Below are 114,574 nucleotides of genomic sequence, written 5' to 3'. Positions count from 1 at the left end.
AACTTCGTGCTGATGGGCGCCGGCTCCATCGGCCTCGGCCTGGTCATCGTCAACTCGCACCCGGGCCGTGTCGTCGGCCATCCGGGTATTTACGAGCAGATCAGCCACGTCGTGTACGGCCTGTTCGGCTTCGAGGGACCGGTCGACTACGCGGGCCGGGTCTCGTGGACGGTGGGCTACTCCCTGGGCGCCCTCGGCATGCTGACCGCGCTCACCACCATCTACCTGGCCTTCCGCCCCGAACACCCGGCCGCCCGGCTCACCTCCGACGACGAGCTCAGGCTGCGGGAGCTGCTCGCCAAGCACGGCGGGCGCGACTCGCTCGGCCACTTCGCGCTGCGCCGCGACAAGGCCGTCGTCTTCTCCCCCAGCGGCAAGGCCGCCGTCACCTACCGCGTCGTCTCCGGCGTGATGCTCGCCTCCGGCGACCCGATCGGCGACGTCGAGGCCTGGCCGGGCGCCATCGAGCGCTTCATGGAGGAGGCCAAGGCCCACTCCTGGACCCCGGCGGTCATGGGATGCAGCGAGACCGGCGGCGAGGTCTGGACCCGCGAGACCGGTCTGGACGCCCTGGAGCTCGGTGACGAGGCGATTGTCGATGTCAAAGACTTCTCCCTCTCCGGCCGGCCCATGCGCAATGTCCGTCAGATGGTGAAGCGCATCGAGCGCAACGGCTACACCACCAAGGTCCGCCGCGTCAGCGAGCTGACGGAGGAGGAGCTGGAGCAGGTGCGCGGCGCCGCCGAGGCCTGGCGCGGCACCGACACCGAGCGCGGCTTCTCCATGGCGCTCGGCCGGGTCGGCGATCCGGGCGACGGCGACTGCTTCATCGCCACCGCCCACCGCGTGGAGGAGGGCGACACCAGCCCCTTCGGTGACCTCAAGGCGATCCAGCACTTCGTCCCCTGGGGCAAGGACGGCATGTCGCTGGAGCTGATGCGCCGCGACCGCGCCGCCGACCCCGGTATGAACGAACTGCTGATCGTCGCCTCTCTGGAGGCTGCGCCGTCGCTGGGCATCGAGCGGGTCTCGCTGAACTTCGCGATGTTCCGCTCCGCGCTCGCCCGCGGCGAGAAGATCGGCGCCGGGCCGGTGCTGCGGATGTGGCGCAGCCTGCTGGTGTTCCTGTCCCGCTGGTTCCAGATCGAGTCGCTGTACAAGTTCAACGCGAAGTTCCGCCCCCGCTGGGAGCCCCGCTTCGTCGTCTTCCGGCAGACCCGCGACCTGCCCCGCATCGGCTTCGCCGCGATGCAGGCCGAGGGCTTCGTGACCCTGGCGCTGCCGCGGCTGTTCGCCGCCCGCCGCCGGCCCAAGCCGGTGCGCACCTGCGCCCATACCCACCTGACCGCCACGGTCCCGGCCCAGGCGGAGCGCGAGGTCCAGGCCGCGTAAGGAGTGTCCGGCCGGGCGGGTCCCGGCCGAGCCGCCCGGCGCTCCGGAGCCCGGCCCCCGCCGTCCCGGGGCGCCGGGCTCCGGCGTTCCCGCCCCGGACCCGGCCCGTCCCGCCGCGGGCAGGGCCGGGGCGTGGCCGGGACCGGGCGGGGCGGGGGTCGGGGGCCGGTCACCCGCGTACGGCCCGGGCCGTACGGCGGCCCTACCCTGGGACCATGAACACGATGCACGGGGCCGCCGGACGGGGCCGGGTCGCAGGGCTGCCGGAATGGGACCGCTGCGGGGTCATGGGCGTCGTGAACGTCACCCCCGACTCCTTCTCCGACGGCGGCCGCTGGTTCGACACCACCGCCGCCGTCAAGCGCGGCCTCGACCTCGTCGCCCAAGGCGCCGACCTCGTCGACGTCGGCGGCGAGTCCACCCGCCCCGGCGCCACCCGCGTCGACGAGGAGGAGGAGCTGCGCCGGGTCGTCCCCGTGGTCCGCGGCCTCGCCTCCGAGGGCATCACCGTCTCCGTCGACACCATGCGCGCCTCGGTCGCCGCCCGGGCCGTGGCTGCCGGGGCCGCGCTGGTCAACGACGTCAGCGGCGGCCTCGCCGACCCCGGCATGATCCCGGCGGTCGCCGCCGCCGAGGTGCCCTTCGTGGTGATGCACTGGCGCGGCTTCAGCCAGGACATGAACAGCCTCGCCGTGTACGGGGACGTCCTCGCGGAGGTCACCGCCGAGCTCCGCGCCCGCATCGACGCGGTCGTCGCCGGCGGCATCGCCCCCGAGCGGCTCCTCGTCGACCCCGGACTCGGCTTCGCGAAGAACGCCGAGCACGACCTCGCCCTGGTCGCCCACCTCCCCGAGCTGCGCGCCCTCGGCTTCCCGCTGCTGGTCGCCGCCTCGCGTAAACGATTCCTCGGCCGGGTCCTGGCCGGCGCCGCCGACGCTCCGCCCCCGCCCGCCCGGGAACGCGACGCCGCCACCGCCGCCGTCTCCGCCATCGCCGCCCACCAGGGCGCCTGGGCCGTACGGGTCCACGAGGTACGGGCGACCGCCGACGCGGTTCGGGTGGCCCGCGCCGTGGAAGGGGCTCTGTGATCCAGCCCATCCGGCCCTCGGGTGGGACCCGTACAGCGTGGGAAGGGGAACGGTGAGCCGTACCGACGTCGAAGCGGTCGAAGAGACCAACACGGCCTTCTACGAGGCCATGGAGCGGGGGGACTTCGACATGCTGTCGGCGCTCTGGCTCGACGACGAGATCTCCTGCGTGCACCCCGGCTGGCCGGTGCTCTCGGGCCGCGGCGAGGTCCTGCGCTCCTACGCGCTGATCATGTCGCACACCGACTACATCCAGTTCTTCCTCACCGACACCAAGGTCGCCGTCATAGGCGACACCGCGCTGGTGACGTGCACCGAGAACATCCTCAGCGGCGGACCCGCCGAGGACGGCGGGGAGCTCGGTCCGCTCGTCGGCCAGCTCGTCGTCGCCACGAATGTGTTCCGACGCACATCCGGGGGCTGGCGGCTGTGGTCCCACCACGGTTCTCCGGTCCTGACGGAGTCCGAGGAGGACGAGGAGGAGGGCTCCGCCTGACCCTCCGGCGGGGTCCGGGCTGTTTCGCAGGTAAATTCGAAGACGGACGACGCCGACCGCACTCGGCGTAGGCCCATGGATCCGGGGAGTCCCGGACCGGAAGCACCTACGAAAGCAGGAGTGATTCGCGTGGATCGTGTCGCACTGCGCGGCCTGAAGGCTCGCGGGCACCACGGCGTCTTCCCCCGGGAACGCGAGGAGGGCCAGACCTTCATCGTCGACCTCGTGCTGCACATCGACGCCCGCCCTGCGGCGGCGGACGACGACCTGGCGAAGACCGTGCACTACGGGGTCGTCGCCGAGGAGGTCGTCGACGTGGTCCAGGGAGAGCCCGTCGACCTCATCGAGACCCTCGCCGAGCGGATCGCCCAGCAGTGCCTCAAGCACGAAGCGGTGGCACAGGTGGAAGTCGTCGTCCACAAGCCGGACGCGCCCATCACCGTCCCCTTCGACGACGTGACCATCACGATCACCCGGAGCCGCGTGTGAACAACGCACTGAACGCCCAGAGCGACCCCACCGTCCAGCCCGTGCCCGCCTCTGTCGTCGAGACGGTGGACGCGGCCGACGTGACCCTGTCCAACCCCAAATGGGCCGTGATCGCCCTCGGCGCGAACCTCGGCAACCGGATGGAGACCCTCCAGGGCGCCATCGACGCCCTCGGCGACACCCCCGGCCTGCGGGTCAAGGGCGTCTCCCCCGTCTACGAGACCGAGCCGTGGGGCGTCGAGCCCGGCTCCCAGCCCGCGTACCTGAACGCGGTCATCACCCTGAAGACCACCCTGCCGCCCTCCTCCCTGCTGGAGCGCGGCCACGCCATCGAAGAGGCCTTCGACCGCGTCCGCGACGAGCGCTGGGGTCCGCGCACCATCGACGTCGACATCGTGTCGTACGCCGACGTGGTCTCGGACGACCCGGTCCTGACCCTCCCGCACCCCCGCGCCCACGAGCGCGCCTTCGTCCTGGCCCCGTGGCACGACATCGACCCGGAGGCGCGGATCCCCGGCCGCGGCCCGGTGGCCGCCCTCCTGGCCGCGATCGGCCCGGCCGGCATCACGCCGCGCCCGGACCTGGAACTCCGCCTGCCCGAGTAGTCGTTAGTAGCCTGGGCACGGCTGCCGACAGGCAACAGGACGGAAGCGGGGAGCGGGCACGTGAAGCAACTGAGGCCGGCGGTTCTGGCGGGGATCTTCGTCGTCGCCGGGGTCCTGTCCTGGGCCGGCGCCCGGCTGTGGAGCGCGTACGGGACGCTGCCCGGCGTCCCGCTGGCCGCCCCCATCGTCCTGGGCGCCATCGCGGTCGTCCTGCTGGCCACGGCCCTCTCGCTGCGCTCCCGCCTGAAGGCCCAGCGCGAGCGCCGTCCGGACGCCAAGGGCGTGGAGCCGCTCATGGCGGCCCGCGCCGTCGTCTTCGGCCAGGCCAGCGCCCTGGTGGCGGCCCTCGTCGCGGGCATGTACGGCGGTGTGGGGGTCTTCCTCTGGGCCGGCGGCCTGGAGGTGCCCGCCCGCCGCGACCAGGCCTGGTACGCCGGTTTCTCTGTCCTGGCGGGCGCGGCCGTGATCGCCGCCGCCCTCTTCCTGGAGCACGTCCTCAAACTCCCGGAGGACGACGACACCACCCCCCAGTCCTCGGCCCGCGCCTAGCCGGCCCGCAAGGCCCGCAAACAGCAGTCCCCTCTGTGAAGTCACACAGAGGGGACCGCGGCGGGCCGCGCCGGCAACCTGCCTAGCGAGCGAGGATGAGGCTCATGGCCTCGCTGCGCGTCGCAGGGTCACGCAGCTGGCCGCGCACCGCGGAGGTGGTGGTCTTGGCGCCCGGCTTGCGGATTCCGCGGACCGACATGCACATGTGCTCGGCCTCGATCACGACGATGGCTCCGCGAGCCTCCAGGATCGCCATGAGGGAGTCGGCTATCTGCGTCGTGAGACGTTCCTGCACCTGCGGCCGCCGGGCGAACACGTCCACGAGACGGGCCAGCTTCGACAGGCCGGTGATCTTGCCGCTCTCCGCCGGGACATAGCCGACGTGGGCGACACCGTGGAAGGGCAGGAGGTGGTGTTCGCACAGGGACACGATTTCGATGTCCTTCACCAGGACCAGCTCATCGTGTCCGAGGTCGAACACCGTCGTCAGGACGTCCTCGGGCTTCTGCCACAGGCCCGCCAGGATCTCGCGGTACGCACGCGCCACACGGGCCGGGGTCTCCAGGAGGCCCTCCCGGTCCGGGTCCTCGCCGACCGCGATCAGGAGTTCGCGGACCGCCGCCTCGGCGCGCTTCTCGTCGAACGTGCCGATCGTGCCCTCGTCACCGGACAGGGTCACTGGGTCCGTCATCTTTTCCTCGTTCCTGTGTGCACTGGCGCATGCGGGCACATGAAAGTGCCGCGCCCCCACAGGCTAGAACCTGGGGGGCGCGGCATCCATTCCGGGACGGACCCGGCGCCGGCTACTCGGCGCGGTCCTCCGAGGAGGGCTCCTTCTCCACCGACACGACCGGCGCGCTCGCCGCCGACGTGCCGTTCGCCGCGTTCGTCAGCTGGAGCTCCTTGGGAGAGAGCACCGGCGGACGGGTCGACGGAGTGCGGTGGGCGGAACCGGTCCACGCCGGGCGGGCCGGGCGCTTCACGATCGTCGAGAAGATCTCGGCGATCTCCTCCTTGCCCAGCGTCTCCTTCTCCAGGAGCGCGAGGACCAGGTTGTCGAGCACGTCGCGGTTCTCGACCAGGATCTCCCAGGCCTCGTTGTGCGCGGTCTCGATGAGCTTCTTGACCTCTTCGTCGACCAGCGCCGCGACCTCTTCCGAGTAGTCGCGCGGGTGCGACATCTCACGGCCCAGGAACGGCTCCGTGTTGTCGCCGCCGAACTTGATCGCGCCCAGCCGCTCGGTCATGCCGTACTGGGTCACCATCGCGCGGGCCGTCGCCGTGGCCTTCTCGATGTCGTTCGCCGCACCGGTGGTCGGGTCGTGGAAGACCAGCTCCTCGGCCGCGCGCCCGCCCAGCATGTAGGCCAGCTGGTCGAGCATCTCGTTGCGCGTGGTCGAGTACTTGTCCTCGTCGGGCAGGACCATGGTGTAGCCCAGGGCCCGGCCGCGGGACAGGATCGTGATCTTGTGGACCGGGTCGGAGTTCGGGGACGCCGCCGCGACCAGGGCGTGGCCGCCCTCGTGGTAGGCGGTGATCTTCTTCTCGCGGTCCGACATGATCCGGGTCCGCTTCTGCGGGCCCGCGACGACGCGGTCGATCGCCTCGTCCAGCATGTGGTTGTCGATCAGCTTCCGGTTCGAGCGGGCGGTCAGCAGGGCCGCCTCGTTCAGCACGTTGGACAGATCGGCACCGGTGAAGCCGGGGGTGCGGCGGGCGACGGCCGACAGGTCGACGTCCGGAGCGACCGGCTTGCCCTTCTGGTGGACCTTGAGGATCTCCAGACGGCCCTGCATGTCCGGACGGTCGACGGCGATCTGCCGGTCGAAGCGGCCCGGGCGCAGCAGCGCCGGGTCGAGGATGTCCGGGCGGTTCGTGGCGGCGATCAGGATGACGCCGCCCTTCACGTCGAAGCCGTCCATCTCGACGAGCAGCTGGTTGAGGGTCTGCTCACGCTCGTCGTGGCCGCCGCCGAGGCCCGCACCGCGGTGCCGGCCGACGGCGTCGATCTCGTCGACGAACACGATCGCCGGGGCGTTGGCCTTGGCCTGCTCGAACAGGTCGCGGACACGCGAGGCGCCGACACCGACGAACATCTCGACGAAGTCGGAACCGGAGATCGAGTAGAAGGGGACCCCGGCCTCGCCGGCGACGGCGCGCGCCAGCAGGGTCTTGCCCGTGCCGGGCGGACCGTAGAGCAGGACGCCCTTGGGGATCTTGGCGCCGACGGCCTGGAACTTCGCCGGCTCCTGGAGGAACTCCTTGATCTCGTGGAGCTCCTCGACGGCCTCGTCCGAGCCCGCGACATCGGCGAACGTCGTCTTCGGGGTGTCCTTGGTGATGAGCTTGGCCTTGGACTTCCCGAAGTTCATCACCCGGGAGCCGCCGCCCTGCATCTGGTTCATCAGGAACAGGAAGACGACGACGATGAGGACGAAGGGCAGGAGCGAGAGCAGCACGCTCAGGAACGGGCTGGTCTTGTCCGGCGCGACCTTGTAGCCGTCCGGGATCTGGCCGGCTTCGTACTTGGTCTGGAGGTTCTGGGCGAGCTGGACGCCCTGGTCCCCGATGTAGTTGGCCTGGAACTTCGAGCCGGAGTTGTCGGTGAGCTTCTGGTCCTTCTTCAGCTCGACCTTGATCATCTGACTGTCGCCGGTGGTGAGCTCGGCGCTCTGCACCTGGCCACTGTTGATCGCCTTGATGACCTCGCTGGTGTCCACCGTCTTGTAGCCGCCGCTGGAGCCGACGACATTCATCAACACGACCACGGCGAGGACGGCCAGCACGATCCACATGACCGGCCCACGGAAGTATCGCTTCACGTCCATCCATACGGGGCGCCGGGCGCCCCGTCCCTCCTGCCCGTAGGTAAATGCTGCTGTGAGTAAAGACTGTTCTTCGGAATGTACCCCTGTATTGTCACCCGCGGCCCCGTGGGACGGCTGACAGAACTGCTTTCCCCTGCTCCAACGGCGGGAATCGCTCCAGGGTTCCCGGTCGAGGGCCCCGGCCGGGGCCCTCGTGCGCCGGGGGGCGTCAGCCGCCGTAGACGTGGGGCGCGAGGGTGCCCACGAAGGGCAGGTTGCGGTACTTCTCCGCGTAGTCGAGGCCGTAGCCCACGACGAACTCGTTCGGGATGTCGAAGCCGACCCACTTCACGTCGATGGCGACCTTGGCGGCGTCGGGCTTGCGCAGCAGCGTGACGACCTCCAGGGAGGCCGGCTGGCGGGAGCCCAGGTTCGACAGCAGCCAGGACAGGGTCAGACCGGAGTCGATGATGTCCTCGACGATCAGGACGTGCTTGTCCTTGATGTCGGTGTCGAGGTCCTTGAGGATCCGGACCACGCCGGAGGACTGGGTACCGGCGCCGTACGAGGACACCGCCATCCAGTCCATCGTGAGCGGGGTGGACAAGGCGCGCGCCAGGTCCGCCATCACCATCACCGCGCCCTTGAGGACGCCGACGATGAGCAGGTCCTTGCCCGCGTACTCCGCGTCGATCTTCGCGGCCAGCTCGGCCAGCTTCGCGTCGATCTCTTCCTTGGTGATGAGCACCGACTGGAGGTCGTTGCCCATGTCCTTCTCGTCCACCCGCATCACTTTCGTTGTCGGCCGGGGCTCCGGGGGGTGCCCCCGGAGGACTCAGCCGTGTCTCAGCACCAATCAGCCCTGCCGGATGACAAGTCTGCCACCCTGCCGCTGGGCCTCGACCCGTCCGGGCAGGTTGATGGCGCCCTGACCCCGCCATCCGGTGATGAGCCGGTCGACTTCCTCGATGTGGCGGGCGAAGAGGGAGCCTGCGGGGGAACCGGCCGCGACCACGGCCCTGCGCAGCACGCGGCGGCGGACGGCCGGGGGCAGGGCGTACAGCTTGGCGCACTCCAGCCGGCCGTCCGCGTCCCGTACGCCCGCCTCGGCCTCGGCGGCCCAGGCGTCCAGGGCGTCGGCGTCGTCGCGGGAGAGCTGGGCGGTGCGGGCCAAGGCCTCGACGACTCCCTTGCCGAGCGCCTTCTCAAGGGCGGGCAGTCCCTCGTGGCGCAGCCGGGAGCGGGTGTAGGCGGGGTCCATGTTGTGCGGGTCGTCCCAGACGGGCAGCGACTGGACCATGCAGGCCTTGCGGGCGGTCTGCCGGTCGATCTGCAGGAAGGGCCGGCGGTAGCGGTGGGAGCGGCCGGGACCGCCCGACACTTCCGCCATGCCGGAGAGCGAGCGGATGCCGGAACCGCGGGCGAGACCCAGCAGGACGGTTTCGGCTTGATCGTCCCGGGTGTGGCCGAGCAGCACGGACGCGGCGCCCAGCCGGTCGGCGGCCTCGTCCAGGGCGGCGTAGCGGGCGTCGCGGGCGGCGGCCTCGGGTCCGCCGTCGCGGCCGACGCGCACGGCGACGGACTCCACCGGGTCCAGGCGGAGTGCGGTCATGCGGGTGACGACCTCGGCGGCGCGCAGGTCGGAGCCGGCCTGGAGCCCGTGGTCGACGGTGACGCCGCCGGCCCTGATCCCGAGCTTGGGGGCCTCGAAGGCGAGCGCGGAGGCGAGCGCCATGGAGTCGGCGCCGCCCGAGCAGGCGACGAGCACGAGCGGCGGCTCGCCTCCCGCGGTCCGCGCGGCGAGGTCGGGGAGGTCGGTGAGGTCGGTGAGGACGTCGTGGAGTACGCGGCGGACCGCCAGGCGTATCGCCGCGACCGCAGGATGGGGACCCATGTCCGGTGCCCTTCGGTGGAGTCGGATGCCTCGAAGGCGTTGGGGTGTGGTGCTCGGGGTGTGCCGGTTGCCCTCCCGCGCGGGCGCGCCCCCGCGGGAGGGAGTTGTCACTCAGAGTGCGTCGATGGTGACAGAACCGAGCGGTTCCCTGAGCATCGCACGGCGTTCCACGCCCCACGGTCCCTCGGACGGGTGACGCTGCTTCCCCCAGTGAGACATGTTTACGCCCCCTGAGTCACTCCCCTTCGCTCTGTTCGCTCCCCTTGCGGTGGACGCGGGCCACCCAGTCGGCCGGGCTGGCGATCTCGGCCTTCGTCGGCAGCGTGTTCGGAGAGGTCCACACCCGGTTGAAGCCGTCCATGCCCACCTGTCCGACGACGGCGCGGACGAAGCGCTCGCCGTCGCGGTACTGGCGCAGCTTGGCGTCCAGGCCCAGCAGTTTGCGCAGGGCTGCGTCCAGGCGGCCCGCGCCGCTGGCCCGGCGCTGCTGGAACTTCTCGCGGATCTCGGTGACGGAGGGCACCACCTCGGGGCCGACCCCGTCCATGACGAAGTCGGCGTGGCCCTCCAGCAGGGACATGACGGCGGTGAGCCGGCCGAGCACCTCGCGCTGCTCGGGGGTCTGGATGAGGTCGACCAGCGAGCGGCCCTCGTCGCCGTGCTCGGTGTCGGGGCGGCCCCCGACGAAGGACTGGGCGGCCTCGCGCAGCCGCTCCAGGATGGTCGCCGGGTCCATCTCGGTGGCGCCGAGGAAGGTCTGGATCTCGCCTTCGAGGTGGTCGCGCAGCCACGGGACGGCGCTGAACTGCGTACGGTGCGTCTCCTCGTGCAGGCAGACCCACAGCCGGAAGTCGTGCGGGCGCACGTCCAGCTCGCGCTCGACCTGCACGATGTTGGGGGCGACGAGCAGCAGCCGGCCGCCGCCCGCGGCGGAGCCCGGCAGGTCGCCGCCGGCGGGTGCGAAAGTCTCGTACTGGCCGAGCACGCGGGAGGCCAGGAAGCTCAGCAGCATGCCCAGCTCGACGCCGGTGACCTTGCCGCCGACCGCTCCGAAGACGGCGCCGCCGGGGGAGTTCGACCGGCGGTCCTGCATCCGGCCGAGCAGGGGTCCGAGGAGCTCCCGGAAGCCGGCGACATTGGCCTTGACCCAGCCCGCGCGGTCGACGACCAGCACGGGGGTGTCGGGGACGGCGACGCCCTCGGGCATCATCCGCGTGAACTCGCGGACGTGGCGCTCGGAGGTCCTGGCATGCCTGCGCAGTTCCGCCACCACGGCCCGGGCCTCGTCCCGGCTGACCTCCGGGCCCGGCCGGACCAGCCGGGTCGCGGTCGCCACCGCGAGGTTCCAGTCGACCATCTCGGCACCACCGATGCTCGTCATGCGTCAACCGTACGTGGACCGGGGCCGGTGCGGATCCCCTGCGAATCTACGAAGCGCGCGCCACGGCGGCGGCCAGCTTGTCGAGGCCCTTCTCCGCGGCGGCCCCGTCGGGGGCGTTCGCCGTCAGGAACGCGAAGGCGAGCAGTCGCCCGGAGGGGTCGACCACCGTCCCGGCGAGTGAGTTCACCCCGGTCAGGGTGCCCGTCTTGGCGCGGACCAGGCCGGCGGCCGGGGAGGTGCCGGCGTTGCGGCTGCGCAGGGTCCCGGTGAAACCGGCGACGGGCAGCCCGGTGAGCACCGGCCGCAGCTCCGGCCGCTGCGGGTCGGCGGCCTTGGCGAGGAGGGCGGCCAGCAGGCCGGTGGTGATCCTGTCCGCGCGGTTGAGGCCGCTGCCGTCGGCGAAGCGGGACCCGGAGACGTCGATGCCGAGGGCGGCGAGGCGGTCGGTGACGGCCTTCTCGGCGCCTTCGAAGTCGGCGGGCTGCCCCGAGGCGAGGGCGGTCTGCCGGGCCAGCGCCTCGGCGATGTCGTTGTCGCTGTTGGTCAGCATCCGCTCGACGAGGCCCGAGAGCGGGGCGGAGAGGGTGGTGGCGAGCGGCGGGGCCCCGGCGGCGGGTCTGGCCCGAGCGGGTTCGCCGCCGACCTTGATGCCGCGTTCCCCCAGGAGGGCGGCGAAGGCGCGGGCGGCCTCCATGGCGGGGTCCTCGACCCGGTCGACCGGTCCGGAGGTGGAGTCGTCGATGCGGCCTTCGTCGGCCGCCAGGGCGCTGACCGGCGCGATGTTCGGGTTGACGCCGATCGGATGGCGGGCGGGGCCGGTGTAGAGGGAGTCGTCGTAGCCGAGGACCACCGTGTCGGTCCCGGCGGCCTTGAGGGCCTGGGCCGTGTCGGCGGCCAGGGCGAGGAGGCTGCCCCCGGATCCGGCGGGGCTCTTCTTGCGGGCGGTGAGGGAGGGGTCGCCGCCGCCGACCAGGACGATCTGCCCGGGGGCGGTGCCGGGGGCGACGACGGTGCGGATCCGGTGCTCGGGGCCGAGCGCGGTCAGGGCGGCGGCCGCGGTGGCGATCTTGATCGTGGAGGCCGGGGTCATCGGCTCGCGCGAGCCGGACTCGTACAGCACCTGGCCGGTGGCGATGTCGATCACGGAGGCGGTCCGCAGGGTGCCGAGCGCGGGATCGGACAGCAGCGGGGCCAGGGTCTGCGCGAGGGACCCGGAATCGGCCGCGGCGGCCTTCCGGGGGGCGCCGGGGCCGATCCCTCCGAGCACCCCGGGAGCGCTCGGCGCGGCCTGCGGGAGCGGCCCGGTGCCGTGATCTGCGCCACCCGTGAGGCTCCAGGAGGCGGCCCTGTCCCGCTCGGCCTTACGCTGGCCGGAGTCCCAAGGACCGGCGGCGGTCACCGCTGCCACCGACAGGGCGAGGCCGGCGACGGCCGAACCCGCGATGAGCTGCCACGTCTTGACCAATGGCACCTCGGACCAGCCCCTTTCGCGATCACACACATGCGTGAGGGACACTTAACCACTGCGTCTTGCCGCGAGCATGGCACCCCACCCGGCAGGGCTGGGACGGACGCGCACGCAGGTGAATCAACGCAGTCTCGAAGCAATGAAGCTGATCATGGAGGAGCAGGACGTGGAGTTCGACGTCACCATCGAGATCCCCAAGGGTTCGCGGAACAAGTACGAGGTGGACCACGAGACCGGCCGGATCCGTCTGGACCGTCGCCTGTTCACCTCCACCAGCTACCCGGCCGACTACGGCTTCGTCGAGAACACCCTCGGCGAGGACGGCGACCCGCTGGACGCGCTGGTCATCCTGGACGAGCCGACCTTCCCGGGCTGCCTGATCAAGTGCCGCGCGATCGGCATGTTCCGCATGACGGACGAGGCGGGCGGCGACGACAAGCTGCTGTGCGTGCCGGCGTCCGACCCGCGCGTGGAGCACCTGCGCGACATCCACCACGTGTCGGAGTTCGACCGCCTGGAGATCCAGCACTTCTTCGAGGTCTACAAGGACCTGGAGCCGGGCAAGTCGGTCGAGGGTGCCAACTGGGTGGGCCGCGCCGAGGCCGAGGCCGAGATCGAGGCCTCGTACAAGCGCCTTGAGGCGCAGGGCGGCCACCACTGAGCCCATGGGCTCCGCCGGGCGACCGGCAGGCGGGACCTCCCGCCGCCCCGTGACACCGCGGGCGGCACCCCCTCGTGCAGGGGGTGCCGCCCGTCGGCGTTTCCGGGACCGGCCCGCTTCGCGGCGGATGAGGGCGTTCCGCATACTGATACCCGGGCTGGGCGGACTGGAGGGCGCGTGACGGAGGCCGAGGGATTCGGGCCGGAAGACCGGAAGCCGACATCGGACGAGGCGCACAGCGCCTTCACCCCGCCGCCCGGGATGGAGCCGGAGGCCCCGGAGGACGACCATCCGACCTCGGAGTTCTCCATGCCCGGCGGTTTCGAGGCGCCGGCCCCCGCCCCCGAGGGCTCGGCCTTCGCGCCGCCGGCCACCTACAGCGCCCAGCACTCCCCGCCCGCCTACACCCCCGCGCACGGGTTCCCCGTCTCGCGCATGCCCGAGTCCCCCTGGCAGGACCGCATGCGCACCATGCTGCGCATGCCGGTCGACGTCCGGCCCGTCCCCGAGCACGTGCACAAGCACAGCGAGTCCGGGCCCGCCGTCGGCCGTGTGCTCGACCTGACCCTGCGCATCGGCGAGCTGCTGCTCGCGGGCGGTGAGGGGGCCGAAGACGTGGAGGCCGCGATGTTCGCGGTGGCCCATTCGTACGGGCTGGACCGCTGCGAGCCCACCGTCACCTTCACCCTGCTGTCGATCACTCACCAGCCCTCCCTGGTGGACGACCCGGTCACGGCGAGCCGGACCGTCCGGCGCCGCGGCACGGACTACACGCGCCTGGCGGCGGTCTTCCGGCTGGTGGACGACATCAGCGCCCCCGAGATCGACATCTCCCTGGAGGAGGCCTACCGGCGCCTGGCGGAGATCCGCCGCAACCGCCACCCCTACCCCACCTGGGTGCTGACGACCGCCGCCGGGCTGCTCGCCGGGGCCGCCTCCACCCTGGTCGGCGGTGGCGTGGTCGTCTTCTTCGCGGCCGCGATCGGGGCGATGCTCGGCGACCGGCTCGCCTGGCTCTGCGCCGGCCGCGGGCTGCCGGAGTTCTACCAGTTCGTCGTCGCGGCGATGCCGCCCGCCGCGATCGGCGTGGCCCTGAAACTGGCCGACATGGACGTGCTCGCCTCCGCGGTGATCACCGGCGGGCTGTTCGCGCTGCTGCCCGGGCGGGCCCTGGTCGCCGCCGTGCAGGACGGCCTGACCGGCTTCTACATCACCGCCTCGGCCCGGTTGCTGGAGGTCATGTACCTCTTCATCGGCATCATCATGGGCGTCCTGGCCGTGCTGTATCTCGGGCTCCAGCTGGGCGCCGCGCCCAAGCCGGAGGAGGCCATCCAGATCACCCAGCGGCCGCTGATCCAGATCGCGGCCTCGATGGTGCTGGTGTTCACGTTCGCGATCCTGCTCCAGCAGGAACGTTCCACCGTGTGGATCGTGACGCTCAACGGCGGGGTGGCCTGGGTGACCTTCGGGGCCCTCCACTACGCCGGCGGCATCCCGCCCGTGCCCTCCACCGCCGTCGCCGCCGGCCTCGTCGGCCTGTTCGGGCAGCTCTTCTCCCGCTACCGCTTCGCGTCCGCCCTGCCGTACGTGACCGCCGCGATCGGACCGCTGCTGCCCGGCTCGGCGACGTACTACGGGCTGCTGCTCATCGCCGAGAACGAGCTCAACCGGGGTCTCGGCTCGCTGACGAACGCCGCTGCCATCGCGCTCGCCATCGCGATCGGCGTCAACCTCGGTTCGGAGACCTCGCGGCTGTTCATGCGGATCCCGGGGGCCGCGACCGCCGCCAAGCGCCGTGCGGCGAAGCGGACCCGCGGCTTCTGAGACACGTACGCCCCGGGACTCCGGCGGAGTCCCGGGGCGCGGGCCGCGTCCTGCGCGGCAGACCGTCAGCGCTTGGCGTGGCGGCGGCGCTCGCCCACGGGCGGGCCGCCGGCCGCGGCGGCCCTGCCCTCCCTGCGGGCCTTCAGCACCTCGAAGATCACGGGGATGAGGGAGAGGAGGACGATCAGGACGAGGATCACCTCGACGTTCTCCTTGATGAACGTGATCTGGCCGAGCCAGTAGCCCGCGACCGTCAGCCCCGCACCCCAGGCGATTCCGCCGATGACGTTGTACGTCAGGAAGGTGCGGTATTTCATGGAGCCGGCGCCCGCGACCATCGGGGCGAAGGTGCGGACGATCGGGACGAAGCGGGCGAGCACGATGGCCTTCGGGCCGTGCTTGTCCATGAACTCGTGCGCCTTGTCCAGGTTCTCCCGCTTGAAGAGCTTCGACTTCGGCCGGTTGAAGATCTTCGGCCCGAAGAACTTGCCGATCATGTAGCCGACCTGGTCGCCGATGACCGCGGCGGCCGCGATCAGGGTGCACACCAGCCACAGCGGCTGCTTGATGTACTCACCGTTCGCCACCAGCAGGCCCGCCGTGAACAGCAGCGAGTCGCCGGGCAGGAAGGCGAACAGCCCCGACTCCGCGAAGACGATGACCAGGATGCCGATCAGGCCGTAGTGCGAGATCAGATAGTCCGGGGACAGCCACTCAGGGGCGAGCGCAAGGGTGTACACGAGTTCCGGGCTCTCCTGGATCGGGGGACGTCCGCGGGTGTCGGCGGTGCGGCGGACGAGAGGGCGGTCTCAATTATCAACGCACACGGCCCCCGCCCGGTTCCAGGTGCCGGGAGAGGGCCGTTTCACAGGTGCGGTGCGGGTGGGACGCAGCTACGCAGCGCGGACCGCGTTGGCGACGATCGCGTCCCGCACGAACACCGCAAGGCCGGGGCGCATCGCGTCGTAGTAGGCCGTGAACCGCTCGTCCGCGACGTACATCTCACCCAGGCAGGTGTGCATCTCGTGCGAGCAGGTGTAGCAGTTGCGGTCGATCCAGCCGCGGTGCTCCTCGGCCAGGTCCATGGCCTCGCCGGAGTCCGCGGCCGCACCGGCCTCCATCAGCGCGACGAACCGGCGGTTGATGCCGTCCGCCTCGTCCTGGAAGCGCTTCCAGTCCTCCTTCGTGTAACCCGCCGTCCGGCGCGCGGACTCCTTGTACGCGTCCGTGTCGCCCCAGCGCCGGTACGCCTCGTCCGCGTACTGGTCGGGGTCGAAGTCCCCGAAGACCTCGAACTTCTCCTCGGGCGTGAGATTGATGCCCATCCTCTGTGCCTCCATGGCGTGCTCCACGGCCTCGGCCATCTGCTGGAGCCGGGCGATCCGGTCGGACAGGAGGGCGTGCTGCCGGCGCAGGTGCTCCCTCGGGTTCGTGTCCGGATCGTCCAGCAGGACCGCGACCTCTTCGAGCGGGAAGCCGAGCTCCCGGTAGAACAGGATCCGCTGCAGCCGGTCGAGGTCGGCGTCGTCGTAACGCCGGTGACCTGCGGTGCTGCGGTTGCTCGGGGAGAGCAGGCCGATCTCGTCGTAATGGTGCAGGGTGCGCACCGTGACCCCGGCGAATCCGGCGACCTGTCCCACGGAGTAGCCCATCGTTTCCGCTCCTCGGTTTGGGTACGCCCTTCACTCTGGGTCCTCACGCCACGTGAGGTGCAAGTCCTGCGCGGGAGGGCGGCGCTATCCCATGGCCTTGGTGCCGTCCAGGGACTCCCGGATGACGTCCGCGTGGCCCGCGTGCCGCGCGAACTCCTCCACCAGGTGCAGCAGCATCCAGCGCATCGAGACCTTGCCGTTCTCGGGGAACCAGGGCGCCGGCGGCAGGGGGAAGGTCTCGTCGAGGCTGGGCAGCTCCTGCACGAAGCTCGTCAGCTCCGCCGTGACCCCTTCCCAGAAGGCCTGGACGGACGCGACGCTCTCGCCGTCGACGAGGCGGAAGGCCTCGCCCCAGGTCTCGGCGGTGCGCTGGATCTCGTTGGGCCGCTGCTGCGCCATGCGCAGCCAGCCCAGCTCGACCTCCGCCACGTGCTTGAGCAGCCCCGAGAGCGACAGCTCGCTGGCGCTGGGACGGCTCGCCGCCTGCTCCTCGGTCAGTCCGGCCAGCGCTTCGCGGATCGCCGTGCGCTGGGATTCGACGAAGAGCAGGAGGGTGCCGCGCTCGTCGCCCGGGATCTCTTCGGAGAGGTGAGCCATGACCAACCGCCTTTTCCGTGGTTCTTCCGGTTCTTCCTGCTGACAAGAACCACGCTACTGAGCCTTGCGGTCAGATCCTGTCCTAAATCCCGATCTCTTGCCGACGTCCTTCGTCGACCTCCTGCCGCCCTGATCGCCCCTAGCTAGTGGACGACGCCGTCCGGCCGGATCGCCGGCAGGGCCGTCTGGGGCTTGGGCAGCAGCGCCTTGGTCAGGTCCTGGTTGCCCTTCTCGTCCAGCCCGTACATCGCCTCGTAGATCTTGCGGACCGCCGGACCCGAGGCGCCCGAGCCCGTACCGCCCTGGGAGATCGTCATCACGATCGCGTAGTCCTCGGTGTAGGAGGCGAACCACGAGGTGGTCTGCTTGCCCTGGACCTCCGCGGTGCCCGTCTTCGCGTGCATCGGGATCTGCTTCTGCGGCCAGCCGCCGAACCGCCATGCGGCGCTGCCCGTCGTGGCCACGGAGGCGAGCGCGCCGTCGATGTCGTCGCGCAGCTTCTCGTCCATCGGCAGCCGGCCCTGCTCCTTCGGCGCGATCTCCTTCACCGAGGTGCCGTCGGCACTGACGATCGCCTTGCCGATGCCAGGCTGGTGGAGGGTGCCGCCGTTGGCGATGGCGGCGTAGATCGAGGCCATCTGGATCGGCGTGACGAGGGTGTCGCCCTGCCCGATCGAGTAGTTGATCGCGTCGCCCTCGCGCAGCTGGTTGCCCTGACGGCAGTTCTCGTAGGCGATCTTCTCGGCGAAGCTGCCGTCCTTCTTGCCGTCGCGGCACCAGGCGGCCTTGTTCGCCTCGAAGAAGTCCTTCTTCCACTGGCGGTCGGGGACGCGCCCGGCCACCTCGTTGGGGAGGTCGACGCCGGTGGGCTTGCCCAGGCCGAACTGGTGGGCCGTCTTGAAGAACCAGTCGCTCGGCTCCTTCTTCGGGTTGATCCCGCCGTCCTTCTTCCACTCCTTGTCGGCGATCGCGTAGTAGACGGTGTCGCAGGAGACCTCCAGGGCGCGGCCGATGGTGATGTCGCCGTAGCCCTGGGACTCGAAGTTGGTGAAGGTCTGGCTGCCGACCGAGTAGGAGCTGGGGCAGCCGTACCGGCCGTTGAAGGGGTAGCCGGCGTTGACCGCGGCCGTGGACGAGACGACCTTGAAGATCGAGCCGGGGGCGGCCTGGCCCTGGATCGCCCGGTTGAGCAGCGGGTAGTTGGATTCCTTGTCGGTGAGCGCGGCGTAGTCCTTGGCGGAGATGCCGCCGACCCACGCGTTCGGGTCGTAGGTCGGGTTGGAGGCCATGGCGACGATCCGGCCGGTCTTGGCCTCCATGACCACGACCGCGCCGGAGTCGGCCTCGTAGTTCTTGTGCGTGTTCTTGTCGTACGTCTTGCGGGCCTCGACCATCGCGTTGTTGAGCTCGCGCTCGGCCACCGCCTGCACGCGCGAGTCGATCGAGGTCACGATGTTCGCGCCGGGCGTGGGCTTGTCGGCCTGGGCCTGCCCGATGACCCGCCCGAGGTTGTCCACCTCGTAGCGGGTGATGCCCGCCTTGCCGCGCAGCTCCTTGTCGTACGTGCGCTCCAGGCCCGAGCGGCCCACCTGGTCGGAGCGCAGGTACGGGGAGTCGGTCTTCTTGGCCTTGGTGATCTCCGCGTCGGTGACCGGGGAGAGGTAACCGAGCACCTGCGAGGTGTTCGCCCCGTCGGGCCCCGCGTAGCGGCGCAGGGCGGTCGGCTCGGCGGTGATGCCCGGGAACTGCTCGGCGTGCTCCCTTATCTCCAGCACCTGGTCGGTGGTCGCCTCGTGGGTGATGGGGATCGGCTGGTACGGGGAGCCGTTCCAGCAGGGCTTGGGGGTCTTGGCGTCGCACAGGCGGACACTGTTGACCACGTCCTCGGGGTTCAGGCCCAGGACGCCGGCGAGCCGGGTCAGGACGTCCTTGCCCCGGTCCTTCATCTTCGTGAGGTCGGTGCGGCTGGCCGAGACGACCATGCGGGTCTCGTTGTCGGCGAGCGGGACCCCGCGGGCGTCCAGGATCGAGCCGCGCACGGCGGGCTGGACCACCTGCTGGACGTGGTTGTTCTTCGCCTCGTCCGTGTACTCCTGGCCGTTGCGTATCTGGAGGTACCAGAGGCGGCCGCCGAGGGTGAGCAGCAGCGAGAAGACGACCACCTGGATGATGACGAGGCGGTTCTGGACCCGGGGCGTGCGCCCCGTCTCCGGAATGTTGCTCAACTCAGGTCTCCCCCGGAACGCTGCCTGCCGCTGTCCCGGTCGAGTCTAGGGGTGAGGGACCTGTGGGGGGTGAGGTGCCCGTGGGTCAGAAGGGGAAGGTGCTGCGGCCGTGCTGGACCGAGATCCACTTCTGGGTGGTGAAGGCCTCGACGGTCGCCTCGCCGTTCAGTCGGCCCAGTCCCGACGCCTTCTCCCCGCCGAAGGCGGCCAGCGGCTCGTCCCCGATGGTGGAGTCGTTGACGTGGATCATGCCGGTCTCGATCCGCTGGGCGAAGCGGACGCCGCGCTCGACGTCCCGGGTGTGGACGGCCCCGCTGAGCCCGTACGGGGTCGCGTTGGCCAGTCGTACGGCCTCCTCCTCGCCGTCGAAGACCACCAGCAGCGCCACCGGGCCGAAGATCTCCTGGCCCAGCAGGGGGGAGTCCTCGGGGATGCCGGTCAGCACGCTCGGCTCCACCAGGTTGCCGCGCGTAGACCCGTGGACGAGGGCCTGGGCCCCGTCCGCCACCGCCTGGTCGACGAGGGCGGTCAGGGCGTCGGCCTGGAAGGAGTTGATCAGCGGGCCGATGTGGGTGTCGGCCTCGCGCGGGTCGCCGGTCTTGAGGCCGCGCACGCGGGCGGTGAACTTCGCGGTGAACTCGTCGGCGACCGCGGCGTCGACCAGGATGCGGTTGGCGGCCATGCAGACCTGGCCCTGGTAGACGAAGCGGCTGAACACCGCGGCGTCCACCGCGTAGTCGACATCGGCGTCGTCGAGGACGACGAGGGCGCTGTTGCCGCTGAGCTCCAGGACCGTGCGCTTGAAGTGCCGGGCGGCGACGGCGCCGACGTGCCGGCCGACCCGGTCGGAGCCGGCGAAGGAGATGACCTTGGGGACGGGGTGCGTCAGGAGCGCGTCGCCTATCTCCGCTATGTCGGTGACCAGCACGTTGAGGAGCCCGGCGGGCAGCCCCGCCTCCTCGAAGATCTTGGCGATGACCCCGCCGCCGACCACGGGCGCGTTCTGGTTCGGCTTGATCACCACGGCGTTGCCCAGCGCGAGGGCCGGGGCGACCGACTTCAGGGTGACCAGGAAGGGGAAGTTGAACGGGCTGATCACGGTGACGACGCCGACCGGGAGGCGCTGGATCCGGTTCTCCTTGCCCTCGACGGGCGAGGCCACGATCCGGCCCTCGGGGCGGATGGCCAGCTGGATCGACTCGCGGAGGAACTCCTTGGCGAGGTAGACCTCGTACTCGGCCTTGGGACGGGTCCCGCCGAGCTCGTCGATCATCGCCTCGATGATCTCCTTCTCGCGCTGCTCGGTCACCCGCAGGGCGCGCTCCAGGACCGCGCGTCTGGCATAGGGGCTGGTGGCCGCCCAGTCTCTCTGGGCGCGCTCGGCGCCGCGGTAGGCCTGGTCGACCTGCTCGACGGTGGCCACGGTGATGGCCGCGAGCTTCTCCCCGTTGTACGGGTTGACGTCGATGATGTCCCACGAACCGGTGCCGGCCAGCCATTCGCCGTCTATGTACTGGTGGGCCACGTCGGTGAATATGGACATGCCATCCCTTACTGCGAGCGCGCACCCGTGCGCTGCACCGGAGACCGATCGGTCATCATGCACTGATCAGACGTCATACTACGTGCGAATCAAGACAGTTGGAGAAGTCCGCGGAGAAGATCCCGCGTGCTGTCGGGGTCCGGGCAGTCGGCCTGGAGCCGTTCCATGGCCCTTTCGTACTGCCCCACTTCCTCGTCCTTGTCCAGGTAGAGGGCGCTGGTCAGCTGTTCCAGATAGACGATGTCCTGGAGGTCGGACTCGGGGAAGCGCAGCAGGGTGAAGGCTCCGCTCTCGCCCGCGTGGCCGCCGAAGGAGAAGGGCATCACCTGGAGCTGGACGTTGGGGCGCTGGGAGACCTCGATGAGGTGCTCCAGCTGGCCGCGCATGACGTCGCGGTCGCCGTAGGGGCGGCGCAGGGCGGCCTCGTCGAGGACGGCGTGGAAGACCGTGGCGTTCTCGGAGACCAGGACCTTCTGGCGCTCCAGGCGCAGCGCGACGCGGCGGTCGATCTCGGCCTTGGAGGCGCCGGGCATGCCGCGGCTGACGACGGCCTGGGCGTAGGCCTCGGTCTGCAAGAGGCCGTGCACGAACTGGACTTCGTAGATCCGGATGAGCGAGGCCGCCCCCTCCAGACCGATGTACGTCTGGAACCACCCGGGCAGCACGTCGCCGTAACTGTGCCACCAGCCGGCCGCGTTGGCCTCGCGGACGAGTCCCAGCAGGGACTCGCGCTCGGCGCCGTCCGTGACCCCGTAGAGCGTCAGGAGGTCCTCTACGTCTCTGGCCTTGAAGCTCACCCTTCCCAACTCCAAGCGGCTGATCTTCGATTCGGATGCGCGGATCGAGTAGCCGGCCGCCTCACGGGTGATGCCGCGGGATTCTCGGAGTCGCCTGAGCTGCGAGCCCAGGAGGATGCGGCGCACCACGGAACCGCTGGCTTCTGCGGTCACTAGTCCTGCCCTCCCCATCGCAATGTCTGCGCGTGGTCTGCGCGGTGGTGTGCGTCGCTGGGACCCCCGTGCCCCAGGGGCCGAAGTCTGCCACCAAAACGCATCGGCCCGTACTCGTTCTGTAACGGAATCCCGGCTGCCGCAAAAGAAGTCCGTAAGTATGCGTAGGAAGAAATGAGCAAGAACCATCACGGGAGGGGACAGGTCCGGCGCGTGCACGTGCATCTGCCCTTGCATCCGGCTTCGGCATTCGGAACGATGGTGCCGCGCACCTGCGTGCCCCGCAGTTCTTTCGAATCCCGGGAGTGCCTCGCATGGGGACGAATGGATCGACCATGCTCGAGCCGTTACGGCAGGGGCTTCCCCCGGTCGACCCCACGGCTGTCTCCGGGTCCGCTTCCTGCGCCCTGCCCGCCCGCTTCGAGGCGGTGCGCGGGGCGCGCTCCTTCACCCGTTCGACGCTGTCCCAATGGGGCCTGGACGAGCGCTTCGACGACGTGGCCCTGGTGGTCTCCGAACTCGTCACCAACGCGCTGCGCCACGCCCTGCCCGAGGACACCCGCCCCCGGGCCGTGGTGGCGGGCGAGCCGGAGGCCGCGGTACGCCTGCACCTGATGCGGTGGAGCACCCGGCTGGTGTGCGCCGTACGGGACCCGAGCGAGGACCGCCCGGGCGGGTCGTTCACACCGGAGCACACGGAGGAGAACTCCGACCTGGAGTCGGGGCGCGGGCTGTTCCTCGTGGACTCCTACAGCGACAGCTGGGGCTGGCACCCGCTCGCGGGACGGCTGACCGGCAAGGTGGTGTGGGCGCTGTTCATGCTCCACGACTAGGGGCGCGAACAGGAGCGCGAACACCGGGCACGACCGGGCGAAATAGGACGACTGGCCGGGACCGATCGCTGCGATCGGTCCCGGCCAGTGCACGTGAACGGCTTGATCAGTGCGCTGTTCCTCAGGCGATGAGGTGGTCGAACTCGCCGTCCTTGACACCCAGCAGCAGCGCTTCGATCTCGGCCGGCGTGTAGACGAGCGCCGGTCCGTCCGGGAAGCGCGAGTTGCGCACGGCGACGGCACCGCCCGGCAGCTTCGCGAACTCCACACAGGAACCTTGCGAGTTGCTGTGTCTGCTCTTCTGCCAGGTCACTCCGTCGAGTTCTGCAGCTGCCATCCCGTTGTACGCGTGGTCCACAGGAAGCCCCCGATAGTGCAGATGTCAACTGCACCGGATCATAGCTGTGTTCACTGGCAGCTGCATGGGCAGATGCACGTGCACGCGCAGTGCCGAGCTGATCACAGCTCAGGTCCGGAGCCTTCCGGAGACCTCTTCGAGCGGGTCCGGCGGCTGCCGGTTCGGCGCCCGCAGCCGGCTCCTGGGGCTGCACGTACGGCTTCGGGGAGCGCCTACCCGGGCAGCGGGTGGCGGCGTCCGCCCATGTGGGCCCGGTCGGCGGCGGCGGTGCCGTCGGTCCAGCCCGCGTGGTCGGAGGCCCCGCGCAGGCGGGTCGTGGTGGTCCGGGGGAACATCTCGTCCGCACGGGCCGTCACGGCGACGTCGCGGGCCACCAGGGCCGGCAGGCGGTCCGGGGCCTCGGCCGCCGTGTGCTCGGCGGTCTCGGCGAGGCGCTGGCCGAGGCGGCTGGCGTAGGCGAGCAGGAAGGACTGCCGGAACGTCTTGGTCCGCTTGCGGCCGCCGGAGCGCTGGGCCGCCTCGGCCCGGGTCATGGCGGCCGTGCCCTGCACGAGGAGGGAGGTGTAGAGCAGCTCGACGGCCTCCAGGTCGCTCTCGAAGCCGACCACCGTGGAGAAACCGAAACCGCTGTTCCACACGGCCCGGCAGCGGTTGGCGCCGGCCACGGCGTCGAGCAGCACCGCCTTGGCCTCCTCGTACGGCGGCTCGACCCCGATCCGGCAGGCTCCGGGGACCTGGGCCGGACGCTCGCCGCGGGCGGCGAGCAGGGCCTCGTCGACGGTGTGCCGGGCCATAAGCTCCTGGGCCTTGGCGCTGAGGGCCTCCGCCTCCTCGGGGAAGGTGGTGGCCTCGGCCTTGGCCAGCAGGGCGCGGATCCGGGCGAGCATGCGGGGCTCGATGTGGGCGTGCTCGTGGAGGGTGTCGGCGGCCGGGTCCCCGGGGGCGGCGGCCACCGGCTCGATGGAGGGCAGCCGTATCAGCAGCCGGAACACCTCCAGCAGGGCGGTGGCCAGGCTGAACCGGTCGGCCCGCTCCCGCTGCACGAGCCGCTCCCCGTACTGCGGGTCCTCGCGCCACCAGACCTCGGCGTCGGTCCAGCGCTCGGGGAGGCGGGCGTAGCGGCGGGCCTCGGCGGCGATGAGGTCGCGGGTGATCCGCACGTGCCGGTCGTCGAGGTCGCGGCGGACGAGCCGGAGCACGTCGGCGGGCTGCCAACCCCGCTCCCAGGCCTGCCGCACGTACGCCTCCCCCCGCCCGAGCAACTCCTGCCCGACGTCCCCCCACCGCCCGGGCTCGGCGACGAGCAACGAAGCCCCGCTGTCCAGGCCGCTGTCGTCCGCCACGTAAAGGGCGACCTCACAGGCCCGCCCGACGATCTCTCTCACCCCCTCAGCTTGACACGCCGCGGGGACGGGGGCGGGGTCCGCCCGGGGCGGGGGTCCACCCGGGGCGGGGGTCCACCCGGGGCGGGGGTCCACCCGGGGCGGGGCGGGGTTCGCCGCCAGGCGGGGCGGGACCCGGAGCCGGGGGCGGAGGCGAGTCCGGGGCGGTAGGCGGGGCCGGTGCGATGCCCGGACCACGGGTGGCGGCCGGGGTGCCGCTGAGCGGGACCGGCCTGTGGCGGGGCGGGGCCACTCCGGAAGTTCGTCTCGGCTCGCGGATCCTGGCCGCATCAGGAACGGACTCGGCGGTGACCGCTCATCCTCGACTCACCACCGCAGTGTCCCCACCCCACCCGCCGATGCCCGACCGGATCCCCCTCCCCCTTGCGATGCGGCACGGGCCCGCAATCCAGCCTCGCCTTTGCGATCAGGCACGGGCCCAATCCAGCCCCGCCGGCGTTTGAGGCGCGGGGTCCGGGGGCTGGCCCCCCAGCCCCGCCCCTGCGATGCGGCACGGGCCCAATCCAGCCCCGCCGGCGATTGAGGCGCGGGGGTCCGGGAGCCGGCCCCCGCAACGGCGCCGCACGGGCAACGGGATCCGGGTGTGGGCCGACCCGGTCAGCCGGTGCGCGGCAAATACAACCCCGCCGGCCATTGAGGCGCGGGGGCGGGGGCCCGCACCGGCGCGGAGGCGGGGCGTTGTCGGAGGCGGGTGGGAGACTCGCATGCATGAGCGACCGCACCCCCCGCTGGGCCCTCGCCGAGGACGGCGACGGCCACTGGCAGGCCGGCCCCCTCACCGGCGGCCCGCCGATCGGCGTGCGGGATCCCGCCGAGGCGGTGCGGGCCGCGCCCGCCGGGACCCGGTGGGTCTGGCGGTCCACCGCCGCCGTGTACCCCCGCCTGCTCACCGCAGGGCTCCGCGTCGAGCGGTGCCACGACATCGAGAACACCGAGCTCCTCCTCCTCGCCCACGAGGGCCGCTCCGGCGAGCCCCGCTCCGCAGCGGCCGCATGGGCCCGGCTCACCAACGCCCCCGTACCCCCCGACCCCCCGCAGCGCGCCACCGCGCCCACCGCCCAGAGCCCCCTCTTCGAGGCACGGTCCGCCGCACCCCTGCCCCTGGACGCGCTCATCGCCGTCCACGAGGACCAGGCCCGGCGCCTCGCCGCCACCCTCCACCCCGACCGCATGCGCCTGCTGGCGGCCGCCGAGTCCGCCGCGTTCCTCGTCGCCGCCGAGATGAACCGCGCCGGCCTGCCCTGGCGGGCCGACGTGCACCGCGCCCTGCTCACCGAGCTCCTCGGCGAGCGCTACGCCGGCGGCGGCGAGCCCCGCCGGCTCGCCGAGCTGGCCGACGAGATCTCCGCCGCCTTCGGCCGGCGCGTGCGCCCCGAGCTGCCCGCCGACGTCGTCAAGGCCTTCGCCGAGGCCGGGATCCGCCTCAAGTCCACCCGCCGCTGGGAGATCCAGGAGCTGGACCACCCCGCCGTGGAGCCCCTCCTCACGTACAAGAAGCTGTACCGGATCTACACCGCCCACGGCTGGGGCTGGCTCCAGGACTGGGTGCGCGACGGCCGCTTCCGCCCCGAGTTCGTCCCCGGCGGGACCCTCACGGGCCGCTGGGTGACCAAGGGCGGCGGCGCCCTGCAGATCCCCAAGGTGATCCGCCGGGCCGTCGTCGCCGATCCCGGCTGGCGGCTCGTCGTCGCCGACGCCGACCAGATGGAGCCGCGCGTCCTGGCCGCGATCTCCCGCGACCCGGCCTTCATGGAGGTGGCCGGGCGCCCCGAGGACCTCTACACCGCCATCTCCCGCCACGGCTTCTCCGGTGACCGGGACATGGCCAAGCTCGCCGTCCTCGGCGCCGTCTACGGCCAGACCTCCGGGGACGGCCTGAAGAACCTGGCCGCGCTCCGCCGCCGCTTCCCCCGCGCCGTGGCGTACGTGGACGACGCGGCCAAGGCGGGCGAGGAGGGCCGTCTCGTACGGACCTGGCTCGGCCGCACCTGCCCGCCGCCCGCCGGCGCCGCCGAGGACGGCGAGGCCGGCATCCCCCAGGACCGGGAGGACGCCTGGACGCCGAGCTATGCCTCCACCAACACCCGGGCCCGTGGCCGGTTCACCCGCAACTTCGTCGTCCAGGGCAGCGCCGCCGACTGGGCGCTGCTGCTGCTCGCGGCCCTGCGCCAGGCCATCGCCGCCGCCGGGCTGCGGGCCGAGCTGGTGTTCTTCCAGCACGACGAGGTGATCGTGCACTGCCCGGCCGAGGAGGCCGGCGCCGTCACCGAGGCGATCCGGGCCGCCTCGGACCGGGCCGGCCGGATCGCCTTCGGTGACACCCCGGTCCGGTTCCCGTTCACGACCGCGGTCGTGGAGTGTTACGCGGACGCCAAATAGTCCGCTCAGCCCAGCCACTTCGGGTCGAGCGCGATCTTCCTGAGCTGCTCCAGTGTGAGGACGGGCTCGTCCCGGGTCGCCGGCTTGTTCTGGTTGCCGGTGTTGAAGGCGGATACCACCACGCGCCGACCGTCCGGGCGCAGAACGTCCACGCGCCACCACACCACGCCCCGGCCGCCCTTCTCCCCGGACTTCTGCTCCGCCGCCACCTTGGTGCCGTCGGGCAGGACCGTGATCCCGGGCCCGGCGAACTGACCGGCGAGCAGCTCACCCATGTGCGACTGCACGTTGGCCTCGACGAGGGATGCGCCCTTGCCGTCGTCGAGTACGACGTACCCGTAGTCCTGCCGGCCGCCCTTGCTCACGACCGTGATCCCGTCGCCCGGCAGCAGGGACTGCAGGACCGCTCCGGCGTCCGCCACCCCGGACGGTGGGGAGGTCTGGTGGCCCACCGGTGCGGCCGCCGGCATGTCGGCCAGGGCGGGGTGCCACAGCGGGGAGGTCACCAGCGCCTGCAACTGCTCCGGGTCGAGCGGCGGGTCGGTGCGGGACACCGGCTTGCCCTTCTCGGCCGGCGCGTTCCACTCCTGCACGTCAACCTGGTAGCCCTCCGGGGTGACCAGCGTGGCCCGCCACAGCTTCGTGGGCACGCGGCGGTCCGGGTATTCGTAGCCCTGGAAGACCAGGAGTTTCGAACCGTCGGCGAGCGTCCGGGCGGTGCAGCCGTCGAAGTCGACGAGATTCTTGTCGGGGCAGGCCACCGCCTGCCCGGTGGCCTCGTCCTTCGGGTCCACGCGGGAGAGGCCGATACCGACGGCCGCCTTGCCCTGACCGTCGTCGTAGACCGCGGAGACCATCGGCGGCACGGGCTCGCCGGTGCCGCGGGCCTGCGTCTCCGAGAGGCTGCCGCCCGGCAGCAGCTGCTTGAGGACGCCGATCAGCTGCTCGTCGGAGACGGCCCCCGAGCCCGCGCGCTCGCCTCCCGGCGGGGCGGTCGGGAGCGCGGGCGGTGCGGCCACGGTGGGCAGGCCGGAGGCGCCCGCCCCGTCGAACAGGCCGCCGGTGTAGGCGGCGCCCGCTCCGATCACGGCCAGGGCCACCACCGATCCGCCGACCACCGCGGCCCGGCGGCGGGCCACGAGCCGGCGTCCGTGCTGCTCACCGGCATCCACGAGCGCGCGCCGGTCGGCCGTGAAACCGTCCCCGGCGCGGCGCAGGGCTTCGCCGAGGTCATCTTCAAAGGGCATGGGGAACCAGACCTTCCACCGAGTAGTAAGGGGCGAGAGGCACGCGGGAGGGTGCGTCAGCGGGACACGAACTCCGTCAGCGAACCGCCCAGTTGCTCCCGCATCCGGGACAGGGCCCGCGAGGTGCGGGTCCGTACGGCCGCCGGGCTGGCGTTCATCGCGTCGGCGGTCTCCTCGACGCTGCGGTCCTCCCAGAACCGCAGCACCAGCACCGCCCGGTCCTTGGGGGCCAACCGCCCCAGCGCGTCCAGGAGCGTGAGGCGCAGTTCGGGATCCGGGCCGCCGGCCGCCGCACCCGGCTCGGGAAACTCCCCGACCGGGCGCTCGCGGGCCGAGCGGCGGCGCCTCTGCGTGAGGAAGCTCCGTACGAGGACCATCTGCGCGTAGGCGGCCGGATTGTCGATACGGGAAATCCTGCCCCAGAGCAGATACATCCGGCCCAGGGTCTCCTGGACCAGATCCTCCGCGAGGTGGGTGTCCCCGCTCGCCAGCAGGCAGGCCGAGCGGTACAGCGGCCCGGACCTGTTTTCGGCGAACTCACGGAACCCGTCCCTGCGTCCCTGCCGCATGTACTCCCCCTCGCGCCCGTCTCACCCCACTGACGCGATGGCGGTGCAGAAATGTTTCACCGCCCTGGCACCGCCCCCCGTCAGAGCCCCTGGAGTCCCTGGAGTCCGTGGAAGTAGATGTGGAACTCCTCGCGCTCGAAGCCCTCCGCCTCGTAGAGCCCCTGCGCGATGTGGTTGTCGTACGCGGTCTCCAGCTGTACGCCGGCCACCCCGGCCTCCTTCGCGCGGCGCAGCACCTCGCGCAGCAGCGCCCGGCCCGCGCCGCTGCGACGGCCGGCCGGGGCGACGTACAGGTCGCTGAGGATCCACATCGGCCGCAGGGACAGCGACGCGAAGGTGCGGTAGACCTGGGCGAATCCGACCGTTCCGGCCTCGTCACCGGGCAGGTCGGCCAGCAGCACCAGCGACTCGTCGCGTGCGATCCGCTCCGCCAGGAAGGCGCGGGGCAGATCCGGGTCCTGGACGGTCACCTCGTAGAAGTCCAGGTACCCGCGGAACAGCGCCGCCGCCGTGTCGACATCGTCCTTCGCCGCGGTGCGCACCACCACGCCGTCGAACCTCCGGCTCTCCGTGCCCGCCGCGCTCTCCGTGCTGTTCGTGCTCTCCATGTACGTCTCCTTCTCCGCCCCGTGCGGCCTCCATTGTGCGCGGGCCGCCGCACGCTCTCACAGCGGCGGCGGCCCGACTCGGGCGGTGAGGGCCCTCAGTGCCCGGTGACGGGCTGGGCGGGGAGACTGAAGACGTGGTCCGGGGTGACGGTCCTGGTGATGGCCTCGCCGAACAACGTGCTGGGTTCCGAACCCGCCGAGAGGACGTCGGTGTTGAGCAGCACCACCAACGTGGCCTGGGATTCGGGCAGGTAGATGGTCAGCGACTCGTAGCCCGGCAGCGAGCCGTTGTGCCCGATCCAGCCGTTGTCCTTGAAGATGCCGAGGCCGTAGCCGGCGTTGCGCATGTTGGCCGCCGGCAGGACCTTCAGCCGCTCGGCCTGGGTGGCGGGCTTCAGCAGCTCACCGGTGGCCAGGACCTTGGCCCACTTCCGCAGGTCGCCGAGGTCGGAGATCATCGCTCCGGCGGCCCAGCCCCAGGAGGGGTTCCAGTCGGTCGCGTTCTCGACCTTTCCGGAGGCGGTCTGGTCGGTGTAGCCCTGCGGGTGCGGCTCGGGGAACTCCGCGCCGGCAGGGAAGATCGTGTGCGTCAGTCCGGCGGGCTTCACCACTTCCTCGTGGATGAAGTCGGCCAGCTTCTGCCCGCTCACCTTCTCCACGACCAGCCCCAGCAGGATCAGGTTCGTGTTGCAGTAGAAGAACTTGGCGCCCGGCTCGAACATGACCGGGTGCTTGAAGGCGTACGCGAGCAGTTCCTGCGGCGTGAACGGCCGCTTCGGATTGGTCGTCAGGGCCTTGTAGAAGCCCTCGTCCTCGGAGTAGCTGAACAGGCCGCTCCGCATCTCGGCCAGCTGACGCAGGGTGATCCGGTCGCCGTTGGGGACGCCCTGCACGTACTTGCCGATCGGGTCGTCCAGCCCGAGCTTCCCGTCGTCCACCAGCTCCAGCATGGCGGTCACGGTGAAGGTCTTGGTCTCGCTGCCGATCCGCACGTACATGTCGGTGGCCATGGGCGCCTTGGTGGACTTGTCGGCGACGCCGAAGGTCCGCACGTACTCGCCCTTGCCGGGCGCCGACAGGGACACCATCACCCCGGGCACCTTGGCGTCGCTCATCACCTTCCGGACGGCGTCGTCCAACTTCTGCGCCATCGCGGGCGTGAGCTGCGGGAACTCGGAGTCGGAATCGAAGTCCGGGGCCGAGGGCTTCGCCGAAGCCGTGGCCGGGGCCGAGGGCCCGGGGGGCGTCGGCTGATCCAAGGCGTGTCCCGTGCCCGCCCCGAGGGGCGCCACCACCAAGCCCACCGCGGCCATCCCCACCGCAACTCTGCGCAAGCGTGTCGTCATGCCGACCTCCTGCCACACGAACCACTGGGGTCCAGCCTTCCCAAGCTAGCCCGGCTCCGCCCGGCGGGCGAGCCGGGGCGGGTACCCCGGCCGATTGCGCAGTGTCACCGCCCTGCCGGCGGGTCAGGCCGACGTCGTCGCCACGCCGTCTTCCGCGGGCGTACGGCCCGCGCGTACGGCCGTGTACACGGCCCCCGCCCAGAGCACGGCCGCGCAGCCGAGGCCCGGTACGGCCTGCCAGACGGCGTCCGGCGCCCCCGGCACCAGCGAGCTCAGGGCCGCGACGGGGACGGTGGCGATCATCAGACCGCCGATCACCCGGAGCATCGGGGCACGCAAGGTGCGGGCCATCGGGAAGAAGTGCGCACCCACGACCAACGCCGACCAGGACAGCATGAGTTCGGGGCGGTGCAGCCCGGTGCGCACGTAGTTGTTGCCGACCCCGAGGACGATGGCCTCGACGATCACGACGGTCATGAACCGCGGCCCGTCGCCGCCCGGTGCCACCGGCGCACCCTGCTGCTCGGCGGGGATGCGCGCGGCCATACGGAAGAGGTAGACGACCCCGCCGATGCTCGCGGCGAGCAGGACCAGCCCGGCCGCCAGCACGGCCGGCCGGGCGGAGCCCTCGACGGCGGACTGGCCCAGGGCGAACCACATCAGGCCGAAGGCCGTCCCGATCAGGGACCCCCTGCCTCCGTTGCGGAGTTGCTCGCGGCGGGTGCGGAACACGGGGCGGGGGGTGGTCTTTTCCACGGGGTGATGCCTCCTGGTGGTGCCTGGGGCTGCCTGGTGCAGCCCGACGGTTCGTCGGGACGGATCCGGGTCACACGGTGTCGTGGCCGCGCGCCGGTCGGCACCCGCCGCGGCGGGGCGGGGCCGTCCGCCTCTTGGGACGGGCCCCCATCTTTTCGCAGCGTCCGGACCGGCCCCCCGGTCGGGTCCGACACGTCGTCACCTTCGCTTGTCCGCACGCCAATCGGCGACCGGCCGTCCTCGTCGATGCCCCGCCGGCCCGTCCGAACACGGTCGCCGAACCGGCCCGCGCGGTCACCGCGAACGGCAAGGCCCGCGCGTCAAGGGCTCTCCCCCGGCGGCCGGCCCCGAACGAACCCTCAGCCGACGGCACCGCATGACGTGCTCCCTCTCATGCCGCACGAACGCGCCCTCGACCTCGTCCAGATCACCGACCCGCGCGACGTCACTCCCGGGCTCCGGCGCGAGCTGATCGACTGCTGGATCGCTGTCGCCAACGCGGGCGGCGCCGCCGGATTCCCCTTCCCCCCTGTCAGCGCTCACGACGTCGAACCTGTTGCGGACGAGGTCGTCGGCCGACTCGACCCGCAGCAGAGCCGGCTCCTCATCGCCAAGGCCGGGGGCGTGCTCGCCGGATGGGTCGTCCTCGACCGCGACCCCTACCGGCTCGTCCAGCACTGGGGCACCGTTCACCACCTCCAGACCCACCCCGACCGGCGCGGCCGAGGCATCGGCGCCGCCCTCGTCCAGGAGCTCCGGAAGATCGCCCGCGATGAGCTGGGTCTGGAACAGCTCCATCTCGCCGCCAGGGGAGGCGAGGGGCTTGAGGACTTCTACGGACGGCTCGGATGGCGCGAGATCGGCCGCTGGCCCGGGGCCCTCCGACTCTCACCCGACGACACCCGCGACGAGGTCCTCATGGTCCTCGCCCGCCTCTGATCCAGAGGCCTTCCCCCGAAATAGCAAAAGCCCCAGGTCACGGCGAGTGAGTCCTGGGGCTTCTACAGAGCCGCCTTCGGGATTCGAACCCGAGACCTACGCATTACGAGTTGTTCGATCTTGTTCCACGACTGTCTGTCACCGTCCAGGCCACAGCCAAAGTCGCAGTTCAGGGGCGTCGCCTGACACTGGCAGCCAACGGCGGACGACTGCAGACAGAACCCCAAGTGAGACCGCCACTGAGACCGAACGAAGTTCGCGTCGCCGCGTACGCCCTTCGTCACGAAGCGACTTGGGCACGGGTGCTGTTTGGGTTGGTGTGCCCCTCAGCTGCGCTGTCGGCCGCAGACGTCCGCGCTCGTCCCCATAGATTAGACACGGATTGCGGAGCGCCTTCGACCGAGGCTGGCTTGTCAGTGTTGATCGGTGTGGCCTGGTTCAAGGGATCTGGACGGACAGACACGGCCCAGCGTTGATCATGATGGGCGGGCCACATGACCAACAACGGACACCTTCCACGCAGTCTTGTCTGAATCTCAGCCGCTGACAGTCAGCGACGACCGACGCGCCGACCAACGATTCACACGTTTGCCTCGCTCCCCCAAACCGACCCCAGCCACGCTGCCATGCCGTCGACCAGAGCATCCGCGTCGGGCGGGCCGTAATGATTCGTCAAGGCCGAAGCAAGCGCTGGCGATCTTGAATCCTATGTGGCAGGGCGGTTCGAATCAAGCCGCATCAGCTCGCCAGGAAGCACGCTCAAATGGCGCATCCAGCACTATAGGTGTGCAATGGAAGGGACGTTTGCGGATCGCGGTGTCATTGTAAGCCTGTTGCGCGGGCGAAGTGCAGCTTCTGATGCACCGGACACCCGTTTATCGTCTGCGCCATTACAGTTGTCTGCCTTCGGGAGAGGTGGGTAGCTATGGCTAAAACACGTCACGGGGTGTGCGTTTTCGGGGACCAAACAATCGATTGGGCCCTTAAGCCAATCGACTTGGAAGAGCTCCGCTATTCACACGAACGCCTACCTGTGCGAGTAGGCCTTCAGTGGCAAAAAGGCGGCATATTTTTGCTGCAATCCATGCTAGATGAAGTACTAGCCCCCGGCTCTGCCACGCTGCGCCATTGTGATGATCCGAAGCGTGAAAAGCTCTCTCAGTTCATGACGAGCTTCAACCACTCTTATGCAGTGATGGGTAAATACGAAGCCCGCGACGATGGTCAGTCACAAGGAGGAGCGAAGAAAGTAACCAGGGTAGAGCGCTACCTTGGATTCCGGCAGGGCGTCCGTCCCGCTACTCGTAAGCTGGAGACCCCTCCAAACCATGATATCCATGCGCCCCAGGTCATAGTAATCGACGATGCAAATCTAGGTTTTAGAGATGGCTTTAAAACCCAGGAAGACCTGGCCACGGTGATCCCCCAGAGCTCCTCAGACCCGAATCCATGGGTGCTTCTCAAGATGAGCGATCAGCCTGCTCGCGGTGACCTCTGGAAACAGATTGCAATTCGACTAAAGAATCCAGGGGACTGGCTTAGAAGTCATCTAATTGTGCAAACGTCTGCCGCACGGCTTCGGGAAGAGCACGGAGAGATCAGCAGAGACCTCTCATGGGAGCGATCCGCCAACGACGTATGGGCTGAGATCAAAAGTTGCTCCTCTCTTAAAGATTTGTCACTGTGCCGGTTTCTGGTCGTATCTTTCGGCCCGACGGGCGCACTTTTTATCGAGCACGACGAGGATCCTCAACTAACTCTTATCTACGATGCAGATTCGATGGAAGGCGACTGGGCGGACAAGCACAAGCGTCATGGCATGATGTTCGGTTACGGCAGCTGCCTCTGCACATGTCTAGTTGCTAATCTGGTAAATAATTACCCGTCTTCCGATCACCTAATTGAAGGTGTCAAGAGCGGCCTAACGTCAATGCAGCGGCTCTACGAAGAGGGGTTCCGAGATCTGATCGATGACGAGTTCGGCGTCCCCGGTCGGGTATTCAATATCGTAGATCGCGTGGACCTGACTGCGGAGCAACGTGAAGAGTTGCACCGCAGATATGGAGAGGTCCGCAATAGATTCAGAAGGTCTAAGATTCCAGTCTGGGGTGGATTTGCAAAGCGATTGTACTTGCCCATATTGCAGGAACCTGCATGCGATCTGGACGACCCTGACAGCAAGCTTCTCCATGTTGCCAAGCAAGGGGTTAAAGCACTGGGAGACGAGACCCCGATTGGAAGATTTGGCGATTTGGTGACGGTCGACAAGGGGGAAATTGAAAGTCTCCGGGCGATTCGAAATCTGATTTCCAGCTACTGCGATAAGGTCGAATTGGACGCCAAGCCTCTGGCGGTTGCAGTGTTTGGGGGCCCTGGGTCTGGGAAAAGTTATGCCATCAAGCAACTGGTGAGCCCGTGGCGGCAGAGTGGACGCATAGAACCCATTGAGCCGTTCAATCTGTCCCAGTTTAGCGTTCCTTCCGACCTAGTAGGCGCGCTTCATCAGATACGCGATGTCGGACTGAAAGGGCCAGTACCGCTAGCATTTTGGGATGAATTCGATACTCCGTTGCAAGCTGGCGAACTCGGCTGGCTGCGATACTTCCTCGCACCCATGCAGGATGGCCAGTTTCAGCAGGGAGATCAAGTCCATCTGATAGGCCCCTCGGTCTTCGTGTTCGCTGGCGGCACCTTTCGATCGTTCGCATCGTTCAACAATAAGGCCAATAATGCGGATCCAGCGATGAAGGCTGCCGACTTTGTAAGTAGGCTTCAGGGGTACATTGACATACCGGATGTCAATATGCCGGGCGAGAAATCATTGGAGTACAGGCGTAGGGCAAGAATGACACAGTTTCATGCGGAACAGCCTACTGGTCACCTGATGCTGCGGCGGGCAATGGTACTAAACTCGCTATTCAAGAAAAACAAGGTTGCACAGCATGGGGACGGCTCCTTCATCGTGGATGACGGAATAGTGCACGCCTTCCTTGGGGTGCGTAAATATGAACACGGAGTGCGCTCCATGGAAGCCGTCATTAAAATGAGTAGGTTTGGCAGCGGTGAGCCATTCGACCGGTCGTCTCTTCCCACCGAGGAACAGCTCAACGTGCATGTCGACGGTGAGGATTTTCTCAATCTGATGCGGCAGCATCAAGTGCATGATATTTAACTGAGGAAGTTGCTGGTTGCTGCGCGCGTGGCATTGGGGCCGAGGCTGGAGACTCGGCCGGGGCCAGGCGGGCTTTTCACCATAGGAGCGACGCCGTCTCTCGTCGCCTGGTACCCATCACATCGTCGAGAGCAAAGCCTGGCGGCTTCGACCACCTTCGGTCGGACTGTCGCGGGGCCGATCAGCGATGGGCTACGAGGCGGCTCGTGAAGCCCTCAGAACAGAGACGCTTGTAGGCCGCCGAAACGGCCGGCGGAATGTCTTGGTGGATCAGGAATCCCTGCTGCGGGTAGATGGCCAGACGCTGCTGCGCGCCGACGAGCATGTCGAAGACCAGCCGGGGATCCTGGATCGAAGCCACATACTCTGCGAGCGTCATCGGCGTGGACGCGCTCACGATCTCCACCTCCGGCCAAAGCTTGCGCGCTGTCGCGTAAGCCCGGCGTTCCTCGTACGGCTTGCTGACCAGGAGCACCGAATCGACGTCAACGCCATGGTCGGCGAGCAGTGACCGCGAGAAGGTGACGTTCTCGCCTGTGTTCCTGGCATGCGGCTCCACGAGAATGGCCGACGAGGGCACGCCCAGCTCCAGCGCTCGCTCTCGGTAGTGCTCCGCCTCCCCCCGAGGCATTCGTTCGCGGGTCGTCGGGCTTGTGGCGCCAGTGAAGACGATCACCGGCGCCATGCCGCGGTGGTAGAGGTCGGCCGTCACCTCAGCGACCCCCAGGTCATGACTTCCGAGCCCGACAGCCACAGAGCAGGGCCGCGGCTCGTGATGCATCTGCTGGAAGTCCCAGAGCCGTTCGGCGTCTTCCCAAGTCTGCGAAGACATCACCGTGTTGCCTCCGCCGCCGAGTCGGGGACCTGGAAGTCGTAGGCCCAGGCGAACCGAGTAGCCGCGTGCAGGCCGACGGCGAACTCGACGACGGTGCCGTCCGCCGTGTACGTCGTCCGATGCAGTTCAACGACCCATTCCCCAGGCGCCAGCTGAAGGAGGGCCGCCTCCTCAGACGTTGCGGCTCTGGCAAACAGCTCCTCACGCATGTGGTCGATCTCGTAGCCCGCGTCATAGAGGACTCGGAAGCCACCACCCCGGCCGGCAGGACCGGGGGTCGGGTCCACGATGCGGGTTCCCTCGACGTGCTCGGGCCGGTAGTAGCTGGTCAAGGTGTGCGTCGGTTGGTCGCCTTCCTTCACGAGCCTGGCTCTCGCATACACCTCGGCCCCCTCCGGAAGCCCGTGCGCCGCTGCCACCAGCGGCGGCGCCGGCACGCGGCTGACGCTCTGCGTCTGCTCACCGCGCTTGTACGCCCGGCCCGACGCGACGCGGTCGGCGATGAACGCCACCTCGTCGCCGTCCCGCCACTTCGCCTTGTCGTACCGGGCGATACCAAGACGCTTCAGCGGGGTCTGTTGCCGCACTACCGTTCCGTGTCCCCGTGAGGAGATCACCAGGCCCTCAGCTTCGAGTGCCTTGTACGCCGCGTGGACCGTGGACTTCGAACCCTCACCCGCATCCACCAGGTCGCGGATGTGCGGTAGCTGCTGGCCAGGGGCGTAGTCGCCCCGCCTGATCTGTTCGGCCAGCTTGTCAGCCAGCTCTCGCCACTTGGGTGCCACGCGAACTCCTCTCGATGAGTCCAGTCAAGCACAGTCCCAGGACTGTTGACAGTCCTGGGACTGTGGGTCCATAGTCATCCGCAGAAGTTCGCAGTCCTAGGACAGCGGACCGGAGAGGGGCCTTCTTTGGGCTGCTCTCGGCGCCTGGAGAGCTCGTGAGACGGCTCAAAGGAAGCGGCTGGTCGTTGAGAACTCAACAGTGGATCGAGGTATCCGTCCCCCTCTGACAGGACGGCGTGCGCGGGTTCTGTCCTCGCGTACGGATCAGCGCCACCCAACCACTCCGCAGCCTGATGGAGCCGCGGCCGGTTGCCTCCTCCGCCCGTCCGGCATTCCTTGCGGCTGTCGTACGGGCGGGGTGAGGGGAGCCGGAGGTACCGGCCCCGGAAGGGGTTCGAGATGGACAAGAAGCTCGCCGCGGCGATCCAGCGTGACAACGAGCTGGAGGACGCCGGCATGCACGGCGACGACCGCAAGACCTGCTGGTCCCACCAGAGCTGGGCCGAGGACTGCGCGGACCAGCCGTTCCACACCAGGCCGAGCGTCAGCCACTACCCGCGCCCGGCCTGACCTTCCCGCCCTAACGGCGTGCGGCCCCGGTGTTGGAGCACCGGGGCCGCTTCGAGCCGTCCACCTGCTAGGGAGAACACGACTCATGAAGCCCATCGCTGCACTTCAGGACATCGTTACCCCGTGGTCCGACGGTCTGGAGCCGTCGAACGCGGAGCTGGACGCGATCGAGGCCGAGATGCCCATGGTCCTGGCCGACGTCGAGCTGCTGGACGCACTGATCGCCCTGCTGGACCGGCCCGCGTCCGAGTTTGACGCCCGTCGGATCCGGCGGGCGCACAACCGGGTGCTCGCTGCCCGCCGGAACCTGGCCAACCGCGTTCCTCAGGAGGTGGCGTGAGCACCGGTCGGGCCCTCACCCGGCCGCAGAAGCTCGTGCTCGCCACCGCTTTCGTGCCGATGCTCGCCACCGGCGCGGCCGGCGGCGCGGGCACCTTCTCCAACATCAAGGGCGCCTACGGCTCCGGTACCGCGCTCGGCGCGGTCGCCGCTGGCGAGGGTGCCACCGCCGTCCTCGCGCTCGTCCTGCTGGGGCTGACCATGCTCGGCCAGTCATCGCCGGCGGTGATCCGGGCCGGGCTATGGCTGCTGCCAGCCGCCGCGGCCGCAATGTCCGCGGCAGCCGCACCAGATGGGCCCCGCACGGTCATCTACGCGATCACCCCGCTGGGCATGTCCGTCTCGGCGGAGGGCATGGCCTTCCTCGCCCGGCGGATCGTCGTCCACACCGACGGCCGGGACGCCGAAGCCGAAGCCCACTCAGCGGCAATCGTCCAGGCCCTGGCCTACCACCGGGCCCGCGCCGCCAACCACCCCGACGACAACGTCCGGGCCGCGTCCGAGCGCACGTCCTGGAAGCTGGCGCGCAAGGTCGGTGCCGGAGACACGACACTGGCCGGACGGCTGCTGGCCGTGCAGGGTGACCGGATCGCTTCCGGCGCCGACGCCGCCCTGGCGGACATGTTCGGCACGCCCGTCACACCCGGCCGTGACGCCGTGACGGCACCCGTGACGCCGGGCCCGGCGCCCCTCCCCGAACCGCCCGCCGCGCTGCTTCTTCCCTCTCCTGAAGCTGAGGTCGTCACGGAGGTGGGTGACGGGGAAGACACGCATCTCAGCCCGGCCAGCGAGCCCCCGGACGGGGCGGCCGTCACGCCAGCCGTGACGGCCGTGACGCTGGCGGAGGTCGCGGCCGTCGCGGGCGTGAGCGTCCCCCGTCCGGCCGAGACCCTGTCGGACGAGCAGCTCGTGGTCGTGCTGCGGCACCTGCGCTACTCGGTCGACCCGCCCCTGTCCTACCGGCAGGCCGTCACGGCGTTCCGGGAAGGCGGGTTCGTCGGCGGCGAGCAGCGCGTCCGCAAAGCCTGGGGCGCGCTGCTGTCCCAGGAAGAGTCCACCCCGTGACGGCCCTTCCCACCTACCGGTGGCGGCTTGCCCCGGATGGTCTGGCTACCCGCCGGCAGCTCCGCTCGCAGGGGCTCCGCCCTGGCGGCCAGGACGTCGCCGCGCAGCTGGAGCGGCCCCGCCGCCGCGGCCCGCTGATCGCCTACCTCTACCGCCTCGACCTCGCCAAGCCGGTCCGCCCGATGACCCCGGCCCGAACAGAAGCGCTCGCCAGGGCGAACGCCGCCCGCCGCCACTGCCCGGCCTGCCACCGCGACGCGGGATATGTCATCCCGGTCTCGCTCGGCATGTGCGTGACCTGCCACGACCTCACTGAACAGCGCGTCGCCTGAACCACCTCGGCGAAGGCCCGGCCGCCAACCTCTCACAGCGTCGGCCGGGCCCTCTTCTCCCGCGAAGGAGCACGTTCAGCATGACCGAAACCATCACCGAACCGCAGGCTCCACCCGAAGAAACCACCCCCACCCCAGTCCCGCCCGAGGCGTCTGGCAACGCGTTGGGCAAGGGGGTGGAGCACACGCCGGGCGGCTTCCCCGTGGTGCCGCTGTCCCTGTCCGGGACGAACACGGCGGCCGGCCTGCTCGCCACCGCGGCCCTGACCGGTGGCCCGGTCGCGGCAGTGGTCGCCATGACCGGCGCTGCCGTCCTGGGCACGGCCGCCGCTCACCGCCGGTCCAAGACTGGCAAGAAGAAGGCCGCGGCGAAGTCCGGCCCGGCCGCCTCCCGGACCGCGGGCACAGGCGGGGGACGTGGCCCCTTGGGGCGGATCCCCGCACAGCCCCGGGCCGCCACGCGCACCGCCCGTGGCGGTGCAGGATCCCGCAAGACTGGGGGGCAGACCCGGCACCGGGCGGGATCTCCTTCCACGGCGGGCCGTAGCGGCCGGGCTGTGACTAAGTCCCCTGGTGCTTCGACCCGGCAGCGAGCCGGGCAGGCTGCGGGCCGTCTCGCCGGGCAGGTGCGCGAACTGCGTTCCCAGGCGCGCTCGCAGAGTCCCACGCGTGCTGCCGCGCGTACCGCGGCCGTGCAGGCCCGCAGGCAGGTCGCCGACACTCGCCGGGCCGCGAAGGCCGCCGAACGCGCGGCCGCTGCAGGGTCCAAGGCCCGCGGTCCGGCCGCCCGCACCCTGGCCAAGGGCCTCGGCAAGGCCGCTGCCGTCCGGGACAAGGCCGTGGGTGCGGCCCGTACGGCACAGGACCGCAATGCCAAGAAGGCGGTGGCCGCGGGCCGTCAGGGTGTGCAGGACGCTGCGCACCGGAAGCGGGTCGCGCAGCTCAAGGCCCCCGCCCAGCAAGCCGCCCGCAAGGCCCTGCGCCGGTCGGCCGCACGCTTCCAGGCCCGCCGGGCCATCGCTGCCGTCCTCGGCGCGGCCCTCGGTGTGCTCGGCATGGTGACCACGCCGCTCGGCCGGAGGCTCGGCTGGCCGTGGCTGGTGCACCCCGGTCGGCGCCTCTACCGCTTCCTCATCGGCCAGGCCGCTGCGGAGCGGGACTCCCGGGACGCCGAAATCCACGCCCAGCTCGAAGAAGACGAGGCGGCCGCCGAGGAGCAGGCCGCCGCAGAACGCGACCAGGACAGGAACGGCGACCGCCTCGGCGACCGGGCCGCCCGCCCCACCACGCATGTTCCTGCACCTCCCACTACTGAAGGAGCACACGAGATGGACAGCACGTCCGGGTTCAAGTTCGAGGAACTGGCCGCCGAGATGGAGCAGGCCGCCCAGTCCTACGAGCCGGAGAGCGCGATGGAGATCCTCGCGATGATCGAGGGCCTGCCCGAGGCCCTCGCCTCGATCGCGAACATCATGCAGGTCCTCGCGGAGCGCTCCGACAGCGAGTTCCCGCTGGAGAAGGTCGTCGCGGACGGCTTCTCCGACATCTACGGCGCCCTCAACAGCGCCACGGCCGTGGCCGAGGACCTGGGACCTGCGTTCCGGCAGGCCCACGAGGCCGACATCGCCCGCCACGAGGACCCCCGCAACGGCCCCGAGGCCGAGAAGGGATGGAACGTCTGAGATGAGCGCCAAGACCGTCAACCACAACGGCCTGGCCCTGGACTGGGCCGCTGGCCACGGCCCCATCACCGGCGCCCTGTCCGCGACGACCGGCGCGTACGCAGTCGCGACCGTCGGCACCCTCGCCCACATGCCGCCCACCTGGGCCCTGGCCGTCGGCACCGTCGGCGCGATCGGCCACACCGCATCCGGGCTGCGGCAGAAGCTCGCCGCCCGCACCATCGGCGCCCGCGCCGCCTCCTGGCTGCTGGGCTCCGGCTGGACCACCTGGGCCCTGGCCACCGGGCCGCTGACCTGGACCGCCCTCGGATCGCTCGCCGTGATCGGGGTCGGCATGGGTGCGGCTGCTCGCTCCGTCGGACTGTATGAGGAGGCCCGCGAGCTGGAGGCCTTGGCTGCCGCCGAGCGGCAGGTCGCCCGAGAGCTGTCCGCGGAGCGTCGGGCGATCGCCGCGGAGTGGGTGGACCGGGTGCAGCGGGTCTGCGGGATCACCCTGCGGGTCCTGGCGGTGGAGATGTGGCCCACGAACACCGGGTTCACCATCGACGCCGAACTCCCCTCCGGCGGGGTCACCTACGACCGCATCGCCAAGGAGAACGCTCGCCTGTCCGCGGATGCGCGGCTGCCGCACGGCTGCACCGCCGCCGCCTCCCCGGGCATCGACCAGGGCCGCGTGCTGATCGACGTCACCACGGTCAACGTCCTCGCCGCCGAGGTTCAGTACCCCTCGGAGTACGGCGCCCTGTCGGTCCACACCGGCATCCCGTGGGGGTACCGCACGAACGCGGACGAGATCCTGGCGTACTTGCGGGAGCAGTGCGCGCTGGTGGTCGGGCCGACCGGGTCGGGCAAGACGAACATGGTCCACGTCATCCTGGCCGGGTTCGCCCGTGCCACGGACATCCTCACGTGGGTCATCGACCTGAACGCCGGATCGGCCGGCCTGCCCTGGATCCGTCCCGCCCTGCAGGCGGGGGCGGATCAGGCGGTGCGGCCGGGGGTTGACTGGCTTGCCTCCACCCACGAGGAGGCTTTGAAGATGCTCGATGCCGCTTTGCGGATCGGGCTCTACCGCAAGCGCGCCTACCAGGACCTCATGGCCAAGGCGGACACCGACCTCCTGCCGGTCAGCCACGAAATCCCGCAGATCATGCTCGTCATCGACGAGGGCGCGGAGATCCTCACCAGCAACGACCCGGAGACCCGCAAGCTCGCGAAGAAGATCCTGGAAGTGATCCGGATGCTCCGCGCCATGGGCATCCGCACCGTGCTGACCGCCCTCGGCGCCACGGGCGCCGTCCTGGGCAACGTCATGATCCGCCGCGAGGCCAAGACCCGCGTGGCCCTGACCGGCGGCGCGACCGAGGGCATGGACCTGTCCAAGCTGTTCCCCGGCGGACGTGGCCTGCGCATCGAGCAGGCACCCCACAAGGGCACCGGGTTCATGGGCACCCCCGAATCCCCCGCCGCCCTGTTCGGGACCTGGCGGATCCTGCCGAGCCAGATCCGCGACATCGTCCACGCCACCTCCGACCGGCACCCCCGCCTGGACGCCATCTCCGCGAAAGCCGCGGGCCCCGAATACGCCCGCCGCTGGGACCACGCCCGCACCGCATGGATCACCGACCACGAACACGCCGACCTGGTGACCGATGCCCCCGACGCCAGCGGTCCGGGACCGGCGGCCCGGGGCGGGGGCCTGAACCTCTCCGCCCACCGCACCACCCAGGCCGCGCCGGCCTCCGCGGACGAGGACGCCCTCGCCGAGCAGTTCCGGCGGGAGATCGACGCCCAGTTCGCCACCGCCCCCGACCCGACCGAGACACCGCAGCTGCGGCCGGGACTGAACCTGTCCGCGCACCGCGAGGAGGACAACGCCGCCCGCCAGGCCGCCCTCACCCTCCTGATCGCCGCCGGACCGGAAGGCACCGGGGCCTCCGCGATCGCCCGACAGCTCGACCGGTACGGCACCACCCGCCAGACCGTCGTCGGATGGCTCAAGACATGGACCGAAGAGGGCGAAGCGGTCCGGATCGGGACCGGCACCAAGACCCGCTACGTCCACCGCACGCACGCACCCGACGGCTCGAACAGCCCCGATGGGGAGTGACCTTGTCACTTGTCGCCATCCCTGCGAGGACGCCCCTCCCGGCCTCTGAGGGGCTGGAAAAGGGCTTCCGACCTGGGAGGCGACAAGCGACAAGACAAGCGACAAGACAAGGCACGCGACAAGCCGGACGACAAGCGACACGACAAGCCGCCACGGGACCACACCTAAACGTTGAGGTGTGGTCCCGTGCTCACCAGGGAGCCCCGTCGTGCATGACCACACACTCCAGAGCACCACCCCGCCCGCCCGCTACGGCGACCCCGTCCTCTACCCGACCTACGTCCAGCAAACGGTAATGCCGCTCACCGAACTCCCCCCGGGAGTCGAGATGGTCACCCTTCCGAACGGCTACCGGACCCTCGCCTACACCCACCAGCCGAGCTCTGCGGTGACGCCCCGGGCCGTGCAGCCGATACCGGCGTGGGCCAAGACCACCGCCCTGCTCGCCCCGACCGTCGGCGCAGGCATCGCCGCAGCCGGGTTCGGAATCTCCTACGCCGCCCCGGGACTGATCGCCATGACCGACGCCCTCTGGGCCGCCATCGCCCTCATCGCCGCCGGAACTCTCGCCCCGCTCCTCCTCGGCGTCAGCCGCAGCCGAGCTGGACGGGGCGCGGCGCCGGTCCAGCACGTCACCCAGCACATCACCGCGTCCGGGATGTTCGGACGCGCCACCGGCACCCTCAACAACCGCTGAAAGGCCCATCCGTGAAACAGAACCCCCTGCCGCTGGCCGACCGCGTCTCCGACGCCGTCGCCCTGATCACCGGCAAGCACACCGTCCGCTGCCCGCTACCCGGCTGCCGGGTGTCCATCCGCTACCGCGCCGTCACCCCTGACGAGGCCAAGCGCCTCACCGCTCTGGCCTCCGACCACACCCGCCACTGACATGACGAGGGCGGCCCCGTCTCGGCAAAGTCCGGGCCGCCCTCTTCCAGCTACCACTGGAGGAATCCAGCATGACCCATCAACCCGCATCTGCGCTGCTGACGGCCGCGCTCGATGCCGCCGCCCTCGGCTGGAGCGTGTTCCCGCTCCGACCGGGCCAGAAGCGGCCCGCCCTCCACGGCGAGGAGCACTGCCCTGCTCTCGGGGATTGTGCCGGCGGGCACCGCAAGTGGGAGGACCGGGCCACCAGCGATCCGGACCGGATTCGGCGTGCGTGGGACCGGCTCCCGTTCAACGTCGGCATCGCGACCGGCCCGTCCAACCTCGTGGTCGTGGACCTGGACATGCCGAAGGGCAAAGTAAGTTCGGACGCGCCTGGCGGCGCGGAGACGTTTGAGGCGCTCTGCGAGCGCGCCGGGCAGCCCGTCCCGACAACGCTCTCGGTACGGACTCCCACCGGCGGGTCCCACCTGTACTTCACCGCTCCGGTCGGGGTCCGGCTGGGGAACACGGCGGGCCGTCTGGGCAGGCTGATCGACACCCGGGCGTGGGGCGGGTACGTCGTCGCTCCGGGCAGCGTCACACCCGCCGGGGCGTACGAGGTCACCCACCCCGTGGCTCCGCAGCCGTTCCCCGCGTGGCTATACGGGCTGCTGGCCCCTAAGCAGGCCCTGCGCAAGCTCACCGGCCGCCCGGCCACCCTCCGGACCGGCAGGTACGCGGCTGCGGCCCTGAATGCCGAGGTCTCGTCGGTGGAGTCGGCCCAAGCCGGGGAGCGCAACGGGACGCTGTTGCGGGCCGCCCGCGCTCTGGGGCGGTTCATCGCCGCTGGCGACCTCGCCCGGGACGTGGTGGAGGAGGCTCTTCAGTGGGCGGGGGAGTCGGCCGGCCTGCCGTCTGCCGAGTGCCGCAACACGATCCGCTCCGGTCTGAACTGGTCCATCGCCCGCAACGCGATGAGGCGGACGGCATGAACCAGCGTCCCCGCTCCTCCTTGAAGAGCCTCACCCTGGCCCCCACCGGGCTCAACTCCGCCGAACCGGCCGGAGCCAGGGGCGGCACTGGTGCGCCGAAAGTCGTCGCCGAAGGCGTCCTTTCATCTGTTCGCCCTGACCCGCACACGTCGGACGGCCAGTACATCGTCGCCGTCCTCCACATCTGCGCCCCGCGCGGTGCGGTGCCCACCGCGCACTCGAAGTGCGAGTGCGGCCACGACCGCAGCGCGGTCGGACGCACCAACGTACTCGCCCTCATCCAGCTCCACACCGACCACCGCACCGTGTGCCCGCTGGGCCGCGTCTCCACCAACCGGAGGAAGGCCGCATGACCATCACCACCACGACCGCCCCCGCGCCCACCCAGGCCGCCACGGACGGGTCCGTGCTGCTGGACGAGGTGGAGGCCTTCCACCGCCGGTTCAACGTCTTCCCCACCGAAGCTGCATACGTCGCCGTCACCCTGTGGGACGCGCACGCACACCTGCTGGACTGCTTCGACTCCACCCCTCGCCTCGCCTTCCTCTCCCCCGAGCCGGGCTCCGGGAAGTCCCGCGCGCTGGAGATCGTGGAAACCCTCGTGCCTCAGCCGCTGGTGGCCGCGAACGCGTCCGCACCGGTCCTCTTCCGGGCCGTCTCCACCCTGGAGAACAGGCCCACGATCCTCTTCGACGAGGTCGACACGATCTTCGGCCCCAAGGCCGGGGACAACGAACCGCTGCGCGGGTTCCTGAATGCCGGACACCACCGGGGCGCCGGCATGTGGCGGTGCGTCGGAGACGGCACCAACCAAACCGTCCAGGAGTTCCCCAGCTTCTGTGTGGTCGCCATGGCCGGACTCGGCTCCCTGCCCGACACCATCCTGACCCGGTCGGTCATCATCCGGATGCGCCGCCGGGCCCGCAACGAACGCGTCCAGCCGTTCCGCCGCCGCTTGCACGCCCCCAAAGGCCACGCGCTCCGAGACCGCCTCGCCGTCTGGGCGGACAGCGTCCGGCACCTGGTCGACGGGGTGTTCCCGGAGATGCCGGAGGAGGTCACCGACCGGCCTGCGGACGTGTGGGAGCCCCTCATCGCTGTCGCGGATGCCGCCGGAGGCGACTGGCCGGCCAGGGCCCGCGCCGCGTGTGCGGAGATCGTGGCCGCGTCCAAGGTGGACGACAAGGGCAGCATCGGCATTCGCCTGCTGACCGACCTGCGCGACCACGTCTTCGAGGGCATCGAGCGCCTGCCCACCGTCGCCGTACTGGACCGCCTGTACGCGCTGGAAGAGGCGCCGTGGGCGGACATGGGAGGCAAGCCCCTCACCTCCCGAGGCCTGGCCAAGATGCTCGGCGAGTACATGACCGGGGACAACAAGCCGATCGAGCCCCGAAATATCAAGACCGGCTCCACGGTGCTGAAGGGGTACTACGCGGCCGACCTTGCCGACGCGTGGGCGAGGTACTGCCCTCCCCCCACCCCCTGAGAATCCGCTACTGCCGCTACCTCCGCTACCGCGCAGGTCAGAGCACCCGCGGAGGTAGCGGCTAGGCCGAAAACATCCGCTACCCCAACAGCACCACCCGCTACCGGCCCGGCCCCCAACGGCCCGGCCGGTCGCGCATCTATCCGCTACCGCTACCCAATCCGCTACCACGATCAAGCTCCTGACCAGGGCGGTAGCGGAGGTAGCGGAAGTAGCGGATTTCTACGGGCGGGGAGCAACCCCGTCACTCGATCGCCGTGGAGGCACTCGGATGAACACCGCAGCCAAGTCCGTCGCTTCGGTCCTCTGCACGGTGGAGGACGCCGTCGTGTTGCTGAGGCTCGGACGCTCAACCATCTACGAGCTGATGGGCTCTGGCCACCTGCCGTTCGTCAAGGTCGGTCGCGCCCGCCGCATCCGTCGGACCGACATCGACGCGTTCGCCGCCCAGCTCGAAACACAGTCCGTCTGATCTCAGCGCAGCACCAGGCGGCCCCGGGAAGTCCCCGGGGCCGCCTTCCGCATGGAGGAGCACATGAGTCCCCGCAAGCCGAACATGGAGTCGTCCATCTACCTGGGCAATGACGGGTGGTGGCACGGCCGAGTCACGATGGGCGTGAAGCCCGACGGCGGCCCCGACCGCCGGCACCGCCGGGCCAAGACCGAGACGGCGGTCACCAAGAAGGTCCGCGAGCTGGAGAAGCTGCGCGACGAAGGTCGGGCCACGAAGGCCGGGCGGAAGCCGACCGTCGCGGAATGGATGGACACATACCTGACCACGATCGCGAGCCTGAAGCTCAAGCCGCGGTCGCTGGACGACTACTGGTCGAAGACCCGCAACGACATCATCCCGGGCGTCGGAAAGCACCGCCTCGACAAGCTCGCGCCGGAACACCTGGAAGTCATGTACGCAGCCATGTTGGAGGAGGGACACGCCCCCTCTCACGTGGTCAAGGTGCACCGGATCCTCTCCCGCGCACTGAAGATCGCCCACCGTCGCCGGATCATCAGCGAGAACGTCGCCACGCTCGTGGACCCGCCGTCCGTGGACGAGACCGAGGCGAACCCGTTCTCGCGGGAGGAGTCGAAGGCATTCCTGGCCGCCGCCGCCAAGCGCCCGACGTTCATGCGGTGGGCCATTGGGGTCGGCATGGGCTTCCGGCAGGGCGAGGCTTTGGGCCTCCGCTGGCCCTATGTCGACCTTGAGCAGGGGCTGTTCCACCCCGCGTGGCAGCTCCAGCGCCTCACCTGGAAGCACGGGTGCAAGGACGCGCACGCTTGCGGCGCGCGACTCCACCGCTTCGAGCCCTGCCCGCCGGAGTGTTCTGCGCACAAGGGCTACAAGCGCGGCTGTCCGAAGCCGTGCTCGAAGACGTGCCGTCGGCACGCCAGCACCTGCCCCGAGCGGAAGGGAGGGGGATTGGCCTTTACGCGGCCCAAGACGAAGAAGAGCCAGAACCCCGTACCGATCCCGCCACCCTTCATGCCGTTCCTTCTGGATCACAAGGTGAAGCAGGACGAGCAGCGGCAAGCCGCCGGGGAGCTTTGGGAGGAGTGCGGCGCGGTGTTCACGCGGTCAGACGGCCGGCCGCTTGACCCACGGGCCGACTGGGAGGAGTTCAAAGAGCTACTTCAAGAGGCGGGCATCAGCGACCGCCGCCAGCACGACGGGAGCCGTCACACGGCTGGAACGATCCTCAACGAGTTGGGGGTGGACATGCCCACCATCATGGAGATCCTTCGGCACACGCAGATCAGCCAGACACGGCGATACGTGAAGGGACGATCTGAGCTCTCGCGGGAGGCCATGCGCCGGATGGGCGAGGCGTTCATGCCTGGCCCCAATCCGGTGTCTGAGACCAGAACTGAGACCGAGAACACCCGGGCGGCCCGTGCACGGCGGCGACGCAAGATCCGGTAAATAGCAAAAGCCCCAGGTCACGGCGAGTGAGTCCTGGGGCTTCTACAGAGCCGCCTTCGGGATTCGAACCCGAGACCTACGCATTACGAGTGCGTTGCTCTGGCCAACTGAGCTAAGGCGGCACCGCTGGTCCGACAAGTATTCCCTCGGGAGGGAGTGCTCATCAGCAGCGGCGCCAAGTCTACAGGCTCGAACGGGGTGCCCCGAACCGGGTTCCGCAGGGGTGGGGCATATCGGGCGTATCGGCATCACACGGCCCCGCCCCGCGGGCTAGGAGCACTTCTTGCCGTTCTGCGGCGGCTTGCCCTCCAGGAGGTAGGTGTTGATCGCCGTGTCGATGCAGTCGCTGCCCCGGCCGTACGCCGTGTGGCCGTCGCCGTCGTACGTGAGGAGGACGCCAGAGTCGAGCTGGCCCGCCAGGGCCTGTGCCCACTTGTACGGGGTCGCCGGGTCGCGGAGCGTGCCGACCACCACGATCGGCGGGGCGCCCTTCGCGGTCAGCGGGTGAGCCGTGCCGGTGGCCTTGACCGGCCAGTACGCACAGTTCAGCGAGGCCCAGGCCAGGCCCGCGCCGAAGACCGGGGAGGCCTTCTCGAAGGACGGCAGGGCGGCGTCGACCGCCTCCGGGCCCTTGAAGGCGGGGGGCTGGTCGAGACAGTTGACGGCGGCGTTCGCGTACATCAGGTTCGCGTACCGGCCGTCCGGCTCGCGCTCGTAGTAGCTGTCGGCGAGCGCGAGGAGCCCGGAGCCGTCGCCGTTCATCGCCCCGGCGAGGGCCTCGCGCAGCTGCGGCCAGGCCGTCTCGTCGTACAGCGCCGCGATCACCCCGGTCGTGGCCAGGGACTCGCCGAGCGGGCGCGCGGAGTCGCCGCTGGGCACGGGCCGGGCGTCGACCTTGCGGAAGAACTCCTTCAGGCGGTCCGCCACCGCCTCCGGGGTGCCCTTGCCGAGCGGGCAGTCCGGCTGCTTCACGCAGTCCTTGGCGAAGGAGCGGAAGGCCGTCTCGAAGCCCGCCGTCTGGTCGCGGTTCAGTTCGAGGGCCGGGCGGGAGGGGTCCATCGCGCCGTCCAGGACCAGGCGGCCCACCCGGCCGGGGAAGAGGTCCGCGTACATCGCCCCGAGGAAGGTGCCGTACGAGGCCCCCACGTACGTCAGCTTCTCGTCGCCCAGCACCGCACGCAGGATGTCCATGTCGCGGGCGGCGTCGACGGTGGAGACGTGCGGCAGGACCCGCTTCGAGCGGGACTGGCAGCCCGCCGCGAAGTCCTTGAACGCGGCCACCAGCCGTGCGCGCTCTGCCGCGTCGTCCGGAGTCTGGTCCACCTGCGTGTACGTGTCCATTGCCGGGCCCGTCAGGCACTCGACCGGGCTGCTGCGGTCCACTCCGCGCGGGTCGAAGGAAACCATGTCGTACTGGGCGCGCACGGGCGCCGGGTAGCCGATGCCCGCGTACGCCTGGAGGTACCCGATGCCGGAGCCGCCCGGGCCGCCCGGGTTGACCACGAGCGAGCCGAGCCGCGTGCCGGGGCCGGTGGCCTTGCGGCGGGCGACCGCGATGTCGACATCCTGGCCGGACTCAGGGTGGGCGTAGTCCAGCGGGGCCTTCATCGTTGCGCACTGGAAGCCCGGGACACCGCAGTCGCGCCAGCTCAGCTTCTGCTCGTAGTACGGGCGCAGGGCCGCCGGGACCGCGGTCGGCTCGGCCGACGGCGCGGCGCCCGCGGCGGAGGAGGACGCAGCGGCCGGCGGCCCGCCCGAGCCCCCCGAGGTGCATCCGGAGAGCAGCAGTCCGGCGGCTGCGATCACGGTTCCGGTGGTGCGCAGCACGCGCCTGGTGTCCATTCCAGGAGCCTACGTCCTGACCGGTGACCGGGCCCGGGGACGTCCGCGCCCACCCGGCCGACCCCGCGCGGGACGCTGCCGCGACCGCGCCGGTACCCCCGCTGACCCGGGGCGGCCGCGGCGAGGGTCCGCCGCACCCGTCCCGCCGCGGCGGGACCGCCCGTACGGGTGAAGGGTCAAGCCCGCTGTCAGCGGATGCGGGTGCTGCGGCCCGGCTCAGCCCGCGCGCAGTGCCATTGTCATCGCCTCGACCGCGAGGAGGGGGGCCACATTGCGGTCGAGGGCCTCCCGGCAGGCGATGATCGCCTCGATGCGGCGCAGCGTGCGCTCCGGGCCGGAGGCACGGGCGATCCGGTCCAGGTCCGGCCGTATCTCCTCGTTGGCGATGGCCAGGGACGAGCCTAGCTGGAGGGCCAGCACGTCCCGGTAGAAGGCGGTGAGGTCGGTCAGGGCCAGGTCGAGCGTGTCGCGCTGGGTGCGCGTGCGGCGGCGCTTCTGCCGGTCCTCCAGCTCCTTCATCACGCCCGCCGTGCCGCGCGGCATCCGTCCGCCGGTGCCGGCTCCGGCCCCCAGCGCGGCCCTCAGCTCCTCGGTCTCCTTCGTGTCGACCTCTTCCGCGACCTGCTTGGCGTCCTCGGCGGCGGCGTCGACCAGTTCCTGCGCCGCCTTGAGGCAGCCGCCCACGTCGTCGATGCGGAGCGGGAGCTTCAGCACGGCGGCCCGGCGGGTCCGGGCGGCCTCGTCCTGCGCGAGCCGGCGGGCCCGGCCGATGTGCCCCTGGGTGGCGCGGGCAACGGCCGCGGCGACGGCGGGTTCGATGCCGTCGCGCCGGACCAGTACGTCGGCGACGGCGGCGACGGGCGGGGTGCGCAGGGTCAGGTGGCGGCAGCGGGAGCGGATGGTGGGCAGCACGTCCTCCAGGGAGGGCGCGCACAGCAGCCACACCGTCCGCGGGGCGGGCTCCTCCACGGCCTTCAGGAGCACGTTGCCCGCACCCTCGGTCAGCCGGTCGGCGTCCTCCAGGACGATGACCTGCCAGCGGCCCACGGCCGGCGAGAGCTGCGCCCGGCGGACCAGGTCGCGTGTCTCCTTCACGCCGATGGACAGCAGGTCCGTGCGCACGAACTCCACATCCGCGTGCGTGCCGATCACGGTGGTGTGGCAGCCGTCGCAGAACCCGCAGCCGGGCTCGCCGCCGAGGGCCCGGTCGGGGCTGGTGCACTGCAGGGCCGCGGCGAAGGACCGGGCGGCGGTGGCCCGGCCGGAGCCGGGCGGGCCGGTGAACAGCCAGGCGTGGGTCATCTTGGACGCGGCGGGCGGCGCGGCCCCGGCCTCGACGGCGGTGACCAGGGCGTCGGCGTCACGGGCGGCGGCGGCCAGCTGCGCCTGCACCCGCTCCTGCCCCACCAGATCGTCCCACACGGGCATCGCGCCCACCGCCTTCCACCGGCCGTCTTCCCCTGGCCGTCCGTGCCGTACCTGCCGTCCACGGCCGGACCTGCGTCCGTGCCGTCCGTGCCGTCCGTCGTATCGCTGCGTGCCCCAGTGTGGCGCGCACCACTGACAATCCCCGTCAGCGGCGGCGGCGCGGACCGCCCCCGCCGTCCTGGTCCTCGTCCTCGTCCCGGTGCGGGCCCAGCAGTTCGTCCGCCAGCGTCGGCAGGTCGTCCAGCGGGGTCTGCTCGGCCCAGTCGGGGCGCTCCCGGCGCGGGCGGCCGTCCTCGCCGAGGGCGGGCAGCTCGCGGGTCGCCTCGTTGCCCGGATCGCGGAAGATGCCCGGCGGCACCCGGTCGGCCGGGCTCTCCTGCGAATGCCGGGCCGTGGGCCGCACGGCCTGCCCGTACGCGGCCTCACCGTACGCGGTCCGGGCCGTCGGGCCGCTCGGCGCGTCCTCGCGGGACGGGCGTACGGGGGGCAGGACCGCAGTCTCATCGGCCGGGACGGCCGGGATCACCGAGGTCTCCGCCGCGGGGTCGGTCTTGGGCATCGGGACCGTCTGGGTCACGTCGTCCGGCTGGACGACCCGCTTGATCAGCGGCGTCTCGACCGTCACCGCGTCGTCCGGGTACGGCTCCTTGGTCATGTCGACCTTGGGCACGGCCGGAGCCTGGTGTGCCTGGTGCGCAGCCGGGGCCTGATGCGCAGCCTGGTGCGTCTGGTGCGCAGCCGGGGCCTGGTGCGCAGCCGCCGCGGGGGCAGCCGCCGCGGGCGCAGCCGGAGCCGCCGCAGCAGCAGCCGCCGCCCGCGCCGCCGCCGCAGCCGCCTCGGCCTCCGCCTGCCTGCGGGCCTCCTCGGCCTTCAGCAGGGCCTCCTCGGCGCGCCGCTGCTTCTCCAGCCGCCGCTCCTCGGCCTCGGCCCGCAGCCGGGCCTCTTCCTCCGCCTGCCTGCGCAGTCGCTCCTGCTCCGCCGCGCGGGCCTTCTCCTCGGCCTCCGCGCGCAGCCGCTCGGCCTCGGCCCGGGCCCGGGCCTCCTCCTCGGCGCGCTGCCGCTCCTCCTGCGCCCTGCGGGCGGCCTCGGCCTCGGCCCTGATCCGGGCCTCCTCGGCCTCGCGGGCCCTGCGGGCCTCCTCCTCGGCGCGCAGCCGCTCCTCCTCCGCCTTGCGCGCCGCCTCTTCCTCGGCCTTGCGCCGGGCCTCCTCCTCCGCGAGGCGCCGGGCCTCGGCCTGGGCGGCCAGCTCGGCCTCCGAGAGCGGGAGCATCCGGTCCAGGCGGTGGCGTACGACGGTGGTCACCGACTCCGGGTCCTGACCCGCGTCCACCACCAGGTAGCGCCCGGGGTCGGCGGCGGCGAGCGTCAGGAAGCCGGCCCGCACCCGCTGGTGGAACTCCGCCGGCTCCGACTCCAGCCGGTCCGGGGCCTCCGTGAACCGCTCCCGCGCCGCCTCCGGCGACACGTCGAGCAGCACGGTCAGGTTCGGCACGAGCCCGTCGGTGGCCCAGCGGGAGATCCGGGCGATCTCGGTCGGCGACAGGTCGCGGCCTGCGCCCTGGTAGGCCACCGATGAGTCGATGTACCGGTCGGAGATGACGACCGCACCGCGTTCCAGGGCGGGCCGGACGACGGTGTCCACGTGCTCCGCCCGGTCGGCGGCGTACAGCAGCGCCTCGGCCCGGTTCGACAGCCCGGCCGAGGAGACGTCGAGCAGGATGGAGCGCAGCCGCTTGCCGACCGGGGTGGCGCCCGGCTCACGGGTGACCACCACCTCGTGGCCCTTGCCCCGTATCCACTGGGCCAGCGCCTCGACCTGGGTGGACTTGCCGGCGCCGTCGCCGCCCTCCAGGGCGATGAAGAAGCCGGCGGCGGACGGCGCCTGCACCGGTTCGCCGCCCCGCAGCGCCTCGCGCAGGTCGCGGCGCAGCGGTACGCCACTGCGGTCGTCGGCCTTGGCGAGCACGATCACCGCGACGGGCAGCAGCAGGGCGCCGACCAGCATCAGCGTGAAGGCGCCGCCGCCGTGCGCGAAGACGAGGTCCCCGGCGGCCAGCCGGTGCGGGCCGATCGCGGCGGCCAGGACCGGCGCGAGGACGGCTCCGACGGCCACGGCCACCCGGACCACGGCCTGCAGGTGCTCGGTGACGCGGCCGCGGCGGAACTCCTCGGTCTCCTGATCCAGCAGGGTGTGCCCGGTGTTGGCGGCGACGCCCGCGGCGAGGCCGGCGAGCAGCGACAGGAAGACCACCGTCGCCGTGTCCGGCACCAGCCCGGTCAGCAGCAGCGCCAGCCCGCTCACCGCTATGGCCAGGGCCAGCAGCCGCCGCCGGGAGAAGGCGGGGAGCACCTTCCCGGCCTGGGCGGCCCGGATGCCGAGGGCCGTACCGCCCAGCAGGGCCAGGACGATCAGCGCGAAGGAAGCCGGGCCGCCGCCCAGGTCGAAGGCGTGCAGGACGGCCACGGCTGCGGCGCAGGACACGGCCGCGGCCACCGCGGCGCAGGCCAGCACGAGCAGCGGGATGGCCCCCGTACGGCCCTTGTCGGGGCGGTCCCCGGCCTTGGGGGGACGCAGGCCCTCCAGCGGGGAACGCGGCCGCGGGGTCTTCGCCTCGGGCAGCGTCAGCGGCAGCAGCAGCGAGACGGACGCCGCGAACAGGCCGGAGGCCACGTACGAGCCGAGGGCGGCCCGGTTCTCGGCGAACCAGTCCACCCCGAGGCCGAGGGCCTTGCCGACGAGGGTCGCGACGAGCAGGACGGCGGCGGCCAGGGGCAGCGCCGCGAAGGACGTACGCAGCGTCAGCCGGCGCAGGGCGTCGAGGTGGTCGGGCAGCGGACGTACGGTCGCGCCCTCGGGCGGCGGCGCGGGCAGCAGGGCGGGAGCGGCGCTGTCCTTGGCCAGGCTCCACAGCCGCTCGGCGGCGCCGGACACGAAGACGGTGGCGAGGAGCGCGGTCAGCGCGTGCGCCGGGATCCAGTCGAGCCACAGCGGGGCCACGACGAAGAGGCCGAGCCGGATGCCGTCGGCGGCGACCATCGTCCAGCGGCGGTCGAGCGCGCCGCCGGGGGCGGTGAGCCCCGCGAGCGGGCCGAGCAGGACCGCGCCGAACAGCAGCGTGGACAGGATCCGCACCCCGAAGACGGCGGCGATGGTCAGGGCCCAGCCCTGGTAGCCGCTGCCGAAGGTCTCCTCGGAGACGGCCGCCTGGAAGGCCAGCAGGACCAGCACCAGCAGGGCGAGGGCATCACCGATGCCGCTCACCAGCTGGGCGCTCCACAGACGGCGCAGTCTGGGGGTGCGCAACAGTGCGCGCACCGCCCGCTCGCGGGAGTCCGCGGCGAGGGCTTCGTCGTAGGTGGGGTTCTCGGGGGCGGTCACGACCGTTGGCTGCTCGGCTCGCGTCATCCGCCCAGCCTATCCGCTGCGCTTGGCGCCTGCGGAAGCCTGTGGACAACCCCGGGTGTGACCCCGCCCGCACCTCTGGCCTGCGGGGCCGCGGGCCGGCTCCGCACGGGACGGCCGGGCCCCCTGCGCACTGCGCAGGGGGCCCCGGTCACGTCAGCGGTCACGCCGCCCGGTCGCGGACCGGCGGACTACTCGTCCGACTCCCCCTCGGCGGTCGCAGCGGCCGAGGCCGTCTTCTTCGCCACCGTCTTCTTGGCGGCGGCCTTCTTGACCGTCGTCGTCTTCGCCGCCGTCGTCTTCTTGGCGGCAGCGGTCTTCGTCGCCGTCGTCTTCTTCGCCGGGGCCTTCTTGGCCGTCGCCTTCTTGGCCGGGGCCTTCTTCGCGGTCTTCTTCGCCGGGCCCTTCGCCCGCTTCTCCGCGAGCAGCTCGTAACCCCGCTCCGGCGTGATCGTCTCGACGTCGTCGTCGCGCCGCAGCGTCGCGTTCGTCTCGCCGTCCGTCACGTACGGGCCGAACCGGCCGTCCTTGACGACGACCGGCCGCTCGCTGACCGGGTCGGTGCCCAGCTCCTTCAGCGGCGGCTTGGCCGCGGCCCGCCCGCGCTGCTTGGGCTGCGCGTAGATGGCGAGGGCCTCCTCCAGCGTGATGGAGAACAGCTGGTCCTCGGTCTCCAGCGACCGCGAGTCCGTGCCCTTCTTCAGGTACGGGCCGTAACGGCCGTTCTGGGCGGTGATCTCCACGCCCTCGGCGTCCGCCCCCACGACCCGCGGGAGCGACATGAGCTTCAGCGCGTCGTCGAGGGTGACCGTGTCGAGCGACATCGACTTGAAGAGCGAGGCCGTCCGCGGCTTCACCGCGTTCTTGCCGGTCTTCGGGGTGCCCTCGGGAAGGATCTCCGTCACGTACGGCCCGTAGCGGCCGTCCTTCGCGACGATCTGGTTCCCGCTCACCGGGTCCGTGCCCAGGTCGAATTCACCGCTCGGCTTCGCGAACAGCTCCTCCGCGTACGCGACGGTCAACTCGTCGGGCGCCAGGTCGTCCGGCACGTCCGCACGCTGGTGGCCCTCCGCGTCCTTCTCGCCGCGCTCGACGTACGGGCCGTAGCGGCCCACCCGCAGGACGATGCCCTCGCCGACCGGGAAGGAGGAGATCTCCCGGGCGTCGATCGCGCCCAGGTCCGTGACCAGCTCCTTCAGACCGCCGAGGTGGTCCCCGTCGGCCGGCACGACCTCCGTGGCGTCCTCCGAGCCGAAGTAGAAGCGCTTCAGCCACGGCACGGCCTGGGCCTCGCCGCGCGCGATGCGGTCGAGGTCGTCCTCCATCTTCGCGGTGAAGTCGTAGTCGACGAGCCGGCCGAAGTGCGTCTCCAGCAGGTTCACCACGGCGAACGACAGGAAGGACGGCACGAGGGCCGTGCCCTTCTTGAAGACGTACCCGCGGTCCAGGATCGTGCCGATGATCGACGCGTAGGTCGACGGGCGGCCGATCTCCCGCTCTTCCAGCTCCTTGACCAGCGAGGCCTCCGTGTAGCGGGCCGGCGGCTTGGTCGAGTGGCCGTCCGCCGTGATCTCCTCGGCGCTGAGCGCGTCGCCCTCGGCGACCTGCGGCAGCCGCTTCTCACGGTCGTCGAGTTCGGCGTTCGGGTCGTCCGCGCCCTCGACGTACGCCTTCATGAAGCCGTGGAAGGTGATCGTCTTGCCCGAGGCGGTGAACTCGGCGTCCCGGCCGTCCGACGCCCGGCCGCCGATCTTGACGGTGACCGAGTTGCCGACCGCGTCCTTCATCTGGGAGGCGACGGTCCGCTTCCAGATCAGCTCGTACAGGCGGAACTGGTCGCCGGTCAGGCCCGTCTCGGCGGGAGTACGAAAACGATCACCCGAGGGGCGGATCGCCTCGTGCGCCTCCTGCGCGTTCTTGACCTTGCCCGCGTAGACGCGCGGCTTCTCCGGCAGGTAGTCGGCCCCGTACAGCTGCGTGACCTGCGCCCGCGCCGCCCCCACGGCCGTCTCGGAGAGCGTGGTGGAGTCCGTACGCATGTAGGTGATGAAGCCGTTCTCGTACAGCTTCTGCGCGACCTGCATCGTCGCCTTCGCACCGAAGCCCAGCTTGCGCGAGGCCTCCTGCTGGAGCGTGGTCGTACGGAACGGGGCGTACGGGGAGCGGCGGTACGGCTTGGACTCGACCGACCGGACGGCGAACGAGGCGCCCTCCAGCGCGGCGGCGAGCGCCCGCGCGTTGGCCTCGTCGAGGTGCAGCACCTCGCTCTTGAGCTGCCCGTTCGCACCGAAGTCGCGGCCCTGCGCGATGCGCTTGCCGTCGACCGTGTTCAGGCGGGCGACCAGCGACGACGGGTCACTGGGATCACCGGCGCGGCCAGTGGAGAAGGTGCCCGTCAGGTCCCAGTACTTGGCGCTGCGGAAGGCGATGCGCTCGCGCTCGCGCTCGACGACGAGGCGGGTGGCCACCGACTGGACGCGGCCGGCCGACAGACGCGGCATGACCTTCTTCCACAGGACCGGCGAGACCTCGTAGCCGTAGAGGCGGTCGAGGATGCGGCGCGTCTCCTGGGCGTCGACCATGCGCTGGTTCAGCTCGCGCGGGTTGGCGACGGCGTCGCGGATCGCGTCCTTGGTGATCTCGTGGAAGACCATCCGGTGGACGGGGACCTTGGGCTTGAGGACTTCCTGGAGGTGCCACGCGATGGCTTCGCCCTCGCGGTCCTCATCGGTGGCGAGGAAGAGTTCGTCGGACTCGGCCAGCAGCTCCTTGAGCTTCCTGACCTGCGCCTTCTTGTCCGCGTTCACGACGTAGATCGGCTGGAAGTCGTGCTCGACGTCCACACCCAGGCGTCGGACCTCGCCCGTGTACTTGTCGGGGACCTCGGCGGCGCCGTTCGGGAGGTCGCGAATGTGCCCGACGCTCGCCTCGACGACGTATCCCGGGCCGAGGTAGCCCTTGATCGTCTTCGCCTTGGCAGGGGACTCGACGATGACGAGTCGGCGGCCGCCCTTTGCGGTCTCGCTAGTCGGGGACAACTTGGCTCTTCTCTCCGGTCGGCACTCGGTCGCAGTACGGCGACGCTGCGGAGTGTGACGGTACAACCCGCACCCGTGTCAAACGGCACAAGCCCGCAACGGCCACTCGAACGGTAACCCGACAAGTGCCATTTCTGCCGCCCGGATACCGCGCCGGACCCCTCCCGGTCACCGGGCCGAGTGCGCCGAGGGCCGTCTGGCCGCGCTCCCGCACCCCGTCTGACGTCCTGTTTCCGACGATGATCTACGGCCGGATGTGCCCGGGTGACCACTCCGGCCGAGACACCGGATTCCCGGGCGCCGGCCGGCCCGCCCCGGCGGGCGGCGCCGCCGCTACGGCTGCTGCGGCCGGCACGGGGCGCGCGCTCTGCGCCATCGGCCCGCGGTGCAGCGCCCGCTCCCCCGTCCGGACCGGCAGTGCGGCCCCGCGCAGCAGGAACGCGGTCGCGGAGCGCTCCCCGGACCGCCTTCCCTGCCGTTTCCCCCCTGGCCCCCGGGCCGCTCACAGGGACCCTGCGGATCCCCCCGGATCCGCCTGGCTCCCCCCGGCAGGGGAGCCTGCCGGCCCTCGGGGAACAACGGGCGAACCCCGGGTTACATCACGGGGCCGCGGCGGTCGACCGGCTCCAGGAACCCCTGCTCGACGAGGACACGGATCGCCTCGGGCGTCCGGTCCCGCAGGACGACCGGGTCCTCCTGCACCAGCTGCGCGATCGCGTCGAGGATCCGGCCCGCGGTGAGTGAGCCGTCGCACACTCCGGCGAATCCGGCCCCGACGGTGTCCACCTTGGTGGCGCGCCGCATGCCGCGGTTCTGCCGGAGCACCACGTGCTCCGGGTCCTCGGCCCCGGGCGCCCCGACCTGCTCCTGCACCACTTCGGCGGCCAGCACGAAGCGGTCCTCCAGCAGGGACGCGTCATCGTGTGCGCGCAGGTAGTCCTGGCGGGCGAAGTGCGCCAGGACGGCGTCGCCGAGCGGCTGCTCCACCGAGTGCGGCCACTCCTCGACCACGATCGACGGCTCCTGCGCATCGCTGCGGCGCAGGGTGATCCAGCCGAAGCCGACGGCCTTGGTCTTGCGGGCCTCGAACTCGTCCAACCAGTCCTCGTAGCGGCGCGCGTACTCGGCGGGCTCGGTGCGGTGGTCACCGGCGTCGCGCAGCCACAGCTCCGCGTACTGCGTGACGTCCTGCACGTCACGCTGCACGATCCACGCGTCACAGCCGCGCGGCACCCAGGAGCGGACCCGGTCGTGCCAGTCCTCGCCCTCCACGTGCTGCCAGTTGCCGAGGAACTGCGCGTACCCGCCCGGGTTCAGGTGGGCGCCGGCCTCCTGGACCAGGGTCCGGCACAGGTCGTCGCCGCCCATGCCGCCGTCCCGGTACGTCAGGCGCGCCCCGGGCGAGATCACGAACGGCGGATTGGACACGATCAGGTCGTACGTCGCCTCGCCGACCGGCTCGAACAGCGACCCGGCGAGCAGCTCGGCCTCCGGGGCACCGGACAGCGCCAGGGTCAGGCGGGTGAAGGCTAGGGCCCGCGGGTTGACGTCGGTGGCGGTGACCCGGGTGGCGTGCTGGGCGGCGTGCAGGGCCTGGATGCCGGATCCGGTGCCGAGGTCGAGGGCGCTGGCGACGGGGACGCGGACGGTGATGCCGGCCAGAGTGGTGGAGGCGCCGCCGACACCGAGGACGACGCCTTCCTCGCGGCTGCCGATCCCCCCGGCGCCGCCGACGGCGCAGCCGAGGTCGGAGACGATGAACCAGTCCTCGCCGTCAAGCCCTCCGTACGGGCGCACGTCGACGGTGGCGTACACCTCGTCGCCCTCCCGGCGCAGCCAGCCGTCGGCCACCGCGGCCTCCACGGGCAGCGCGGCCGCGGCCCGCCCGTACGGCTCCGGCTGCTGGAGCAGGAACAGCCGGACCAGGCTCGCGAGCGGGCCGTCGCCGGGCCCGCGGGTGGCGCGCAGGGCGGGGACCGTCTCACTGCGCGCCAGCGCGGCGTAGGCGGGGGCGCCAAGCAGGTCGAGCAGCCCGTCGGCGGTGAAGCCGGCGGCGAGCAGGGCGGTGCGCAGCTCGGCGGCGCGGTCGGGCAAGGGAAGGCTGCTGGTACTCACCCGTCCATTGTGTCGGCTGCCGCGGGCAATCGGTGCGCCGCGCGGAGGGTCGGCGTGTGCCGGACCCCGTATGCCCGCGGGCGGCCGCGCGGCGGCCGGCACGGGCAGGGTCTGGCTGCCGCGCTGCGGCGCCCCGCGCCGTCACGGGGACGGCGGGCGCCGTCTCACTTCGCCGGCGAGGGCGCGCTGACCTGGCAGCCCTTCTGGCGGTTCAGGGACTTGTCCAGGCCGGCGGTCTTGAGGCGGGCGCGGGCCTCGACGGCTCCCTTGGAGGCCTCGTCGATCCCGCCCGCGACCTCCTTGAGGCCCGCGGCGAACTTGCCCTGGTCCGCGGGGTCGAGGGCGTCCATCTTCGTCTTCAGGTCGGCATAGCCCTTGGAGGAGGTGTTGAAGCCCGTGGCGGCGGCCTCCGCGTTCGCATTCCCGTCCTTGACCGGCGGGTCCCCGGCCGAGGTGAGGGCGGAGGCCATCGACTTGTAGGCGTCCGAGATCTGCTGGAACGCCGCGGAGTCGGTCGTCTTGACCTCGTCGGGTTTGCTGCTCTCGGTCGCCACGCGCTTGATGTCGGCGTTGGCGGTCTCGATCTTCTTCAGCTCGGGCGACCACTGGTCGCAGACCTTCTTGGCCCAGCTGTTGGCCTTCTCGTCCCCGTCGTCACCGCCGCAGCCGGACAGCACGAGCATCAGTACCGCACCGCCGGACACCGCGGCCGCAAGCTTCTTGTTCACCGGATTGGTCCCTTCGAAGGCTCTCGGCCCGGAAGATACACGCCCGTCATCGCCGCACGCAGAAAGGCGGACAGACGGCGCGTCAGTCCGCGCCGCCTGTCCGCCGTTCGGTCGTACGTCCGAGTGGCCCCTCGGATCAGGAGACCACCGCGGGGTCGCTCGACTGCGTCACCCGCTCGGCGGGCGCCGCGGCGTCGCCGTCGGTGTCGTCGCCGACGGCGATGCCGCGGCGCTTGGAGACGTACACCGCGCCGACGATGACGGCGATGGCGATGACCGCGACGACGGCCCGTACGGTCGCGCTCGTGTCGGCGCCGTAGCTGAACTGCACGACCGCCGGGGCGATCAGCAGGGCCACCAGGTTCATGACCTTCAGCAGCGGGTTGATGGCGGGACCGGCGGTGTCCTTGAACGGGTCGCCGACGGTGTCGCCGATGACCGTCGCGGCGTGGGCCTCGCTGCCCTTGCCGCCGTGGTGGCCGTCCTCCACGAGCTTCTTCGCGTTGTCCCAGGCGCCGCCGGAGTTGGCGAGGAAGACCGCCATCAGGGTGCCGGTGCCGATGGCGCCCGCGAGGAAGGAGCCGAGCGCACCGACGCCGAGGGTGAAGCCCACCGCGATCGGGGTGAGGACGGCGAGCAGGCCGGGCGTGGCGAGCTCGCGCAGCGCGTCCTTGGTGCAGATGTCCACGACGCGGCCGTACTCGGGCTTCTCGGAGTAGTCCATGATCCCGGGGTGCTCGCGGAACTGGCGGCGCACCTCGTAGACCACGGCGCCCGCGGAGCGGGACACCGCGTTGATGGCCAGGCCGGAGAACAGGAAGACGACGGCTGCGCCCAGGATCAGGCCGACCAGGTTGTTGGGCTGGGCGATGTCCAGGCTGAGGTTCATCTCCCCGGCCTTGGCGCCGACCTCCTTCACCGCGTTGGCGATGGCGTCGTTGTACGAGCCGAACAGCGCGGCCGCGGCGAGCACGGCCGTGGCGATGGCGATGCCCTTGGTGATGGCCTTGGTGGTGTTGCCGACGGCGTCCAGGTCGGTCAGCACCTGCGCGCCCGCGCCCTCGACGTCACCGGACATCTCGGCGATGCCCTGGGCGTTGTCGGAGACGGGGCCGAAGGTGTCCATGGCGACGATGACGCCGACCGTGGTGAGCAGGCCGGTCCCGGCCAGGGCCACCGCGAACAGCGCGAGCATGATCGAGGTGCCGCCGAGCAGGAACGCCCCGTACACGCCGAGGCCGATGAGCAGCGCCGTGTAGACGGCGGACTCCAGGCCGACGGAGATGCCGGCGAGGACGACGGTGGCGGCGCCGGTCAGGGAGGACTTGCCGATGTCCCGGACGGGACGGCGGTTGGTCTCGGTGAAGTAGCCGGTCAGCTGCTGGATCAGGGCCGCGAGCAGGATGCCGATCGCGACGGCGACGAGGGCGAGGACGCGCGGGTCACCGGAGTGGGTGGTGATCACGGGGTTGTCGACGCCGACGAGGTCCTTGTAGCTGGACGGCAGGTAGGCGAAGACGGCGATCCCGACCAGCACCAGGGAGATCACGGCGGAGATGAAGAAGCCGCGGTTGATGGCGGTCATCCCGCTGCGGTCGGAGCGGCGCGGGGAGACCGCGAAGATGCCGATCATGGCGGTGATGACGCCGATGGCGGGCACGATCAGCGGGAAGGCGAGACCCAGGTCACCGAAGGCGGCCTTGCCGAGGATCAGTGCGGCCACGAGGGTGACGGCGTACGACTCGAAGAGGTCGGCCGCCATGCCGGCGCAGTCGCCGACGTTGTCGCCCACGTTGTCGGCGATGGTCGCGGCATTGCGCGGATCGTCCTCCGGAATGCCCTGCTCGACCTTGCCGACCAGGTCGGCGCCGACGTCGGCGGCCTTGGTGAAGATGCCGCCCCCGACACGCATGAACATGGCGATCAGAGCGGCGCCGAGGCCGAAGCCCTCCAGGACCTTGGGGGCGTCCGCGGCGTAGACCAGGACGACGCAGGAGGCGCCGAGGAGGCCGAGGCCGACGGTGAACATGCCGACGACGCCGCCGGTGCGGAAGGCGATCCGCATGGCCTTGTGGGCGACGTCGGTGAGGTCCTTGGCGGGCTCGCCCTCGGCGGGGGTTGCCTCGCGTGCGGCGGCGGCGACGCGGACGTTGGCACGGACCGCGAGGCGCATGCCGATGTAGCCGGTGGCCGCCGAGAAGAGGGCGCCCACGAGGAAGAAGGCGGAACGTCCCGCCCGCTGGGTCCAGTCGTCGGCGGGCAGCAGGAACAGCAGGAAGAACACGACGACGGCGAAGACGGCGAGGGTGCGCAACTGCCGGCCGAGGTAGGCGTTGGCGCCCTCCTGGACGGCTGCTGCGATCTTCTTCATGCTGTCGGTTCCCTCGTCGGCGCCGAGGACCTGGCGGACCAGGATCTGCGCGACGACAAGTGCGGCAAGTGCCACGCCCGCGATCACCATCACGATGAGCCGATTGTCATCGGTGAGTACTGCGGCTGCCAGATCAGTGGTGCGATCCGGCGCGATAGGGGTGAAGAGCCCCGTCATTCGTCCTCCTTGACGTGATGAGCTCAAGATGTGGACGGATTGTAGGGAGCGGACTCGGATCAAAACAGTACGCGGGAAACGGAATTGGCCTTCTCTTGCTCCTCAGCAATAGATCCCGTCACTCCATTACCCTCGAAAGAAGTAATGGGGCAAAGGCATTGACGGAAGGTCATTGATCTAGAAAATGCCGTCAGGGCATGAAAAAGGCCCTGCTCAGCAGGGCCTTGAATAAGATCGGATGATCCGTTTCCCGTGGTGTCCCAGGGAAGGTTTCCGTGGTGCCCGGAGGGCGACCTAGGGGGCTTGGGTGTCGGCTCCGGCTTCCGCTCCGGTTTCGGACGACCTGGAAACGGGCCAGCTCATGCGGATCGTCCCGCCCGCCTCGCCCGTGGTGACCTCGACGTCGTCGACGAGGCCGCTGATGACGGCGAGGCCCATCTCGTCCTCGCTGTCCACGTCCGGGTCCAGGGCCGCGTCGAGGCCGGGCATGGCGGCGGCCGGCCCGCCGGCCGGCCCGGGAACCCCGTCGCCGACCTCGATGGAGAACACCTTCTCCTCCTCGGTCAGGACGACCCGGACGGGATCGGTCAGCCGGTTGCTCAGGTGCAGTCCGACGGCGCGCGAACACGCCTCGCCCACGGCGAGGCGGACCTCGTCGAGCACGGCTTCGTCCACCCCGGCCCGCCGCGCCACGGCGGCCGCGACCAAACGGGCCGTGCGGACGTGTTCGGGCTGGGCGCTGAAGCGCAGTTCAACGATGGCCATGCGCGTCCCCCTCGGACTACGGGCGTGCCTTGCAGGGGCGCGAACCATTGCGGCCCGTGCCCCCGCTCCTCTTCGGCTCCCCCGGGGCGCCGGACGGCACCCCGGGACGCGGAGCCGTCAGTCGGTGGCCGCGACGGCGTCTTCCACCGTCGTGTGGATCGGGAACACCTTGGTCAGACCGGTGATGCGGAAGATCTTCAGGATGCGCTCCTGGTTGCACACCAGACGCAGCGAGCCCTCGTGCGCCCGAACGCGCTTGAGACCTCCCACGAGCACACCAAGCCCGGTGGAGTCGAGGAAGTCCACTCGCTCCATGTCGACGACCAGGTGGTAGCTGCCGTCGTTCACCAACTCGACCAACTGCTCGCGCAGCTTGGGCGCGGTATACACATCAATCTCGCCACCGACCTCCACGACCGTGCGGTCGCCGACAGTGCGAGTCGACAGGGACAGGTCCACGGATCCTCCAGCACCTTGCTATCGAGCGGCGCCCCCCAGGGGCCTCCCCAACCCGTAGGCAAGGGAGGGATTGGCTGCCGCGATGGCATTCAATCACTTACCGGCAGGCGCGCACGACGCCTTCGGACCATTGTCCCGCACGCCGGTGACACACTCAGTTCCAATGGCCAACACTCACCGCCCCGGTCGGCCCACGGCCCCTGCGGACCCCCGACCCACTCCCGGCACGGTTCTGGACCGCCTGTCACGGGGGCCTTCCCGAGCTGCGCGCATCACTCATACGGAGCACTTGCCCCCTCGGGAGGGTCGTCATGCAGTGTGGCCCGACCGCATCCGAACGGATGTCGTAGCGGCCGTCCAGGCTGCGGGGATCGCCCATCCGTGGGAGCACCAGGCCGCAGCCGCCGAGCACGCCCTGGACGGCGCCTCGGTGGTCGTCGCCACCGGTACCGCCTCGGGCAAGTCGCTGGCGTACCTGGTCCCCGTGCTGTCGGCCCTGGCGGACGGGGCCGAGGCCCCGAACGGGCGGGGCGCGACCGCCCTGTACCTGGCCCCCACCAAGGCCCTGGCCGCCGACCAGTGGCGGGCCGTGCGGGGCCTCGCCGCGCCGCTGGGCAACGCCGTCCGGCCGGCCGTCTACGACGGCGACACGCCGGTCGAAGAACGCGAATGGGTGCGCCAGTACGCGAACTACGTGCTCACCAATCCCGACATGCTGCACCGGGGGATCCTGCCCGGCCACGCCCGCTGGTCCTCCTTCCTGCGCACGCTGCGCTACGTGGTGATCGACGAGTGCCACACCTACCGGGGCGTATTCGGCTCCCACGTGGCCCAGGTCCTGCGGCGGCTGCGCCGGCTGTGCGCCCGCTACGGCGCCGACCCGGTCTTCCTGCTGGCCTCCGCCACCGCCGGCGACCCGGCGGCGGCCGCTTCCCGGCTGACCGGGGTGCCGGTCATCGAGGTCGCCGACGACGCCTCCCCGCGCGGCGAGGTGGTCTTCGCCCTGTGGGAGCCGCCGCTGACCGACCTGCGGGGCGAGAAGGGCGCCCCGGTGCGGCGCACCGCCACCGCCGAGACCGCCGACCTGCTGACCGATCTGGTCGTCCAGGGAGTCCGTACGGTCGCCTTCGTCCGCTCCCGCCGCGGAGCGGAGCTGATCTCGGTGATCGCCCAGGAGCGGCTGGCCGAGGTCGACCGGTCCCTGCCCGGGCGTGTCGCGGCCTACCGGGGCGGCTACCTGCCCGAGGAGCGCCGGGCCCTGGAGCGCGCCCTGCACTCGGGGGACCTGCTGGGGCTGGCCGCCACCACCGCCCTGGAGCTGGGCGTGGACGTCTCGGGGCTGGACGCCGTGCTGATCACCGGTTATCCCGGCACCCGGGCCTCCCTGTGGCAGCAGGCGGGCCGGGCCGGGCGGGCCGGCCAGGGAGCCCTCGCCGTGCTGATCGCCCGGGACGACCCGCTGGACACCTACCTGGTCCACCATCCCGACGCCCTGTTCCGCCGACCGGTGGAGGCCACGGTCCTGGACCCGGACAACCCGTACGTCCTGGCTCCCCACCTGTGCGCGGCCGCGGCCGAGCTCCCGCTGACCGAGGCGGACCTCGCCCTCTTCGGCCCGGCGACCGAAGGCCTCCTGCCGCAGCTGGAGGCGGCGAAGCTGCTGCGGCGCCGGGCGACGGCCTGGCACTGGACCCGCCGGGAGCGGGCCTCGGACCTGACGGACATCCGGGGCGAGGGCGGCCGCCCGGTGCAGATCGTGGAGGCGTCGACCGGCCGCCTGCTGGGCACGGTCGACGAATCCGCGGCCCACACCGCCGTCCACGACGGGGCCGTCCACCTCCACCAGGGCCGCACCTACCTCGTGCAGCGACTGGACCTGGAGGATGCGGTGGCCCTCGTGGAGGAGGCCAGTCCGCCCTACTCGACCACCGCCCGCGACATCACCTCCATCTCCGTCCTGGAGACCGAGACCGAGGTCCCCTGGGGCCCGGCCCGGCTCTGCTACGGCTCCGTCGAGGTCACCAACCAGGTCGTCTCCTACCTGCGCCGCAAACTGATCACCGGCGAGGTGCTCGGCGAGGCCAAGCTGGACCTGCCGCCCCGCACCCTGCGCACCCGGGCCGTGTGGTGGACGGTCACCGAGGACCAGCTCGACGAGGCCCGGATCAATCCGGAGATCCTCGGCGGCGCCCTGCACGCCGCCGAGCACGCCTCCATCGGCCTGCTCCCGCTGTTCGCCACCTGCGACCGCTGGGACATCGGCGGGGTCTCCATCCCGCTCCATCCCGACACCCTCCTTCCGACGGTGTTCGTGTACGACGGCCACCCCGGCGGCGCGGGCTTCGCGGAGCGCGCCTTCCACACGGCCCACGGCTGGCTGACGGCCACCCGCGATGCCATTGCCTCCTGCGAGTGCGAGGCCGGCTGCCCCTCCTGCATCCAGTCCCCCAAGTGCGGCAACGGCAACGACCCCCTCCACAAGGGCGGCGCCATCCGCCTCCTCACCCGCCTCCTCTCCGAGGCCCCACCCCCGCCCCAGGGCACCGCCCCGGACCCCTCGTAGCCCTTCCTCCGCCCTCCCCGGGGCCCACCAGATCCGCCCCCGACGGGATTAAACCGACCCCGTTAGGCCGAACGGGTGAACGCCGCCCCGTTCGCGCCCTCCGAACAGCCGCCCCCACCGAGCCGCGCAGGCGGCTCGGTGCCTGCGGACGGCTCCGACCCGGTCGGCGGTGGCCCGGGCGGCGGCCCGGCCCGGTGGCGGCCCCGCCCCGGGTGGCGGCCCGGCCCCGCCGACGGTCCCTATGGGGGCGGCGGTCCCGATCCGGGCGGTGGGCTTGGCCCAGGTGGGGGGTCCGGGGGGAGGGGTGGGCCTGCGCGGGCGGTGATCGGCGGGTGGAAGGGGCCGGTGGTGGGGCGGGCCGTCACCGCGGCCACCTCCCCCTGGACGGTGCAGGCGGTCAGGGCCGCGCCCTGGGCTCCGGCCACCCTCCGGGCGGCGGCGCAGGCCTGCTCCGGGCCGTGGGCCCAGGTGGCCGCCGCGGCGAGGGCCGCCAGGTCGGCTGCCGCCGCCGCACGGTGCCGGGCCACCACGGCCTGGCCGAGCAGGAGCACGCCGCCGAACACCGCGCTCAGGACCGTCGCCACCAGGGCGGCCCAGACGGTGGCCGAACCCCGGTCCCGGCTCATGGCGGCGGCCCCACGCTGTCCTCGGCCAGCGCCACCGCCTGCGCGCCGAGCCGTACCGGCAGGCCGTTCGGCCCGGGTGCGGGCGCCGTCACCCGCACCCGCCACAGATCCCCCTCCCGCTCCAGCCCCACCCGAGCCCCCGGCGGCGCGGCCGCCCGGGCCGCCGCCACCGCCCCCTCCGCCGTTTCCGAGCGGGCCGCCGCACGGGCGCCCGCCCGCGCCGCGTCCACACACCGGATCTGCGCGGCCGCCGCAATCAGCGCCCACACCAGCAGCGTCGCGAAGAGCACCAGCGCCGGGATCACGAGGGCGGCTTCCGCCGTCACGTATCCGCAGTCTCCCCCGGCCCTCCGCTTTCCCTCAGAACGGCACATCGAGCGCCTTCCCGATGGTCGACTGGAGGGCCGTGGAGACCACTTCGCTCGTCACCACCTTGTACAGAACGGCCGCGAACGCACAGGCCGCGATCGTGCCCATGGCGTATTCCGAAGTGGACATCCCCGCATCGCGCGTCCGGCCGCTCAGCGCCGTCCGCAGCCGAAACCAGATGATCCTCATGGCAACCTCCCGTTGATCTTTTTTTGACGTGATCTCATTTGTGATTTCAGTACGCGAGTTCAGGGCTGGTTTGAGAGCCCGCTTCAGGTTCCGGAGAGAAGGCCGGAGGCCATTCCGATCACCACCGGAGCCACGCCCACCGCAAGGAATGCGGGCAGGAAACACAGCCCCACCGGCGCCGTGACGAGGACCGCCGCCCGCTGCGCCCGGGCGCCCGCCTGCCGGGCCCGGTCCTCCCGCAGGGCCGTCGCCAGGCGGGAGACCGGCTCCGCGGCCGGCGCCCCCGTCCGGGCGGCCCGCTCCAGGCATTCGGCGAGCGGCCGCGCCCCCGGTATCGCGGCCAACCTCCCCCACGCCGCGCCCGGTTCGCCGCCGAGCCGCAGCTCCGCCCCGGCCAGCGCCAGCCGCTCGCCCACCGGCCCGCCCAGCGACTCCCCCACCACCTCAGCGGCCTCCACGGGGGCGGCCCCTGCCGCCAGGCACGCCGCCAACAGATCAGCAGCAAAGGGGAGCTGACGCTCCGCCTCCCGCTCGTCCACCCCTGCCGATGGGCGCTCCCGACCCAGCCACCGCCAGACGCCGAAGGCCACTGCACCGCCGGCCAGCACCCCCGGGACGCCTCCGACCACCACCCAGGCCGCCAGCAGGGCCCCGAGCGGTGCGGCCCACGCCGTCACCATCCGCCGGGCTCCGGAGCCGAACAGCGCCCCGCGCCGCGCCCGTTCACCGGCCAGCACCGCGGTGAACCTGCGCCGAGCCGCCCGGCGCCGGATCCGCGCCGCCACCGCCCTGGCCGCACACAGCCCCGCCACGGCGAGGCACAACGCCGTCCCCAGCCTGTGGATCAGCACCTCCTCCATCACCGCTCCCCCACCCGGACGATCCGCCGGCACCACAGCAACCCCAGCGCCTCCAGCACCCCGCCCGCCAGCAGGCAGCCCCACCCGACCGGGCTGTGCAGCAGCACCCGCAGCGGATCCGCTCCCAGCCCGGTGCCGATCAGCAGCCCGACCAGAGGCAGCAGGGCGAGCACCACCGTCGTCGACCTCGCGCCCGCCAACTGGGCCCGCAGCGACTCCCGGCGGTCCCGCTCGGCCCGCAAGGCCCCTTCCAGCCGGTCCAGCCCGGCCGCGAGCCCCGCACCGCCGTCCACCGAGATCCGCCAGCAGGCGGCCATGCCGGCCAGCCCCTCCGCGCCCGGCTCGGCCGACGCCATCCGCAGCGCCTCCGGCACGTCCCCGCCGAACGCCGCCGCGGCGAGCACCGCCGCTTCCGCCGGACCCGGCCCGCCGGGCCCGGCCACCGTGCGCCGTATCGCCGCGGTCAGTGCCTGCCCGGGCTGCGCGCCCGCCCGAAGCTCACCCACCGCCGCCCCGCACAGGGCGATCACCTGCGCGGCCCGCGCACCACGCTCCTGCTCCCGGCCCCGGGCCCGCAGCCACCGCCGCACCAGCGGCACGGCCGCGGCCCCCGCCACCACCGGGATCAGCGATCCACCGAGCAGGCCCACGACGAGCCCGACACCGATGCAGCCCCACTCCCGCCACTGCGCGGCCCGCACCCGCACCGCGATCACCAACCGCTCCCGGCGCACCGGCCCGCCCGGCGCCACGGCACCGCCCCCGGCCAGCACCACCCGGGCCCGCCGTGACGCCCGGTCGCCCCCGGCGAAGCCCCAGGCCGCCGTACTCGCACAGAGCACACCGGTGAACAGGGGCACCGACATCACCGAAACGCCGCTCACCGGGCACCTCCCAGCAGCGGCCGCAGCCGCTCCCAGCCCCGCTCCCGGACGAACCCCCGCGCCGCCCAACGCAGCGCCGGTACGGTGACCACCAGTCCCGCGGCATCCCGCTCCAGCACATGGAGCTCCGCCACCCGGCGCCGTCCGGCCCGGTCCCGGACCAGGTGGATCACCAACGTCAGGGCGGCCGCCACCTGACTGTGCAGGGCGGCCCGATCGAGCCCCGCCACGGTCCCGAGCGCCTCCAGCCGGGCCGGGACATGAGCGGCAGCATTCGCGTGGACCGTGCCGCAGCCGCCCTCGTGCCCGGTGTTGAGGGCGGCCAGCAGATCCGCCACCTCCGCGCCCCGGACCTCGCCGACGACGAGCCGGTCCGGCCGCATCCGCAGCGCCTGCCGCACCAGGTCCGCGAGGGTGACCAGGCCGGCCCCCTCCTGATTGGCGGGACGGGTCTCCAGCCGCACCACATGGGGATGGTCGGGCCGCAGCTCGGCCGAGTCCTCGGCCAGCACGATCCGCTCCCCCGGACCGACCAGTCCGAGCAGGGCGCTGAGCAGGGTGGTCTTGCCGGTGCCGGTCCCTCCGGAGACGAGGAAGGACAACCGGGCCTCGACCATCTCCCGGAGCAGCCGCTGCCCGCCCGGCGGCAGTGTCCCCGCCTCGACCAGCTCCTCCAGCGTGAACGCCCTCGGCCGCACCACCCGCAGCGAGAGGCAGGCCGAGCCGACGGCGACGGGCGGCAGCACGGCATGCAGCCGGGTGCCGTCCGGCATCCGGGCGTCCACCCAGGGCCGGGCGTCGTCCAGCCGCCGGCCTGCGACGGCGGCCAGCCGCTGGGCGAGGCGCCGCACGGCACCGGCATCGGCGAAGGTCACGCCGGTCAGCTCCAGCCCGCCCCCGCGGTCCACCCACACCCGGTCGGGGGCGGCCACCAGCACATCGGTGACTTCCTGGTCGGCGAGGAGCGGCTCCAGCGGGCCGGCGCCGACCAGCTCGGACCGCAACTCGGCGGCCACACCCAGCACTTCCGCATCACCCAGCAGTCGGCCCTGAGCGCGCAGGGCCGCCGCCACACGGGCCGGGGTCGGTTCCGCCCCGCTCTCGGCCAGCCGCTGGCGCACCGCGTCCAGCAGCACCGCGCTCATGCCGCCACCCCCGGGGCGGGACCGAGCGCCCGCTGCCAGAAGCCGTCGCAGAACCGGGCCAGCGCACCCCGCCCCTGCGCACCCGGCGGTTCCCCCTCGGCGACCCGCCCCGGAAGCCCCACCTCGACCGGCACCTCGCCGGCCAGCGGCGCCCCCAGAAGTCCGGCCACCGCCTCGGCGTCGAGGCCGCCCGGGCAGCGCCCCCGTACGACCACGCGCACGTCCCGGGCCACCATCCGCACCCCGGCCGCGACCCGGCCCGCGGCAGCCACCGCACGCAGCTCGCCCGGCACCACCAGCAGCACCAGGTCCAGCTGGGCCAGCGCCTCGGCCACGGCTTCGTCCACCCGCCGCGGCAGGTCCACCACCACGACCCCGCCCCGGCGCCGTGCCGCGGCCACCACCGAGCGCATGGCAGCGGGCGGCACCACCACCCGCTCACCGCGGTCCCAGCTGAGCACCCGCAGCGCATGCAGTTCGGGCAGTGACTCCTCCAGCGCCCCGGCGCCGACCCGGCCCCGGGAGCCGGCGAAGTCGGGCCAGCGCAGCCCTTCGGTGCTCTCGCCCCCGAGCAGCACGTCCATCCCGCCGCCGAGCGGATCCCCGTCGATGAGGATGGTCCGCTCGCCTGCCCGGGCAGCCCGCAGGGCGAGCGCACAGGCCAGGGTGGAGGCCCCGGCGCCGCCGCTGCCGCCGATCACTCCGACGGCCAGGGCCGGCCTCCCCGCTCCCTCCACCACATCGGCGATCCGGTCGACGAGCCGGCTCTCGGCATCGGGGAGCCGCAGCACCTCCTCGGCCCCGATCGCCACCGCCCGCTGCCATACGAGGGGGTCGTCGAGGTCCCGGCCGACGAGGAACACCCCGTCGCGGCGCGGCGCCCCCCGTACCCGGCGGGCGGCATCATCGCCCACCAGGACGAGCGGGGCGGTCTCCCACCCGACGCTCCCGCGCTCCCGCTCCACGGCTGCGGCACTGCTCTCGCCCCATCCGCCCCCTTCACCGCTGCCACCACCACCGCCTCCACCACCTCCGCCTGCACTGTGCTCGGCCACCGCATGCTGCACATGCGGCTCCGCGCCCGCGGCGGCACACAGCCGCAGCAGATCGTCGAGCAGCAGCGGGTCCTCGGTGATGATCAGCGGGCGTCCGGGCCCGGGCCCCGCACCGCTCCCGGCTCCGGCACCGCCTTCGGCGGCCGCACGGCCCCCGGCACCGCCACGCCCCGATGGCTTGATTGCGCCCGCCGTGACGAGCTCCGACGCTTCACACGACTTCGATCCAGCCACGATCTCCGCCCCCTTCTCACCGCAAATCCCGGCGCCGCGGACTTCGCGGCCGGAATCACCGTGCAGCGATCCGGAAAAATAAGTGGATCTTGGTCGAAAACTGTGGACAACCGAAGCGTTGTGAATAACTCCGTCACACCCACAGGTGAGTTCCATAGCGCGGCGGAACCACTACGCACCGTCACGAGTCTGAGGGGATGAGGGCCTTCGCCGCGCGGGCCCACCGGAGAAGGAAGGCTGCAGGGATGGTCACTTGGGGCCGAAGGCAGGGACGCGAACCGCGTCCGGACATGCGACGACCCCCGCCGGGGGGGAGAGCGGGGGTCGTCCCCACGGTCCGACTCGGGGGGGGAGGAGCCAGACCGGGTTAGCACGGTCGCGAACGATCCGTGACTTCCATGGTGTACCCGAGAGCGTCCTCAGGCAAACCCACGCGCCACACCTTACGCCGAATGGTGGGCGCATATGCTCGGGGCGTGGAAATCCAGCCCTTGCCGCACTCGTCGCCCCGCACCGCAGCCTTCTTCGACCTGGACAAGACGGTCATTGCGAAGTCAAGCACTCTGACGTTCAGCAAGTCCTTCTACCAGGGCGGCCTGATCAACCGCCGCGCCGTGCTGCGCACCGCCTATACCCAGTTCATCTACCTGGTCGGCGGAGCCGACCACGACCAGATGGAGCGGATGCGGGAGTACCTGTCCGCCCTCTGCAAGGGATGGAACGTCCAGCAGGTGCGGGAGATCGTCGCCGAGACCCTGCACGACCTGATCGACCCCCTCATCTACGACGAGGCGGCTTCCCTCATCGAGGCCCACCACACGGCGGGCCGGGACGTGGTGATCGTGTCCACCTCCGGAGCGGAAGTGGTCGAGCCCATCGGCGAAATGCTGGGCGCGGACCGGGTCGTCGCCACGCGCATGGTCATCGGCGAGGACGGCTGCTTCACCGGCGAGGTGGAGTACTACGCGTACGGACCGACCAAGGCCGAGGCCGTGCGGGAGCTCGCGGAGTCCGAGGGGTACGACCTCTCGCGGTGCTACGCGTACAGCGACTCGGTCACCGACATCCCCATGCTGGAGGCGGTGGGCAACCCGCACGCGGTCAATCCGGACCGGGCACTGCGGCGGGAGGCCGTGGCCCGGGAGTGGCCCGTCCTGGTGTTCAACCGGCCGGTGCGGCTGAAGCAGCGGCTGCCCGGGCTGTCCATGCCGGCGCGGCCGGCGCTGGTCGCCGCCGCAGCGGTGGGCGCAGCCGCCGCCACCGCCGGGCTCGTCTGGTACGCCAGCCGCCGCCGGGCCAGCGCCCTGGCCGCCGCAGCCTCGGCCTGACCTGCGCACCGGGGTTCACCAAGGCCGGCCTCGGTACCGGCCCCACCCAAGCCGGCCTCCGCACCAGCCGCCCGGCCCCGCTCCACCCGCCCCCCGGATCCCGCGACCGATCTCGGGGGCCGGCCTGCGGCGAAAGGGGTGTCCGATGCGCGACAAGAGGGTGTCCGATGCGTCCCGACCTGGGATGGAAAGTAAAAAAAGTGGCCAGGGGTTCCGCTTCGCTCCCAAGCGGAGTAGAAAGGAGTCACGGCCCGCGAGACCAAAGAACATCCGAGAGGATCATCTTTAAAACGCAGTAAGGCCCACGGACCGAAGCAGGAACGCTTAGCACCCACGCGACGTCGACCCGTCGATTACGGGCCAGCCGCACCAGGTGACGGGCAAAGTTCCCGACCTGATGGGCAACCATCGAGGACGCTTGGTAACTGGGCGTGAATGCCAGCGGCGACACCAAAGCAAGACGGTGTCGCCGCAACCCTGTGTACGGGCAGGTCAGCCCCGAGCCCCCCGGCCGACTCAGGCCGCGCCGCGCTGCAGCGCCTCGCAGACCGCCGTCGACTCGCGGGCACCGAGCTCGATCGCCCGCCCGCAGTGAGCGATCCAGGCCGCCATCCCGTCCCCGGTTCCGGAGACATAGCCCTCGAAGGCCGCCAGGTACGCCTCCGCGCCCTGCTCCGCGTGCCCCACCTCCGCCGGGCAGATCGCCTTCGGGTCCAGACCGCTGTTGATCAGCACGATCCGCTCCGCCACCCGCGCGATCAGGCCGTTGTACGAAGCGAAGGGCCGCAGCGCCAGCAGCTCGCCGTGCACCACGGCCGCCGTGACGAGCGCCGGCGCCGAGCCGCCCGCGATGATCAGCCGGGACAGCCCGTCCAGCCGCCCCGCGACCTCGTCCGCACCGGGCAGCGGCAGGTCGACCAGCGGCTCGTCCACCGGCTCACCGGCCAGCCTCGGCCGGCCCACCACGTCGCCGTCGGCGGTCGAGCCCGCTGCCACCAGGTGCAGGCGTGCCAGCACCCGTAGCGGCGACTGGCGCCAGATGCTGAGCAGTTGGCCCGCCTCCGCCGTCAGCCGCAGGGCCGCGCCCACCGTGCGCGCCTCCGCGTCCGCGCCGAAGTCGGTCCGTCGGCGCACCTCCTCCAGCGCCCAGTCCGCGCCGGACAGCGCGGCGCTTCCGCGCGCTCCGCGCAGCGCCGCCTCCGAGGTGATCTCCCCGCTGCGCCGGCGCATCACCCGGTGCCCGTAGACGCGGTCCACTGCCTTGCGTACGGAATCCACGGACTCGGCGACACCCGGGAGGGATCCCAGGGCGGCCAGCGGGTCGGAAGCGCTACTCATAAGTAAGGAGCCTACGCACTGCGGCGCCATAGCACCGACCCCTCCTTGGAGTGGTCTTCTTCACTCACCTAAAGCACGTAGCGCTACCGACCCGCTACGCTTGGTGAACATGAAGATCGCTTTCGTGGGAAAGGGCGGCAGCGGCAAGACGACCCTGTCCTCCCTCTTCATCCGCCACCTCGCCGCCAATGAGGCCCCGGTCGTCGCGGTGGACGCCGACATCAACCAGCATCTGGGCGCCGCGCTCGGACTCGCCGAGGAGGAGGCGGCCGCCCTGCCCGCCCTCGGCGCCCACCTGCCCCTGATCAAGGAGTACCTGCGGGGCTCCAACCCGCGCATCGCCTCCGCCGACACGATGATCAAGACGACCCCGCCCGGCGCCGGCTCCCGCCTGCTGCGGGTCACCGAGGACAACCCGGTGTACGAGGCCTGCGCCCGCACCGTGCTGCTCGACGGGGAGCCCGTACGGCTCATGGCCACGGGGCCGTTCACCGAGTCGGACCTCGGCGTGGCCTGCTACCACTCCAAGGTCGGGGCGGTGGAGCTCTGCCTGAACCACCTGGTCGACGGCCCGGACGAGTACGTCGTCGTCGACATGACCGCCGGCTCGGACTCCTTCGCCTCGGGCCTGTTCACCCGCTTCGACGTGACGTTCCTGGTGGCCGAGCCGACCCGCAAGGGGGTCTCCGTCTACCGCCAGTACAAGGAGTACGCGCGGGACTTCGGGGTCACGCTGAAGGTGCTCGGCAACAAGGTGCAGAGCACGGACGACATCGAGTTCCTCCAGGACGAGGTGGGCGAGGACCTGCTCGTCACCTTCGGGCACTCCGACTGGGTGCGGGCGATGGAGAAGGGCCGGCCGGCGAGCTTCGAGCTGCTGGAGGTGAGCAACCGGCTCGGCCTGCAGTCCCTCCAGGACGCGGCCGACGAGTCGTACGCCCACCGCGACTGGCAGCGGTACACCGAGCAGATGGTGCACTTCCACCTGCGCAACGCGGAGAGCTGGGGCAATGCCAAGACGGGGGTCGACCTGGCTGCCCAGGTCGACCCCGACTTCGTGCTGCGCGAGAGCTCCCTGCACGGGGGCTGCGCCGGCGACCGGGACGGCGCCCGGGACCGTGACGGTGCCGGCGCCGCGGCCGAAGACCTCGTCAGTCCTCGTCCGAACCGGCTTCAGCCGTCTCCTCAGCCTGCTTGACCCCGGCGGGGGCGGTCGGCGCGGCCGGCGGCCCCGCCGTCAGGAGCTTGGTCCAGCCCTCCTTCGGCGCCTCGCCGACGTCGAGGGTACGCAGCCACTCCAGGACCTTCGGGTCCTGGGCGTCCAGCCAGTCCGCCAGCTCGCGGAACGGCACGCACCGGACTTCCTTCTTCGTGCAGACGTGCTCGATGACCTCCTCGACCGCACGCATGTAGGTGCCGCCGTTCCAGGACTCGAAGTGGTTGCCGATGATCAGCGGCGCGCGGTTGCCGTTGTAGGCCCGGTCGAAGGCCTGCAACAGGCCGTCGCGCATCTGGTCGCCCCAGTACTGGTGCTGCGAGGGGTCGCCCTGCGTGGTCGTCCCGGACTGGTTGACCAGGTAGTTGTAGTCCATGCTCAGGGTGTCGATGGCGCGACCCGGCATGGGCACCAGCTGGAGCGGCAGGTCCCAGAGACCGTCCGTCTTCTTCGGCCAGATCTGCTTGCTGATGCCGCTGGAGTCGTAGCGGAAGCCCATGCCCTTGGCCGCGAGCATGAAGTTCTTCTGGCCTTCGAGGCACGGGGTGCGGGCCCCGATGAGCTCCTTGTCGTAGTCGAAGGGGAGCGGCTCCATGTCTTTCAGGCCCGCGTTCGTCTTCCAGTTCTTCACGAAGGACTTGGCCTGGTTGATCTCGCTCTTCCACTCCTCCACGGACCAGGTGCCGACGCCTCCGTCGGGGCCGCAGAAGTGGCCGTTGAAGTGGGTGCCGATCTCGTTGCCCTCCAGCCAGGCGCCGCGGACCTGGGTGGCGGTGTCCTTGATGCCCTGGAGGTCGCCGAAGCCGATGTCGGAGCGGCCCGGCTCGTGCTGCGGCGCGGTGTAGAGGGAACGCTTCTCCTCGGGCAGCAGGTACACGCCGCTGAGGAAGTAGGTCATCCGGGCGTTGTGCTTCTTGCCCACCTCGCGGAAGTGCGAGAAGAGCTTCTGGCTGTCCTCGCCGGCCCCGTCCCACGAGAACACCACGAACTGCGGCGGCTTTTCGCCGGGCGCCAGCTTCTGGGGCTTCTGCACGTTCGGCTGCGAGCCGGTGTACGCGGTCGAGCCGTCGCCGATGAGCCGGTTGACGCTGCCGGGAGCCGGGGCCCCGGGAGCGTGGGCGCCCTTCTTGGCGCCCGGGGCCCCGGGGCGGGGCTCGGCGGGCTCGGAAGTGCTGCACCCGGCGACGCCCAGCACCAGCGCCGTGGCGACCACGCCTCCGGCGATCTTCTTCGTGGCGGCGATCATCCGTCCACCTCTCCTCGCAGTCCCTCGCGGGTCTTCTCGCTCGCGGGCCTTCCGCTCTTCCGCGCCGCAACGTCCCATGCGCTCCACCGTGAGGATGGTGTGACAAGCCGGACAAAATGCTTAATCACCCGCCAGGGGTAATTACTCAGCTGTTTGCCCGCATTTCCTTTCGCAGCCCTTTACCTGCCATTACCTTTCATTTACCGAGCGTTGAGACTCCCGCCGCTTCACCCCTTCGCAGAGGAGACGGGACCTTATGACAGCCACCTCCCCCACCTGCTCCACCCCCACGAGCCCCCCCACCCCCGCTGCCACCACGGCCCTCACCGCGCTGAGAGCCCTCAGAAACCCGCGGTCCCCCCAGGCACCCGACGGCCTGTCGGCGGACCTCTCCGCCTCCCTGACCGTCTTCCTGATCGCCCTGCCGTTCTCCCTCGGCATCGCCCTGGCCACCGGCGCCCCCCTCCAGGCGGGCCTGGTCGCGGCGGCCGTCGGCGGGATCGTGGCCGGGCGGCTGGGCGGCTCCCCGCTCCAGGTGAGCGGGCCCGCCGCCGGACTCACCGTGGTCACCGCGGAATTGGTCCAGCGCTACGGATGGCGCACCACCTGCGCCATCACCGTGCTCGCCGGCTGCTGCCAGGTCGGCCTCGCCGCGCTGCGCACCGCCCGGTCCGCGCTCATGGTGAGCCCCGCCATCGTGCACGGCATGCTCGCGGGGGTCGGCGTGACGATCGCGCTGGCTCAGCTGCACATCGTGCTCGGCGGCACCCCGCAGAGCTCGGCGGTGGCCAATGTCCAAGGGCTCCCGGCCCAGTTGGCCGATCTCCACCCGGCGGCCCTCGGCGTCAGTGCGCTGACGCTGGCGGTCCTGCTCGGCTGGCCGCGGGTGCCCGGACGGGTGGGCGCCGCCCTGCGGAAGGTGCCGGCCGCGCTCGCCGCGGTCGCCGTGGCCACGGCCTTCGCCGCGCTGGCCGGGCTCAGCCTGCCGCGGGTCCACCTGCCGTCCTGGCGCAGCCACGCCCTGCCCGAGCTGCCCCAGGGGCCGGTGCTGGGCCTCCTTGCCGCCGTCCTGACCGTCACCCTGGTCGGCAGCGTGGAATCCCTGCTCTCGGCGGTCGCCACGGACAAGGTGATCGCCTCCGAGCAGCGTACGGGCCACCGCCCGCGCCGCGCCGACCTGGACCGGGAACTGCGCGGCCAGGGCGCGGCGAACATCATCTCGGGGGCGCTGGGCGGACTGCCGGTCGCGGGCGGGGCCATGCGCAGCGTGGCGAACGTCAAGGCCGGGGCCACCAGCCGGCGGTCGGTCATGCTGCACGGGCTCTGGATCCTGCTCGCGGCCGTGCTGTTCGCCCCGGTCCTCGACCTGGTCCCGCTCGCGGCGCTGGCCGCGCTGGTGATGGCGGTGGGGGTGCAGATGGTCAGCGCCACGCACCTGCGTACGGTCACCCGGCACCGGGAGATCCTCGTCTACGCGACGACGATCACAGCGGTGGTGCTCGGCGGAGTTCTGGAGGGAGTGGGCATCGGCATCGCGGTCGCCGTGGCGGTCGCACTGCACCGGCTCACCCGCACCCGGATCACGGTGGAGGAGCGGGACGGGGTCCACCGGGTGCGGGCCCGCGGCCAGTTGACCTTCCTCGCGGTCCCCCAGCTGAGCCGGGTGCTCAGCCACATCCCTTATGACGCGCGCGTGGTGGTCGAGCTGGACGGCTCGTTCATGGACCACGCGGCCTACGAGACGCTCCACGACTGGCAGGACTCCCACCTGGCGCACGGCGGCATGGTGGAGATCACCGGCCGCTCAGCCGACCCGTCCCGGAGCGGGCAGCAGCCCCTCGACGGGAGCGGGGCCCAGCGCGCGGGCCACCACTGCTGCCGCCCCTGGACCCCGTGGAAGAACCACTGCGACCACCGGTCCGCCGCCGGGGACCCCGGCGGCGCGGAAGGCCGTACGGTCCCGGTCCCGACCGGGGCCTCAGACATCGAGGCGGAGACGCCCGCGCCCCGCCGCCGGGGCGCCGGCCAACTGGCCAGCGGAATCAGCGCCTTCCAGCGGGACACCGCGCCGCACGTGCGGGACGAGCTCGCGCGGCTCGCCCGAGAGGGGCAGCAGCCCTCCCAGCTCTTCCTGACCTGCGCGGACTCCCGCCTGGTCACCAGCATGATCACGGCCAGCGGCCCCGGCGACCTGTTCACCGTGCGCAATGTCGGCAACCTGGTCCCGCTCCCGGGCGCCGAGGCATCGGACGACTCGGTCGCGGCGGCCATCGAGTACGCCGTGGACGTGCTCCAGGTGGAGAGCATCACGGTGTGCGGGCACTCCGGATGCGGCGCCATGCAGGCACTGCTGAACTCCGCGCCCGGCGCCCCCATGACCCCCCTGCGCCGGTGGCTGCGGCACGGCCTGCCCAGCTTGGAGCGGATGTCCAGCCCCCACCACGCCTGGGCGCGGATCGCGGGCCGGCTCCCGGCGGACGCGGTGGAGCAGCTGTGCCTGACCAATGTGGTGCAGCAGCTGGAGCACCTGCGCGCCCACGAGTCGGTGGCCCGGCGGCTCGCCGAGGGCACCCTCGAACTGCACGGGATGTACTTCCACGTGGGCGAGGCGCAGGCGTACCTGCTGTCCGGAGGAGAGGACTTCTTCGACTGCCGCGTTTTTGACAGTGTCGGCCGGCACGTCTGAGTGACGCCCGCCTGAACCGATACCCTCCCGTATCCGTGCAATCGGTTGGCCCCTTCCCGCACCCTGCAGCGGGAAGGGGCCACTCACGCGTGGGCTCCGGGCGCACATAGGTCTAAACCAATTCTCGGCCAACCCTTGTCACCCGGGCCCTGGACTGATGAGCTATGCCCGGGGACACAACGGACACCCTGGGAAAGGGAGATGTCGTGAGCAATGAAAGCCTGGCCAATCTGCTCAAGGAGGAGCGGCGGTTCGCACCGCCTGCCGATCTGGCCGCCGCCGCCAATGTGACGCAGGCGGCGTACAGCGAGGCCGAGGCGGACCGGCTTGGCTTCTGGGCCACTCAGGCCCGGCGCCTGACCTGGGCCACCGAGCCGACCGAGACGCTCGACTGGACCAACCCGCCCTTCGCCAAGTGGTTCGCGGACGGCAAGCTGAACGTCGCGTACAACTGCGTGGACCGGCACGTGGAGGCCGGGAACGGCGACCGTGTCGCCCTCCACTTCGAGGGCGAGCCCGGCGACAGCCGCGCGATCACCTACGCCGAGCTCAAGGATGAGGTCTCCAAGGCCGCCAACGCCCTGACCGAGCTGGGTGTCCAGGCCGGAGACCGGGTCGCCGTCTACCTGCCGATGATCCCCGAGGCGGTCGTCGCGATGCTCGCGTGCGCCCGCGTCGGCGCCGCCCACTCCGTGGTCTTCGGCGGCTTCTCCGCCGACGCCGTGGCCTCGCGCATCCAGGACGCCGACGCCAAGCTGGTGATCACCGCCGACGGCGGCTACCGGCGCGGCAAGCCCTCGGCCCTCAAGCCCGCCATCGACGAGGCCGTCGCCAAGTGCCCGCAGGTCGAGCACGTCCTCGTGGTGCGCCGCATCGGCCAGGAGACCGCCTTCACCGAGGGCCGCGACGTCTGGTGGCACGAGCTGGTGGGCCGCCAGTCGGCCGAGCACACCCCGCAGGCGTTCGACGCCGAGCACCCGCTGTTCATCCTCTACACCTCGGGGACCACGGGTAAGCCCAAGGGCATCCTGCACACCTCGGGCGGCTACCTGACGCAGGCCGCGTACACCCACCACGCCGTCTTCGACCTCAAGCCGGAGAGCGACGTCTACTGGTGCACCGCCGACATCGGCTGGGTGACCGGGCACTCGTACATCGTCTACGGGCCGCTCGCCAACGGCGCCACGCAGGTGATGTACGAGGGCACCCCGGACACCCCGCACCAGGGGCGGTTCTGGGAGATCGTGCAGAAGTACGGCGTCACCATCCTCTACACGGCCCCCACGGCCATCCGCACGTTCATGAAGTGGGGCGACGACATCCCCGCCAAGTTCGACCTGTCGAGCCTGCGCGTCCTGGGCTCCGTCGGCGAGCCGATCAACCCCGAGGCCTGGATCTGGTACCGCAAGCACATCGGCGGCGACCGCTGCCCGATCGTGGACACCTGGTGGCAGACCGAGACCGGCGCCATGATGATCTCGCCGCTGCCCGGCGTCACCGAGGCCAAGCCGGGTTCGGCGCAGCGGGCGCTGCCCGGCATCGGCGCGACGGTCGTCGACGACGAGGGCCACGAGGTGCCCAACGGCGGGGGCGGCTACCTCGTCCTCACCGAGCCGTGGCCGTCGATGCTGCGCACCATCTGGGGCGACGACCAGCGTTTCGTCGACACCTACTGGTCGCGCTTCGAGGGCAAGTACTTCGCGGGCGACGGCGCCAAGAAGGACGACGACGGCGACATCTGGCTGCTGGGCCGGGTCGACGACGTGATGCTGGTGTCGGGCCACAACATCTCGACCACCGAGGTCGAGTCGGCCCTCGTCTCGCACCCGTCCGTCGCCGAGGCGGCCGTCGTGGGCGCCAAGGACGAGACGACCGGACAGGCCATCGTCGCCTTCGTCATCCTGCGCGGCAGCGCCTCCGAGACCGAAGGCCTGGTCGGCGAGCTGCGCGACCACGTGGGTGCCACGCTCGGCCCGATCGCCAAGCCGAAGCGGATCGTGCCCGTCCAGGAGCTGCCGAAGACCCGCTCCGGCAAGATCATGCGGCGCCTGCTGCGTGACGTGGCGGAGGACCGCGCGGTGGGCGACGTGACCACGCTCGCCGATTCCTCGGTCATGGACCTGATCCAGAGCAAGCTCCCGGCCGCGCCCAGCGAGGACTGAGAGCAGCAGCACCGTACCGAAGGGGCATCCGGCGCACCGCGCCGGATGCCCCTTTCGCACCTAAAGTGACGATCACCGGATACGTCCCGCGACCACTCGGGCTCCCCTGTAAGGTATGAGAAACGTAAAAACGTGACCCAGGGTGCGCCGGGAAGTCTGGTCGGCAACTGCTTCGCCATGCCGTCCAACCACCCGGAGGTGTCCTCTCGTGGCCGCGCCCCACCGCACCGACAACACGGCCCGCAAGCTCCTCGGCAGGCTCTCCCTGCCCGAGCGCCGGTTCGTGGCCGACGCCCTGCGCGCCGAGACGGTCGGCGGCGTCCTTCTCCTGGTGGCCGCCATCGCCGCACTCCTGTGGGCGAACATCCCCGCGCTCAGCGACAGCTACGCGAGCGTCCGCTCCTTCCACACCGGCCCCGCCTCCCTCGGCCTGGACCTCTCGATCCAGCACTGGGCGGCCGACGGCCTGCTCGCCGTCTTCTTCTTCGTCGCCGGCATCGAGCTGAAGCGAGAGCTCGTCGCGGGGGATCTGCGCGACGCCAAGGCGGCCGCCCTCCCCGTCATCGCGGCCGTCTGCGGCATGGCCGCGCCCGCGCTGGTCTACGTACTGGTCAACAGCACGGCAGGCGGCTCCCTGGGCGGCTGGGCCGTGCCGACCGCTACCGACATCGCCTTCGCGCTCGCCGTCCTCGCGGTGATCGGCACCTCGCTGCCGTCCGCACTGCGCGCCTTCCTGCTGACCCTCGCCGTCGTCGACGACCTCTTCGCGATCATGATCATCGCGATCTTCTTCACGCACGAGATCAACTTCCCGGCCCTCGGCGGAGCGGTGGCGGGGCTGGTCCTGTTCTGGTTCCTGCTGCGCCGGGGCGTGCGCGGCTGGTACGTCTACGTGCCACTGGCCCTGGTGATCTGGGGCCTGATGTACAACAGCGGCGTCCATGCCACCATCGCCGGCGTCGCCATGGGCCTGATGCTGCGCTGCACCCGCACGGAGGAGGAGCAGCACTCCCCCGGCGAGCACATCGAACACCTGGTCCGGCCCGTCTCGGCCGGCCTCGCCGTCCCGCTCTTCGCGCTGTTCGCCGCCGGGGTCTCCCTCTCCGACGAGTCCCTCGCACAGGTCTTCACCCGGCCCGAGACGCTCGGCGTCGTCCTCGGCCTGGTCATCGGCAAGACGGTGGGCATCTTCGGCGGCACCTGGCTGGCCGCCCGCTTCACCCGGGCCGAGCTGAGCGAGGATCTGGCCTGGCCGGACGTACTCGCCGTGGCCACGCTCGCCGGCATCGGCTTCACCGTGTCGCTGCTGATCGGCGAGCTCGCGTTCACGGCCGACGCGGCCCTCACCGACGAGGTCAAGGCGGCCGTCCTCATCGGCTCGCTCATCGCCGCCGTCATCGCGGGCGTCATGCTCAAGCTCCGCAACCGCACGTACCGGGCGCTGACGGAGGCCGAGGAGCGCGACGAGGACCGCGACGGCATCCCCGACATCTACGAGCAGGACAACCCCGAGTACCACCTGCGGATGGCGAAGATCTATGAGGAGAAGGCGGCGGAGCACCGCCGCCGGGCCGAGGCTGCGGCTGCAGCGCTGCTCGAATCGACGGCCGAATCGGCGGCCGGGTCCAGCAACGAGGCCGACCGTCCGGCATGATCTGTCTGAAGCAGTGACCGACGGGGGACGGTCGGCGACCACACCCGCCGACGGACGACAGAGGGAGAGAGCGATGACCGCAGTGGACCAAGGGGCGCAAGGAGCCGAGCGCACACTCGGCCAGCTGGTCGCCTCGGCCACCGCCGAGATGTCCGCCCTGGTGCACGACGAGATCGCCCTCGCCAAGGCGGAGATCCGCCAGGACGTCAAGCGGGCGGGCATGGGCGGCGCCGCGATCTCCGTCGCCGGCGTGTTCGTGCTCTTCTCCCTGCCGGTGCTGAGCTTCGCCGCCGCGTACGGGATCCACAACCTCGGGCTCGGCCTCGCCTGGTCCTTCCTCATCGTGGGCGGAGCGTTCCTGCTGCTCGCGGGCCTGCTCGCACTCCTGGCCGTCTCGAAGTTCAAGAAGGTCAAGCCCCCGGAGAAGTCCATCGCCTCCGTCAAGCAGACCGCGGCGGTCGTCGGCACCGTCAAGCCGCACCCGCGATCGGTCAGTGACCAGGCGGTGGGTGTGGCACGCTCGTCCTCATGACAGCGCCCACACCGGATTCCAGCACTCCGCCCACCGCCGCCTCGGCGGTCAGGATCGACGTGCCCGGCGGGAGGGCGGTGACCCACCGCGACGTCGCCGCCAACGGAGCCAGGTTCCACGTCGCCGAACTGGGCGACGGGCCGCTGGTGCTGCTGCTGCACGGTTTCCCGCAGTTCTGGTGGACGTGGCGGCACCAGCTGGTCGCGCTCGCCGACGCCGGGTACCGGGCCGTCGCGATGGACCTGCGCGGCGTGGGCGGCAGCGACCGCACCCCGCGCGGCTACGACCCCGCCAATCTGGCGCTCGACATCACGGGGGTCGTACGGTCCCTCGGCGAGCCGGACGCCGCCCTCGTGGGGCACGACCTGGGCGGGTACCTCGCCTGGACGGCGGCGGTGATGCGGCCCAAGCTGGTACGCCGGCTGGTGGTCTCCTCGATGCCGCACCCGCGGCGCTGGCGCTCGGCGATGCTGTCGGACTTCGGCCAGGCCCGGGCGAGTTCCCACATCTGGGGCTTCCAGCGGCCGTTCCTACCCGAGCGGCAGCTCGTCGCCGACGACGGGGCGCTCGTGGCGGAGCTGATCCGGGAGTGGTCGGGACCACGGCCGGAGGAGGAGGGGGCGCAGGACGCCCTCGCGGTCTACCGGCGGGCGATGTGCATCCCGTCGACCGCGCACTGCTCGATCGAGCCGTACCGCTGGATGATGCGGTCGATGGCCCGGCCGGACGGGCTCCAGTTCAACCGCCGTATGAAGCGGCCGGTTCGGGTGCCGACCCTGCACCTGCACGGCTCGCTCGACCCCGTGATGCGCACGCGCAGCGCGGCCGGTTCCGGGGAGTACGTCGAAGCCCCTTACCGCTGGCGGCTGTTCGACGGGCTCGGGCACTTCCCGCACGAGGAGGACCCCGTGGCCTTCTCTACCGAGCTGATCAGCTGGCTCAAGGACCCCGAGCCGGACCGCTGACCATCTGACGGTTTTTCGTACGACAGGCTTACGGTCGTTCAATTGCCCGGCGCATAGGCCAATTGGCCGCCCGTGACGGGGTTACGGACCTTGGGGTCCGGGCACAGCTCGTTGTATGGGCTGGACGTACGACTACGGTGACACCGCACGCGAACGCCGCCCGGCAGCGACGCCGGGCACACACGGGAGGACGGGCCGGGACGGCCACGACCCCCGCCTCGGGATCCCTCGCATCCTGCGCCGCAGGGCCCGCTGGGTGTCGGCACGGCTGCGCCATCCACGCAGTTAGAGTCGTCCCCGCAGAGCGGGAGTTGCGCCCATAGGGCACCGCGCAGCCGGGACGGTTCAGAGGGCGCAGCCCTGGCTGTCCACCCGCCGGTCGGAGAGCTTCCCGATCCGGACGTCGTCGCGGACCTCGTCCGCCGTCAGTGCGTAACCGGTGTTGGGGTCGTCGAGCGACTTCGCGAAGACGACCCCGTACACCTTGCCGTCGGGCGTCAGCAGCGGGCCGCCGGAGTTGCCCTGGCGGACCGTCGCGTACAGCGAGTAGACGTCGCGCCGGACGGTGCCGCGGTGATAGATGTCCGGGCCGTTGGCATTGATCCGGCCGCGGACGCGCGCCGCGCGGACGTCGTACGCGCCGTTCTCCGGGAAGCCGGCGACGATCGCGTCGCTGCTGCTCGCGGCGTCCTTGTCGGTGAACTCCAGCGCGGGCGCCTTCAGCTTGGGCACGTCCAGGACCGCGATGTCGCGCTCCCAGTCGTAGAGCACGACCTTGCCGTCGTAGAGCTTGCCCTCGCCGCCGATCTGCACGGTGGGCTCGCTCACGCCGCCGACCACATGGGCGTTGGTCATCACCTTGCCGGGCGCGAAGACGAAACCGGTGCCTTCCAGCACCTTGCTGCAACTGGGCGCGGTACCGACGACCTTCACGATCGAGCGCTTGGCCGCCTCGGTGACGGGACTGCGGGTGAGCGCCGGGTCGGGTGCCCTCACCTCGGTGATGGGCTCGTTGGAGAACGGGCTGAAGACCTGCGGGAAGCCGTTGCGCGCCAGGGTGGAGCTGAAGTCCGAGAACCAGGTGTCGGCCTGGGCGGGCAGCACCCGCGACACGCCCAGCAGCACCTTGGAGTTGCGGACTTCCTTGCCCAGCGTGGGCAGGGACGTTCCGGCGAGGGCCGAACCGATCAGCCACGCCACCAGCAGCATCGCGACGACATTGACCAGGGCGCCGCCGGTCGCGTCGAGCGCGCGCGCCGGGGACCACGTGATCTGCCGCCGGAGCCGGTTGCCGAGATGCGTGGTGAAGGCCTGCCCGATCGAGGCGAAGACGATGATCACGACCACGGCGATCACGACGAGCGTGGTGGACACCTGGGTGCCGTTGTCCGTCACCCGGTCCCAGATCAGCGGGAGCAGCGACACGGCGACGAGGCCACCGCCCAGGAAGCCGATCACCGACAGGATGCCGACGACGAACCCCTGGCGGTAACCGACGATCGCGAACCACACGGCAGCGAGCAGCAACAGGATGTCCAGCACGTTCACATGGGCCACCGTCTCATGCGCGCCAGTCGAGCGGGACCTGCCGGGACCGGTCCCAGGGCAGCTCCCAGCCGGCGAAGTGCAGCAGCCGGTCGATCACCCCGGCGGTAAAGCCCCAGACCAGGGCCGATTCGACGGTGAATGCGGGGCCGAGGTGACCGCTCGGGTGGACGGCCATCACACGGTGCGCCGGGTCCGTGAGATCGGCCACGGGGACCGTGAAGACGCGGGCGGTCTCGGCCGGATCCACGACGCCGACGGGACTGGGGTCGCGCCACCAGCCCAGGACCGGGGTCACGACGAACTCGCTGACCGGGATGTAGAGGCGCGGCAACACGCCGAAGAGCTGCACCCCGGCGGGATCGAGGCCGGTCTCCTCCTCGGCCTCCCGCAGGGCGGCGCGCAGCGGCCCCGTGGTGTGCGGATCGCCGTCCTCCGGGTCGAGGGCGCCGCCCGGGAAGGAGGGCTGCCCCGGATGCGAGCGCAGGCTTCCGGCCCGCTCCATGAGCAGCAGCTCGGGGCCGCGGGGTCCCTCCCCGAACAGGATGAGCACCGCCGACTGGCGGCCCCGGCCGTCCTCGGGCGGCAGGAAGCGGCTGAGCTGGGTGGGCCGGACCGTACGGACGGCTTCGACGACGGGGCCGAGCCACTCGGGCAGGCCCTGCGTACCGAGGACGAGGCCGGCGCCGCCGTGGCCGCGCAGCTCCCCGTACGCGGCTGCGTACGGGCCTCCGGGAAGGCCGCGGTCCGCGGCGGGCCCGGCGGACCGGCCGGTGAGCGGCGCGGCGCCCTGCGGGCCGGAGCGCGGCACGGCGCCCTGTGTCGGCGGGGCGGCCGCCTGGGCCACGCTGCTCTCGTCCCGCGCTCCGCGCGTCATAGGCACCCCTGCTCCCTGTCGTCCCCGACTCCGGCGCGACCGTGCGCTCCGCCACCGCTCCTACCCCGGGACAACGCCGCCCCGGGCCGTATTCGTTCCTCTGCCCCTGCGTCCTGCGCGTGCTCGGCGATCAGGACGCCTCCGGGTCCCCGGCGCCCAGCGGCGGGGCCGGCAGGCCCGGATAGTCCGGCGGCGGGCTGAGCCGCTGGCCGGGCCGGCCGCCCTTCTCGTACTTGAGCAGCTTCTTCGCCTTCTCCGGGTCCGTCTCGCCCTCTCCGTACGCCGGGCAGAGCGGGGCGATGGGGCAGGCGCCGCAGGCCGGCTTGCGGGCGTGGCAGATACGGCGGCCGTGGAAGATCACCCGGTGCGAGAGCATCGTCCACTCGCTCTTGGGGAAGATCGCGCAGATCTCCGCCTCGATCTTCTCCGGCTCGGTCTGCCCGGTCCACTTCCAGCGGCGGACCAGACGGGCGAAATGCGTGTCGACCGTGATGCCCGGGACCCCGAACGCATTGCCGAGCACCACGTTCGCCGTCTTGCGGCCCACTCCGGGCAGCGTCACCAGATCGGCGAGCCGCCCCGGCACCTCACCGCCGAAGTCGTCCCGCAGGGCCTGGGAGAGGCCGAGGAGGGCCTTCGCCTTCGCCCGGAAGAACCCGGTCGGCCGGATGATCTCCTCCAGCTCCTCGGGCGCGGCCGCGGCCATGTCCTCCGGGGTCGGGTAGGCGGCGAACAGGGCGGGGGTCGTTTGGTTCACGCGCAGGTCGGTGGTCTGCGCGGACAGGACGGTGGCGACCAGCAGCTCGAAGGGATTCCGGAAGTCGAGCTCGGGATGGGCGTACGGATAGAGCTCGGCCAGTTCCCGGTTGATCCGCCGGGCCCGGCGCACCATGCCGAGTCGTGATTCCGTTTTCTTGGCCGAAGCTTTGCCCTGGGGGCTCGGCGGGGCCTTCTGGGGGGCTTGTTCGCCCACAGCTGAATTCGGGGCGTCCGTCACTCGTGCGGACCCCTTGGCCTGTGCTCTCACCGGCTTGTTGGACACCCGGCCAGCCTAAGGCCGGCCGCCGACACCCGCCCGGACCTCCGGTAACACCACTCCGATTGGTCCCACACCGCACAGCACGGCCGTCCGTCCGGCATCCTTGTGATTGATCGCACTGTTTGAGCCGTCCGGCAAAATGGGGAGCACGGTCCCCTGAGCTGGTCGACATAGGAGAGAGACTCGTGGACGACGTTCTGCGGCGCGCCCCGCTCTTCGCGGCGCTCGATGACGAGCAGGCCGCGGAGCTCCGCGCCTCCATGGGCGAGGTGACCCTCGCACGCGGTGACGCCCTGTTCCACGAGGGCGACCCCGGCGACCGGCTGTATGTCGTGACCGAGGGCAAGGTGAAGCTGCACCGCACCTCCCCCGACGGCCGCGAGAACATGCTGGCCGTCCTCGGCCCCGGCGAGCTGATCGGTGAGCTCTCGCTCTTCGACCCCGGCCCGCGCACGGCCACCGCCACCGCCCTGACCGAGGTCAAGCTGCTCGGCCTCGGCCACGGCGACCTGCAGCCCTGGCTCAACGCCCGGCCCGAGGTCGCGACCGCGCTGCTGCGCGCCGTGGCCCGCCGCCTGCGCAAGACCAACGACCAGATGTCCGACCTGGTCTTCTCCGACGTGCCGGGCCGGGTGGCCCGCGCGCTCCTCGACCTGTCGCGCCGGTTCGGCGTGCAGTCGGAGGAGGGCATCCACGTGGTGCACGACCTCACGCAGGAGGAGCTGGCCCAGCTGGTCGGCGCCTCGCGCGAGACGGTGAACAAGGCCCTGGCCGACTTCGCGGGCCGCGGCTGGCTCCGGCTGGAGGCCCGCGCGGTGATCCTGCTGGACGTCGAACGCCTGGCCAAGCGCTCCCGCTGAGCCCTCGGAGGGCCGGCCCGCCCGCACACCGCGTCGGGTCCGGCCCCCGGGGCCGGCCCCGGGGCCGCGCCTGAAACGCCGGCGGAGCCGGAAAGGCCGGCCACCGGCGGCATGTGCGTACGGCCCCGGCAGCCCGGGCGCCGTGAACCTCGCGACGGAATTCCCGTTGGCCCCCGGCCGGGGGAGCGGCAGAGTGGGCCCATGCAGCCCGCCCCCCTCGACCCCACCGGCCACTTGCAGCGCGAAGGCTCCCTGGGCTCGGTCCAGCCGGAGTTCGCCGCGGTGGTGGCCGCCGCCCGGGAGCGGGTCGCCGAGGCGTACGGGGCCCGGCTGCACAGCGCGTACCTCTACGGCTCCGTACCCCGCGGCACGGCCCGGCCCGGCCGCTCCGACCTCGACCTCCTGCTCGCCCTGCACCACGAGCCCACCCACGACGACCGCGACACCGCCGAGGTGCTGGCCCGCGGGCTCGACGAGGACTTCGCCGTGATCGACGGTGTCGGCATCCTGCTGTACGGCCGGGACACGCTGCTCAGCGAGCAGGAGCGGTACGACACGGGCTGGTTCCTCGCCTGTTTGTGCACGCCGCTGCTCGGCGCCGACCTGGCCGAGCACCTGCCCCGCTACCGCCCGGACAGCAGGCTGGCCCGCGAGACCAACGGCGACCTGGCCGTCCTGCTCCCGCGGTGGCGGGACCGCGTACGGGCCGCCTCCACGCCGGCCGAGTACCGGAGGCTGAGCCGCCACCTCTCCCGGCACCTCGTCCGTACCGGCTTCACCCTCGTGATGCCCCGCTGGGGCGGCTGGACCAGCGATCTCGCCGAGTCCGCGGAGATCTTCGGGCGCTACTACCCCGAGCGCGCCGCCCAGATGCGGGCCGCGGCCGCCGTGGCCCTGGACCCCGTCGCCGACCCGGCCGTCCTGCACGCCTACACCGAGGACCTCGGCCCCTGGCTCGCGGCCGAATACACGGCCAGGCACGGTACGAAGCCGCCCCGCCCCTGAACACGGGGGCACGGGCCGGCGCCTGGCCGGCGGCGCCAGGCCTGTGGGCCCGCTAGGCCGACAGGGCGTCGACCGCCGCCTTCGCCTCCCGCAGGTCCGCCCCCGTGGTCCGGCGGTAGACGCGGATGGCCTCCACCGGACGGCCGTCGCGCACGAGCGCCCGGACCTCGTCCAGGCCGGCCGGCTCGGGCTCCTCGATGCCGAAGTGGTCGAGGACCAGCCCAAGACGCCGCTCCAGCCGCTCCGTGCGCCGCTCCAGGGCCTTCATCCGCAGGGTCACCGTCGAGGTGATCCAGGAGGCCGTGGCGATCAACGCGAGCAGCAGGAACAGCATGGTCATTCGGGGCCCCCAGGGATCAGTCCGTGATCTTGAAGGTACTCCAGCTGCGCCCGTACGGACCATTCCGCGGCCGGCCACAGCGAGCGGTCCACGTCGGCGTAGACGTGGGCGACGACCTCCGCGGGGGTGACGTGCCCGTCCTCGACGGCGGTCTCGACCTGGGCGAGGCGGTGCGCGCGGTGGGCGAGGTAGAACTCCACCGCGCCCTGCGCGTCGTCGAGCACCGGCCCGTGTCCCGGCAGGACCGTGTGCACGCCGTCGTCCACGGTCAGCGAGCGCAGCCGACGCAGGGAGTCCAGGTAGTCGCCGAGGCGGCCGTCGGGGTGGGCGACGACGGTGGTGCCGCGACCGAGGATCGTGTCGCCGGTCAGGACGGCCCGGTCGGCCGGCAGGTGGAAGGAGAGCGAGTCGGCGGTGTGCCCGGGCGTCGCCACCACGTGCAGTTCCAGCCCGCCGGTGCGGATCACGTTCCCGGCGGCCAGTCCCTCGTCTCCCAGCCGCAGGGCGGGGTCCAGCGCGCGCACCTTGGTGCCGGTGAGCTCGGCGAACCGGCCGGCCCCGGCTGCGTGGTCGGGGTGGCCGTGCGTGAGCAGGGTCAGCGCGATCCGCTTGCCCGTCTTCTCGGCGGTGGCGATGACGGCGCGCAGATGTGCCTCGTCCAGCGGGCCTGGGTCGACGACGAGGGCGAGTTCGGAGTCGGGCTCCGAGAGGAGCCAGGTGTTGGTGCCGTCCAGGGTCATGGCCGACGGGTTGGGGGCCAGGATGTTGTACGCGCGGGCCGTGGCACGCCCGGAGGTGACGGTTCCGCGGGGCTGGCCGGGCAGTGCTGCGGCGTCGGTCATGCGGAACCTCCGAGTCCGAGGCGGACGCGCTTGGTGAACTCGTCGTGGCCCGGCCAACTGAGCACCAGCTCGCCGTCCTCCAGCGCGGCCTGGGCGAGTACGGGCGTCAGGTCCTGCGCCGAGGCCGCGGCGAGGGCCTCGGCGGCCCTCCCGTACGGCTCCAGCGAGCGCAGGGTGGAGATGGTGGGCGGCATCATCAGCAACTCGCCCTTGTCGTAGCCGTCGGCCGCCTCCGCGGGGCGGATCCACACGGTCCGGTCCGCCTCGGTGGAGGCGTTGCGGGTGCGCTGCCCCTCCGGGAGGGCCGCGACGAAGAACCAGGTGTCGTAGCGGCGGGGCTCGAACTCCGGGGTGATCCAGCGGGCCCAGGCGCCGAGCAGGTCGGAGCGGAGCCGCAGGCCGCGGCGGTCGAGGAACTCGGCGAAAGACAGCTCGCGGGCCACCAGGGCCAGGCGGTCGGCCTCCCAGTCGTCACCGGTGGTGTCCCCGACGACGGTGTCGGCGGTCTCGCCCGCGAGGAGGACGCCGGCCTCCTCGAAGGTCTCGCGCACGGCACTGCAGACGATGGCCTGGGCGGTACGGGGGTCCGTGCCGAGGCGGGCCGCCCAGGCTTCCTGGTCCGGACCCGCCCAGCCGACGAGGTGGTCCTCGTCGCGGGGGTCGACACCGCCGCCCGGATAGGCGTACGCGCCCCCGGCGAAGGCCATCGAGGCGCGGCGGCGCAGCATGTGCACGGCCGGGCCTTCGGGTGTGTCGCGCAGCAGCATCACGGTGGCGGCGCGTCTGGGTTCCACCGGGGTCAGGGAACCCTCCGCGAGCGCGCGGATCCGGGCGGGCCATTCCGGCGGGTACCACTGGCCCCCGGGCCGCGTGGCTCCGTGCGTCTGCTGCTGTCCCTGCTCACCGTTGGGCATGCGGGGATGCTACGACCATCCGCCCGGGAGTTCGAGAGCCCCCGGGCCGGGCCGGCCCCGCGCCGCTCCCGTGCACCGCGCGCACGCCCCGCCCACGCCCCTGCGGCGGCGGCCGCGCAGGGCGGCAACCGGGCAGGGGACGGGCGGGACGGGGTCGCGCGGGACCGGGTCAGGGCTCCGGAAGACGGGCGTTCGCGGTCAGGCGTCCGGGATCAGGCGTTCGCAGGTCAGACGTCCGGGGTCAGCTCGACCTGGATCTCGACCTCGACCGGTGCGTCCAGCGGGAGCACCGCCACGCCCACCGCGCTGCGGGCGTGGACGCCCTTGTCGCCGAGGACCGCGCCCAGCAGCTCGCTGGCGCCGTTGAGCACGCCCGGCTGCCCGGTGAAGTCGGAGGCCGAGGCCACGAAGCCGACGACCTTCACGACGCGCGCGATCCTGTCGAGGTCACCGATGACGGACTTGACGGCGGCCAGCGCGTTCAGCGCACAGGTCGCGGCGAGTTCCTTGGCCTGCTCCGCCGAGACCTCCGCGCCGACCTTGCCGGTGACCGGCAGGCTGCCCTTGACCATCGGGAGCTGGCCCGCGGTGAACACGTAGGCACCCGAGCGCACGGCCGGCTGGTACGCGGCCAGCGGCGGGACGACCTCGGGCAGGGTCAGGCCGAGCTCGGCGAGCTTCGCCTCGACGACGCCGCTCATGCCTTCTCCCGCTTGAGGTAGGCCACGAGCTGCTCGGGGTTGTTCGGGCCGGGCACGACCTGGACGAGCTCCCAGCCGTCCTCGCCCCAGGTGTCCAGGATCTGCTTGGTGGCGTGGACCAGCAGCGGGACCGTCGCATATTCGAACTTCTTGGTCATGGGGGCGAGGGTATCGCCTGCCGCGCAGGGGCACTGCGCGGCCCGGAAGGCGAGTGGTTAGGCTCAGACGCTGTGAGCAGGCTCCAGGTGGTCAGCGGCAAGGGCGGTACCGGCAAGACCACGGTCGCCGCAGCACTCGCGCTCGCCCTCGCGCGCGAGGGCAGACGGACGCTTCTGGTGGAGGTCGAGGGCAGGCAGGGGATCGCCCAGCTCTTCGGGACGGAGGCGCTCCCGTACGAAGAGCGGAAGATCGCGGTCGCCTCGGGCGGCGGCGAGGTCTTCGCGCTCGCCATCGACGCCGAACGGGCGCTACTGGACTACCTCCAGATGTTCTACAAGCTCGGCTCGGCCGGCCGCGCCCTCAAGAAGCTCGGCGCGATCGACTTCGCGACGACCATCGCGCCCGGCCTGCGGGACGTGCTGCTGACCGGCAAGGCGTGCGAGGCGGTACGGCGCACGGACAAGGCCGGCCGCCCCGTCTACGACCACGTGGTCATGGACGCCCCGCCGACCGGCCGGATCACCCGCTTCCTGAACGTCAACGACGAGGTGGCGGGCCTCGCCCGGTTCGGGCCGATTCACCACCAGGCGCAGGCCGTCATGAAGGTCTTGAAGTCCCCGCAGACCGCCGTCCACTTGGTGACGCTGCTGGAGGAGATGCCCGTCCAGGAGACCGCCGACGGGATCGAGGAGCTGCGCGCCGCCGGCCTGCCCGTGGGGCGGGTGGTCGTGAACATGGTCCGGCCGCACCACCTGGACGAAGAGGCCCTGCGCGCCGCGGCCGGCGAGCACCGCACCGAGGTCGCCAAGGCCCTGTCCCGGGCCGGACTCGGCGGCGCGCGCCGCGGCGGGCTGGCGGAGCGGCTGGTGGACCCGCTGCTAACGCAGGCCGCCGAGCATGCGAGCCGGGTGGAGCTGGAGCGCGCGCAGCGCACCGTACTGCGGGAGATGGACGTGCCGACGTACGAACTCCCCCTGCTCGGCGCGGGGATGGATCTGGCCGGGCTGTACGAGCTGGCCGCGGAGCTGCGGAAGCAGGCGGACGAGGTATGAGCGAGGCCACCGGCACCGGCGACACCACCGGGACCGACACCAGCACCGACGCCGGGACCAACACCGGCACCGGCACCGGCACTGGCACCGGCACCGGCACCGGCATGGACGCCCCGCCGCGGCTGGCCGTGGACCGGCTGCTGGACGATCCCGGAACCCGGATCATCGTCTGCTGCGGCGCGGGCGGGGTCGGCAAGACCACCACGGCCGCGGCGCTCGGCGTACGGGCGGCCGAGCGCGGGCGCAAGGCGGTCGTGCTCACCATCGACCCGGCGCGCCGGCTTGCCCAGTCGATGGGGATCGACTCGCTGGACAACACCCCCCGCAAGGTCGCGGGGGTGTCCGGCGGCGGTGAACTGCACGCCATGATGCTGGACATGAAGCGGACCTTCGACGAGATCGTCGAGGCGCACGCCGAAGGGGAGCGGGCCCAGGCGATCCTGGCCAACCCCTTCTACCAGTCGCTGTCGGCCGGCTTCGCGGGCACGCAGGAGTACATGGCGATGGAGAAGCTGGGCCAGCTGCGGGCCCGCGACGACTGGGACCTCATCGTCGTGGACACCCCGCCGAGCCGGTCCGCACTGGACTTCCTCGATGCGCCGAAGCGGCTGGGGTCCTTCCTGGACGGGAAGTTCATCCGGGTGCTGATGGCTCCGGCGAAGGTGGGCGGCCGGGCGGGGATGAAGTTCCTGAACGTCGGCATGTCGCTGATGACCGGCACGCTCAGCAAGCTGATGGGGGCTTCGCTGCTGAAGGACGTGCAGACGTTCGTGGCGGCGATGGACACGATGTTCGGCGGTTTCCGCACCCGCGCGGACGCGACGTTCCGGCTGCTGCAGGCTCCGGGTACGGCGTTCCTCGTGGTCGCGGCGCCCGAGCCGGACGCGCTGCGCGAGGCGGCGTACTTCGTGGAGCGGCTGGCCGCGGAGCGGATGCCGCTGGCCGGGCTCGTACTGAACCGGGTGCACGCCAGTGGCGCCGACCGGCTGTCCGCCGAGCGGGCGTTGGCCGCCGCAGAGAATCTTGAAGAGGGCGGCATTGTCGATCAGGAGTCCGGGAAAGCTGGACTTCGTGACTCGGCCGCCGAGGCCGCGGAGACTTCCCAGGACGGCTCCCCCAGCGCCGAAGGCCCGGGAACGGATGCCGACGTGGACGAGATCACGGCGGGGCTGCTGCGTCTGCACGCCGAGCGGATGCAGGTCATCACGCGAGAACAGCGCACGCGTGACCGCTTCACCTCGCTGCACCCCGAGGTGGCGGTGGCCGAGGTGGCCGCCCTGCCCGGCGATGTGCACGACCTCGCCGGGCTGCGGGCCATCGGAGAGCGACTCGCGGCCGGGGTGCCGGCCGGAGCTTAGGCGTTCGTACGCGGACCTCCGCTCGGCCGCCCGGTTGGACCGGCTCGCGGAGGTGTCCGTACGCGGGACCGCGCGGGTGGGTCTACCCGGCTGCCGCGTACGTCTCGTACGGAACGTCGATCTCCGCATCGACATCCACGGTGAGGATGCCCGTACTGCGCTCGTACTCTGTACGGGCGGTTTCGAGCAGCCGTCGCCACGAGGTGACGGTGGGACGCCGGCGCAGCAGTGCGCGACGCTCCCGCTCGGTCATTCCGCCCCATACTCCGAACTCGACACGATTGTCGAGCGCGTCGGCCAGGCACTCGGTCCGCACCGGACACCCGGTGCACACCGCCTTGGCCCTGTTCTGTGCCGCTCCTTGAACGAACAGTTCATCCGGATCGGTAGTGCGGCAGGCTGCCTGCGCACTCCAGTCGGTAACCCAGCCCATCACGGCGCCGTCCTCTCCCGAATCGAGGCTCCCCCACGGCGGCAAGCGGCATATTCACCGCTGCCAGTTGAGGACGTTACGGAAGGCGAGCACAGTGCAACACCCCCGACGGGCCCAATCTTGAATGGTCCGAACGGACTATGGGTAAGCGGCAGATCACCCGACGGAGTGATCCGGCGACATGCCCGACCATTCCGGCGATTCGGGTGGAATCGGCAGAGTGCGGACGATGGGCCATCAGAGTGAAGGGCGAGATTCGGACATGCGTCCACCCCATTCGGGAAGGGTGAAAAACAAGCCGAGGGGTTGATGTCGCACCGCACTGCTGTGACAGTTGGGGACAGCTTAGGCCAAGGCATTCGCGTGTGTCCGGCGAATGAGAACGTAGGCTGCCCTCCATGGGAAAGAAGCGCTCGGGCGCCGGGCTCACGGGGCCGCAGCAGGCCGCCAAGTTCCTCGGGGTGTCCGTTCTCTCCGGAGTTGTGTTGGCCGGCATCGCGATCCCGGGCGCCGGCGCCCTGGGGCTCGCCGCGAAGGGGACGGTCGAGGGATTCGACGAGATCCCGGCCAACCTGAAGACGCCGCCGCTGAGCCAGCGCACGACGATTCTGGACGCCGAAGGTGGCTTGATCGCCACCGTCTATTCACGTGACCGGCAGGTGGTCCCGCTCACGGCCATCTCCCCGTACATGCAGAAGGCGATCGTCGCGATCGAGGACTCGCGTTTCTACGAGCACGGGGCGGTCGACCTCAAGGGCATCCTGCGCGCGGTCAACCGCAATGCCCAGGAGGGCGGCGCGGCCCAGGGCGCCTCGACGCTCACCCAGCAGTACGTGAAGAACGTCTTCGTCGAGGAGGCCGGCGACGACGAGACGAAGGTGCGCGAGGCCCAGGAGAAGAGCCTCGGGCGCAAGATCCGCGAGCTGAAGTACTCGATCCAGGTCGAGGAGGAGCTCGGGAAGAAGAAGATCCTGGAGAACTACCTCAACATCACGTACTTCGGCCAGCAGGCGTACGGGATCGAATCCGCTTCCCAGCGCTACTTCAGCAAGCCGGCGAAGGACCTGGCCCTGGAGGAGTCGGCGCTGCTGGCGGGCGTGGTGCAGTCGCCCACCCGGTTCGACCCGGTGAACGACACCCAGGAGGCGATGAAGCGCCGCAACGTCGTCCTCCAGCGGATGGCCGACATCAAGGACATCTCGCAGGCGGAGGCGGACGAGGCGAAGAAGAAGCCCGTCCAGCTGAAGGTGACCCGGCCCAGGAACGGCTGCATCACCGCGGTCAAGGGCGCGGGCTTCTTCTGCGACTACGTGCGCAACACCTTCCTGACCGATCCGGTGTTCGGCAAGACGCGCGAGGAGCGGGCCAAGGTCTGGAACCAGGGCGGCCTGACCATCCGTACGACGCTGGACCCGCAGTCGCAGGACTCGGTCAACGAGTCGATCAAGGACCACGTCAACCAGGACGACAAGGTCGCGACGGCCGTGACGCTGGTGCAGCCCGGCACCGGCCGGGTGCTCGGCATGGGCCAGTCCAAGCCCTACGGCTTCGGCAAGAACGAGACCCAGATCAACTTCTCCGTGGACAAGCGGATGGGCGGCTCGAACTTCGGCTTCCCGACGGGCTCGACCTTCAAGCCGTTCGTCGCCGCCGCGGCCATCGAGCGCGGGGTCTCGCCGGCCAAGACGTACCCGTCGCCGCACGACATGGAGTACCCCAGCCCGGTGCAGACCTGCGGTGACAAGCCGTGGGTCAACACCGCCAAGGACCGGGTGGAGAACGAGTCGGAGTCCGAGGTCGGCCCGTACGGCATGAGGGACGCGATGGCGAAGTCCGTCAACACGTACTTCGTGGAGATGATCACCGAGACCGGGCTCTGCCCGGTGACGGAGATGACCACCAAGCTCGGGGTGATCCCGGCCGACGGCACGAAGCTGCCCGAGGTCCCGGCCATCGCGCTCGGCACCGAGGGCATGTCGCCGCTGACCATGGCCAACGCGTACGCGACCTTCGCCAACCGCGGCGTCTACTGCACGCCGATCGCCATCGAGTCGATCACCGACACGCACGGCAAGGCCCTCGCGGTGCCGAAGTCCCAGTGCGACCGGGTGATGACGGAGAGGACGGCCGACACCATCAACATGCTGCTGCTCGGCGTGGTCGACTCCGGTACGGGTACCGCCGCCGGCCTGACCGACCGGCAGAACGCGGGCAAGACCGGCACCACCGACAGCCGCTACAACGCCTGGTTCGTCGGGTACACGCCGAACATGGCCGGCGCGACCTGGGTCGGCTCCGGCGGCGCCAAGCAGGTGTCGATGGAGAACATCACCATCGGCGGCCAGTTCTACGACAAGGTCTACGGCGGCGGGCTGCCCGGCCCGATCTGGAAGCAGGCGGTCTCGGGCGCGCTCGCGGGCCGGGATGCGCCCAACTTCGCCACGGTCGGCATCCCGGACGCGGCGACACCGCCGGCCGGAGGCGGCCGCCCCACCCCGTCGAACCCGAGCCCGAACCGGCCGGGGAAGCCGGGGAAGCCCGGCCGTGACGGCAAGCCCGGCGGCCAGGCGGTCGGCGGAGCCACGGGCGGCGGTGCGACGGGCGGCCTCACGGGCGGCACCAACCCGTTCCCGGGGATCACCCTGGAGCCGGGCGTGATCGGCGGCCCGGAGACTCCGTAGAACAAGAGAAGGGGAGGGCCCGGCCTGGCGGCCGGGCCCTCCCCTTCTTACGGGCTTCTTGCGGGCGGGTCTAGGAGAGGCGCTTCTTCACGGCGGCGGCCACCCGGCCGCCCTCCGCGAGCCCCGCCACCTTCGGGTTCACGATCTTCATGACCGCACCCATGGCCCGGGGCCCCTCGGCACCCGCCGCACGGGCCTCCTCGACGGCTTGCGCGACGATCGCGTCGAGCTCCTCGTCGGTGAGCTGCTTGGGCAGGTAGGTGTCCAGGAACTCGCCCTCCGCCGTCTCGCGGGCGGCCTGCTCGGGACGACCACCCTGCGCGAAGGCCTCCGCGGCCTCACGGCGCTTCTTCGCCTCCTTGGCGATCACCTTGAGGACTTCCTCGTCGGAGAGCGTGCGCGCTTCCTTGCCCGCGACCTCCTCCTTGGTGATGGCGGCAAGGGTCAGTCGCAGCGTGGACGAGTGCAGCTCGTCGCGCGCCTTGATGGCGGTGGTGAGGTCTTCCTGGAGCTTGGCCTTGAGCGTGGTCATGGACCTGAGTCTGCCAGGTGCGGGGGCGGCGGCGCCCGCTGGTTTTCCGGGTCTGAGACGATGGGGCCATGCGTGCGCGTTACGGAGTACCCCTGAAGGTCACCGCCGGAATCGCGGCGGTGGGGGCCGCTGGTGTGGCCTATGCCGCCGGTTTCGAGGCGCGGTCGTTCCGGCTGCGCCGGATCACGGTGCCGGTGCTGCCCCCCGGGATGCGCCCGCTGCGCATACTGCAGGTCTCCGACATCCACATGGTCGGCGGCCAGCGCAAGAAGCGCGCATGGCTGCAGTCCCTGGCGGGCCTGCGCCCCGACTTCGTCGTGAACACCGGCGACAACCTCTCCGACACGGAGGGCGTCCCCGAGGTGCTCGACGCCCTCGGCCCGCTGATGTCCTTCCCCGGCGTGTACGTCTTCGGCTCGAACGACTACTACGGCCCGCGACTGCGCAACCCCGGGCGCTACCTGATCGAGAAGGTCCAGGGCCGGCACGGGCTGAACGGCAACAAGCCGGTCGTCGGCGCCGTCCACAACCCGTGGGAGGAGATGCGGGACGCCTTCGACGCGGCCGGCTGGGTCAACCTCACCAACACGCGGGGGCGCCTGAAGCTGGACGGCATGGAGCTGGCCTTCACCGGCCTGGACGACCCGCACATCAAGCGCGACCGCTACGAGCGGGTGGCCGGCGGGCCGGAGGCGGACGCCGACTTCTCGATCGCCGTGGTGCACGCCCCGTACCTGCGGGTCCTGGAGGCCTTCACGGCGGACCGCTACCCGCTGATCCTGGCCGGGCACACGCACGGCGGCCAGCTGTGCATCCCCTTCTACGGGGCGCTCGTCACCAACTGCGACCTGGACACGAAGCGGGTGAAGGGCCTCTCGACGCACGAGGCCGCCGGCCACCGCTCGTACCTCCACGTCTCGGCGGGCTGCGGCACGAACCGCTACACCCCGGTCCGCTTCGCCTGCCCCCCGGAGGCCACGCTCCTCACCCTGGTCCCGAAGCCGTAGCACCCCTCACGACGCCCGGCCTCGTCCCCCGCGAAAACCGGATTTCGTCTCCGGCCGAGGGTCCGCTAAAGTAATCGATGTCGCCAGGACAGCAAACGCTGCAAGGCGGCGATCGGGGTGTAGCGCAGCTTGGCAGCGCGCTTCGTTCGGGACGAAGAGGTCGTGGGTTCAAATCCCGCCACCCCGACAGAGTAAGACCAGGTCAAGGGCCTGATCCGCATCGCGGATCAGGCCCTTCCTGCGTCTCCGGTGAATCCCTCGCGCTTACGACAGGACAGGCCCGCTCCGCCATGCTCTCTTGCCCCTCCCTCCTGCATCGTCCGGCCTGGCTTTCGCCCAAGGTGTTGCGGACCGAGGTGCTCGGCGGGCTGGTCGTGGCGCTGGCGCTGATACCCGAGGCCATCTCGTTCTCGATCATCGCGGGAGTGGATCCGGCGATCGGGCTCTTCGCCTCGTTCACCATGGCCGTGACGATCGCGATCGTGGGCGGACGGACGGCGATGATCTCGGCCGCGACCGGGGCGGTCGCCCTCGTCATCGCTCCGCTGAACCGGGAGCACGGGTTCGGCTACCTGGTCGCCGCGGTCATCCTGGCGGGCGTCTTCCAGATCGTCCTCGGCGCGCTCGGTGTCGCCAGGCTGCTGCGCTTCGTGCCGCGCTCGGTCATGGTCGGCTTCGTCAACGCCCTTGCCATCCTGGTCTTCCTGGCGCAGGTGCCGGAACTGCGGGACGTGCCGTGGGCGGTCTATCCGCTGGTGGCGGCGGGGCTCGCGCTGATGGTGTTCTTCCCGAGGGCCACCACCGTGGTCCCCGCGCCGCTCGTTTCCATCGTCATCCTCACCGCCATCACCGTCGCGGCCGGGATCGCCGTTCCGACGGTCGGCGACAAGGGGACACTGCCGTCGGCGCTGCCTGTCCCCGGCCTTCCGGACGTGCCGTTCACCCTGGACACGCTGAAGACGATCGCGCCGTACGCCTTGGCCATGGCCCTGGTCGGGCTGATGGAGTCGCTGATGACGGCGAAGCTCGTCGACGAGATCACCGACACGCGGTCCTCGAAGACGCGCGAGGCGGTCGGCCAGGGCATCGCGAACATCGTGACCGGCTTCTTCGGCGGCATGGGTGGCTGCGCGATGATCGGCCAGACCATGATCAACGTGAAGGTGTCGGGAGCCCGGACCCGGTTGTCGACGTTCCTCGCGGGCGTGTTCCTCATGGTGCTGTGCATCGTCTTCGGGCCGGTGGTCTCCGAGATCCCGATGGCAGCACTGGTCGCCGTCATGGTGATGGTGTGCTTCGCGACCTTCGACTGGCACTCGATCGCGCCGAAGACGCTGAGGCGTATGCCGGCCGGTGAGATCACCGTCATGGTGCTCACCGTGGCGAGCGTGGTGGCGACCCGCAACCTGGCCGTCGGCGTGATCGCCGGATCGGTGACCGCGATCGTCATCTTCGCCAAGCGCGTCGCACACCTGGCGAACGTCACGTCGGTCACCGACCCCGACGGGACCCACGTCGTCTACTCCGTCACCGGCGAGCTCTTCTTCGCCTCCTCCAACGACCTGGTGACGCAGTTCGACTACGCGGGAGACCCGGACAAGGTCGTCATCGACCTGTCCTCCGCCCACATCTGGGACGCCTCGACCGTCGCAGCCTTCGATGCGATCGAGACGAAGTACGCCCGGCGGGGCAAGACCGTCGAGATCACCGGCCTGAACGAGCACAGCGCCCACATCCACCGCACCCTGAGCGGCGAACTCTCCTCCGGTCACTGACCGGCGCCGCCGGCCCGCCCTCCGGGAAGCGCGTGACCCGGGCCGGGCGCCACGAGGCCTTCGTGCCCAGCCACGTGCCGGGCGGTCTGTGGACGGTGACCCAGCTCGACGTCTCCGCCGGGGTCATGTCCGCGCCGCAACGGGCCTGCCGGACACCGGCCCCGGTGCCCCCGCGGCGCCCCCCTCGGTGCCCGTCCTGCGCAAGGACGGTGACCGTGCTGAGCCCGGTACCGAGCGAGTCGACGGTCGCACCGAAGACGACCCGGCGTGTGGCGGAGCGCTCGCGCTCCGGGCTGGGCGCGCTGGTGGTGGTCTGCGCGAGCGGCATGTGCACTGTTCCCCGTGTCCGGCTGTGAGGTGACGTCACGCCAGGCAGCGAGGCCCCTCCGTGTGCGCAGCACAGCATCGGTTCGGCCGGTGCTCCCGTGGAGGTGTCCCGGCGGTCCGGCCGGGACGACACGGAGGGATCAGCCCGAACCGGCCATGCCCGCGGCCCCTCAGCCGCTCACGAGGCAGAACTCGTTGCCCTCCGGGTCGCGCATGGCCTGGAAGGAGCCCTGGTCGTCGGTGACCGCGGCGCCCACCCGGGCGGCGCCCAGGGCCACCGCCTCCTCGGTGGCCGCCGCGAGGTCGTCGACGGCGAGGTCCAGGTGGAGCCGGTTCTTCCCCGCCCTGTCCTCGGGAACCGGCTGGAAGGCGAGCCGGGCCATCCCCGGCAGGTCGACGTACGACCAGCCCCGGGCCCGGTCGACGGGCTCACCGCCCAGCAGCCGGGCCCAGAACCGCACCAGGGCCCGCGGCTCCCGGCAGTCGACGACGATCTGCTGCAGACGCACACGCATGCAGGCACCCTAAGCCGCACCCGGGGCTCCTCGCCCCCGGTGTCAGGCCATGTCCTTGGCCAGTGAGCCGAGTTCGGCGCCGGCCAGGGCAAGGAAGGCCGCGCTGCCGGCCCCGGCTCCCACCCCGCGCTCGGCCGCCACCGTCCGCAGGTGGTCGAGCACCGCCCCGACCGTCGGGAAGGGGCCGACCGGACGCAGCAGCCACAGCCGGCCCGGCGGCCGGGGCGGCAGCCCGAGGGCGGCGAGCACCTCCTCGGCCTCCCGGTCGAGCTCGTGGACGTCCGGCTCCGGGAGCGGGGCGCACTCCACGCCGGTGATGTGGCCGTGGCCGTCGAGGCGGGTCTCCACCGCCCAGTGGGTCGAGCGGTCCGGGATCCAGGTGCGGTGCTCCGGGGGCCAGACGTACGGGAGAAACACCCAGAGCAGGTCCTCGGGCGCGGGCTCCCAGCCGAGCACCTCCAGCTCCCGCACCTCGGGCAGCCGGTCCGGCTCCTGCTCGCTGCGCCCGGCCCGGCGCCGGGCCAGCGGATGCGGTGTCCCGGCCTCGTCCCAGTCCCAGTCCCACGGCATACGGGCAGGCTATCTCCGCCACCCCGCGGGACGGGCCTTCGACGGCCCGGCCTAGAGCCGGACGCCGTCGCGGTGGTCCAGGGGGTTGGCCGCGATGCGGGTCGCGGCGCCGCCCGCCACGTACGAGGCCGCCGCGCAGTCGGGCTTGCGGACCGCCTGGTCCTCGACCAGGGCGACGAAGGCCGCGCCGAAGCCGGCCCGGGGGTACGCCTCCAGCAGGGCGGCGGTGAAAGCCGGATCGAACTCGGCCACCCGCAGGCCCGACACGTCGGCGCTGGTCCCGACCTGGAGGAGGTGGCTCTCGACGTCCTCGGCCGCCGTGACGTCGTCCCGCATGTGCAGCACGATCACCTCCTCGGCCCGGGCCCGCCGGTCCGCCGGCCAGCCCAGCCCCGCCGTCAGCACGCGCGCCACATGGCCGCCCGCCTCCTCGAAGGGCAGCGTGTGGCTGTCGAACGGCGCCGTCAGGCCCAGGTCGTGCAGCAGCGCGCTGACGTACAACAGGTCCTCGTCGTACGCGAGCCCGTGCCGGGCCGCGTACTCGGCGGCGAAGGCGTATGAGCGGACGGAGTGGTTCAGCAGCGCCTCGTCCGCGTACTCGGAGGCGATCTCCAGGGCCGTCCGGCCCGCCGCAGTGTCCCGGGTCCAATTCGCACGTGTCGTCATGGAAGCGCAGCCTACGGGCGGTTGAAGTCAACCTCGGAGGGGGCCTCCCCCGGCCAGGACAGGAGGGTCGGGGCCGGCGGGGTCTCGGCGAGGACGGTGCCGTGCGAGACGACGTAGCGGGGGCGGACCTGGCGGCGGATCGCCTCCTGCGGCGAGGCCGCGGGCAGCAGCACGAAGGAGGCGGGCGCGCCCGGCGTGATGCCGTACTCCGCGTCCGACAGGCCGAGCACCCGCGCCGCCCGGTCGGTCACCATCGAGAAGGCCACCGGGATCTCGTCCGCCCCGGTGAGCTGGGCGGCGTACAGCCCGACGAGGGCGGTCTGCAGCGGGTTGGCGGTGCCCAGCGCGTTCCACGGATCCATCACGTCGTCGTGCCCGAAGGCCACGTTGACCCCCGCGGCCAGCATCTCCTTGACCTGGGTGAGGCCGCGCCGCCGCGGATAGGCGTCGAAGCGGCCCTGGAGGTTGAGATTGGCGAACGGGTTGGAGACCAGGCTGATTCCCGACCGTGCCAGCAGCCGCTGGAGTTTGAAGCTGTACGCACCGCCGTAGGAGCCCATCGCCGTCGTATGCGAGGCGGTGGCCCGCTCCCGCAGGCCCGAGCGCAGAGCGAGCGTGGCCAGCACCTCCACGAAGCGGGACTGCTCGTCGTCGATCTCGTCGCAGTGCGCGTCCACGCGCAGCCCGTGCTCCTCGGCCACCGCGAAGGCGATGCCCAGGGAGGCCACCCCGTCCTCCCGGGTGTCCTCGAAGTGCGGGATCGCGCCCACCAGGTCCGCACCACGGGCGACCGCCTCGCGCAGCAGCACCTCGCCGCCGGGGAAGGACACGATGCCCTCCTGCGGGAAGGCCACGATCTGGAGGTGCATGACGTCGCGCACGCGGTCGCGCACCTCCAGCAGCGCGTCCAGCGCGGTCAGCGAGGGGTCGGTGACGTCGCAGTGCGTCCGCACGTGCAGCACCCCCTGCGCCGCCTGCCAGCGCAGCACCTCCGTGGCCCGCGCGATCACGTCCTCGCGCGTCAGGGTCCGCTTGCGCTCGCTCCAGCAGGCGATGCCCTCCCAGAGCGTCCCGGAGGCGTTCGGACGCGGCTCGCCCGCCGTCAGGGCCGTGTCCAGGTGGATGTGGGGCTCGACGAAGGGGGCGGTGAGCAGGGCGCCGTGCGCCTCGATGAGCGTGCCGGTCGCCGGCGGTTCCTTCTGGTCGTCGTACGGGACCACCCGCGCGATCCGGCCGTCCTCGGCGACCTCGACGTCGAAGAGCCCTCCGGCCCCACCGGGGTCATCGGTGCCGTTGGTGCCGTCGGTTCCGTCGGTGTGCAGCAGCCGGGCGCCCCGGACGATCATCCGCATGCCGGCCACCCTACGGCCGGGGCCGCAGGGTGGGCGGGCGACTCAGCCGCGCTTGGCCTGAGCCTTCTGCTGCATGCCCCGCGTCTTCGCGGAGAGCGTCTGCGCTTCCCGGGCCGCGGCCTTGGCGCGGGCCTCGGCGGCCGTGTTCTTCGCGCGCTCGTGCTCACGCTCGGCGGCCTGCGACGTACCGCTGCGAGCCTTCTTGGCCATGATCGAGCCTCCTCGGGGCGCTCCGGAGGGCGTACGCCCTCCACTGTCCCCCCGTTCACCGGACACGGCATCCGGAGCGAGCGGGCGATCCGGGGCGGGCTCACCCCCGTGGGCCGCAACGACGCGTGCGGGGGCGGCGCCCCCACGGGGGTGCCGCCCCCGCCGGGGGACGCGTCAGCCGCGCCCGCCCTTCATGCGCTGCTCGCGCATCCGGTCTTCCTTCAAGGCCATCACCTGGGCCTCGCGGACGTCCTCGACCAGCTGTGTCGACTTCTGCGGGGACCGGGACTCCGCAAAGCCGCGGTTCTCCTGCGTCGGCTCCTTGCGCTTCTTCGCCATGATCACTCCTCACGGGAAAACAGCAGGCTGGGTCCCGGCCCACGCTGCCCCCTCCCGCTGCCGGGGACCATCCGACAGCGCCAATCGGGTTACATGGGGGTATGAATGACAACACGGCCGTGCCCGACTGGGAGAAGCGCTTCCGCGCCCCGCGCGTCGGGCTGCCCGACTGGGCCGAAGACGCCCCGGACCGCTGCCTCTTCGTCTCGAACGCGACGGGGACGTACGAGCTCTACGCCTGGGACCGCGCCACCGGCTCGCAGCGGCAGGCCACCGACCGTCCCAACGGCACCACCGACGGCACCCTCTCCCCTGACGGCGAGTGGATCTGGTGGTTCTCCGACACCGATGGCGACGAGTTCGGCGTGTGGGTGCGCCAGCCGTTCGCGGGCGGCCCCGACGAGCCGGCCACGCCCGGCCTCGACCCCTCCTACCCGGCGGGCCTGGCCCTCGGCCGGGACGGCACGGCCGTCGTCGGCCGGTCCACCGACGAGGAGGGCACGACCATCCACGTCGTGCGGCCGGACGGCACGCTGCCCTCGGTCGTCTACCGGCACCGCGAATCGGCGGGCGTCGGCGACCTGTCCCGCGACGGGACGCTGATCGCCGTCGAGCACACCGAGCACGGCGACGCCATGCACGCGGCGCTGCGGGTGCTCACCCTCGACGGCAGCACCGTCGCCGAGCTCGACGACTCCCGCGGCGGCACCGTGGAGCTGGGGCTGGAGGTGCTCGGTTTCGCGCCGGTCGCCGGCGACACCCGGCTGCTGGTCGGCCACCAGCGGCGCGGCCGCTGGGAGCCGATGGTGTGGGACGTGGCCACCGGCGCCCAGGAGGACCTGGCGATCGACCTGCCCGGCGACGTGGCCGCCGAGTGGTATCCCGACGGCTCCGCGCTGCTCATCGAGCACAGCTTCGAGGCGCGCAGCGAGCTCTGGCGCTACGACCTCGCCGCGCAGGAGCTCGTACGCGTGGACACGCCGCCCGGGACGGTGTCGGGTGCGACGGCGCGGCCCGACGGGACGGTGGAGTACCAGTGGTCCTCGGCGGCCGAGCCCTCGGCCGTACGGTCGACCGCGGGCGGGATCGTCCTCGAACCCCCGGGCTTCCGGGCGCCCGGTTCGGTGCCGGTGGAGGACGCCTGGGTGGAGGGCCCCGGCGGGCGGATCCACGCGCTCGCCCAGCGGCCCGCGGGCCACGGCGAGGGCCCCTTTCCGACGATCTTCGAGCTCCACGGCGGGCCCACCTGGCACGACAGCGACGCTTTCGCCGCGACCCCGGCGGCCTGGCTCGACCACGGTTTCGCGGTCGTCCGGGTCAACTACCGGGGCTCGACGGGATACGGCCGGGAGTGGACGGACGCCCTCAAGCACCGCGTCGGCCTGATCGAGCTGGAGGACATCGCGGCGGTCCGGGAATGGGCGGTGGCCACCGGGCTCGCCGACCCGGCCCGGCTGGTGCTCTCAGGCGGCTCCTGGGGCGGCTACCTGGCGCTGCTGGGCCTCGGCACCCAGCCGGACGCCTGGGCCGTGGGCCTGGCCGCCGTACCGGTCGCCGACTACGTCACCGCGTACCACGACGAGATGGAGGCGCTGAAGTCCCTGGACCGCACCCTTTTCGGCGGCACGCCGGAGGAGGTCCCGGACCGCTTCGAGGCGTCCTCGCCGCTCACGTACGTGGACGCGGTGAAGGCTCCCGTCCACATCGCGGCGGGCGTCAACGACCCCCGCTGCCCGATACGGCAGATCGACAACTACGTCGAGAGGCTGGCGGCCCGCGGCGCGGTGCACGAGGTGTACCGCTACGACGCGGGGCACGGCTCGCTCGTCGTGGAGGAGCGGATCAAGCAGGTCCGGATGGAGCTGGAGTTCGTCCGCAAGCACCTTCCGGGACGCCTTCCCGTCTGATCCGGCACGCCTTCGCGCCCGACCCGGCCCCGGTGATCCGGTGCACCCCCCGTACCGTGGTGGGGTGCACCGGTTTCTCCTGACCCCGCGCTGGTGGGGGATCAACGTCTTCGTCGCGCTCGCCGTTCCCGTCTGCCTCTTCATGGGCACCTGGCAGCTCGGCCGCTTCGAGGACCGCGTCGCCACCCACCGGGAGGCGGCCTCGCAGCACCCCGACCGGCCGGCCGAGCCGCTGGAGTCGCTGCTCCCGGTGGACAAGACGACCTCCGGGCGGCTCGCCTCCGCCTCCGGCGAGTACGCCGACCAGCTGCTGGTACCGGACCGGCAGCTGGACGGGAGGTCCGGCTTCTACGTCCTGACCCTGCTGAAGACCGACTCCGGCAAGGCGGTCCCGGTGGTCCGGGGCTGGCTGCCGGGCCGGGCGGACCCGGCGAAGGCGCCCGCCGCGCCGACCGGAAGGGTCGAGGTCACCGGCGCCCTCCAGGCCTCGGAGAGCGCCACCACCAAAGGAGTGCACGCCGAGGGCGGCCTGCCGGCCGGGCAGCTCGGGGTCATCGGGGCGGCCTCGCTGGTCAACCTCGTGCCGTACGGGCTGTACGACGCCTGGCTGACGGTGCAGAGCCCGGCGGACGGGCTGAAGCCCGTGCCCGCGCAGGCGCCGAGCAACACCGGGCTCGACCTGAAGGCCTTCCAGAACCTCGGCTACACCGGCGAGTGGTTCGTCTTCATCGGCTTCCTGCTGTTCATGTGGTTCCGGCTGTACCGCCGCGAGGTGGAGACCCTGCGCGACGCCGAGGCCGGTCTGCTGCCCGAGCCGCAGCCGCAGCCGCAGGAGGCTGCGGAGCCGACCGCGCCCGCTTCGGCCGCGGCCGCTCCGGCACCGCCTACGGCGTCGGCTTCGGCCCCTCCAGCGGAATGACGCCCGTCCGGTAGACCGTGCCCCCGCAGGCCGCCGGGATGGTGGTCTGCGTGACCGGTGCGCCGGGCACCGCCGTGTTCGGCGTGTGGGACACCGCCACCCCGGTGGGCTCCGGCGCCGTGCCGCCCGTCTGCGGATCGCTGTGCCGGGTGGCCGCATCCCCCGCTGCCCGTCCGGTGCTCTGCGCGGAGCCGCCCGACGGGGGCTCACCGACCGGGGGCGGGGTGGCCGCCGGACAGGACTGCGCCGAGGGCACCCATGCGAAGCGGACCTCGTAGGCCGTGTACGGCTGGAGCAGCAGCTGCGGCGTCTCCGCCGACGGGTCGGGCAGCCCCGCCGCGGGGTCCCCGGCCGTGTGGCCGACCACGGTGACCCCGGAGCTCTTCCCGGGCGCCGAGGACGTCACCGAAGCCGCGGTCACCGTGTCCGGGCCGAGGACCGCGCAGCCCCGCGTGGAGACGTTGGTGACCTTGAAGCTGCCGTACACCGTGCCGTCGGGCTCCGGTGCGCCCGCGCTGCCCTGCACCCCGAGCTGCTCCCCGCTGCATCCCGGCACGCCCGGCACCGCCACCGGGGGCAGCGGGCCGGTGCCCAGGCCGGCGGAGGCGCCGGCCGAGGGAGCGGCCGAGGCGCCGCCCGCCGGGGATCCGCCCGCGCGGGAGTCCGGCCGGTCGCCGGAACCGCCGGCGGCCGGGCCCTTCCCTGCGCTCGGGCTGGACTCCGGCGCGGCGCCCGCGCCGTTCTGGTGGGGGTGGGAGCCGGAGCCGCCCACGGCCGTGCCGGGCTCCTCGTGGCCGGCCATCGCCGAGTGCTCGCCGGTGTCGCCCTCCGCGCCCGTGGGGTGCAGGTGCAGGGCCGCCGGGACCGCCGCCCCGGCCAGCAGGACGCCCACGGCCGCGCCGACCAGGGCCCGCCGCTTGCGGGTCCTGCGCACGGGTACGGCGTACCGCAGCCGCTCCAGCGCGTCCTCGGCGGGCTCCAGGCCCTCGACGGCCCCGCGCAGCAGGCTGCGCAGTGCCTGCTCCTCGCTCTGCCCGGCCGGCGGGATGTGGTCGTCCGTCATGACTGCGCAGCCTCCATCGCCACCCGCAGCGCGGCAATGCCCCGCGATCCGTACGCCTTCACCGAGCCGAGCGAGACGCCGAGCGTCTCGGCGACTTGGGCTTCGGTCATGTCCGCGAAGTACCGCAGCACCAGCACCTCGCGCTGGCGCCGCTGCAGTCCGCGCATCGCCTTGATGAGATCGTCCCGTTCCAGCTGGTCGTAGGCGCCTTCCTCGGCGCTGGCCATGTCCGGCATCGGCTTCGACAGCAGCTTGAGGCCGAGGATGCGCCGGCGCAGGGCCGAACGCGAGAGGTTGACGACGGTCTGGCGCAGGTACGCCAGGGTCTTCTCGCGGTCGCGGACCCGGTTGCGGGCCGAGTGCACGCGGATGAAGGCCTCCTGGACCACGTCCTCGCAGGAGGCGGTGTCGTCGAGGAGCAGCGCGGCCAGGCCGAGCAGCGAGCGGTAGTGGGCTTGGTAGGTCTCGGTGAGGTGGTCGACGGTGGTGCCGGCGACGACGACGGGCTCGGCTGCCGCGGCCGCGCCCTCCGCCTCCGCGCCATCACGCGGCGCGGGCACGCGGCCGCCCCGGGTCGGCAGGACGGTCGGTGCGGCCGGCTGCACGGGCGGCACCACCGGCGGGACGGGAACGATCACCGGACGGCCGCCGGGCACCGGGAGACGCCGACGCGGCGCAGCGGGCACGCTGCGGGCCGGAACGACGGCGAAGTCGAGAAGTGCCTCTGCCACGCCAGTTGGACACGCGTCCCCCCACCAGGGTTGTACGCGCGAGGCAGCCCCACCAGCAAAATCCCTCTTGCCCTCATGCGTACCCGCTCTTCCTGATTGCCCCGCCCGTCCAGGCGGCAGTCAGGCCATCACCTTGATCAAGGGATCAGCACTGATCCTACAAAGTGAAATACGCGAATTCACCAGCGATCAGTTCCGCGGTCTGCAGGGCGTTCAGTGCGGCCCCGTGCCGCAGATTGTCGGCGCACACGAAGAACTCCAGGGAGTGCGGATCGTCCAGGGAGGCCCGCATCCGCCCGACCCAGGCCGGATCCGTGCCCGCCGCGTCCACGGGGGTGGGGAACTCCCCCGCCGCCGGGTCGTCCGCGAGGACCACGCCGGGCGCGGCCTCCAGGATCTCCCGCGCGCGGCCCGCGTCCACCTCGGACTCGAACCGGGCCCGTACGGTCAGCGAATGCCCGGTCAGCACCGGTACCCGTACGCAGGTCACCGCCACCGGGAGCGCCTCCAGCTCCAGGATCCGGCGCGTCTGGGACCGTACGGCCAGCTCCTGCGAGGACCAGCCGTCCTCGCGCAGCTCCCCGGACCACGGCACCACGTTCAGGGCGAGCGGCGCCGCGAAGGGACCGGTGTCCTCGCCCACGGCCCGCCGTACGTCCCCGGTCTGCTCTCCCAGTGCGGTGCCCGCGACCAGCGCGATCTGGCGGCGCAGCGCCTCCGTTCCCGAGCGGCCGCCGGCACTGGCGGCCTCGTACGAGGAGACGGTCAGGTCGACCAGCTCGTACGCGGCGTGCAGCGCGCCCAAGGCCGCGATCATCGCGGCGGTCACGCAGTCGGGGCCCGCGACGATGCCGCGCGGCCGCATCCGGGCGGCCTTCCCGTTGACCTCGGGCACCACCAGCGGCACCTCGGGGTCCTCCCGGAAGGCCGCGGAGCGGTCGACGACGACGGCCCCGCGGGCCGTCACGGCGGGCGCCCACCGGGCCGACACCTCGGCCGGGGTCAGGAAGACCGCCACATCGCCGCCGCCGAGGCCGTCGAAGGCGTCCTCGGTGAGGGCGAGCACCTCGACCTCCTCCCCGCGCACGACCAGCCTGCGGCCGGCCGAGCGCGCGGAGGCGATCAGACGTATGCCGCCCCAGACGTCCGCGCGCTGGGACAGCATCTGGAGCAGGACCGAACCGACTGCTCCGGTCGCCCCGACCACGGCGAGCGCCGGAGCCGGGACCGACCGGGTCGCGGTCATCGTCCGGTGCCTCCGTAGACGACGGCTTCGTCGCTGTCGGAGTCCAGCCCGAAGGCCGTGTGCACGGCGCGGACGGCCTCGTTGACGTCGTCCTGGCGGGTCACCACCGAGATGCGGATCTCGGAGGTCGAGATCAGCTCGATGTTGACGCCCGCGTCGGACAGCGCCTGGAAGAAGGAGGCGGTGACGCCCGGGTTCGTCTTCATTCCGGCGCCGACCAGGGAGATCTTGCCGATCTGGTCGTCGTAGCGCAGGGAGTCGAAGCCGATGGCGCCCTTCGCCTTCTCCAGGGCGTCGATGGCCTTGTGGCCCTCCGCCTTGGGGAGCGTGAAGGAGATGTCCGTGAGCCCGGTGGAGGCCGCGGACACGTTCTGCACGATCATGTCGATGTTGATCTCGGCGTCCGCGATGGCGCGGAAGATCGCCGCGGCCTCGCCCGGCTTGTCCGGGACGCCGACGACCGTGATCTTGGCTTCGGAGACGTCGTGGGCGACTCCGGAGATGATGGCGTGCTCCACCTGCTCGTCCCCTTGCGACTCGGGCTTTTCGTTGCTGACCCAGGTGCCCGGCAGTCCCGAGAAGGACGAGCGGACGTGGATCGGGATGTTGTATCGGCGTGCGTACTCGACGCAGCGGTGCAGCAGCACCTTGGAGCCGGAGGCGGCGAGTTCGAGCATGTCCTCCGAGGAGATCCAGTCGATCTTCCGCGCCTTCTTCACGACGCGGGGGTCCGCGGTGAAGACGCCATCCACGTCGGTGTAGATCTCGCACACCTCGGCGTCGAGCGCGGCGGCCAGCGCCACGGCCGTCGTGTCGGAACCACCGCGCCCGAGGGTGGTGATGTCCTTGCTGTCCGCGGACACGCCCTGGAAACCGGCGACGATGGCGATGTTGCCCTCGTCCAGCGCGGTACGGATCCGGCCCGGCGTGACATCGATGATGCGCGCCTTGTTGTGGACCGAGTCGGTGATGACGCCTGCCTGGCTGCCGGTGAACGACTGGGCCTCGTGGCCCAGGTTTTTGATCGCCATGGCCAGCAGGGCCATGGAGATACGCTCTCCGGCGGTCAGCAGCATGTCGAATTCGCGCCCGGCAGGCATCGGGGATACCTGCTCGGCGAGATCGATCAGCTCGTCCGTCGTGTCGCCCATCGCGGAAACCACGACGACCACCTGGTGGCCGTTCTTCTTGGCATCCACGATCCGCTTGGCGACGCGCTTGATGCCTTCGGCATCGGCTACGGAGGAGCCTCCGTACTTCTGCACGACAAGGCCCACGTGCGCTCCTCGCTCAGTCCGTCTCATTGCTGGTGCAGTCTAACGAGCGGCCGCGATCCGACCGTTCCGTACCGCATGATGAGACGTTCGGGACGAAGCCGGAGTTCCCTATTTCCCCGGCAGACCCAGCCGTGCGCCGATTTCCTCGGCCATCACCCGTCCGGCCTGCTCGGCGAGGTCCTCCTCGGCCAGGTCCTCGTCGGTGTCCAGTCCGTCCAGGGCCTCCAGCGGCTGGTCCAGCCGGACGTGGGCGACCAGGGACTGCAGGGCGCGCAGGGTGGCCGAGGCGGTGGTGCCCCAGTTGGTGAAGTACGAGAACTGCCACCACCACAGGGCCTCGGTGGTCCGGCCGGCCCGGTAGTGCGCCAGGCCGTGCCTCAGGTCCGCCACCACGTCGGCGAGGTCGTCGGAGATCCGGTGCGGGACCGGCGCCTTGCGCGGCTCGTAGGGGTCGAAGACCTCGGAGTACACGTCGACCGGTTCCAGCAGGTACGCGAACCGCTCGCGCAGCTCGTCCACGTCCGGCTCCGGGCCGAGGTCGGGCTCGTAGCGCTCGTCGGGCAGGACGTCCTGGTACGCGCCCAGCCGGCCGCCCGCCAGCAGGAGCTGGGAGACCTCCAGGAGGAGGAAGGGCACCGCGCTGTCCGGGTCCTCGCCCTTGGCCACCTCGGTGACCGCGACGATGAAGGACTCGATCTGGTCCGAGATCTGGACCGCGAAATCGTCCGGATCC

101 protein-coding genes, 2 tRNA genes and 2 pseudogenes (2 of these 105 running past the window's edge) are annotated in these 114,574 nt (G+C 71.6%); 44 read left to right on the top strand and 61 right to left on the bottom strand.

The features are described 5' to 3' along the window. The 6 genes from AB0B01_RS01940 to AB0B01_RS01915 form a co-directional block, all read left to right on the top strand. Window positions 1–1,392, top strand: partial view of a phosphatidylglycerol lysyltransferase domain-containing protein gene (locus AB0B01_RS01940; RefSeq protein ID WP_361712006.1) — the 3' portion only. 462 nt of this gene lie to the left of the window's left edge; only the last 1,392 of its 1,854 coding nucleotides appear in the window; its start codon lies off the left edge, out of view; the stop codon is at window positions 1,390–1,392. Between the two features lie 224 nt (window positions 1,393–1,616). Beyond that, window positions 1,617–2,480 (top strand): dihydropteroate synthase, encoded by an 864-nt coding sequence (gene folP / locus AB0B01_RS01935; RefSeq protein ID WP_361712056.1) that lies wholly within the window; start codon window positions 1,617–1,619, stop codon window positions 2,478–2,480. Between the two features lie 52 nt (window positions 2,481–2,532). After that, window positions 2,533–2,976: a nuclear transport factor 2 family protein gene (locus AB0B01_RS01930; RefSeq protein ID WP_361712004.1), complete on the top strand. Its 444-nt coding sequence runs from the start codon at window positions 2,533–2,535 to the stop codon at window positions 2,974–2,976. A 129-nt stretch (window positions 2,977–3,105) separates the two neighbouring features. Next, on the top strand, window positions 3,106–3,465 hold the full coding sequence (gene folB, locus AB0B01_RS01925) for a dihydroneopterin aldolase (protein WP_356846612.1): 360 nt from the start codon (window positions 3,106–3,108) through the stop codon (window positions 3,463–3,465). Continuing rightward, the gene (gene folK, locus AB0B01_RS01920) at window positions 3,462–4,070 is read left to right on the top strand and encodes a 2-amino-4-hydroxy-6-hydroxymethyldihydropteridine diphosphokinase (RefSeq protein ID WP_361712002.1); all 609 of its coding nucleotides are present in this window, start codon (window positions 3,462–3,464) and stop codon (window positions 4,068–4,070) included. The genes folB and folK overlap by 4 nt, the downstream gene beginning before the upstream one ends. A 60-nt stretch (window positions 4,071–4,130) precedes the next feature. Then, a complete protein-coding gene (locus AB0B01_RS01915; RefSeq protein ID WP_361712000.1) occupies window positions 4,131–4,619 on the top strand; it encodes a DUF3180 domain-containing protein in 489 nt (162 codons plus the stop codon). An 82-nt stretch (window positions 4,620–4,701) separates the two neighbouring features. Here AB0B01_RS01915 and folE read toward each other — a convergent pair whose 3' ends face one another. From folE to dacB, 6 genes are all read right to left on the bottom strand, one after another. Beyond that, entirely contained in the window at window positions 4,702–5,310 is a 609-nt protein-coding gene (gene folE / locus AB0B01_RS01910) for a GTP cyclohydrolase I FolE (RefSeq protein WP_361711998.1), read from the bottom strand. Window positions 5,311–5,422: 112 nt separating this feature from the next. Beyond that, window positions 5,423–7,447 (bottom strand): ATP-dependent zinc metalloprotease FtsH, encoded by a 2,025-nt coding sequence (gene ftsH / locus AB0B01_RS01905; RefSeq protein ID WP_361711996.1) that lies wholly within the window; start codon window positions 7,445–7,447, stop codon window positions 5,423–5,425. A gap of 208 nt (window positions 7,448–7,655) precedes the next feature. Further along, window positions 7,656–8,216: a hypoxanthine phosphoribosyltransferase gene (gene hpt, locus AB0B01_RS01900; protein ID WP_243339812.1), complete on the bottom strand. Its 561-nt coding sequence runs from the start codon at window positions 8,214–8,216 to the stop codon at window positions 7,656–7,658. 66 nt (window positions 8,217–8,282) lie between these two features. Continuing rightward, window positions 8,283–9,320, bottom strand: a complete 1,038-nt coding sequence (tilS, locus tag AB0B01_RS01895) for a tRNA lysidine(34) synthetase TilS (protein ID WP_361711994.1) — start codon at window positions 9,318–9,320, stop codon at window positions 8,283–8,285. A 235-nt stretch (window positions 9,321–9,555) separates the two neighbouring features. Beyond that, complete coding sequence (locus AB0B01_RS01890) at window positions 9,556–10,701, bottom strand: zinc-dependent metalloprotease (protein WP_361711992.1); 1,146 nt, start codon at window positions 10,699–10,701, stop codon at window positions 9,556–9,558. Window positions 10,702–10,747: 46 nt separating this feature from the next. Continuing rightward, entirely contained in the window at window positions 10,748–12,172 is a 1,425-nt protein-coding gene (gene dacB / locus AB0B01_RS01885; protein ID WP_361711990.1) for a D-alanyl-D-alanine carboxypeptidase/D-alanyl-D-alanine-endopeptidase, read from the bottom strand. Between the two features lie 163 nt (window positions 12,173–12,335). Here dacB and AB0B01_RS01880 point away from each other — a divergent pair, with 163 nt between their 5' ends. Both AB0B01_RS01880 and AB0B01_RS01875 read left to right on the top strand, forming a co-directional pair. Continuing rightward, a complete protein-coding gene (locus tag AB0B01_RS01880; protein WP_030031597.1) occupies window positions 12,336–12,830 on the top strand; it encodes an inorganic diphosphatase in 495 nt (164 codons plus the stop codon). A gap of 177 nt (window positions 12,831–13,007) precedes the next feature. After that, window positions 13,008–14,654, top strand: coding sequence for a threonine/serine exporter family protein (locus tag AB0B01_RS01875; protein ID WP_361711988.1), 1,647 nt, complete (start codon window positions 13,008–13,010; stop codon window positions 14,652–14,654). A 101-nt stretch (window positions 14,655–14,755) separates the two neighbouring features. Here the strand turns inward: AB0B01_RS01875 and AB0B01_RS01870 are convergent. The 6 genes and pseudogenes from AB0B01_RS01870 to AB0B01_RS01845 all read right to left on the bottom strand — a co-directional run. Beyond that, window positions 14,756–15,394: pseudogene (locus AB0B01_RS01870) on the bottom strand (VTT domain-containing protein); the annotation flags it as partial. A gap of 153 nt (window positions 15,395–15,547) precedes the next feature. Next, on the bottom strand, window positions 15,548–16,306 hold the full coding sequence (locus AB0B01_RS01865) for a MerR family transcriptional regulator (protein WP_361711986.1): 759 nt from the start codon (window positions 16,304–16,306) through the stop codon (window positions 15,548–15,550). 84 nt (window positions 16,307–16,390) lie between these two features. Next, a complete protein-coding gene (locus AB0B01_RS01860; RefSeq protein WP_361711984.1) occupies window positions 16,391–16,903 on the bottom strand; it encodes a DinB family protein in 513 nt (170 codons plus the stop codon). Window positions 16,904–17,052: 149 nt separating this feature from the next. Continuing rightward, window positions 17,053–19,128, bottom strand: a pseudogene (gene mrdA, locus AB0B01_RS01855) (penicillin-binding protein 2); the annotation flags it as partial. 85 nt (window positions 19,129–19,213) lie between these two features. Beyond that, window positions 19,214–20,671, bottom strand: coding sequence for an aldehyde dehydrogenase family protein (locus AB0B01_RS01850; RefSeq protein ID WP_361711982.1), 1,458 nt, complete (start codon window positions 20,669–20,671; stop codon window positions 19,214–19,216). 89 nt (window positions 20,672–20,760) lie between these two features. Further along, window positions 20,761–21,639, bottom strand: a complete 879-nt coding sequence (locus AB0B01_RS01845) for a helix-turn-helix transcriptional regulator (RefSeq protein ID WP_361711980.1) — start codon at window positions 21,637–21,639, stop codon at window positions 20,761–20,763. Between the two features lie 317 nt (window positions 21,640–21,956). On the opposite strand from AB0B01_RS01845, the gene AB0B01_RS01840 reads away from it, so the two are divergent. Further along, the gene (locus AB0B01_RS01840) at window positions 21,957–22,454 is read left to right on the top strand and encodes an ATP-binding protein (RefSeq protein WP_361711978.1); all 498 of its coding nucleotides are present in this window, start codon (window positions 21,957–21,959) and stop codon (window positions 22,452–22,454) included. Window positions 22,455–22,575: 121 nt separating this feature from the next. On the opposite strand, the gene AB0B01_RS01835 is transcribed toward AB0B01_RS01840, so the two are convergent. Together AB0B01_RS01835 and AB0B01_RS01830 are read right to left on the bottom strand one after the other, a co-directional pair. Beyond that, entirely contained in the window at window positions 22,576–22,791 is a 216-nt protein-coding gene (locus AB0B01_RS01835) for a DUF397 domain-containing protein (protein WP_051696354.1), read from the bottom strand. Window positions 22,792–23,024: 233 nt separating this feature from the next. After that, window positions 23,025–24,197, bottom strand: coding sequence for a DUF2786 domain-containing protein (locus tag AB0B01_RS01830; protein WP_361711976.1), 1,173 nt, complete (start codon window positions 24,195–24,197; stop codon window positions 23,025–23,027). A gap of 726 nt (window positions 24,198–24,923) precedes the next feature. On the opposite strand from AB0B01_RS01830, the gene AB0B01_RS01825 reads away from it, so the two are divergent. Next, the gene (locus AB0B01_RS01825) at window positions 24,924–26,594 is read left to right on the top strand and encodes a bifunctional 3'-5' exonuclease/DNA polymerase (RefSeq protein ID WP_361711974.1); all 1,671 of its coding nucleotides are present in this window, start codon (window positions 24,924–24,926) and stop codon (window positions 26,592–26,594) included. Between the two features lie 5 nt (window positions 26,595–26,599). On the opposite strand, the gene AB0B01_RS01820 is transcribed toward AB0B01_RS01825, so the two are convergent. The 5 genes from AB0B01_RS01820 to AB0B01_RS01800 all read right to left on the bottom strand — a co-directional run bounded on the left by AB0B01_RS01820 (window position 26,600) and on the right by AB0B01_RS01800 (window position 31,120). After that, complete coding sequence (locus AB0B01_RS01820; protein ID WP_361711972.1) at window positions 26,600–27,841, bottom strand: hypothetical protein; 1,242 nt, start codon at window positions 27,839–27,841, stop codon at window positions 26,600–26,602. Window positions 27,842–27,897: 56 nt separating this feature from the next. Continuing rightward, a complete protein-coding gene (locus AB0B01_RS01815; RefSeq protein ID WP_361711970.1) occupies window positions 27,898–28,410 on the bottom strand; it encodes a SigE family RNA polymerase sigma factor in 513 nt (170 codons plus the stop codon). Window positions 28,411–28,490: 80 nt separating this feature from the next. Beyond that, the gene (locus AB0B01_RS01810; protein ID WP_361711968.1) at window positions 28,491–29,018 is read right to left on the bottom strand and encodes a GNAT family N-acetyltransferase; all 528 of its coding nucleotides are present in this window, start codon (window positions 29,016–29,018) and stop codon (window positions 28,491–28,493) included. A 95-nt stretch (window positions 29,019–29,113) separates the two neighbouring features. Continuing rightward, window positions 29,114–30,364 (bottom strand): serine hydrolase domain-containing protein, encoded by a 1,251-nt coding sequence (locus AB0B01_RS01805; protein ID WP_361711966.1) that lies wholly within the window; start codon window positions 30,362–30,364, stop codon window positions 29,114–29,116. Between the two features lie 123 nt (window positions 30,365–30,487). Next, entirely contained in the window at window positions 30,488–31,120 is a 633-nt protein-coding gene (locus AB0B01_RS01800; protein ID WP_361711964.1) for a hypothetical protein, read from the bottom strand. A gap of 393 nt (window positions 31,121–31,513) precedes the next feature. Between AB0B01_RS01800 and AB0B01_RS01795 the strand changes: the two genes are divergently transcribed. Continuing rightward, entirely contained in the window at window positions 31,514–32,059 is a 546-nt protein-coding gene (locus AB0B01_RS01795) for a GNAT family N-acetyltransferase (protein WP_361711963.1), read from the top strand. A gap of 997 nt (window positions 32,060–33,056) precedes the next feature. Further along, the gene (locus tag AB0B01_RS01790) at window positions 33,057–35,231 is read left to right on the top strand and encodes a hypothetical protein (protein ID WP_361711961.1); all 2,175 of its coding nucleotides are present in this window, start codon (window positions 33,057–33,059) and stop codon (window positions 35,229–35,231) included. 181 nt (window positions 35,232–35,412) lie between these two features. Here the strand turns inward: AB0B01_RS01790 and AB0B01_RS01785 are convergent, their stop codons facing one another. Further along, window positions 35,413–36,066, bottom strand: a complete 654-nt coding sequence (locus AB0B01_RS01785) for a YdcF family protein (protein WP_361711959.1) — start codon at window positions 36,064–36,066, stop codon at window positions 35,413–35,415. Continuing rightward, a complete protein-coding gene (locus tag AB0B01_RS01780) occupies window positions 36,063–36,851 on the bottom strand; it encodes a GntR family transcriptional regulator (RefSeq protein WP_361711957.1) in 789 nt (262 codons plus the stop codon). The genes AB0B01_RS01785 and AB0B01_RS01780 overlap by 4 nt, the downstream gene beginning before the upstream one ends. 399 nt (window positions 36,852–37,250) lie before the next feature. Here AB0B01_RS01780 and AB0B01_RS01775 point away from each other — a divergent pair, with 399 nt between their 5' ends. The 13 genes from AB0B01_RS01775 (at window position 37,251) to AB0B01_RS01715 (ending at window position 48,221) form a co-directional block, all read left to right on the top strand. After that, on the top strand, window positions 37,251–37,421 hold the full coding sequence (locus AB0B01_RS01775) for a hypothetical protein (RefSeq protein WP_361711955.1): 171 nt from the start codon (window positions 37,251–37,253) through the stop codon (window positions 37,419–37,421). A gap of 85 nt (window positions 37,422–37,506) precedes the next feature. Beyond that, a complete protein-coding gene (locus AB0B01_RS01770; RefSeq protein ID WP_361711953.1) occupies window positions 37,507–37,761 on the top strand; it encodes a DUF6284 family protein in 255 nt (84 codons plus the stop codon). Continuing rightward, entirely contained in the window at window positions 37,758–38,825 is a 1,068-nt protein-coding gene (locus tag AB0B01_RS01765; RefSeq protein WP_361711951.1) for a hypothetical protein, read from the top strand. The genes AB0B01_RS01770 and AB0B01_RS01765 overlap by 4 nt, the downstream gene beginning before the upstream one ends. Further along, complete coding sequence (locus AB0B01_RS01760) at window positions 38,822–39,157, top strand: RRQRL motif-containing zinc-binding protein (protein ID WP_361711949.1); 336 nt, start codon at window positions 38,822–38,824, stop codon at window positions 39,155–39,157. The genes AB0B01_RS01765 and AB0B01_RS01760 overlap by 4 nt, the downstream gene beginning before the upstream one ends. Window positions 39,158–39,237: 80 nt before the next feature. Beyond that, window positions 39,238–40,839 (top strand): hypothetical protein, encoded by a 1,602-nt coding sequence (locus AB0B01_RS01755; RefSeq protein ID WP_361711947.1) that lies wholly within the window; start codon window positions 39,238–39,240, stop codon window positions 40,837–40,839. Window position 40,840: 1 nt separating this feature from the next. Next, complete coding sequence (locus tag AB0B01_RS01750; RefSeq protein WP_361711946.1) at window positions 40,841–42,949, top strand: hypothetical protein; 2,109 nt, start codon at window positions 40,841–40,843, stop codon at window positions 42,947–42,949. Between the two features lie 208 nt (window positions 42,950–43,157). After that, window positions 43,158–43,646 carry a hypothetical protein gene (locus AB0B01_RS01745; RefSeq protein WP_361711944.1) on the top strand — a complete coding sequence of 163 codons (489 nt, stop codon included), beginning with the start codon at window positions 43,158–43,160 and terminating at the stop codon, window positions 43,644–43,646. A gap of 11 nt (window positions 43,647–43,657) precedes the next feature. Then, window positions 43,658–43,837, top strand: coding sequence for a hypothetical protein (locus AB0B01_RS01740; RefSeq protein ID WP_361711942.1), 180 nt, complete (start codon window positions 43,658–43,660; stop codon window positions 43,835–43,837). A gap of 71 nt (window positions 43,838–43,908) precedes the next feature. Then, window positions 43,909–44,811, top strand: a complete 903-nt coding sequence (locus AB0B01_RS01735) for a bifunctional DNA primase/polymerase (RefSeq protein ID WP_361711940.1) — start codon at window positions 43,909–43,911, stop codon at window positions 44,809–44,811. Beyond that, window positions 44,808–45,164, top strand: a complete 357-nt coding sequence (locus AB0B01_RS01730; RefSeq protein WP_361711938.1) for a hypothetical protein — start codon at window positions 44,808–44,810, stop codon at window positions 45,162–45,164. The genes AB0B01_RS01735 and AB0B01_RS01730 overlap by 4 nt, the downstream gene beginning before the upstream one ends. Next, entirely contained in the window at window positions 45,161–46,300 is a 1,140-nt protein-coding gene (locus AB0B01_RS01725) for a DUF3631 domain-containing protein (RefSeq protein WP_361711936.1), read from the top strand. Before AB0B01_RS01730 ends, AB0B01_RS01725 begins: the two co-directional genes overlap by 4 nt. Window positions 46,301–46,571: 271 nt before the next feature. Then, window positions 46,572–46,772 (top strand): helix-turn-helix domain-containing protein, encoded by a 201-nt coding sequence (locus tag AB0B01_RS01720; RefSeq protein ID WP_361711934.1) that lies wholly within the window; start codon window positions 46,572–46,574, stop codon window positions 46,770–46,772. Window positions 46,773–46,835: 63 nt separating this feature from the next. Further along, a complete protein-coding gene (locus AB0B01_RS01715; protein WP_361711932.1) occupies window positions 46,836–48,221 on the top strand; it encodes a tyrosine-type recombinase/integrase in 1,386 nt (461 codons plus the stop codon). Window positions 48,222–48,269: 48 nt separating this feature from the next. Here the strand turns inward: AB0B01_RS01715 and AB0B01_RS01710 are convergent. From AB0B01_RS01710 to bldG, 10 genes are all read right to left on the bottom strand, one after another. Further along, window positions 48,270–48,343: transfer RNA gene (locus AB0B01_RS01710), tRNA-Thr, on the bottom strand. 148 nt (window positions 48,344–48,491) lie between these two features. Then, complete coding sequence (locus tag AB0B01_RS01705) at window positions 48,492–50,063, bottom strand: alpha/beta hydrolase (RefSeq protein ID WP_361711930.1); 1,572 nt, start codon at window positions 50,061–50,063, stop codon at window positions 48,492–48,494. A 216-nt stretch (window positions 50,064–50,279) separates the two neighbouring features. Next, entirely contained in the window at window positions 50,280–51,491 is a 1,212-nt protein-coding gene (locus AB0B01_RS01700) for a DNA polymerase III subunit delta' (protein ID WP_361711928.1), read from the bottom strand. A gap of 145 nt (window positions 51,492–51,636) precedes the next feature. Further along, window positions 51,637–54,897: a dTMP kinase gene (tmk, locus tag AB0B01_RS01695; protein ID WP_361711926.1), complete on the bottom strand. Its 3,261-nt coding sequence runs from the start codon at window positions 54,895–54,897 to the stop codon at window positions 51,637–51,639. 188 nt (window positions 54,898–55,085) lie between these two features. Beyond that, window positions 55,086–57,932, bottom strand: coding sequence for a type I DNA topoisomerase (gene topA, locus AB0B01_RS01690; RefSeq protein WP_361711924.1), 2,847 nt, complete (start codon window positions 57,930–57,932; stop codon window positions 55,086–55,088). 594 nt (window positions 57,933–58,526) lie between these two features. Continuing rightward, the gene (locus tag AB0B01_RS01685) at window positions 58,527–60,047 is read right to left on the bottom strand and encodes a class I SAM-dependent methyltransferase (protein WP_361711922.1); all 1,521 of its coding nucleotides are present in this window, start codon (window positions 60,045–60,047) and stop codon (window positions 58,527–58,529) included. A gap of 164 nt (window positions 60,048–60,211) precedes the next feature. Further along, entirely contained in the window at window positions 60,212–60,775 is a 564-nt protein-coding gene (locus AB0B01_RS01680) for a small secreted protein (RefSeq protein WP_361711920.1), read from the bottom strand. Window positions 60,776–60,911: 136 nt separating this feature from the next. Then, window positions 60,912–63,323, bottom strand: a complete 2,412-nt coding sequence (locus AB0B01_RS01675; protein WP_361711918.1) for a sodium-translocating pyrophosphatase — start codon at window positions 63,321–63,323, stop codon at window positions 60,912–60,914. Between the two features lie 294 nt (window positions 63,324–63,617). Beyond that, the gene (locus AB0B01_RS01670) at window positions 63,618–64,088 is read right to left on the bottom strand and encodes an ATP-binding protein (protein WP_361711917.1); all 471 of its coding nucleotides are present in this window, start codon (window positions 64,086–64,088) and stop codon (window positions 63,618–63,620) included. Between the two features lie 117 nt (window positions 64,089–64,205). Next, window positions 64,206–64,547 carry an anti-sigma factor antagonist BldG gene (gene bldG, locus AB0B01_RS01665; RefSeq protein ID WP_030152678.1) on the bottom strand — a complete coding sequence of 114 codons (342 nt, stop codon included), beginning with the start codon at window positions 64,545–64,547 and terminating at the stop codon, window positions 64,206–64,208. Between the two features lie 82 nt (window positions 64,548–64,629). Here bldG and AB0B01_RS01660 point away from each other — a divergent pair, with 82 nt between their 5' ends. Then, complete coding sequence (locus tag AB0B01_RS01660; protein ID WP_361711915.1) at window positions 64,630–67,110, top strand: DEAD/DEAH box helicase; 2,481 nt, start codon at window positions 64,630–64,632, stop codon at window positions 67,108–67,110. Window positions 67,111–67,349: 239 nt separating this feature from the next. Here the strand turns inward: AB0B01_RS01660 and AB0B01_RS01655 are convergent, their stop codons facing one another. The 7 genes from AB0B01_RS01655 to ssd all read right to left on the bottom strand — a co-directional run bounded on the left by AB0B01_RS01655 (window position 67,350) and on the right by ssd (window position 72,325). After that, window positions 67,350–67,736, bottom strand: a complete 387-nt coding sequence (locus AB0B01_RS01655) for an Rv3654c family TadE-like protein (RefSeq protein WP_361711913.1) — start codon at window positions 67,734–67,736, stop codon at window positions 67,350–67,352. Beyond that, a complete protein-coding gene (locus tag AB0B01_RS01650; RefSeq protein ID WP_361711911.1) occupies window positions 67,733–68,110 on the bottom strand; it encodes a TadE family type IV pilus minor pilin in 378 nt (125 codons plus the stop codon). Before AB0B01_RS01650 ends, AB0B01_RS01655 begins: the two co-directional genes overlap by 4 nt. After that, window positions 68,097–68,294: a DUF4244 domain-containing protein gene (locus AB0B01_RS01645; protein WP_361711910.1), complete on the bottom strand. Its 198-nt coding sequence runs from the start codon at window positions 68,292–68,294 to the stop codon at window positions 68,097–68,099. The genes AB0B01_RS01650 and AB0B01_RS01645 overlap by 14 nt, the downstream gene beginning before the upstream one ends. An 83-nt stretch (window positions 68,295–68,377) precedes the next feature. Continuing rightward, window positions 68,378–69,154 carry a type II secretion system F family protein gene (locus tag AB0B01_RS01640; RefSeq protein WP_361711908.1) on the bottom strand — a complete coding sequence of 259 codons (777 nt, stop codon included), beginning with the start codon at window positions 69,152–69,154 and terminating at the stop codon, window positions 68,378–68,380. Then, complete coding sequence (locus AB0B01_RS01635) at window positions 69,154–70,038, bottom strand: type II secretion system F family protein (protein WP_361711907.1); 885 nt, start codon at window positions 70,036–70,038, stop codon at window positions 69,154–69,156. Before AB0B01_RS01635 ends, AB0B01_RS01640 begins: the two co-directional genes overlap by 1 nt. Beyond that, on the bottom strand, window positions 70,035–71,183 hold the full coding sequence (locus tag AB0B01_RS01630) for a TadA family conjugal transfer-associated ATPase (RefSeq protein WP_361711905.1): 1,149 nt from the start codon (window positions 71,181–71,183) through the stop codon (window positions 70,035–70,037). The genes AB0B01_RS01635 and AB0B01_RS01630 overlap by 4 nt, the downstream gene beginning before the upstream one ends. Continuing rightward, window positions 71,180–72,325 carry a septum site-determining protein Ssd gene (gene ssd, locus AB0B01_RS01625; RefSeq protein WP_361712055.1) on the bottom strand — a complete coding sequence of 382 codons (1,146 nt, stop codon included), beginning with the start codon at window positions 72,323–72,325 and terminating at the stop codon, window positions 71,180–71,182. Before ssd ends, AB0B01_RS01630 begins: the two co-directional genes overlap by 4 nt. Window positions 72,326–72,963: 638 nt before the next feature. Between ssd and AB0B01_RS01620 the strand changes: the two genes are divergently transcribed. Beyond that, on the top strand, window positions 72,964–73,800 hold the full coding sequence (locus AB0B01_RS01620; protein WP_361712054.1) for an HAD-IB family hydrolase: 837 nt from the start codon (window positions 72,964–72,966) through the stop codon (window positions 73,798–73,800). Between the two features lie 516 nt (window positions 73,801–74,316). Here the strand turns inward: AB0B01_RS01620 and AB0B01_RS01615 are convergent. Continuing rightward, window positions 74,317–75,138: an oxidoreductase gene (locus AB0B01_RS01615; RefSeq protein ID WP_361711903.1), complete on the bottom strand. Its 822-nt coding sequence runs from the start codon at window positions 75,136–75,138 to the stop codon at window positions 74,317–74,319. A 109-nt stretch (window positions 75,139–75,247) separates the two neighbouring features. Between AB0B01_RS01615 and AB0B01_RS01610 the strand changes: the two genes are divergently transcribed. Continuing rightward, the gene (locus AB0B01_RS01610; RefSeq protein ID WP_361711901.1) at window positions 75,248–76,336 is read left to right on the top strand and encodes an ATP-binding protein; all 1,089 of its coding nucleotides are present in this window, start codon (window positions 75,248–75,250) and stop codon (window positions 76,334–76,336) included. Here AB0B01_RS01610 and AB0B01_RS01605 read toward each other — a convergent pair. After that, window positions 76,290–77,600 carry a hypothetical protein gene (locus tag AB0B01_RS01605; protein ID WP_361711899.1) on the bottom strand — a complete coding sequence of 437 codons (1,311 nt, stop codon included), beginning with the start codon at window positions 77,598–77,600 and terminating at the stop codon, window positions 76,290–76,292. The genes AB0B01_RS01610 and AB0B01_RS01605 overlap by 47 nt on opposite strands. A gap of 256 nt (window positions 77,601–77,856) precedes the next feature. Between AB0B01_RS01605 and AB0B01_RS01600 the strand changes: the two genes are divergently transcribed. The 5 genes from AB0B01_RS01600 (at window position 77,857) to AB0B01_RS01580 (ending at window position 85,599) form a co-directional block, all read left to right on the top strand. Further along, entirely contained in the window at window positions 77,857–80,286 is a 2,430-nt protein-coding gene (locus tag AB0B01_RS01600; protein WP_361711897.1) for a SulP family inorganic anion transporter, read from the top strand. A gap of 164 nt (window positions 80,287–80,450) precedes the next feature. After that, window positions 80,451–82,448, top strand: coding sequence for an acetate--CoA ligase (gene acs, locus AB0B01_RS01595; RefSeq protein WP_361711895.1), 1,998 nt, complete (start codon window positions 80,451–80,453; stop codon window positions 82,446–82,448). A gap of 208 nt (window positions 82,449–82,656) precedes the next feature. Next, complete coding sequence (nhaA, locus tag AB0B01_RS01590) at window positions 82,657–84,102, top strand: Na+/H+ antiporter NhaA (RefSeq protein ID WP_361711893.1); 1,446 nt, start codon at window positions 82,657–82,659, stop codon at window positions 84,100–84,102. Between the two features lie 73 nt (window positions 84,103–84,175). After that, the gene (locus AB0B01_RS01585) at window positions 84,176–84,634 is read left to right on the top strand and encodes a phage holin family protein (RefSeq protein ID WP_361711892.1); all 459 of its coding nucleotides are present in this window, start codon (window positions 84,176–84,178) and stop codon (window positions 84,632–84,634) included. Next, the gene (locus tag AB0B01_RS01580) at window positions 84,631–85,599 is read left to right on the top strand and encodes an alpha/beta hydrolase (RefSeq protein ID WP_361711890.1); all 969 of its coding nucleotides are present in this window, start codon (window positions 84,631–84,633) and stop codon (window positions 85,597–85,599) included. The genes AB0B01_RS01585 and AB0B01_RS01580 overlap by 4 nt, the downstream gene beginning before the upstream one ends. Before the next feature lie 345 nt (window positions 85,600–85,944). Here the strand turns inward: AB0B01_RS01580 and AB0B01_RS01575 are convergent, their stop codons facing one another. The 3 genes from AB0B01_RS01575 to nth all read right to left on the bottom strand — a co-directional run bounded on the left by AB0B01_RS01575 (window position 85,945) and on the right by nth (window position 89,063). After that, on the bottom strand, window positions 85,945–87,147 hold the full coding sequence (locus AB0B01_RS01575) for a MarP family serine protease (protein WP_361711888.1): 1,203 nt from the start codon (window positions 87,145–87,147) through the stop codon (window positions 85,945–85,947). 13 nt (window positions 87,148–87,160) lie between these two features. After that, window positions 87,161–88,021 carry a CoA pyrophosphatase gene (locus tag AB0B01_RS01570; protein WP_361711887.1) on the bottom strand — a complete coding sequence of 287 codons (861 nt, stop codon included), beginning with the start codon at window positions 88,019–88,021 and terminating at the stop codon, window positions 87,161–87,163. Window positions 88,022–88,151: 130 nt separating this feature from the next. Continuing rightward, on the bottom strand, window positions 88,152–89,063 hold the full coding sequence (gene nth, locus AB0B01_RS01565; protein ID WP_361711885.1) for an endonuclease III: 912 nt from the start codon (window positions 89,061–89,063) through the stop codon (window positions 88,152–88,154). Between the two features lie 182 nt (window positions 89,064–89,245). On the opposite strand from nth, the gene AB0B01_RS01560 reads away from it, so the two are divergent. Then, entirely contained in the window at window positions 89,246–89,920 is a 675-nt protein-coding gene (locus tag AB0B01_RS01560; RefSeq protein ID WP_003981529.1) for a Crp/Fnr family transcriptional regulator, read from the top strand. Window positions 89,921–90,121: 201 nt separating this feature from the next. Then, a complete protein-coding gene (locus AB0B01_RS01555; protein WP_361711884.1) occupies window positions 90,122–90,925 on the top strand; it encodes a nucleotidyltransferase domain-containing protein in 804 nt (267 codons plus the stop codon). Between the two features lie 52 nt (window positions 90,926–90,977). On the opposite strand, the gene AB0B01_RS01550 is transcribed toward AB0B01_RS01555, so the two are convergent. The 5 genes from AB0B01_RS01550 to AB0B01_RS01530 form a co-directional block, all read right to left on the bottom strand. Further along, the gene (locus AB0B01_RS01550) at window positions 90,978–91,265 is read right to left on the bottom strand and encodes a hypothetical protein (RefSeq protein ID WP_361711882.1); all 288 of its coding nucleotides are present in this window, start codon (window positions 91,263–91,265) and stop codon (window positions 90,978–90,980) included. After that, entirely contained in the window at window positions 91,262–92,107 is an 846-nt protein-coding gene (locus tag AB0B01_RS01545) for an MBL fold metallo-hydrolase (protein WP_361711881.1), read from the bottom strand. Before AB0B01_RS01545 ends, AB0B01_RS01550 begins: the two co-directional genes overlap by 4 nt. Continuing rightward, window positions 92,104–93,021, bottom strand: a complete 918-nt coding sequence (locus tag AB0B01_RS01540) for an NUDIX hydrolase (protein WP_361711879.1) — start codon at window positions 93,019–93,021, stop codon at window positions 92,104–92,106. Before AB0B01_RS01540 ends, AB0B01_RS01545 begins: the two co-directional genes overlap by 4 nt. 227 nt (window positions 93,022–93,248) lie before the next feature. After that, complete coding sequence (locus AB0B01_RS01535; protein WP_361711877.1) at window positions 93,249–93,722, bottom strand: RidA family protein; 474 nt, start codon at window positions 93,720–93,722, stop codon at window positions 93,249–93,251. Next, complete coding sequence (locus AB0B01_RS01530; protein ID WP_007264966.1) at window positions 93,719–93,880, bottom strand: DUF4177 domain-containing protein; 162 nt, start codon at window positions 93,878–93,880, stop codon at window positions 93,719–93,721. The genes AB0B01_RS01535 and AB0B01_RS01530 overlap by 4 nt, the downstream gene beginning before the upstream one ends. A 72-nt stretch (window positions 93,881–93,952) precedes the next feature. Here AB0B01_RS01530 and AB0B01_RS01525 point away from each other — a divergent pair, with 72 nt between their 5' ends. Both AB0B01_RS01525 and AB0B01_RS01520 read left to right on the top strand, forming a co-directional pair. Beyond that, window positions 93,953–94,933: an ArsA-related P-loop ATPase gene (locus tag AB0B01_RS01525; protein WP_361711875.1), complete on the top strand. Its 981-nt coding sequence runs from the start codon at window positions 93,953–93,955 to the stop codon at window positions 94,931–94,933. Between the two features lie 104 nt (window positions 94,934–95,037). Next, on the top strand, window positions 95,038–96,291 hold the full coding sequence (locus AB0B01_RS01520) for an ArsA family ATPase (protein WP_361712053.1): 1,254 nt from the start codon (window positions 95,038–95,040) through the stop codon (window positions 96,289–96,291). Window positions 96,292–96,373: 82 nt separating this feature from the next. On the opposite strand, the gene AB0B01_RS01515 is transcribed toward AB0B01_RS01520, so the two are convergent. Continuing rightward, window positions 96,374–96,724: a WhiB family transcriptional regulator gene (locus AB0B01_RS01515; RefSeq protein WP_030299276.1), complete on the bottom strand. Its 351-nt coding sequence runs from the start codon at window positions 96,722–96,724 to the stop codon at window positions 96,374–96,376. Between the two features lie 398 nt (window positions 96,725–97,122). Between AB0B01_RS01515 and AB0B01_RS01510 the strand changes: the two genes are divergently transcribed. Next, complete coding sequence (locus AB0B01_RS01510; RefSeq protein ID WP_361711873.1) at window positions 97,123–99,405, top strand: transglycosylase domain-containing protein; 2,283 nt, start codon at window positions 97,123–97,125, stop codon at window positions 99,403–99,405. Between the two features lie 70 nt (window positions 99,406–99,475). Here the strand turns inward: AB0B01_RS01510 and AB0B01_RS01505 are convergent, their stop codons facing one another. After that, window positions 99,476–99,937, bottom strand: coding sequence for a GatB/YqeY domain-containing protein (locus AB0B01_RS01505; protein WP_361711871.1), 462 nt, complete (start codon window positions 99,935–99,937; stop codon window positions 99,476–99,478). A 68-nt stretch (window positions 99,938–100,005) separates the two neighbouring features. Between AB0B01_RS01505 and AB0B01_RS01500 the strand changes: the two genes are divergently transcribed. The 4 genes from AB0B01_RS01500 to AB0B01_RS01485 all read left to right on the top strand — a co-directional run bounded on the left by AB0B01_RS01500 (window position 100,006) and on the right by AB0B01_RS01485 (window position 103,075). Then, window positions 100,006–100,944: a metallophosphoesterase gene (locus AB0B01_RS01500; protein WP_361711869.1), complete on the top strand. Its 939-nt coding sequence runs from the start codon at window positions 100,006–100,008 to the stop codon at window positions 100,942–100,944. Window positions 100,945–101,057: 113 nt separating this feature from the next. Beyond that, window positions 101,058–101,131 (top strand) — tRNA-Pro (locus AB0B01_RS01495). Between the two features lie 157 nt (window positions 101,132–101,288). Beyond that, window positions 101,289–102,719, top strand: coding sequence for a SulP family inorganic anion transporter (locus AB0B01_RS01490; RefSeq protein ID WP_361711867.1), 1,431 nt, complete (start codon window positions 101,289–101,291; stop codon window positions 102,717–102,719). Window positions 102,720–102,934: 215 nt separating this feature from the next. Next, window positions 102,935–103,075 carry a hypothetical protein gene (locus tag AB0B01_RS01485; RefSeq protein ID WP_361711865.1) on the top strand — a complete coding sequence of 47 codons (141 nt, stop codon included), beginning with the start codon at window positions 102,935–102,937 and terminating at the stop codon, window positions 103,073–103,075. A 141-nt stretch (window positions 103,076–103,216) separates the two neighbouring features. Here AB0B01_RS01485 and AB0B01_RS01480 read toward each other — a convergent pair whose 3' ends face one another. From AB0B01_RS01480 to AB0B01_RS01455, 6 genes are all read right to left on the bottom strand, one after another. Further along, complete coding sequence (locus tag AB0B01_RS01480) at window positions 103,217–103,561, bottom strand: VOC family protein (protein WP_361711863.1); 345 nt, start codon at window positions 103,559–103,561, stop codon at window positions 103,217–103,219. Window positions 103,562–103,603: 42 nt separating this feature from the next. Then, window positions 103,604–104,131 (bottom strand): DUF5956 family protein, encoded by a 528-nt coding sequence (locus AB0B01_RS01475; RefSeq protein ID WP_361711861.1) that lies wholly within the window; start codon window positions 104,129–104,131, stop codon window positions 103,604–103,606. A 51-nt stretch (window positions 104,132–104,182) separates the two neighbouring features. After that, window positions 104,183–104,797 (bottom strand): HD domain-containing protein, encoded by a 615-nt coding sequence (locus AB0B01_RS01470; protein ID WP_361711859.1) that lies wholly within the window; start codon window positions 104,795–104,797, stop codon window positions 104,183–104,185. 11 nt (window positions 104,798–104,808) lie between these two features. Next, on the bottom strand, window positions 104,809–106,149 hold the full coding sequence (codA, locus tag AB0B01_RS01465; protein WP_361711858.1) for a cytosine deaminase: 1,341 nt from the start codon (window positions 106,147–106,149) through the stop codon (window positions 104,809–104,811). Window positions 106,150–106,191: 42 nt separating this feature from the next. Further along, on the bottom strand, window positions 106,192–106,359 hold the full coding sequence (locus AB0B01_RS01460; RefSeq protein WP_361711856.1) for a hypothetical protein: 168 nt from the start codon (window positions 106,357–106,359) through the stop codon (window positions 106,192–106,194). A 174-nt stretch (window positions 106,360–106,533) separates the two neighbouring features. After that, a complete protein-coding gene (locus AB0B01_RS01455; RefSeq protein ID WP_361711854.1) occupies window positions 106,534–106,698 on the bottom strand; it encodes a hypothetical protein in 165 nt (54 codons plus the stop codon). A 101-nt stretch (window positions 106,699–106,799) separates the two neighbouring features. On the opposite strand from AB0B01_RS01455, the gene AB0B01_RS01450 reads away from it, so the two are divergent. Together AB0B01_RS01450 and AB0B01_RS01445 are read left to right on the top strand one after the other, a co-directional pair. Next, window positions 106,800–108,605: a prolyl oligopeptidase family serine peptidase gene (locus AB0B01_RS01450; protein WP_361711852.1), complete on the top strand. Its 1,806-nt coding sequence runs from the start codon at window positions 106,800–106,802 to the stop codon at window positions 108,603–108,605. Window positions 108,606–108,669: 64 nt separating this feature from the next. Beyond that, on the top strand, window positions 108,670–109,524 hold the full coding sequence (locus tag AB0B01_RS01445; protein ID WP_361711850.1) for an SURF1 family protein: 855 nt from the start codon (window positions 108,670–108,672) through the stop codon (window positions 109,522–109,524). Here the strand turns inward: AB0B01_RS01445 and AB0B01_RS01440 are convergent. The 5 genes from AB0B01_RS01440 to AB0B01_RS01420 form a co-directional block, all read right to left on the bottom strand. Further along, a complete protein-coding gene (locus AB0B01_RS01440; protein WP_361711848.1) occupies window positions 109,490–110,587 on the bottom strand; it encodes a hypothetical protein in 1,098 nt (365 codons plus the stop codon). The genes AB0B01_RS01445 and AB0B01_RS01440 overlap by 35 nt on opposite strands. Beyond that, window positions 110,584–111,318, bottom strand: coding sequence for a SigE family RNA polymerase sigma factor (locus tag AB0B01_RS01435; RefSeq protein WP_361711846.1), 735 nt, complete (start codon window positions 111,316–111,318; stop codon window positions 110,584–110,586). Before AB0B01_RS01435 ends, AB0B01_RS01440 begins: the two co-directional genes overlap by 4 nt. A 157-nt stretch (window positions 111,319–111,475) precedes the next feature. Continuing rightward, complete coding sequence (locus AB0B01_RS01430) at window positions 111,476–112,564, bottom strand: aspartate-semialdehyde dehydrogenase (protein WP_361711844.1); 1,089 nt, start codon at window positions 112,562–112,564, stop codon at window positions 111,476–111,478. Further along, window positions 112,561–113,841 carry an aspartate kinase gene (locus AB0B01_RS01425; protein WP_356846495.1) on the bottom strand — a complete coding sequence of 427 codons (1,281 nt, stop codon included), beginning with the start codon at window positions 113,839–113,841 and terminating at the stop codon, window positions 112,561–112,563. Before AB0B01_RS01425 ends, AB0B01_RS01430 begins: the two co-directional genes overlap by 4 nt. 108 nt (window positions 113,842–113,949) lie before the next feature. Next, on the bottom strand, window positions 113,950–114,574 hold the 3' portion of the coding sequence (locus AB0B01_RS01420) for a DUF5063 domain-containing protein (RefSeq protein WP_361711842.1). The gene runs 32 nt beyond the window's last position; only the last 625 of its 657 coding nucleotides appear in the window; its start codon lies beyond the right edge, outside the window; the stop codon is at window positions 113,950–113,952.

It is taken from the genome of Streptomyces sp. NPDC044571 (genome assembly GCF_040647115.1).
Classification (GTDB): Bacteria; Actinomycetota; Actinomycetes; order Streptomycetales; family Streptomycetaceae; genus Streptomyces.
This window is presented reverse-complemented; position numbering and strand designations above follow the sequence as displayed.

Coding starts and splice junctions, on each gene's coding strand:
- folP (WP_361712056.1), top strand. CDS start 1,617: ATGCACGGGGCCGCCGGACGGGGCCGGGTCGCAGGGCTGCCGGAATGG.
- folE (WP_361711998.1), bottom strand. CDS start 5,310: ATGACGGACCCAGTGACCCTGTCCGGTGACGAGGGCACGATCGGCACG.
- ftsH (WP_361711996.1), bottom strand. CDS start 7,447: ATGGACGTGAAGCGATACTTCCGTGGGCCGGTCATGTGGATCGTGCTG.
- hpt (WP_243339812.1), bottom strand. CDS start 8,216: ATGCGGGTGGACGAGAAGGACATGGGCAACGACCTCCAGTCGGTGCTC.
- tilS (WP_361711994.1), bottom strand. CDS start 9,320: ATGGGTCCCCATCCTGCGGTCGCGGCGATACGCCTGGCGGTCCGCCGC.
- AB0B01_RS01890 (WP_361711992.1), bottom strand. CDS start 10,701: ATGACGAGCATCGGTGGTGCCGAGATGGTCGACTGGAACCTCGCGGTG.
- AB0B01_RS01865 (WP_361711986.1), bottom strand. CDS start 16,306: ATGGGCTACTCCGTGGGACAGGTCGCCGGATTCGCCGGGGTCACGGTG.
- AB0B01_RS01860 (WP_361711984.1), bottom strand. CDS start 16,903: ATGGCTCACCTCTCCGAAGAGATCCCGGGCGACGAGCGCGGCACCCTC.
- AB0B01_RS01850 (WP_361711982.1), bottom strand. CDS start 20,671: ATGTCCATATTCACCGACGTGGCCCACCAGTACATAGACGGCGAATGG.
- AB0B01_RS01845 (WP_361711980.1), bottom strand. CDS start 21,639: ATGGGGAGGGCAGGACTAGTGACCGCAGAAGCCAGCGGTTCCGTGGTG.
- AB0B01_RS01840 (WP_361711978.1), top strand. CDS start 21,957: ATGCTCGAGCCGTTACGGCAGGGGCTTCCCCCGGTCGACCCCACGGCT.
- AB0B01_RS01835 (WP_051696354.1), bottom strand. CDS start 22,791: ATGGCAGCTGCAGAACTCGACGGAGTGACCTGGCAGAAGAGCAGACAC.
- AB0B01_RS01825 (WP_361711974.1), top strand. CDS start 24,924: ATGAGCGACCGCACCCCCCGCTGGGCCCTCGCCGAGGACGGCGACGGC.
- AB0B01_RS01820 (WP_361711972.1), bottom strand. CDS start 27,841: ATGCCCTTTGAAGATGACCTCGGCGAAGCCCTGCGCCGCGCCGGGGAC.
- AB0B01_RS01815 (WP_361711970.1), bottom strand. CDS start 28,410: ATGCGGCAGGGACGCAGGGACGGGTTCCGTGAGTTCGCCGAAAACAGG.
- AB0B01_RS01810 (WP_361711968.1), bottom strand. CDS start 29,018: ATGGAGAGCACGAACAGCACGGAGAGCGCGGCGGGCACGGAGAGCCGG.
- AB0B01_RS01805 (WP_361711966.1), bottom strand. CDS start 30,364: ATGACGACACGCTTGCGCAGAGTTGCGGTGGGGATGGCCGCGGTGGGC.
- AB0B01_RS01795 (WP_361711963.1), top strand. CDS start 31,514: ATGCCGCACGAACGCGCCCTCGACCTCGTCCAGATCACCGACCCGCGC.
- AB0B01_RS01775 (WP_361711955.1), top strand. CDS start 37,251: ATGGACAAGAAGCTCGCCGCGGCGATCCAGCGTGACAACGAGCTGGAG.
- AB0B01_RS01770 (WP_361711953.1), top strand. CDS start 37,507: ATGAAGCCCATCGCTGCACTTCAGGACATCGTTACCCCGTGGTCCGAC.
- AB0B01_RS01755 (WP_361711947.1), top strand. CDS start 39,238: ATGACCGAAACCATCACCGAACCGCAGGCTCCACCCGAAGAAACCACC.
- AB0B01_RS01750 (WP_361711946.1), top strand. CDS start 40,841: ATGAGCGCCAAGACCGTCAACCACAACGGCCTGGCCCTGGACTGGGCC.
- AB0B01_RS01735 (WP_361711940.1), top strand. CDS start 43,909: ATGACCCATCAACCCGCATCTGCGCTGCTGACGGCCGCGCTCGATGCC.
- AB0B01_RS01730 (WP_361711938.1), top strand. CDS start 44,808: ATGAACCAGCGTCCCCGCTCCTCCTTGAAGAGCCTCACCCTGGCCCCC.
- AB0B01_RS01725 (WP_361711936.1), top strand. CDS start 45,161: ATGACCATCACCACCACGACCGCCCCCGCGCCCACCCAGGCCGCCACG.
- AB0B01_RS01720 (WP_361711934.1), top strand. CDS start 46,572: ATGAACACCGCAGCCAAGTCCGTCGCTTCGGTCCTCTGCACGGTGGAG.
- AB0B01_RS01715 (WP_361711932.1), top strand. CDS start 46,836: ATGAGTCCCCGCAAGCCGAACATGGAGTCGTCCATCTACCTGGGCAAT.
- AB0B01_RS01705 (WP_361711930.1), bottom strand. CDS start 50,063: ATGGACACCAGGCGCGTGCTGCGCACCACCGGAACCGTGATCGCAGCC.
- AB0B01_RS01700 (WP_361711928.1), bottom strand. CDS start 51,491: ATGCCCGTGTGGGACGATCTGGTGGGGCAGGAGCGGGTGCAGGCGCAG.
- tmk (WP_361711926.1), bottom strand. CDS start 54,897: ATGACGCGAGCCGAGCAGCCAACGGTCGTGACCGCCCCCGAGAACCCC.
- AB0B01_RS01675 (WP_361711918.1), bottom strand. CDS start 63,323: ATGACGGGGCTCTTCACCCCTATCGCGCCGGATCGCACCACTGATCTG.
- AB0B01_RS01670 (WP_361711917.1), bottom strand. CDS start 64,088: ATGGCCATCGTTGAACTGCGCTTCAGCGCCCAGCCCGAACACGTCCGC.
- AB0B01_RS01660 (WP_361711915.1), top strand. CDS start 64,630: ATGGCATTCAATCACTTACCGGCAGGCGCGCACGACGCCTTCGGACCA.
- AB0B01_RS01655 (WP_361711913.1), bottom strand. CDS start 67,736: ATGAGCCGGGACCGGGGTTCGGCCACCGTCTGGGCCGCCCTGGTGGCG.
- AB0B01_RS01650 (WP_361711911.1), bottom strand. CDS start 68,110: ATGTGCCGTTCTGAGGGAAAGCGGAGGGCCGGGGGAGACTGCGGATAC.
- AB0B01_RS01645 (WP_361711910.1), bottom strand. CDS start 68,294: ATGAGGATCATCTGGTTTCGGCTGCGGACGGCGCTGAGCGGCCGGACG.
- AB0B01_RS01640 (WP_361711908.1), bottom strand. CDS start 69,154: ATGGAGGAGGTGCTGATCCACAGGCTGGGGACGGCGTTGTGCCTCGCC.
- AB0B01_RS01630 (WP_361711905.1), bottom strand. CDS start 71,183: ATGAGCGCGGTGCTGCTGGACGCGGTGCGCCAGCGGCTGGCCGAGAGC.
- AB0B01_RS01615 (WP_361711903.1), bottom strand. CDS start 75,138: ATGAGTAGCGCTTCCGACCCGCTGGCCGCCCTGGGATCCCTCCCGGGT.
- AB0B01_RS01610 (WP_361711901.1), top strand. CDS start 75,248: ATGAAGATCGCTTTCGTGGGAAAGGGCGGCAGCGGCAAGACGACCCTG.
- AB0B01_RS01605 (WP_361711899.1), bottom strand. CDS start 77,600: ATGATCGCCGCCACGAAGAAGATCGCCGGAGGCGTGGTCGCCACGGCG.
- AB0B01_RS01600 (WP_361711897.1), top strand. CDS start 77,857: ATGACAGCCACCTCCCCCACCTGCTCCACCCCCACGAGCCCCCCCACC.
- acs (WP_361711895.1), top strand. CDS start 80,451: ATGCCCGGGGACACAACGGACACCCTGGGAAAGGGAGATGTCGTGAGC.
- AB0B01_RS01585 (WP_361711892.1), top strand. CDS start 84,176: ATGACCGCAGTGGACCAAGGGGCGCAAGGAGCCGAGCGCACACTCGGC.
- AB0B01_RS01580 (WP_361711890.1), top strand. CDS start 84,631: ATGACAGCGCCCACACCGGATTCCAGCACTCCGCCCACCGCCGCCTCG.
- AB0B01_RS01570 (WP_361711887.1), bottom strand. CDS start 88,021: ATGACGCGCGGAGCGCGGGACGAGAGCAGCGTGGCCCAGGCGGCCGCC.
- AB0B01_RS01555 (WP_361711884.1), top strand. CDS start 90,122: ATGCAGCCCGCCCCCCTCGACCCCACCGGCCACTTGCAGCGCGAAGGC.
- AB0B01_RS01550 (WP_361711882.1), bottom strand. CDS start 91,265: ATGACCATGCTGTTCCTGCTGCTCGCGTTGATCGCCACGGCCTCCTGG.
- AB0B01_RS01545 (WP_361711881.1), bottom strand. CDS start 92,107: ATGACCGACGCCGCAGCACTGCCCGGCCAGCCCCGCGGAACCGTCACC.
- AB0B01_RS01540 (WP_361711879.1), bottom strand. CDS start 93,021: ATGCCCAACGGTGAGCAGGGACAGCAGCAGACGCACGGAGCCACGCGG.
- AB0B01_RS01535 (WP_361711877.1), bottom strand. CDS start 93,722: ATGAGCGGCGTCGTCGAGGCGAAGCTCGCCGAGCTCGGCCTGACCCTG.
- AB0B01_RS01530 (WP_007264966.1), bottom strand. CDS start 93,880: ATGACCAAGAAGTTCGAATATGCGACGGTCCCGCTGCTGGTCCACGCC.
- AB0B01_RS01520 (WP_361712053.1), top strand. CDS start 95,038: ATGGACGCCCCGCCGCGGCTGGCCGTGGACCGGCTGCTGGACGATCCC.
- AB0B01_RS01515 (WP_030299276.1), bottom strand. CDS start 96,724: ATGGGCTGGGTTACCGACTGGAGTGCGCAGGCAGCCTGCCGCACTACC.
- AB0B01_RS01510 (WP_361711873.1), top strand. CDS start 97,123: ATGGGAAAGAAGCGCTCGGGCGCCGGGCTCACGGGGCCGCAGCAGGCC.
- AB0B01_RS01505 (WP_361711871.1), bottom strand. CDS start 99,937: ATGACCACGCTCAAGGCCAAGCTCCAGGAAGACCTCACCACCGCCATC.
- AB0B01_RS01500 (WP_361711869.1), top strand. CDS start 100,006: ATGCGTGCGCGTTACGGAGTACCCCTGAAGGTCACCGCCGGAATCGCG.
- AB0B01_RS01480 (WP_361711863.1), bottom strand. CDS start 103,561: ATGCGTGTGCGTCTGCAGCAGATCGTCGTCGACTGCCGGGAGCCGCGG.
- AB0B01_RS01475 (WP_361711861.1), bottom strand. CDS start 104,131: ATGCCGTGGGACTGGGACTGGGACGAGGCCGGGACACCGCATCCGCTG.
- AB0B01_RS01470 (WP_361711859.1), bottom strand. CDS start 104,797: ATGACGACACGTGCGAATTGGACCCGGGACACTGCGGCGGGCCGGACG.
- codA (WP_361711858.1), bottom strand. CDS start 106,149: ATGCGGATGATCGTCCGGGGCGCCCGGCTGCTGCACACCGACGGAACC.
- AB0B01_RS01460 (WP_361711856.1), bottom strand. CDS start 106,359: ATGGCCAAGAAGGCTCGCAGCGGTACGTCGCAGGCCGCCGAGCGTGAG.
- AB0B01_RS01455 (WP_361711854.1), bottom strand. CDS start 106,698: ATGGCGAAGAAGCGCAAGGAGCCGACGCAGGAGAACCGCGGCTTTGCG.
- AB0B01_RS01450 (WP_361711852.1), top strand. CDS start 106,800: ATGAATGACAACACGGCCGTGCCCGACTGGGAGAAGCGCTTCCGCGCC.
- AB0B01_RS01440 (WP_361711848.1), bottom strand. CDS start 110,587: ATGACGGACGACCACATCCCGCCGGCCGGGCAGAGCGAGGAGCAGGCA.
- AB0B01_RS01430 (WP_361711844.1), bottom strand. CDS start 112,564: ATGACCGCGACCCGGTCGGTCCCGGCTCCGGCGCTCGCCGTGGTCGGG.